Here is a 97487-nt window from a genome sequence, read left to right on the forward strand (position 1 = left end):
TTCGGTAGAGTGGATTGCGTTCTAGTCGACGACTACACGCGCACGCCTCCCCGGGCCCCGAAGGCCGTGGTGGTTTTAGTCGTGCGTTTGGTGGTCGCGAACATGGCGGGAGCTTATGCGGGAGAGTTTCGCGCCCGTCAATGGCTTTTCGGCGGAATTGGCGCTGCCGCTATTTGGTCCGGGCGCCCGGCGGTTCGAGGATGACCTCCTTGAGGTTGTCGCCACTGATGACGACGATCGCGAAATTCAGCCGGCCGCGTTCGCGCACCAGTCCGCCGCTGATCGCCTTGCCGGAGGCCGCGCGTTCGGCGACGTCCACGGCATCCGCCAGACGGTGCTTGATGGCACCGAGCGCTGCGAGGTTGCTGCGGTCGTCGAGGTCGAGCTCGGCGAGGGGCAGGGCGGCTTCGCCGCCGACGAGCTCGCCGGTCGCGGCATTGATGGTGTGGCGCCAGATCCGGTCGTTGTGCAGGGTCTTCACCCGGTAGACCGGCACGCCGGAGGCTCCGTCGAAACTCACATCCGCCGTGGTGGCACCGGCGTGGCGGGCTTCCGCAATCGCCATGGCCTGGTTGATCGAGATCGACGAGCTGCGGAATCGCTCGATCTCGCGACTGACCGCTTGGCGGTCGACCTCAGTGTCACCATCTGTGTCGCTATGAAGGGCGGTCGGCGTGCCCCCGCTCACGATCGCACGCGCCGGCGCCGGGAGGAGGAGTGCGGACACGGCGATCGCGAGCAATCCCGAGATCCGTCGTTTGGCTGTCGTCATGCTCGAAACCCTCGGCCAGCGAGTGTGCCGGATGATAGTAAAGAATTTGCGGCCGACCTTGGGCATCGGTCGGCCGCTGAGCGTCGTGACGGGCTATTTCCGCCGCGGCGATCGAGGCGGTGCGGACCTCTTTGGGGCTGGTGAAAAAGCGATCCGCATCGCCCTATAATTAAACCATACCGTATCGTTTTGTTTTGGTCAACGGCGCGGGCGCGGAATCCCGTGGGAAGATCGCAGCCTCACGGAATTGTCAGCGGGATGGGCGCCGCCGCCGCGCGGTCTTGACGGCGTCCTGAAGGCGGTCCGGAGGGCCAAGCGCACCGGCCAGGAACAGCTTGATGGCAACCCGCATGCGCTTTTCGGCGTCTTTCAGCTCGAGCGTCGTTCCGAACGTCGCCATGCGGTGGGTGTGCCCCACGACGACGTCGAGAAACACCTCGGCTGCGATCGTGGTGTCTTCGATGTCGAGCGCGCGTTGCGCCACCAGATGGTCGAAGAAGCGTGCCGTGGTGGCGACGGCCTTGAGCCAGCCTTCCTCCTTGCCGAGCTTGGCGATGTCGGGGAAGTTGATGGCCTGCGACGTCATCATGCGGCTGAAGGCGACGGCATCGGGACCGCAGGTGAATGTCAGCATCTCCCGCCCGATCTCGACCAGCCGTTGCTCGACCGAGATGTCTGAGGCGCTGCCGAGCTGGGTCTCGGCCGCCGCGGATAACGGAGCGAGCCATCGCGCGATCTCGCGCCGCAGCACGGCGGCGAACAATCCACGTTTGTCGCCGTAACGGGCGTAGACGGTAGGCTTGCTCACGCGCGCGGCTTCCGCGACCGCATCAAGCGAAGTGGCATCAAAGCCGCGGTCCAGGAACAGGCGGGTGGCGACCTCGATCAGCCGCTGATCGCGTTCGATCGCGGCGCTTTTCGTCGGCCGGCCGCCGCGCGATTTCGGCACCTCGCGTCGCTGAGCTGCCGGTCTTGTCCTGGTCGCAGTCAATCCCATGCCCAATGATTCCTGCGCGGTCGTGACATCAGTGATTGCTCTATAACGCGCAGCAGCGGGTGCGTCATGGCTAATCTGGCCGAATGGGCCCCATCGTCAACCGTCTCGGCGCGGCCCCGTTCCTCAGCGAGCGTGTCACGGAAGCGTTGACGTCCAGGCTTGGCCTGACGCCGCCTTCTCGTATCCGTACTGATACAGCGCCCGCATATAGGCGGTGTCGAATCCTTCCGAGGGGGCGGCCGGATAGTCGCGCGCGATGTAGGAGAGATGGAAGCCCAGGCGGTTGCGCCTGGCAAAATCATAGGTCGAGAAGATGATTGAGCGGGTCTGCGACTGGGTGATCGACGACAGGCTGCGTGAGGCGACGTCGATGGTGCTGTTGGAGACGAGCTCGAAATTGCGTTCGATCTTCTTGTTGATGAGGATGTAGATGTCCAGCTTCGCGGGGCCGGGCAGGCGACTGCCCTGGAAAAGCAGGGCTTCCGGCAGCGTCAGCACCGGGGCCGTCACGCCGCCGTCGACATGCATCTCCTGAAACCTGCGGCCCTCGCCTTCGGCGTCGATCATGATCGGCGGAAACACCAGCGGGATGCTGGCCGAGGCCGCCATCACGTCGCGAAACAGCTTGAGCGCCTCGGGCGTGCCGACCGCGGCGATCCTGCCCATGTCCCAGATTGCCGTGCGCTGGGTGTCGAGATCTGTCGTCACCACCAGCAGCCTTCGGCCCTTGGCGTTTTCACGGGCGACCTGCGCCATGATCTCCGGCCCGACATAGCGGGCGACGAGTTCGCGCAGCCGCGTGTTGCCGAACAGGCCGGATCCGAACAGCACGCGCATGATGCTGGGATCACTCAACAGGCTCTCGGCGACGCCGCTGGTGTAGACCTCCTTCAGCGTGTCGTCATATCGCGAGCCGAGAAACGCGAAAGGTGCGATCAGGCCGCCGGTGCTCACGCCCGAGACGACCGAGAAGCTGGGACGCGTTCTGGCCGCGGTCCAGCCGTTCAGCACGCCGACACCATAGGCGCCATCCGCGCCGCCGCCTGACAGCGCCAGGTAGGACTTGGTCGCGGTGCTGGTGTCCTTCTCGAAGCTGAATTTCGTGATGGGTTCGTCGGCGTAGCGCCGGAGGCCGTCGATATCGAGCACGCGCGACGTGCTGGCTTCGGTGGCCGTATAGGGCGTGCGGGGCAGGGAGGTGCAGGCGCCGAGCGCCAGGCTGCACGTCAGGACCAGGAACCCGAACAGGCGAGCGCCGGTCTGCCTTGTCCAGCCATGCGAACGGGAGGACGGCTCAGTCGAACTTGATGGGAAGGGCATTGTCGGTGGCTGGCGATCACGTGTCTACCGCCGCCGGCAACATCGCCGCGGCATCTCGTCCAACCCCCGAGGTAAAACTACACTGTGTCGTTTTGTTTAACAAGCGCCGACGCGCACAATTCCGTGTCCCAGATGTTGGTGGCCGTTGTCCCAGTCTGATGCATAAGCCGGCCGAAGCATCGCCTGAGCGGGTTGATCGGCCTGCTCCGACACGCAATAAGCACCGTCATGAATCGTCCTGACACCGGCCTGCCCAATCATTTCGAACTGCTCGCCACCGATGGCGCCGCGCGCACCGGGCGCCTGACCACGCCGCACGGCGTGGTGCGCACGCCCGCCTTCATGCCGGTCGGTACCGCCGGCGCGATGAAGGGCATGCACTGGCGCGAGGTGCGCGAGGCCGGTGCCGACATCGTGCTCGGCAACACCTATCATCTGATGCTGCGTCCCGGCGCCGAGCGGATCGCGGCACTTGGCGGCCTGCAGACATTCACCGGCTGGAACGGGCCGATGCTGACGGATTCCGGCGGCTTCCAGGTGATGTCGCTGGCGGATCTGCGCAAAGTCAGCGAGCAGGCCGTGACGTTCCGTTCGCATATCGACGGCGCCAAGGTCGAGCTGTCGCCGGAGCGCTCGATCGAGGTGCAGCGTTTGCTCGGCTCCGACATCGCCATGCAGATGGACGAATGCGTGCGACTGCCGGCCGAGCGCGCCGACATCGATCGCGCGATGCAATTGTCGCTGCGCTGGGCCGAGCGAAGCAAGCGCGCCTTCGAGAGCGCGCCCGACGGTTACATGCTGTTCGGCATCGTGCAGGGCGGCGACATCCCCCAGCTTCGCCATGCCAGCGCGCAAGGCCTCATCGAGATCGGATTCCATGGCTATGCGATTGGCGGCCTCGCCGTCGGTGAGCCGCAGGCCGTGATGCTCGCGATGATCGACGAGACAGCGCCGCTGCTGCCGAAAGAGCGGCCGCGCTATCTGATGGGCGTCGGCACACCCGACGACATCCTCGAGGCGGTCAAGCGCGGCATCGACATGTTCGACTGCGTGATGCCGACGCGCAATGGCCGGCACGGCGTTGCCTTTACACGCTTCGGCCAGGTTAATTTGCGCAACGCGCGCCACGCCGACGATCCCCGTCCGCTCGACGAAGAGAGCTCCTGGCCGTCGGCGCGTAGCTACGCGCGCGCCTATCTGCATCATCTCGTCAAGGCGGGCGAGACGCTGGGTGCGATGCTGCTGTCCGAGATCAATATCGCTTACTACCAGTCCCTGATGCAGGGCATCAGGGACGCGGTCGCACAGGGAACGTTCGAGGAGTTCTATCGGCGTACGCGCGAGGACTGGGCGAGGGGCGACATCGCCCCGCGCTAGGTCAATTCCGCAAGGTTGGATGAAGAGGAAACGTCAGTTGCAGACGATCCGCTGCTTGACGGCGTGCTTGGTCACGAAGCCGTAGCCGCAATTGTCGCAGGTCCAGAGATAGCTGATCAGGTGTTCCGACACATACGCAGAACCTTCGGCGGCGACCATGGAGTCGGCGCAGACGGGACAGGTGGGCAACTCACTGCACCGCGGAGCGCGGTTCGGTGCGACGGTCGACAACATTTCAGCGACTGCTGACATCGTGGTGACCTCCCAGCTTTGAGACCTAAGTCTAACATAAGCAGAATCAGTTGACGAGGTCGCAACACAAATGCGTTGGTTTTCTGATAATTACAGCTCACGTGATTTTGCGATGCAGCGTATTTAACATGTGCCGCAATGTCGCTTGCGTGTCGCCGCAGGCTGTCTCTAACTGCGCAACAGCTGCAACAGAAGCACAATCATCGCCACAGGGAGTTCATCATGGACGCATCGTCCACCACGGGTGCAGCGCACCAACCCGGCCGCGGCCGGATCTATGACTCGATCGTCGATGCTTTTGGCGACACGCCGATCGTGCGCTTGCGCCAGTTGCCGGGTATGCACGGCGTGAACGCGACCATTTTGGCAAAGCTCGAATATTTCAATCCCGCCGCAAGCGTGAAGGATCGCATCGGCGCGGCGATGGTCATCGCGATGGAGAAGGCCGGCATCGTCAAGCCCGATACCGTGCTGATCGAACCGACCTCCGGCAATACCGGCATCGCGCTGGCCTTCGTCGCGGCGTCGCGCGGCTACAGGCTCAAGCTGGTCATGCCGGAGTCGATGTCGATCGAACGACGCAAGATGCTGGCCTTTCTGGGCGCTGAGCTGGTGCTGACACCGGCCGCGCAAGGCATGAAGGGCGCGATTGCGACGGCCGAAGAGCTGTTGAAGACGACGCCGAATTCGGTGATGCCGCAGCAGTTCAAGAATCTCGCCAATCCCGAGGTGCACCGCCGCACCACCGCGGAGGAAATCTGGAACGACACCGGCGGCAACATCGACTTCTTCGTCGCCGGCGTCGGCACCGGCGGCACCATCACCGGCGTCGGCCAGGTGCTGAAGCCGCGCAAGCCCTCGCTGCGCGTGGTCGCGGTCGAGCCGGAGGAGAGCCCGGTGCTGTCGGGCGGCCAGCACACGCCGCACAAGATCCAGGGCATCGGTGCGGGCTTCGTGCCTGACATCCTTGACCGCTCGGTGATCGACGAGATCCTGAAGATCAACTCGACGACGGCGATCGAGACCTCGCGGGCGCTGGCGCGGCATGAGGGCATTCCGGGCGGCATCTCCTCGGGCGCCGCGATCGCCGCGGCCCTCGAGATCGGCAAGCGGCCGGAAGCTGCGGGAAAGACCATCCTGGCTATAGTGCCGTCCTTCTCCGAGCGGTATCTTTCGACGGCTCTGTTTGAGGGAATCTAGGACATGGCGGATCAACCACCGAGGCGGCCGCGGACGTTGGGCGACGCCAGAACGGAGGCCGAGGCGGCGTTCAAGAAGGTGACGGCGAAGGTCGCTGCGGCGCCGCCGAAGCAGAACGTGGCGCCGGGGGTCAAGGAGCAGGTCACGCTGCGGATAGACCAGGACGTGCTCGAGCATTTCCAGTCCGGCGGGCCCGGCTGGCAGGATCGCATCAACGAGGCGCTGCGAAAGGCCGCGGGGAAGTAGACGCCAAAGGTTGAGGGACTCGCAACGAAAAAGCCCGGCGCGAGCCGGGCTTTTGTATTTGCGATTGGCCTCGCCTCAGCGGCGGAACATGCCGCCCATCATGCCGCCGACCACACCGCCGACGAAGGCTGCGCCAGCGTCGCCGCCGCCGCCGCCGCGATGCTGGGCCGGTGCGCTCTGCGCCTGGGCCGGGGCACGTCGGGCCGGCTTCGCGCTTTCATCGCTCGCAGTGGCCGGCGCGGAGGCCACGATCTCCGACAGCAGGGCCTTGTGCTGGAGCTTGTTGAGATAGCCCGTCGACGGATAGCCGCGTGCCGCCTGCCAGCGCTTGAGCACCGTACGGGTGTCCTCGCTGAACGCGCCGGTGACCTTGGTGTCGAATCCAAGTCCGGTCAGGCGACGCTGCACGTCGCGGCGCTGGCCCTTGTCGAGGCCGATCTGGTCCTCGGTGAGTTGGCTGGCGTCGTCGGTAAAGGTGGCAGGATCGACGCCGGCGTTGAGGTTGCGGGTCGTCGTCGACGGGCCGCTCTTGATCGCGGCGAGCCGCGCCAGTGCCAGCGCCTTGAACTGGCCGTTCGGGTAGGTGGAGAGGTAGGCGTTGAGCTCTTCGGGCTTGTTGCTCTCCTTGACCGAGCGCCAGTATTCGAGCTCGACACCATCCGAATTGCCGCCCGTTGCCGCGGGCACGACGCCAGCAGCCGTCGGTGCCGCATTGGCGACCTGCGTCGTCGGAGCCTGGTTGAGATAGACCGCGCCGATCAAATTGGTGTGGCCCCAGGGGAGCTGCCCCTTGTGGGTCTCCTCGTTGACCTGGGCGCGGACCGACGTCATCGCCTGCTGGATCTCGACACCGGGCTTGGTGATGTTGTCGATCAGCGCACGGGTGAACGGGCTATTGTTGCCCTCCTGGCCGTCGAGCGCGGTCTGGCCCGGGCCGGTGGCGAACGCGATCAGCGTGCCTTCGCCGGATTTCATCTCGGCAAGACCGCTCTGTACGTTGACGCTGCGGGTCGCGGAGTTCGACTTGATCTTGGCGGCGAACGGATTGTCGCGGCAGGCGTCCAGGAAGACCAGCTTGACCTTGGCGTCGCCCATGGTCTGCTCTAGCGTCAGATCGATGTTGATGGCGGCACCGAGCTTGACGTCCATCTCCGATTTGATGTCGGCGTCGACAGGCAGAAGATAGTTGGAGCCGCCGACCGCGATGCCGTGACCGGCATAATAGAACACTGCGACATCGGAGCCCTGCGCCTTGCGGCCGAAGTCGAGCAGCTTCTCCGTCATCTGGTCGCGCGAGAGGTTCGAACCTTCGATCACCTCGAAGCCGACATTGCGCAGCGTTGCCGCCATCGCCTTGGCGTCGATCGGCGGGTTCGGCAATTGTGCGACGTTCTTGTAGGTGCCGTTGCCGACGACGAAAGCAACACGGCGGTCGGCCTTCGCGGCACTGACCGACAGTGCCATGCACATCAGCGACGCGAGGAGGGTGAGAGTGCGCATCTGGAATCCCCAACAGAATCGAAATTGGCAGGCAGCAACAAATTGGCAACGAACTTACACGAAGAGCCCGATTTGGCCACCAAGACTTGGCGCCACCAAAACGGCAGTTCGTCGCGTTCAACCCGCTGCTTTGTGGCAGAATGTGCACGATGGAGTCCCTCTCCAGCGTGATCCAAATCACACGGCCACTTGGTTTTGTCGCGCGAGGCGGCGCGAGGTTCAGCGCGCGCGGGCGGGAAACGGCGAAGCCGGCTTTAGATTCAGGAGATTGCCAAACAGGATCAGCGCGGCGCCGACCAGCGTCCAGGTGTCAAGCCGCTCCGAATACAGCAGCCAGCCAGCGGTCGCGGTCAATGGAACCCGCAGGAAGTCCATGGGAACAACGATGGTCGCATCCGCATAGCGCATCGCGCTGGCGAGGCAGTAGTGCGAAAACGTGCCGCAGACGCCGATCACGCCGACCCATGCCCAGACATAGGCGGAGGGCCACGTCCAGACGAACAACGTCGGAATCAAGCCCGCGACCGATTGCACCACCAGCATCCAGAACAGGATCGATAGCGCACTTTCGGTACGGGTCAGCGATTTGACCAGCACCATGGACACGCCAAAGCCCATCGCGGCGCCGAGCGCAATGAGCTGACCGGGATTGATCTCGCCGGTGGCGGGTCGGACGATGACGATCACACCGAAAAGGCCAAGCGCGATGGCGGCGATCTTCCACGACGTCATGCGCTCAGAGAGGAGGCTCGCTGCGAGCAGCGCCGTCCAGATTGGCATGGTGAACTCGATAGCCACCACTTGGCCGATCGGGATCAGCGTCAGCGCGAAGAACCAGCCGAGCTGCGCAACATAGTGCACCAAATTGCGCCCGATGTGCTGCGGCAGGCGCGATGTCCTGAGCACCTTGAAGCCGCCGGCCCGATAGATGATCGGCGAAAGCAACAGGAAGCCTAGCAGCGAACGCACTTCCATGATCTGAAATACGTTCAGCTCGCGCGTGGTCTCGCGCCCGGCGACCGCCATGACCAGCATCAGCGACAGCCAGCCCGCCATCCACAGGGCAGCCATCGTTTTGGACGGTGTGGTGTTCATCGGCGCGGGTGTGGGAGGCGAGGGTCCTGAGGGAGGGCCGGTATCGGCGACATCGTCGCCGTTTGCAACGGCCAAATCTGCCGGTGCAGCGATGCATGGCGGCGTGCTAAGGCATCACCGAACAACGAGAAAAATCGGGAGATCTTCGCTTATGGACATCTTGCAGCCGGCCGAGTGGAAAAAACCGCGCGGCTTTTCCCATGGTGTCGTGGTCGAGGGGCCGGGCCGCTGGGTGGTGCTGGCCGGCCAGACCGGCAGCGACGAGACCGGCAATTACGCGCCTGACATGGCAGCGCAGGTCGGGACCGCGCTGAAGCGGATCATCAAGCTGCTGGGCGAGGCCGGCGCCGGCCCCGAGCATATCGTCCGCCTGACCTGGTACCTGACCAGCCGAAGCGAATATGAGGCAGCCGGGGCCGGCATCGGCGCGGCCTGGAAGGAAACGCTGGGGCGCAATTTCCCGCCCTCGACCTTGCTCTACATCGGCGGCCTCGTGGACGACCGGGCCAAGGTCGAGATCGAGGTCACGGCGTTCGTGCCGGGCACATAAAAAATCGACCCGGCGAGATCGCCGGGTCGATTGTCAATCTACTCGTATCGGGCTAGCGCGACAGCGAGATGTTGGCGCCGCGGAACTGGCTGTCGGCGCGCATCGTGACGTTCTGCTTATTGCCGGACGTCTTCAGCGAGATGTTGGCGTTGAAGCCGGCGGTGGAGGCGAGCAGCTCATAGTTTCCGCCGGCGCCGCGACCTGAAAGGGAGCCGCTGATATTGCGGCTGGCCTCGGACCAGCTGCCTGCGATGGCGCTGCCTTCAGCCTTGACGTTGGCGCCGAGGTTGAACTTGTAGGCGTCGCTGGCGCAGGTCAGAGACAACTCCATAGTCGGTCCGATCGGAGCGTATTTGGCCCGGCAGCGGATCCGCTCGGTCGAGCCGTCATCCAGGGTCACCGTTCCTGAGCCGCTCCAGCTGCCGGCCAGCGGGGCGAACGGACCGGACTGGGCCTTGCTCTCGGAATTGGCAATTCCGGCCGCAAACATAACGGCGGCCGCGATCAGCAGCCGCCGGCCCAGACCGCTGGTCAAGATTTTTCTATTGGCGCGATGCTTCCCATCGCCCGCTGCACGGTATGCCTGCAGATGCTCCATTCCACTTCCCCGATCCGGCGTTGCCGCTGAGTTGACCGTTGGCATATGCACCATTGATCGAAACTTTCACAAGACCCTCCCGGCCGATGGTGCCGGAAACGTTAGCGCCGGGGGCGGTGATCTTGCCGTCGGCAACCGTCAGCAAGGAGCTTGCGGTCGGCTCGCAGGAACCGCTCTTGGTGACGATGGTGACCTGCCAGTTGCCATCATAGGGAGTCTGGGCGAAAGCGGGCGCGGCGAGGGAGATAACTGAAGCGGCACAGAACGCCGCAATGCGAGCAAAACGCATAAAATCCGTCCTTGAATTTGTCTGATATGCTGACCCTTATTCGGGCCAAATGTGACGGAAATTTGGTGCGGTGCCAAATCGAAAATTGTTCCTGTGGGAACAATGGTTTATTTGGGTTTCCGGCTGCAATTTTCGAAGCAGAATCAATGCCCCTTCACGTTAAGGGTAAACGTCGGGACAGCGACTCAGGAAACGGGCTTAGGAAAGGGGCTTTAGGAAAGGGGCTTTAGGAAAGACTTGGCGCCGAGGTCGCGAACTGCTCGTCCTGAGTCTTGGACGGCAGCGCCTTGTGGACCTTGGCATAGTCGATCACGTCGGCCAGCAATTTGAGCCCGAGCGGGGCCAGCGCGCGCTCCCACAGCTCCCGGGCCGTCTCGCCCTTCTTGACGAAGCACCACTCCTGGGCGGCGATGGCGCCGGCGTCCATGCGGTCGGCGAGGTGATAGATCGTGCCGCCCGCGATCGGATCGCCTTCCTTGATGGTCCATTCCACGGCCGCCTTGCCGCGGTGGCGCGGCAGCAGCGAGGGATGATAGCCGATCCCGCCCAGCTTCGCTGCCTCGAGCGCGTCCTTGCCGATCCGGGCGTGGCTGTGCGCGGTGACGATCAGATCGGTGTCAGGGGCGATCTCGGAGGCGACCACCAGCTTGGGATTGGCCTGGACCACGACGTCGATGCCTGCCGCCTTGGCGGTTGCGGCGAGACGATCCTCGGCGTCGGCCACCACGACCCGCACGATCGAGACACCGTGCTCCCGGAGCATGTTCAGGGTGGTCACGCCGAAATGGCGGGAGCCGACGAGGGTAATGCGCATGGGTGTCCGATCCGTCTCGCAACTGCGTCATCTCCCGATAACACGTCCGGACGTCCTGTCACCACCCGCGCCGGGTTTGCGCCGGTTATCAACAATGCGCCGGGCGAGGGTGCGATGAATTCCGCGATTGCGGCGCCGGCCGGTCCGGTGCTTCCATGCGCGCATGGCATCGGCTCGGAGCGAACGCATGCGGAGCGCGTGGTTTGTCCTTCTCGCGGCCCTGGTCGCAACCACTCCGGCGTACGCCGGCGGACCACCCTATCCGGCGGTTCCGCCCGAGGTTGGGGTGGCACCGTTCATCGGCCCGACCTGGGACACCTATCGCTGCGCGGAAGGGCCGGTCATCAATTTCTATCACGGCGCCTATTACGGCGAGGAGCCGCCGGCACTCTATCGGGGCTACGTGTACCGGCCGCATTACCGCTACAGCGCCTACCGCAGGCTGCCGCGCAAATATTTCTGCGCCACAGACTAGCCGTGCCACGCCGCCACGGTCGGGCGTCGATTAGAGATAGGCCTGTTCCTGTGTTTCGTTTTTAACACAGAGATCCAGGATTTGCCGGTAGAACGTGGACCAACCGGGGCTGGCGACATTTCAACCCGTATCCGTTTTCGAACCCGGATTTGGCCGCTGGCGTGATCGCCAGCGGCTTTTTCATGCGCGGCCATCACGGAATCATCTGACGGTAACATGATCTCAACCAGCTTGGCGTATCGACGAATCCGTCGCGGATTTGTATTGCGTACCGCGACACCGAGATCGTCCCGCCGGCGTGGGTGCGCCGTGCGGGCTTTTTCGCCGGGACCGATTTCATGCCGAGCGCGATTGAGCAGATCGTCGACGTCTATGTCCGACTGAAGAACCGGCGCGGCCTCGACGAGCTGATGATGCACAGACAGCGGCTTGCGGTCGATCTGAAGAGCAGGTCCGGCTACGACTTCAGCCTGCCGATCGGCCAGATCGACGACGAGATCGCGATCATCGAAGCCGGCCTCAGCCGGCTCAAGGCGGGCGATACCGCCGCGACGGACGACGGCCGGCCAGTTTGACGTTCAGTCGCGCCGGCCGCCGTCGATGACGGTGAACAACGGCCGTGCCGAGGTCGGCTCGACCAGCAATTCCTCAACCAGCGCGGTCGCCGCATCGACATATTTGCGCGTCGGCTTGTCGAGGGGGCGCGTGGCCTCGTCGTCGAGCGCGACCTTTGCGGCCTCGACCAGCTTGCGCATTCGCGCGGCGTGGTCATCGCCCGCCGTCAGCGTCGCGCGGGCCAGCGAGCGCAGCACGAACAGCTCGCCCTCGAGGCGGAGCAGACGGTCGTTGAGCCTGGTGAGGACGGCGTTGAGGTCGGCCATGGCGCGCGTTCGTTTTCGGAAGATCCATCCTGCTCTAGCGGCGATCGGTGAACGGAGTCCAAACGACATCGGCGCAATTGGGGCGATCTCCGCTCAAGGTGCGCTCCGCGCCAGATAGTCGCGCGCGAAGGCGAGATACCAATCGAGGCAGGCGGGATTGGCCATCGCCTCCCGGTTGATGACCTTCTCGACGGGCTGGCCGAGCAGCAGCTTTTTGATCGGCAGCTCCTGCTTCTTACCCGAGAGCGTGCGCGGAATCTCGGCGACCGCAAAAATCTCGTTGGGCAGGAAGCGGCGCGAAAGGCCGGCCTCGATCGCCTTGTTGATCTTCGCCTGCATCGCGCCGTCGAAGGCGACGCCTTCGCGCAGCACCACGAACAGCGGCATGTAGCTGTCACGGCCGAGATATTCGAGATCGACGACGAGGGAATCCAGCACCTCCGGCAAGGCCTCGATCGCGGAATAGAGTTCGCTCGTGCCCATGCGCAGGCCATGCCGGTTGATGGTGGCATCGCTGCGGCCATAGATGATGCAGGAGCCGTCCGGGTCGACCTTGAGCCAGTCGCCGTGCCGCCACACCGGCCCGCGGCCGCTGCCGTCGAAATTATCCGGATAGGTCTCGAAATAGCTCGTGCGATAACGCGCATCGCCCTTGTCGTTCCAGAAATAGAGCGGCATCGACGGCATCGGCTCGGTACAGACGAGCTCGCCGACCTCGCCGATGACGGCGCAGCCCTGTTCGCCGAAGGCTTCCACGGCAGCACCCAGCAGACGGCACTGCATCGCTCCCGGCGTCTGCGGCAGTTCGCGATTGCCCCCAATGAAGGCGCCGGCGAAATCGGTGCCGCCCGAGATGTTGGCCCACCAGATATCGGCCTGCGCCTTGCTGCCATTGGCCTTCGAGAGCGCCGCGAAGCGGTTGTTGAACCAGGCTTGCGTGTCGGCGCTGAGCGGAGAGCCGGTCGAGCCGAGACAACGCAATCGCGAGAGATCGCCGGCGGTGAGGTCGACCTCCGCCTTGGCGCAGTTGGCGAAGAACGCGGCGCCCGCACCGAAGAAGGTCGCTTTGGATTGAGCGACGAAGCGCCACAACGTGGTCCAGTCCGGCTTGTCCCTGGCGCCGCCGGGGCTGCCGTCGAAGATGCAGCAGGTGGTGCCGCTGAGCAGGCCGCCGACCTGGCTGTTCCACATGATCCAGCCCGTCGAAGAGTACCAGTGATAGCGCTCGCCGAACGAGTTCTCGTGATAGGAGCAGCCGAGATCGTTGTGCAATCCCAGCAGCGCCAGCACCACGATGACAATGCCGCCATGACCGTGCACGATCGGCTTCGGCAGGCCGGTGGTGCCGCTGGAATAGACGATCCAGAGCGGATGATCGAACGGCAGCCACGCTGGCTCGAACGCGTCGATCTCCGCGCCCCTGGTTGCGACAATGTCGGAGAGCAGGGCGTCCGCCGCTGCGGGCGCGGCGGCTTGGCTGTGCAGGATGACGTGCTCGACGGTCGGCAGCGATCGCCGCAGCTCGGCGAAAACGTCTTTGCGATCGTGCCGGCGTCCGGCATAGGTGACTGCGTCGCAGGCAATCAGCACTTTCGGTTCGATCTGCTTGAAGCGGTCGATCACGGCGGGCGCGGCCATATCGGGCGCGCACACGCTCCAGACCGCGCCGATGCTGGCGCTCGCCAGGAATGCGATGATGGTCTCGGGGATGTTGGGCAGATAGGCGGCGACGCGGTCGCCGGGCTTGATGCCTTTTTCTTTGAGATGCAGTGCGAGTGCAGCGGCCTTGCGCCGCAGCTCCGGCCAGCTCGTCTCGCAAAGCTTGCCGTCCTCGCCACAGCTGACGATCGCGGGAAGACCGGCGGCGTCGGCCGCATCCACATGGCGGAACACCTGCCGGGCATAGTTGACCTGGGCGCCGGGAAACCAGATCGCGCCGGGCATCTTGCGCTCGGTGATCACGGCCGCGAACGGCGTTGGCGATTGCAGATCGTAATAGTCCCAGATGCTGTGCCAGAACCCGTCGAGATCGCGCACCGACCATTGCCGCATCTCCTCGTAGCTGGCGAAGCTAAGGCCGCGCTGTTCGGCGAGCCAGGTGCGGTAAAGGGCGATCTGGGGAACGAAGGGTGAGGTCATTGCGTGTCGGCTTCAGTTGCGGGGCGGCGAGTTTAACCATTGCCGCAGAGTAGCAGAAGCCGCAGTTCGGGCAGGCAGCGTTGACGGGAGTAGTGGGTCTGGGTCCGCTGGAAGCAGCCTACCATCCGGCTCCGGTCCAGCGCCTTCCGAACACGGGCGGATTGGTCTTCACCGCTTGCCAGCCGAAGAAATGGTGCTTGCCCGACCAGGTGTGCACCACGCCGCTGCAGATCCTGCACTTGAAGCTGCCGGAATGCGCTTCGGCGTGCTCCTCCCTCGTCGCGGTGTAGTTCATGCTGCAACCCGCGCAGGTGAATTCTTCGATCGTCCAGATGGTATTGGCCATTGCACCGAAAGCGGTTTGGGGGACCTCGATGGAAGCGTAGGTGCGCGCCTTTGCAACGGCGTAAACCGGTCGAGCGAAATCCGGTTAATCGTCGTTAATGCTCCGCATGTCCCGGTCGATGCGCATCTGCACGCGCCGGATGGCGAGCAACGGCAGCCTGCCTTGCACGCGCCCGGAGCGGGCCCTGTCGCCGACGGCATAGGCGTAGCGCCAATAGCCCGGTGCGGCGTTTGGCTTCAGCGAAAAGCGGACGCCGCGGTGAATTCCCGCGTGTGTGACGGGCTCTCGGGGGCGGCGTGCCATCATCTCGGAATGCAGAATGGCCCGATGCGTTCCTAAACGCCGGCTCGGGCCGGCCCCATCGTCTTGACGCCGGGTGCGCGGCTGGCAATAACGCTGGGCCGCGCAAGTGCCGGAACCCGCGTCAATGCCGCAAGGAAAGCCGTGCCCGTGAAAAGTTTGCGTCAGCTCCTGACGGGCGAGGACATCATCCAGCTCGTGATCCGCGTCGGTCTGCTTGGCCTGCTGATCATCTGGACCTTCCTGATCATCCGCCCCTTCGTGCCGATCCTCGCCTGGAGCGGCGTGCTCGCGGTCGCGTTCTACCCGGCCTTCAGCTGGGTCGCCAAGATCCTGGGCGGCCGGCCCAAGACCGCAGCGGCGATCCTGACCCTGATCACGCTCGGCATCGTCATCGGTCCTGCGACCTGGCTCGGCATTAGCGCAGTGGACGGCGTGCGCGAGCTGGCGCACCAGCTCGGCACCGGTGACCTCGCGCTTCAGTCGGCGCCGGAGCAGCTCAAATCGTGGCCGCTCGTTGGCCCCTGGCTATTCGATCTGTGGGAGCAGGCCTACAATAACATCCGCGCGGTGCTGCGCGAGGTGGCGCCGTATCTCCAGCCGCTGGCGGGACCGCTATTGTCGCTCGCGGGAGACGCCGGCGTCGGCACGCTCCAGTTCCTGGTCTCGGTGTTCGTGGCAGGCTTCCTGTTTCCGCACGGGCCGAGGCTGGTTGCGGCCGGCCGCGGCTTCCTGTTTCGCATCGTGCCCGAACAGAGCGAGCATTTCCTGGGGCTCGCGGGCGCGACCATCCGCGCCGTGGCGCAAGGCGTGATCGGCGTCGCGATCGTGCAAGCATTGCTCGCCGGCATCGGCTTCAAGCTTGCGGCGGTGCCGAGCGCAGGCCTGCTCGCCTTCATCGTGCTGCTGCTTTCGATCGTGCAGATCGGCGCCTTCCTGGTGCTGCTGCCGGTGATCATCTGGATCTGGACCGCCAAGGACGTCACCACCGCGCTGCTGCTCACCGTGTTTCTCGTCGTCGTCGGCTTCCTCGACACCATGTTGAAGCCGCTGGTGATGGGGCGCGGTCTGACCACGCCGACCATCGTCATCTTCGTCGGCGTGATCGGCGGCACGCTCGCCCACGGCATCGTCGGCCTGTTCATCGGCCCGATCATCCTGTCGGTGGCCTGGGAGATGATGATGGCCTGGATCAGGACGGAGGACCGGGCCGAGGCGGGGGCACGGGCGGGGACAGCGGCGGGCGAGGGCTGATCCGCCTCGAACGGCGGGATCGGCCTGCCTGCCGGGTTCGATCAGAGCTGGCGGCGGAACTTGTCTATCCGACTAGACAAGTTACGATGGGCTCGATTCTGTTTTCGATTACGGCGGACATGGCGAAGTCTTCCAAACTGGTTGCCGCCAAGCGCGGCAAGGTATTGTTGGTCAGACGCCGATCGGACGGCCTGTGGATGTTCCCGGGCGGCCGCAAGCGCGCGCGCGAATCCGACAAGGACTGCCTGCGGCGGGAAATCAAGGAAGAGTTGCCCAAGCTGAAGCTCGGCCGGATCAGCCTCTGGAAGGAAGTGACGACCAGGAACAAGCGCTCCGGCCGCAAGATGAGCGACGCGATCTTCATCGCCAAGGGCGCCAAGGGAAGGCTCGCGATCGGCGACAAGAACGAGATCGACCGCGCCGTCTGGCAGAAGCCGCGCGGCATCCGCCTGACGCCGACCTCGCGCTATATCCGCGACCGCCTGTTTCCGCGGAAGCGCGGGTGAGCTAGTCCTCGCCGTCCTCCGACGAGAGCTGTATCCGTCCGGTGTGGGCCCGCGAAAAATTGGCGCGCGGTTGCGGCGCGGACATCCTGGCCATTTCGGTTTCGCGCTGCTCCTTGCGAGCCTTGCGCGCGCGCTTCATGGCCTGCTTGACCTGAGGGTTCGGCGAATCCTCGGCGAAGAACAGCACCACCTCGCAGCTCGGACATTGCCTGGAATAGCCGTCCTGCAACCGTCCCGCGCGATCGCGGAACACGGTCTTGCAGCGCGTGCACTGAATCTGGACGAAACTCATGCGCGGTCGATCGACAATGACTGATGGAAATGGATCGTCAGGTGATCCCAAATGTCTGAAGAAAGCTTGAACGCGTCGGCGACTTCAAGCCGCTTGAATCAGCCGCCTATTGCTTCGCTGCTATCGTTTCCAGGCAATGGTTGAGATAGACGGTGCGATCCCGGGGCAGAACCTTCTCGAGATCCGCTTTCAGCGCGCATTCGCGCTGCCGCATCTGCTCGGCCCGCCGCTTCTCGGCCGCCTCGCGATATTCGGGAGCAACCTTGTTGGGATCGACGAGGGCCTGCGAGCGGGCGGGAGCCGTCACGGCGAGTGCAATGGCGGTGATGATAATGAACTGTTTCAAATGAGCCTCCGTTAAAAGGCTCATTCTAGCGCTCGGGCGGCAAGGGCTCAAACGGCAAATTCGCCGAGACACCCGGCAGCGCAGCTGTCCGCGGAAAGTCGCCGGCACCTGGCAGAGTTGATTTCAACTACCTGAAGTTGGGACGAGGGGAGGCGCTCACTTCGGGACGTGGTCGATCTTGTGGCCGAGATGCCCGGTGTCGTGATCGCGACGCAGCTGGCTCAGCGAGGTCTCGTTCAGCTGATGCAAGACCTCGCTGAGTTCAGTCGTATCCGGATAACCGGCGGCAAAACCCTTACCGTAGATCTTGCGCAACGTACCGACCAGCGTGTTGCCGTGCTTCTTGCTGATCGCGCCATCCTTGTCGCGGTGGCGGTGATCCAGGCCCGTGTCCTTCATGGCTTTCTCCCTGAGCGGCGTCTGCGCGCCTGGAGAGAGCGTGCTCCCAAACGAGTTGATTGGCAACGGCACGGCGCGGCCGTTGAGCATCGTCAAGGTGTGGAAAGATCGAAGTCTGTGTGAAGCGGTTCACAAGCGGTTGTCGAGATCGCTGCTACGAAGGCTTCATTGCTTGACCAATTGATATTTTGAAAACGCCCCAGCGCTCCACCAGGCGCTGGGGTTTTCACGTCCGAGTCACAGCCACGGCCAGAGCGCGCGACGCGCGATCGGATGGGCGGGTGGTTTCCGAATGCTGCCGAAAGGCGGGCGACTACGCGGCTTGCTCCTCGAACGAGGTGTAGACCTGGCCACCTGGACCAATCACCTGAACGCCCCAGCATCCGTCGGCGATGAGCTCCTTGGCCTTCTTGAGGGCGGCGGTGAGTGACAGCCGCTTGAGGCTGACGATTCCTGCCGTGTCGAAACCGCTGATTTCAAACATGCCGCTCCTCCCTGTTTTGTCGAATCCTACACTTTTTGAGCGGGTTGTCTCGCGGCTTTTGGGACTGGGATACAAAACCGCGAAAACAACCCCATGCACAGTAGCTAAGTCCTGCTGGCGCAACGCTTTCTTTTTGGCGCACGGCGGTCTTGCATCCGGTTGAGACGCCGGTTGACGCGTCGGGCAAAACAGGGGTAGTCTGCCAAATTCGGAAAATCCGCTTCCGGCCTTGGCGACGTCCCGGGATCGGGAGGAGCTCTTGTACGGCATGCGAGTCATGTCCGTCGCACGGACCCCGTAGTCGGCCGGGGTGGCGGGGTCTGCGGAAGGCCGCGGCCGCTAACGTGGAATTAAGCTGAAAAGCCCACAATTTTAGACAGTTGTAGATGGGTGCTGCGTAAGGGAGCCGTCGCGAGGACGTTCCGGCGACGGCTTCCTATTGCTCTCATTTGGGGTCAATGCCATGACCGCGACTTTCGAAACCCAAGGCCTTGTCGAACAGCTCGACCCTGCAGCACTGGCTGCGGCCATCGCGGCCGACGAACCCGCAAGCTCGGACGCTCCAGAACCGGTCAAGCGGTCCAGCCGGACGTCGGTCATGGCACTGTCGGTATGTGCCCTGGCCATCAACGGCGCGGCGGCGATCTACACATGGCCCTCCGGCGTGCCATCGCTGAATCTGAGCAGCCTGGCTGATCTGCTACCGCGGCAAGAGGCTTCAGCGCCAAAGCCGGATCCGGTTGTCGCTGCCTTGAAGGATATTCAGTCGACCCAGCAGCAACACACGGCTTCGCTGCAGGAGAGCAACCAGGCACTGCAGCAAAACGCGGCTGTGCTGCAGGCGGATTCGATGGTGCTGCTTTCGCTGCGACAGAGCATCACGGACGAACGGGTCGATGTGAAGAAGGTATCTTCCCAGCTGTCCACGCTGATCGCGAAGATCGACGCGCTGCAAAACACCATGATGTCGGACGTCACGTCCTCCGTTCGAAGAGCGCATGCGCGCTATGGGCTGTCCGCCGCCATCCGCAAACGGATCGCCCGGCAGTCGAAATCGGTCGGGCCGGTTTCGGTTGGAGGCGCTCCGCTCAGCACGCCGGCGACAGTTTCAGCCCCCGAAAGCTGAAGGCAAGTCAAGCAAATCACTCAAGCAAATCATCTGGGGCTGCGTGCGCGATGCTGGCCGCGGGGTCGCGATGACGAGCTCCGCCGGTCCACGCGCAGGCCTCGACCTAGCTTTAAGAAATCGTTGGACGACGGTGCTATATTGGATACAACAACGCCTGTCTCAGCGTCAGTTGCGTCCGGAAGTCATGATTACGTACAAGCAGTACCATATCGAACGATTTGAGCACGGGCCCAAGCGCTGGATTGCGCGCATCACGCGGACAGACGGCCAGAACATCCGCACGATTCTGCCGGCGACCGAGCTCCCCTACCTCGATACGAAGCCGACAACGTCCGCCGAGGAAGCCGAGGCGCTCGCCAAGGAAGGCATCGACTTCGGCGGCGTGGTGTAGTCCGGCGTCGCGGTCTCCTGATTATCGTTCGCGAATTCGACGGCGACTTCATCGGCAGCGGTGGTGCGGTCCGTGCAGCTTTGTCCGTTACCGGTGATCTGCTCGACATGGTCGTTGATTGCTACGATCAGCGGCGCGCTGGCATTCACGCGTATCCAGTTATGGGTACAGGCCCTAGCGCGAGATCAATAGACCGTTCATCGAAGGGGTAGAGCTACGGAGGATACGGCAACAGAAGGTGCTTTAGTTCGTCGGCCTCGCTCGCCAGCCGTTTTCCTGATGGGGAATGGTGGCAGTGATATCGACGTCTCTCACAGCGGATTGGCGCCACGCTGCCACCCCGAAACACAGGGTCAGAGTCATAGCGGTCGCCAGCAGCAGCACGGACAAAAACTGGCTCACGCGCCCCCCACAATCAGAACATCTCTGAGTTAGCGAGCACGCACAGGCGATTCGGAAAATGCAGGCGCGCTGACCTGAAGGCAGTTTTCCCCAGGTTGTAAAACGGTGGATTAGCACCTTCGACCTTGCGCCCGCCGCGGCTCCGGAGCCGCTATTGCAGGCCGGCTTTTCACCCGAAAACTATTGTGGCTCGGTTGGCTTATCTCGCTCATGGCTCTCGGCTTCGGCGGCCGCGCACGCATCCATGCCATGGCATTTGCTTAGATAGTACCGGGTGCCCGCGAAGATGGAGCAAACAACCACCACGGAAACCAGCAGGAAGATCATCCACCGTCGGTTCAACATTCCCATGACCTTTTGCACCCTCCATCCGACGCGGCCCGTTCTCCCGACCGGCCCAACCAGGCGAGGCGAAGGGGCGTAAGCTCAAATCAGACCTTGCGCTTCGGATTTAGCTTAGCCTCACGCTCCAGCCGCTCGGACTTCAGGCGTTTGAGGTTTTCCTGAAACTCCGGCGTGGCTTGACTGTCGGCTATCGTCTGCCTCGATCCTATTGGATTGAGGGTCCGTCGCTCGGCTTCGTCCGCGACTTGTTGCTCGGCCGAACGTTTGGGTTTGATCATTTGCTTTTTGCCTTCAGGCGAGATTGACCAAGCGGTCGCCGGTCAATTCATTTTCGATTTGGCCGGTCGCGTCGAACGTTCTGGAATTCCTCGGGCCCCTTGACGAGCCGCCGCTTGCGGCTGGCCTGGTCATCCGGGCTCGCTTTGTTGTCTTTGAGCTTGTCGATCGCGTTGCCCGCCATTTCCCGAGCCCGCTCGGACGAGGCCTTGGCGGCAGACGTGACCCCTTGGGCAGGGGCGGGTTTGCCCAAGCCAATCTCCACCAGCCGACGGATGGATTCAGAGCGAGCCGGAGTGTCCTCCTGCCGCGACGCCCATGCGTCGATCTGAACGACAGTCGCCTCCGGCCAGCGCGTGCCGATCTGGACGCCCTGACCAGTCGCGGGGCGGCCGCGATGTTTTTTGGCACGAATCTTTTTTGCCGGTTTCATTTTATTTGGTACCAAAAAATCAGGCGGAGGTGAAGCGCGAACTTCCGATCAATGTGCTTGTTTAGCGCACTGTTATCGCATCAATCCCACGCAACATCGTGATCGCAGATTTGCTGTCAGGCGGCGCCCCGTAGAGGAAGCGCCAGTTGTACAGCAAACGGTCGGGAAGCATTGGCCTGGACGAAGGCCTGCAAGGCCGGAGTGATCTCGCTACTCGTGACACGCACGGCAAGCTCATCTGCGATCTCGCTGGTGGCATCGCGAGACCAGCCCTCGATCGCGTTGAAGGCGACAATACGGACCGGATAGGCATACTGCCCGGAGAGCAGGTCGCGGATGATGGTCTCGACGTCGGTGTCCTGCTCGTCGGTCTCGCGCCAGGAGCAGCCGGCGCGCGCGCCGAAGTCTTCCAGCACCAGGTAAATCTCACGGTCGAGCCGATCCAGCGGCACAATCGACGGCGCATGACGCATGACGCAACTCCTACGAAAGAGGAGCAATTGCGCTGCCATGGGGATCGTTCCGTTCCCGCGTGAGGGGTAAGGCTCATGCGAAAAAAAGCTGTCCGCTGAGGCGGCCTTATTCCTTGTCCTCAGTCCAAGTGCGGTCGCCGCACCGGCACTCATAGACCCGGACCGTCAGCCCGCGCATTTTCCGAGCACAGCTCAGGACCGGATTGTGACGATGGTCACAGACCAGCCGCTTGCCTTCCGAGAGGGTCCGAATACTCTGATCACATTGTGATTTGGGACATTTATGGGCGCGCTTCGGCTTTTGGGATTGTTCCTTTTCAGCGTCTGGCTCGGCGCCGCTCCTGCGCAGGCCGAGCGCCGCGTTGCCTTGGTGATCGGCAACTCCGCCTACAAGAGCGTGCCCCGGCTCGCCAATCCCGTGAACGACGCGACGCTAGTCGGCGGCATGTTCAAGAAGGCCGGCTTCGACGTTGTCGATACCAAGCTCGATCTCAGCGTCGTCGAGATGCGCAAAGCCCTGCGCGAGTTCGGCGCCAAGGCGCGGGATGCGGATGTGGCCGTGATCTATTACGCTGGCCACGGTATCGAGCTGGACGGCAACAACTACCTCATCCCCACGGACGCCGCGCTCGAGACCGACACAGACGTGTTCGATGAGACATTCCCGCTCGATCGGGTGTTGTTTGCGATCGAGCCGGCCAAGCAGCTCAGGCTCGTCATCCTGGACGCCTGCCGCGACAACCCGTTCGCCAAGACCATGAAGCGCACAGTCGCCTCGCGCGCGATCGGACGCGGGCTTGCCAAGATCGAGCCAACCAGTCCGAACACCATGATCGCTTTTGCCGCCAAGGCCGGCTCGACCGCCTCGGATGGCGACTCCAGGAACAGCCCATTCTCCACGGCCTTGGTCGAGCGTCTGCCGACGCCAGGCCTCGACCTGCGCAAGGCCTTCGGGTTCGTCCGCGACGACGTCCTCAAGAACACCGGCTACAAGCAGGAGCCCTATGTGTACGGCTCGCTGGGTGGCGACGACGTCCCGCTGGTCCCGGCGAAGCCGGCAGTCGCTCCTGGACCGCAGGCAAGCCCTCAGGATGCGGTTCGCAGAGACTACGAGCTGGCATTGCAGGCAGGCGAGAGAGACGCATGGCAGGCCTTCCTGCGGACGTACCCGGATGGCTTCTATGCTGATCTCGCCAAGGTCCAGTTGAGGAAGATCGAAGCCGAGCAGACGCGCGCCGCTGCCGCCGATAAGGCTCGGCAGGCCGAGGATGAGAAGGCCCGGCTTGCGGCGGACCGCGCCAAGAAGGCCGAGCAGGACAAAGCGGCTGCCGCCGCAAAGATTGCCGAGGACGCTCGGCTTGCTGCCGAGAAGGCCAAGCAGGTCGAAGAGGCGAAAGCCGTCGCTGCCGAGCAGCGAAGGAAGGACGCCGAGGCAGCAGTCGCCAAGGCGCTGGCCGACAAACAGTCTGCCGAGAAAGCTCTGGCTGAGAGGATCGCGAGCGACAAGGCGGCAGCTGATCAAGCCGCAAAACTGGCGGCCGAGAAGAAGGACCAGAGCGAGAGCGAGCAGAAGGTCGCGGCCCTTGCGCCGACCTCATCGCCGCCGAACTTGTCTCCGCAGGAGACCGCAAAACTGGTGCAGTCCGAGCTGCGCCGGGTCGGATGTCTATCCGCCGCTGCTGACGGAGACTGGAATGCCTCATCACAGAGATCGCTCTCGATCTTCAACAAGTACGCCGGAACCAAGTTCGACGCCAAGCTCGCGAGCCTCGACGCTCTCGATGCGATCAAGGCCAAGCCGGGCCGGGTCTGCCCGCTGATCTGCGACCACGGTTTCAGGGCCGATGGCGACACTTGCGTGAAGATTACCTGCCGCGCGGGCTATCGCGTCAACGACAATAACGAGTGTGAGAAGGCGGAAGCGAGGAAGCCAGCTACTACGCAGGATGAGAATAGGAAGCGGGATGATCAACGGAAGCAGGTCGAAATTGCGCCAGCGAAGCCTCAGGGCGGCGGTCAGATGGTCTGTAACGGCGCTGGCTGTCGGCCGGTTCGCCCGGGTTGCCATCTGGAAGTTTATCAACAAGGTAAGCACGGGGCTGGGAGCTGGGGCATGAACCAAGAGGTGTGCAACTGATCTCTCGTCCGCCCCAGCACGGCGTGACCCTTGGTGCTCCAGTCGGGCTTGACATCGGCGCCGCGCCCGCCGCAGGCGGAGCAGACGTAGCGCTCCTCGATCTCGCTCAGCCTCATTTCATCGCCCCAAGTGTCGGCGCTGACCGCGACGTGATGGCCGCAATGGCACCAGACCAAGACGCCGCTCAGGCACATCTCGCGCAGCTCGCCGAAGGTGATCTTCTGCTCTCGCATCCGGCCATCAAAACGCAGGCGGTGACGGGGAGCAATTGACGGTTCGTCGGGAGGGCGGGAATGCCCCATCAAACCGCGCTCAATGCGGCCGGCAAGCTGTGTCTACAGCGGCAATCGATTTGCAGACACAGTGCAGACACAGTGCAGACACAGAGGTTTTGTCGGAGAGCGCTGTTTCGATCTAACATATTGATTTGGTTGGTGAGCGCGCTGGGGCTCGAACCCAGGACCCCGTGATTAAAAGTCACGTGCTCTACCGGCTGAGCTACGCGCTCCCATGGCCGCTGATGGCTTCAAAGAAATCGCCATCGTCTTCGGTCATTTGGAAAAGCATGTCTTGCCGCCACATCGACGCAAGCGTTGCGGAAAAACCGGCTGTTTCCGGATCATGCTTTCGGCCCGCGCTGTGTAGGGGGATGGGGCGCGGAGGTCAATAGCTCGGGTGGTTGCCGAAGTTGAAGGCAACAGCGGGAATTCGCTCGCCGTTTCCAATGCTTGAGCCGGGATTTTCAACCGGAATGGCGGGCCGCCATCCACGCCGAAGAACCCGCGACGTCCGCCCATGGGCCGGATGCCGCGTTTGGAGCCCCGTCAGTTCGCTTCTCGCCGGACCTCGCTCGGCACCGGCACTTGCTGCGGCGTGCCGGCGGGGGTCGGTAGCGCGACCGGGCGCAGGCCGATCAGCTCGGCAGTGCGGATCGCGCTGTCGCGCCAGAACTGGAACGAGTTGATGCGGCTGAGCTCGAGGATGGCGATCGCGACCGCAGCCAGGAACGGCAGGCTTTGGAGCACCAGCACGCCGGCGAAGATGTAGATCTCGGTGATCTGGCGATAGCTGTTGGAGGCCACCAGCACGCCGGCGCCGATCAGGAGCAGGGCGCCGATCACAGCCTCCCAGAACGCCTGGAACTCGATCGACATCCTGGACAGGCCGCCCTTGGACGTGCGCGCGAACGCGATGTGCTCGGTGATCAGTCCCTGCGCCACCGCGCGCGACACCGTCCACTGCACGCTCATCGCCGCGATCATCGCGCCCAGCATCTGGCCGGGCTTGATCGCGACGCGCGCGCGGTACATCGACATGAAGTGCGCGAGCGAGACGATGAAGGCGCCGATGATCGGCAGCGTCAGGATCTTGTCGGGAATGGCGATGTCGGCGAAGGCGACGATCGGCACCCAGACGAGGTTGAGCAGCGCCACGACCACGCCGAGGCTTTCGGCACCCAGCCAATTCAACCAGCCGAGGCCATATTCGCGCTTCTGGTCGGGCGTCAGCCGGCTCCGTCCGGGCAGGAAGTTCCGCCAGTGCTTCTTGACGATCTGGAGGCCGCCATAGGCCCAGCGGTGACGCTGCTTCTTGAAGGCCTCGTAGGTGTCGGGGAGCAGGCCCTGGCCGTAGCGGTGGTTGGTGTAGTGCGTGGTCCAGCCGAGCTGCTGGATCGAAAGGCCGAGATCACTGTCCTCGCAGATCGTGTCGGACGACCAGCCGCCGGCCATGTCCATCGCGGCGCGGCGGATCAGGCACATCGTGCCGTGCACGATGATGGCGTTGGTCTCGTTGCGCTGGACCATGCCGATGTCGAAGAAGCCGGCATATTCGCCGTTCATGATGTAGTGCATGATCGACAGGTCGCCGTCGCGATGTTCCTGCGGCGCCTGCACCAGGCCGACGCTGGGATCGGCGAACGCCGGCACGAGGTCCTTGAGCCAGTCGGGATCGACGACGTAGTCGGCATCCAGGATGCCGATGATCTCGGCGTCGACGGCGGTGCGGTCCATCGCGATGCGGAGCGCACCGGCCTTGAAGCCCTGCACCTTCTCGGCATTGATGAACTTGAAGCGTTCACCGAGCGCGCGGCAATGATCCTGGATCGGCTGCCAGAAGGCAGGGTCCGGCGTGTTGTTGATGATGACGACGCATTCGTAGTTCGGATAGTTCAGCCGCGACAGCGCATCGAGCGTCTGCTTGAGCATCTCGACCGGCTCGAAATAAGCGGGGATGTGGATCGAGACCTTCGGAAAGTAATTCTCGGGCACGTTCTCGACCGGCTTGCCTTTCGCGAGCAGCCGCTGCGGCGGCCGGCCGAACGCGACGGCCGCGATCTCGTCGATGCGCGCCATCGCGATCAGCACGAGGGGAACAAGCAGGATCATGCCGAGCGTGAGCGCGAAGGCGGAGCCGAAGATGAAATAGTGCCCGTTCCAGAACGCGAACACGGTGGCGGCCCAGGCGCCGACGCCATTGGCGGTGGCCGACAGCAGGAACGCCTGCTTCGCCGTCGGCTGCTGCAGCCGCAGGATCGGCAGCGACAGCAGGATACCGACCAGGAGGGCGACACCCATCAGCTTCCAATAGTCGGGATTTTGCACCGGGCCGGTCCAGGCGAATTTCGGCTCGCGGCTGGCGTTGAGGATGCCCCAGTACGGACCGACGCCGCCTTCGAAGTATTTCCAGGGCTGATCGATGGCCTCGACGATGTTGTATTCCATGCCGATGGCGTCGGCGCGGCTGACGAAGTTGCGCAGGGTCAATGCCTGCTGGAACGGACCTGGGTCGGCGTTGCGCAAATTGTAACCCGCGCTCGGCCAGCCGAACTCGGCGATCACGATGCGCTTGCCGGGGAACAGGTTACGCAACAGATTGTAGCGGTCGACGGCCTGGTCGACCGCCTGGTCCGACCGGAAGTTTTCCCAATAGGGCAGCACGTGGGCGGCGATGAAGTCGACGTTGGAGCCGAGGTCGGGATTGTCGCGCCAGATGTTCCAGATTTCACCGGTCGTGACGGGCACGCGGACCGAGCCCTTGACCTTCTTGATCATCTCGATGAGGTCTTCGACCTTCTGCTCGCCGCGGTAGATCACCTCGTTGCCGACGACGACGCCGTTGACATTGCTGTTCTTGCGGGCGAGCTCGATGGCGGCCTTGATCTCGCGCTCGTTGCGATCCTTGTCCTTGTCGATCCAGGCGCCGACGGTGACCTTGAGGCCGAACTCGGCCGCGATCGGCGGCACCAGTTCCACGCCGCCCGTGGACGAATAGAGACGGATCGCGCGGGTCATCGTCGACAGCGTCTTCAGGTCGGCGCGGATTTTCTCCACCGTCGGAATGTTGTCGATGTCGGGATGAGCCGAGCCCTCAAACGGCGCGTAGGAGACGCTGGGCAGCAAGCCCTTGAAGTCGGGCGCGGGTTCCTTGTCGCGCAAGACTCCCCAGAGGCCGGCGTGGAGCGCGGACACAAGCAACAGAACGGCGGCGACAACCCGCATCGCGGCTAAACCAAAAGGGGCTGAGGGGGCAGGGAAGCGGATCCGACCCCGAGATCCGACCAAGTCCGCGGCAAATGGAGCATACCTCTGCCGCGCGGTTTCACAACTGTCATCGCCTCATGACCGTATGAGGGCATGCACATCTCGAAATTCGCAGCAGTGCCAATTGCCTCTATCGCCGATCGTTCCTGAACGCAGGCTGAAACAATCGCGGCTATTTCGGGGGCGCCGGTGACGCGCTTGCCGCCGGCGAGGGGCTCGCGGCCGGCTGCGGCTGCGCATTGCCGGCGGCCGGCGCTGCAGGCTGCGAGGCCGCGGCTGCCGCCTGTTGCGGCTGCGACGCCGGGTTGATCCAGCAAGCGTGCACACGGCTGTCCAGGGTCTCGGCGACCTTGGGATCGATCTGGCCGCCGAAGCGGGTCAGGCAGCGGAACGCGGCCTGGATGTGGCCGCCGGGACAGCCGAAACGGTCGTAGAGGTCGAGATGGCGGAATGCGGTATCGAGGTCGTCCCGCCACATCAGCCGCACCACGCGCCGGCCGAGCCAGACGCATTCGGGGTTGCCAGCCGGGCCGCCGATGACCTGGGCTGCTTCGGCGAATTCGTCGGTGCGGCGCTGATTCTGGGCGGCATCCTTGGCGGCGGCATCGGCGGGCTGGGCGGCTGCCTTGCTCTGGTCGGGGGCGGGCGTGCCGCTCTGGGCGGAGGCCGCGCCGATACCCATCAGGATGACAAGGGAAGAAACGGCCAAGGTGGCGGCGAACTGCCGCAGGACCGCATTTCGTAACTCGAACACCCGTTGCCGCATGAATTCCCCAATATACCATTGACCGTCCGCGTCAGGACCTTCGCGGATGCGCCTGCGTGATGGCGTCCAAATGGGTCTCCAATGCGGCGGAAAAGTCCTCCCGAGTCCATGGCCTGAATCTGGAATTTTGTCCAGCAAAGTCACGATCCTAGGCCTCGGTCGAACGGCCGCAGGTAAATTCCTCAGGGGAGGGAAGGATCCATAACGGAGTCACCCCCTTGGCAGATGGCGTGCTAGCAGGTAATCGACGGCCCTTCGCGGAGGACGGAACCGATTTCTCTTCGTACGCCACTGGCGCTTCTGCTCGTTTCATTGGGTGCGATCGCTGCCGTGTGGTGGTGGCTTGCCACGCCGATCTCGCTCGCGCGCGCCCCGATCGATCCCGCCGACAAGGTCCAATGCGTCTCCTACGCGCCGTTCCGCGGCGAGCAGTCGCCGCTGAACGCATGGACTCATATCGAGGCCGACCAGATCGAGCAGGACCTGCGCCAGCTCAAGGAGATCACCGACTGCGTCCGCACCTATTCGATGGAGAACGGGCTCGACCAGGTGCCGGCGATCGCGGCCCGGATCGGCGGGCTGAAGGTGCTCCAGGGCATCTGGCTCTCCAGCAACCGCACCAAGAATTTCGAGCAGGCTGCGCTCGCCATTCGCCTTTCCAAGGATTTCCCCGGAATCATCACCAGCATCATCGTCGGCAACGAAGTGCTGTTGCGCGGCGAGATGACGACCGCGGACCTCGTCTCCATCATCCGCTCCGTGAAGGCGCAGGTCAGCGTGCCCGTCACCTATGCCGATGTCTGGGAGTTCTGGCTCAGGAATCGCGAGATCTATGACGCCGTCGACTTCGTCACGATCCACATCCTGCCCTATTGGGAGGACTTCCCGGTCAAGGCGAAGTTTGCCGCCTCCCACGTCGAACAGATCCGCGAGCGCATGGCCGTCGCGTTCCCCGGCAAGGAGATCCTGATCGGCGAAACCGGCTGGCCGAGCGAAGGACGCATGCGCGAAGGCGCGCTGCCGTCGCGCACCAACCAGGCGCGCGTGGTCTCGGAGATCCTGAGTCTCGCGAAAGCGCAGAAATTCCGCGTCAATCTGATCGAGTCTTACGACCAGCCGTGGAAGCGCAAGCTGGAAGGCACCGTCGGCGGCTATTGGGGCCTCTATGACTCGGTGCGCCGGAGCCTGAAATATCCGCCGGGCCAGCCGATCAGCAATTTCCCTTACTGGAAATGGTATATGGGCGCCGGCATGGGCCTCTGCGTGCTGGTGTTCGCTGTCGCCGGCCTGACGTTGCGGCGCAGGCCCTGGACGCCGCGCTTCTCGGCCTGGCTCGGTGTGGCGATCTCGGCGACCTCGGCAGGCATCCTGCTCGGGATCGGCGCCGACAAGATGTACTACGAGAGCTACGGCATCGGCGGCTGGCTGCTCTGGGGCACGCTGCTCGCGGCCGGCATCCTGTCGCCGATCTTCTGCGCGCAGGCGATGGTGATCGGCCGCAGCCTTCCGACCTTCCTCGATCTGCTCGGTCCGCGCGAGGGCCGGAAATGGTCGAAGCTCACCGCCGTGCTGGGTCTGACGCTGGCAGTGACGGCGGTGATCGCGGCGCAGACCGCGCTCGGCTTCGTGTTCGACCCGCGCTACCACGACTTCCCCTACGCCTCGCTGACGATGGCGGTGGTGCCGTTCGCGCTGTTGATGTTGAACCGGCCGCAGATCGGCCAGCGTCCGATCGCAGAGTCGGTCTTCGCCGGCGTGCTGACGCTGTCGGCGGCCTATGTGCTCTTCAACGAGGGCCGCGACAATTGGCAGTCGCTGTGGACCTGCGCGATCTATCTCTTGTTCGCGCTCACGCTGTGGCGGGCGCGGGCCGAGCAAATCCAAGAATGAGCAGGCCGATCGCCAGGCCCGACAGCACGACATTGTAGAGCACGATGCCGAGGCCGGCGGCGATGATGCCGACGGTGAGCAGCACGATCGACGGCCGCATCAGGTTCAGCGTTGCCACTACCAGCGCGACAATGCCGAACACCGAATTCTTGAACAGCACGGTCGAGACCGAGCGCGCCTTGCAGACCAGGGTCTGAAGCCCGGCGTCGCAGGCGAGACCGACCTGCGAGTTTTCGATTCCGAGGTAGCGCAGATAGAGCGCATAGCCGACGGATGCGAAGCCGACGACGATCAGGAACTGCACCTGGTAGGGCGTGAGGCGGAAGGGCTTTTTTGTCATGGCGGCAATATGGTCGGGAAGGTGGAACGGGGCAACAGGGAAGGTGAGTTTATGTCGGTCGCGGGCCGTTCCGGGACGAGCAAGGCGGCCGCGCCTGGCCCCAAGATATCCAGGAACAGGCTGGGGTCGCGCCGGTTCTGAATGGTGTGACCGCACGAACGCATGCTGCATGCAAGGAGCGAGCATGGAAAAGCCAACCCAGCAGCAATTGGACGAACTCAAGAGGCTGAGCAAGGAAGCTCGGGTCGAGGATTGGTCGGAGCTCGTCCGGTCGAAGGATGAAGCTGAGAACCGCATTCGCGACCTGAAGGAAAAGGCCCGCATCGAGTAGGTGATTGCGCGCGCCAATGAGCTCTCAAGGGCGAGTTTGCATCGGCCGGTTCTGGTCCCTCAGCCGACGTTCGTATTTTTCCGCCAAGGCCAGCAATCGCTTCTTGATATAGGGGTCGGCCTGTTCGGCCAGCTCGCGGATGAGCGCGAGGTGCTGGCGCAGAAACGTCTCGTCCGCCATCTCCGCTCCGAATCATGTTCGTCGCGGATACTGCCGTTTCGGGTCGGAGGCCTTCGTATCATCTGATACGTCGGCCGCGGGACCGTCTTCACCGCCACAGAGTGGATGCCGCGCCTACCGCCTGAAGAACGATGACAGCGTCGATCCCGCCGACGCGGTCTCCGGCTTCGGCTGTGCGGCCGGCTGCGCCGCAGGAGCAGGCGCGGGCTCCTCACGCTTCGACGAGCGTTTTGAGGAATAGCTGCGGCGATGCTTGTCCGGCTTGGCGGCGGGCGCGGGCGCCGGGGCGGTTTCGGCTTGCGGCACCGAGTCCTGGGCCTTGTCGGAGTTCTTCTCTTGGACTCGATCCTGAGTCTTCTCTTGTTTTTCCTGGCCGCCGCGCATTGACAGCCGCTGGCCGTCGAACACCGTCGTCTCGCAGTGGCGGTCGTTCTCGGCGAGGCCGGCGCAGAGTTTTGCTGCAGCCGCGGCGTTGATCAGCGGGCCGGCACCGAGGCGGAGCTGCATGCCGAGGGCGGTGTTGCCTTCCTTGATCATGATGATCGGCCGCAGCGCTGCGATTTCGGGATTGGATTTGGTGAGCCCGCGCCACAATGCGCGCAGGCCGTCGAGCGAGTTGGCGCCACCGAGATCGATCGCAAAGCGCGTCTGCTGGACCGCAATCGCGGGAGCCTCGCTTTCGGCGGCCTCCGGCGGCTTGGCTGGTGCCGCAGCGACTTCGATCGGCGCGGGCGCCGGATCGGGCTTCTTCTCGGCAACCTTCTCAGTGGCCTCGGGCTGAACCAGTTTCGGGGCGGCCGGATCGGGCGGCGCCATGATCGATTTGGACGGGACCAGCGGAAGCATCGGCAGTGGCGCCGTCGTCGCCGGAGATTGCGCGACGAGCGAGGCCGCGGCCGCGCTCTGCGGCGGCGGACTCGACGGCTCCTTTGCGGCCTCGGCGCGCGGCTTGTCGTTGGCCGGAGCCGGTGTCGAGGCGACCGGCGCGATGCCGGGCGCCGGCGGCCCGATCAAAGCCGGCGCGTCCTGCGGCTTCGCAACGGACGCCTGCGGCGGTGTTGTCGTCTGCTTGGCGATGGCGCCGGTGACGGAATCGAGCCCTTGCTCCAGCACCGTGACGCGCGAATAGAGCCGGTCGCGATCGGTGTTCAGCGTCTCGATGGCGGAGGCGAGCCGGCGGGCCTCGTTCTGGCTCTCCTTGGTCAGCATCTGGAGCCGGTCCGCCTGGCGCGCGAGATCGGCGGACGCAACCTGATCGCGCCGCCAGCCGAGCTGGGCCTGGTTGGCGAACACGGCAATCACAACGGCGCCGACGGCCGCCACGCCCCATGAGCCCAGCCGCCACATCATGCCGCGATCGAACGAACTCTCCTCGGCCACAAGTCCGGAGAACAGCCCGCCGGTCTCCTTGGCGCCGAAGGCATCCGCCAGTGGGTCGGAATCCTTTGCCATGAACGTTAAGTGCCCAACCCCTGTCCGGCTTCCCCGAATCAATCAGGGAACATTAACAGGAAAAGCGTGTCGCACTTGAACTCCGGGCGTTTGCGGGGGTAGCAAGGCCATAGCTCATCAGGGCGGCCGTCGCCCGCTGGCGCCGATTGATTCGGCCGATTGACAGGATTGCGATGACCGCCCGTTCCAGCCTCACGATCGTGCTCGCCGCCGGCGAAGGCACGCGTATGCGCTCACACCTGCCGAAGGTGCTGCATCCGGTCGCGCACCAGAGCCTGCTCGCCCACGTGCTCGCCGCGGCGCCCAGGGGAACCGGCACCTCGCTCGCAGTCGTGATCGGACCCGACCATCAGGCGGTGGCGGACGAAGCAAAGCGCATCCGCCCCGACGCGCTCACCTTCGTGCAACAGGAACGGCTCGGTACCGCGCATGCGGTGCTGGCGGCGCGTCATGCCATTGCGCGGGGCGTGGACGATTTGCTGATTGCGTTCGGCGACACGCCGCTGATCTCGGCCGAGACCTTTGCGCGGCTGCGCGCGCCGCTGGCCAAAGGCGCCGCGATTGCGGCGCTCGGCTTCCGCGCTGCCGATCCCACCGGCTATGGCCGCTTCATCGTCGAGAGCGACCGCCTGGTCGCGATCCGCGAGCAGGCCGATGCCAGCGCCGAGGAGCGCAGGATCGACCTCTGCAATGCCGGGGTCATGGCGATCGACGGCCGCCGCGCGCTCGGGATCCTCGACAAGATCGGCAATGCGAATTCCAAGGGCGAATATTATCTGACCGACGCGGTCGGCATTGTCAGTGAACAGGGATGGGATGCCGTGGTGATCGAAACCAGCGAGGACGAAGTGCGTGGCATCAACACCAAGGCGCAGCTCGCCGAGGCCGAAAGCGTGATGCAGGCGCGGTTGCGGAAAGCGGCGATGGAGGCCGGCGTCACGCTGATCGCGCCCGAAACCGTCTATCTTGCCGCGGATACCGTGTTCGGCAAGGACGTCACGATCGAGCCCTTCGTGGTGATCGGCCCCGGCGTTTCGATCGGCGACGGCACGGTGGTGCATTCCTTCTCGCATATCGTCGAGACCAAGCTCGGCAAGAAGGTCTCCATCGGCCCCTATGCGCGGCTGCGGCCCGGCACTTCGCTCGGCGACGGCGCGCGCATCGGCAATTTCGTGGAGACCAAGGCCGCGACGCTGGAGGCCGGCGTCAAGGTCAACCACCTCTCCTACATTGGCGACGCCACAATCGGCGCCAATTCCAACATCGGCGCCGGCACCATCACCTGCAACTACGACGGCTTCAAGAAGCACAAGACGATCATCGGGCAGGGCGCCTTCGTCGGCACCAACTCCTCGCTGGTCGCACCGGTGACCATCGGCAACGGCGCCTATATCGGCTCGGGCTCGGTGATCACGCGCGACGTGCCTGATGACGCCATGGCGCTGGAGCGTAGCCCGCAGACCATCCGCGACGGTGGTGCGGCGCGCTATCGCGAGATGAAGACGGGTGGCAAGAAGCTTGAAAAGAAGCCGGCGAAATGAGCGCCGCTATTCGTCGTCGGCGAATTCCGAGAAGATCGCGCGAGTCAGTCGCCAGCCGCGCGCCTTGGCACGCTTGGCCGGCTCGCCGGCGGCGTGCTTGATGAAGACGGGCTTGCTTTCCTTGCCGCGCTGGGGCGGCGGCCAATGCGCAAGGTGCGTGCCGGTGGTCTCGCTGGCGCTCACCGACATTGATGACAGACCTTTGCGGTTGGATGAGCCTTTCATGGCCTCTCTCCTTGGTACGCAAGGGTTGGCCAAATTCGTTGACAACAAGTTAATGCGCGCGGTTTAAGGCTCAGCCAGTTCGACGCAGGCGAGGCGCGTTGCCGTCGGTGCTGTCTCAATCAGCAATAATTATTGAGTATCTGGTTCCTTAGGAACTTCGCTAAAAACCGAGCGCGTCGTTTAGGCGATTTTTCGACGATTTGGGGGATATTGATCCGCATGTGCGGGATTGTCGGCATTCTCGGGCGCGAACCGGTTGCAGAGCAATTGGTGGATTCGCTCAAACGTCTTGAATATCGCGGCTATGACTCCGCGGGCGTCGCCACGCTCGAAGGCAAGCATCTCGAGCGCCGACGCGCCGAGGGCAAGCTGAAGAATCTGGAGAAGCGGCTGGAGGCCGATCCGCTCAAGGGCACGACCGGAATCGGTCACACCCGCTGGGCCACCCACGGCAAGCCGACCGTGAACAATGCCCATCCGCACGCGACCGAGCGCGTCGCCGTCGTTCACAACGGCATCATCGAGAATTTCCGCGAGCTGCGCGAGGAGCTCGAAAAGAAAGGCACGGTGTTCCACACCCAGACCGACACCGAAATCGTGCTGCATCTCGTCGACGATCTGCTCACGCGCGGCAACAAGCCGGTGGAAGCGGTGAAATTGACGCTGGCACGTCTGCGCGGCGCGTTCGCGCTCGGCTTCATCTTCGCCGGCGAGGACGATCTGATGATCGGCGCCCGCAATGGTCCGCCGCTCGCGATCGGCTATGGTGACGGCGAGATGTATCTCGGCTCCGACGCCATCGCGCTCGGGCCGTTCACCGACACGATCAGCTATCTCGAGGACGGCGACTGGGTCGTGCTGACCCATACGAGCGCTTCGATCTTCGACAAGGACGGCCATGCCGTCCAGCGCGAGAAGACCAAGCACGCCGCCTCGACCTCGCTGGTCGACAAGGCCAATTACCGCCACTTCATGGCCAAGGAGATCCACGAGCAGCCGGAAGTGGTCGGCCACACGCTGGCACGCTACGTCGACATGGCGACAGAACGGGTCTCGCTGCCGGTCAAGCTGCCGTTCGACTTCAAGAATATCCAGCGCATCAACATCACGGCCTGCGGCACCGCGAGCTACGCCGGGTTCGTCGCAAAATACTGGTTCGAGCGTTTCGCGCGCGTGCCGGTCGAAGTCGATGTCGCCTCCGAATTCCGCTACCGCGAGGCGCCCTTGCGCAAGGGAGATCTCGCGATCTTCATTTCGCAATCGGGCGAGACCGCCGACACGCTGGCCGCGCTGCGCTACGCCAAGGATCAGGGCGTGCACACGGTGGCCGTCGTCAACGTGCCGACCTCGACGATCGCGCGCGAGAGCGAGACCGTGCTGCCAACGCTGGCCGGCCCCGAGATCGGCGTCGCCTCGACCAAGGCTTTCACCTGCCAACTCATGGTGCTGGCAAATCTTGCGATCGCGGCCGGCAAGGCCCGCGGCGAACTGTCCGACGAGGACGAGACCAAGCTCGTCCACGGGCTCGTCGAGATTCCGCGTTTGATGTCGGATGCGCTCACCACCGAGCTCCAGATCGAGAAGCTCGCGCGCGAGATCGCCAAGTCGCGCGACGTGCTCTATCTCGGCCGCGGCACCAGCTTTCCGCTCGCCCTCGAGGGCGCGTTGAAGCTGAAGGAGATCTCCTACATCCACGCCGAGGGCTATGCCGCCGGCGAGCTCAAGCACGGCCCGATCGCGCTGATCGACGAGACCATGCCCGTCGTCGTCATCGCGCCCTACGACCGGGTGTTCGAAAAGACCGTCTCCAACATGCAGGAGGTCGCCGCCCGCGGCGGCAAGATCATCCTGATGACGGACGCCAAGGGCGCGGCGGAGGCGACCGTCGAGTCCCTCGTCACCATCGTCATGCCTGATATGGCGGCGGCGTTCACGCCGATGGTCTACGCCGTCCCGGTTCAGCTGCTCGCCTATCACACGGCGGTCATCATGGGGACCGACGTCGACCAGCCGCGCAATCTCGCGAAATCCGTGACCGTGGAATAGGCAGAAGGGTCGAGTGCGGAACGCTTCGTGGTCTTCCAAAACCTGCTAGAAGACCCTAGCTTGGACGAAGCGACTGACCTGGAACCCGAATGACCCCCCGTGACGACGCGCCAGCGCCTCTTGATCCCGTGCCGGAGCCGCATACCGGCCTGATGGGCCGCTTCCGCAATTATTTCCTCACCGGTCTCGTCGTGACGGGACCGGTTGCGATCACCTTTTATCTGGTCTGGTGGTTCGTCACCTGGGTTGATGGCGTGGTGCGGCCGTTCGTGCCGCTGGCCTATCGGCCTGAAACCTACATGCCGTACGTCATCCCCGGCTGGGGACTGATTGTCGCATTCTTCACGTTGACTCTGGTCGGCTTCCTCGCGGCCAATTTGATCGGGCGGACGCTGGTCGATGTCGGCGAGACCTTCCTCGGCCGCATCCCGGCGGTGCGCGCCATCTACCGCGGCCTGAAGCAAGTGTTCGAGACGCTGTTCTCGGGCAAGGGCTCGAGCTTCCGCAAAGTCGGCCTGGTCGAGTTTCCCTCGCCGGGCATGTGGTCGATCGTGCTGATCTCGCAATCGCCGAACGAGGATGTCTCCCGCAGCCTGCCGGGTCAGGAGGAGCACGTCTCGGTGTTCCTGCCTTGCTCGCCGAACCCGACCACCGGCTTCTTCTTCTACGTGCCCAAGAGCAAGATTGTCGAAGTCGACATGAGCACCGAGGATGCCGCGACCCTGATCATGTCGGCCGGCGTCGTGCAGCCGGGCTCGGCGCCCGATTCGAAGAAGGCAGCGGCGCTGGCGGGCATGGCGAATGCCGCGCGTATCGCCAACGCCTCGGCGCTCCAGCCCCAGCCTGCGAAGGTGGAGTAGGGCCATTCCTCTGCGGGATGGCCGCCGTTCACGCGGGTGTCCCGTCCTCTGCTAGTCTCCGATTGAATTGAGCGCGTTGCTCGGGATTCGATCTGGAGTGCACGATGTCCAAAACCATTGCGATCCTCGCGCCCGGTGCCATGGGCAGTGCCGTGGCCCGTCGTCTCGGCGACCACGGTGCGCGCGTGCTGACGTCGTTGAATGGGCGGAGCGAGGCGACGTGCAAACGCGCGGCGGATGCCGGCATGATCGGCGCCGAGGACGGCGCGATCGCGGACGCCGACATCATCCTCTCGATCGTGCCGCCGGGCGAAGCCGTGGCGCTCGCCGAGCGGCTGGCGGGGCTGATCGTCCGGCGCGAGAAGAAGCCGGTCGTGGTCGATTGCAATGCCGTCAACGTCGATACCGTGATGAGGATCGAAGAGATCATCGGCTCGGCACAGGCGCCGTTCGTCGACGCCGGCATCATCGGGTTCCCGCCCCAGCCCGGCGGCAAGAGCCCGGCCTTCTACATGTCCGGCGAGCACGCCAAGGACGTCGCCGTGCTGAAGGACCTCGGGCTCGACGTGCGGATCGTCGACGGGCCGGTCGGTGCCGCGTCCGCGCTGAAAATGTCCTATGCCGGTATCGTCAAGGGCCTCGCCGGGATCGGCTCGGCGATGGTGGTCGCGGCAACGAAGGCGGGAGCTGCGGACGCGCTGCGCGACGAACTCGCACTCAGCCAGCCCGCGGTACTGGCCCGGCTCGAAGTCGCGCTGCCGGACATGATCCCGAAGGCCTATCGCTGGGTTGCGGAGATGCGGGAGATTTCCGGCTTTCTCGGCCCCGATCATCCGGCCAGCCAGGTTTACGAGGGCTTTGCGCGCTGGTTCGAGCATCTCGCCGAGGACGCGAAAGGCGAGGCGGCGGATACCGACCTGATGAAGGCATTCGCCGCGCGTATCGCGCAGAAGAAATCCTGATCGTCCGGTCTCACGTCACGGCCATCGACCATGTGCCGTGTACCGAATCCAGAAAACCCTGGATATCCCGATCGCGTCTCAAGCGCACGACCGGGACGTCAGCGCCGTACTGCACAAGCTCGGCCTCGATGACAGGCGCGCGCTCGGTGTCGTAGCGCCACGCTTCCCGCATCAATTTCCAGTCGAACTGTTCGGGACACCCTTCCGGGAGGTCAGGCCGGGTCTTGTCGCGATCGAAGGCGGAGCGCAGGAGAATGCGCCACTGGCAGAGCCAGCGCGGGCGGTCGATGACGACCAGCGTATCGGCGCGCGCGAGCGTGAGATCGAAAGCAAGTCCCGAGAAGCTGCCGTCGACAACCCATGCGTCGCCCGCGATCGCATCAGTGACGCGCGCCCGGAAGCTCGGCTTGTCGGATGGCTTCCAGCCCGGCCGCCAATAGAGCACGTCGAGATGCACCACGGGCAGCCCGAGCTTTCGCCCGAGATTCCGGGAGAGGCTCGTCTTTCCGCTGCCCTGACAGCCCACGACGATGATCCGGCGCATCGCCGCAAGGTTTCACGAAACCCGCCGAGGCGAAAGATTGGATTTCAACTTGCCGTTCCAGGGGCGGGATGGCTGAATGGCCGCGTTTGACATGGGAGTTCGAATGAGAGTGCTCGTCATCGGCGCGGGAGCGCTTGGAGGCTATTACGGAGCGCGCCTGGTCCGAACCGGCGGCGACGTGACCTTTCTGGTGCGGGCCGGGCGTGCGGAGCAATTGCGGCGGAATGGATTGCAGGTCGTGAGCCCGCATGGCGACTTCGCCGTGCAGCCGAAGGTCATCCTGGCCAACGATCTCAAGGAAACGTTCGACGTCGTTCTGGTCGGGGTGAAATCCTACTCGCTCGACGATGCGATGGCCCAGTTTGCCCCGGCGGTCGGCGCCGACACGATGATATTGCCGATCCTCAACGGGCTGAAACATGTCGACGCCCTGACTGCGCGGTTCGGCGCGAGCTGCGTCCTCGGCGGACTCGCGAACGTCAGTGCCGGGCTCGATGCGGATGGCCGTGTCGTTCAGTTCATGGCCAACCAGACCATCGTCTTCGGCGAGGTCGAGGGTTTGTTGAGCGAGCGTGTGCTCGCCCTGGAGACGCTGCTGCATGTGCCCGGTATCGACGTGCGCGCCAGCGAAGCGATCATGCAGGACATGTGGGAGAAGTTCGTTCAGCTGAGCACGCTCGCCGGCATCACCTGCCTGATGCGTGCAAGCATCGGAGACATTCTGGCCGTGCCGAACGGCGAGCAATCCATCTTCCGCCTGTTCGCCGAATGCTGCGCCGTCGCGACGGAATCGGGTTTTGAGCCGCGAGCGCCTTTCATCGAGTTTGACCGGAAGCTGTTCACGACCCCGGACTCCCCGCTCAAGGCCTCGATGCTGCGTGACATCGAGCGCGGCTCGATCACCGAGGCGGAGCACATCCTCGGCGATATGGCCAACCGGGCCCGTGCGCTTGATATCGACACGCCGCTGCTGGATCTCGCCCGCGCGCATCTGGCGGCTTATGAGGTTGGGCGGCAGCGAGCGGCCAGCTAACCCGCCCCGATCAGCGGGATCGCTTCATCGCGCTCATACAGATACAGCAGGCATCGCAGCGCCTCGCCGCGCTCGCCCTTGAGTTTCGGATCGTCCTTGAGGATGCGCAGCGCCTCGTCGCGGGCCTGCGTGATGAGCTGGCCGTGCACCTCGGAGCGGGCGATGCGGTAGCCGGGCAGGCCGCTCTGGCGCACGCCGAGCACATCGCCTTCGCCGCGCAGCTTCAGATCTTCCTCGGCGATGCGAAAACCGTCGGTGGTCTCGCGGATCACCTTCAGCCGCGCCTTCGACATCTCACCGAGCGGCTCGGAGTAGAGCAGCAGACAGGTCGAGGCTTCCGAGCCGCGGCCGATGCGGCCGCGGAGCTGGTGCAGTTGGGCGAGACCGAAACGTTCGGCGTTCTCGATCACCATGATGGTCGCCGCCGGCACGTCGACACCGACCTCGACGACGGTGGTCGCGACCAGCAGGCCGATCTCGTGGGCGGCGAACTGGCCCATGACGCGGTCCTTCTCCGTGCCCTTCATCTGGCCGTGGACGAGGCCGACGCGATCGCCGAAACGCTTTTGCAGGCTTTCGAAGCGCTTGGTGGCATTGGTCAGGTGCTCGGTGCCCTCGGCCTCGGATTCCTCGACCAGCGGGCAGATCCAGTAGACCAGCTTGCCGGATTCGAGCGCGCGGCCGACGCTGTCGGTGACCTCGCCGAGGCGGCTCATCGATATGGTGCGGGTTTCGATCGGCTGGCGGCCGGCCGGCTTCTCCCTGAGCTCGCTGATGTCCATGTCGCCGAAATAGGTCAGCACCAGCGTGCGCGGGATCGGCGTGGCGCTCAGCATCAGCACGTCGACGGCCTCGCCCTTTGACGTCAGCGCCAGCCGCTCGCGCACGCCAAAGCGATGCTGCTCGTCGACGACGGCGAGGGCGAGATCGTTGAAGATCACGTCGTCCTGGATCAGCGCATGGGTGCCGACGAGCAGGTCGATCTCGCCGGCTTCGAGCTGTCCCAGCAATTCCCGCCGTTCCTTGCCCTTTTCGCGGCCGGTGAGGATCGCGACCCGCATGCCCGCGCGCTCGGCGAGCGGCGCGATGGTCTTGATGTGCTGGCGGGCCAGAATTTCGGTCGGCGCCATCAGCGCGGCCTGTTTGCCGACCTCGGTGACCGCAGCGGCGGCCAGCAGCGCCACCACGGTCTTGCCGGAGCCGACGTCACCCTGGAGCAGGCGCAACATGCGCACCGGTTGTTGCAGATCGTCGGCGATGGCGGCTGCCGCGTCGCGCTGGGATGACGTCAGCGCATAGGGCAGGGCATCGATGATCTTGTTGCGGAGCTGCCCGTCGCCTGCATTGCGCACACCGGCCGGGCGCCGCAATTGCGCGCGAATCAGGGCAAGCGCAAGTTGCCCGGCGAGGAGTTCGTCGAAGGCGAGGCGCGACCAGAACGGCTGGTCGGGCAGAATGTCGGTGAGCTCGACCGGCTGGTGCACGCGGGTGAGCGCCTCGGTGATCGGCGGGAAGCCGCAGCGCCGCAGCACTTCCGGGCTGATCCATTCCGGCAAGGCCGGCAGCTTTTGCAGAGCCTGCGCGACCGCGCGGCGCAGCGAGCCGAGTGCAAGACCTTCGGTCAAGGGATAGACGGGATCGATGCCGGAGAGTTTTGAAATCGCCTCCTCGTCCAGCACCCGGTCGGGATGCACGATCTGCGGAATGCCGTCGTACATCTGGAGCGTGCCGGAGACGAAGCGCTTCTCGCCGATCGGCAGCAGCTTGTCGACATAGCCGGGCTTTGCGCGGAAGAACGTCAGCACGACGTCGCCAGTATCGTCGCTGGCATAAACCAGATACGGCGCGCGGGCATTGCGCGGCGGGGGCGGGCGGTGGCGGTCGACCGTGACCTCCAGCGTCACCATGGTTCCCTGCGCGGCGTCGCGGATCTTCGGCCGCGCACGGCGGTCGATGACCTGGCTCGGCAAGTGCAGCAACAGATCGACCAGCCGCGGCGTCTCATTGCGGCTGAGCAGATATTGCAGCAGCTTGTCCTGCTTCGGACCGACGCCGGGCAGGCTGGTCACGGGGGCAAACAGTGGATTGAGCAGGCTGGGGCGCATCAGGCGAACCTAGGATCGTTTTCGCTCGTCATGCCCGGCTTTATGCCCGGCATCCACGTGTTTTTTCGTGCCCCTGCGGCGGCAGCGGGCCATGATAAATCGAGGGCTGACATGGCCCGCCCGAGTGGCTATATCACCCCGGCCCGGCACGTCCGGGCTTTTGGCGTTTGACTGGAATTGAGACATGACGGGAACGACACGATCGAGCAATGGGCTGGACGACCGCCGCAAGCGGCTTCTGTTCCGCTGCTGGCACCGCGGCACGCGCGAGATGGACCTGATCCTCGGCCGCTTCGCGGATGCCGAGATCGGCAATCTGTCCGATGACGAGCTGACGCAGCTCGAGACCCTGCTCGAAGAAGCCGATCCCGACCTCTATGCCGCCATCACCGGCGACAAGGTGCTTGCCGCCGAAGTCATCGGCCCGCTGTTTGCGCGCATCAAGGCGTTTCCGATCGCGGACCGCGACGTATGAAGCAGGGGATGAAATCGCCGGCCGAGCTGCTCACGCCCGGCCGCGCGCTGACGCTTGCCAATGTCGCCGAGGGCGCCGAGGGCCTCGTCGTCTCCGATCTCGCGCGCGCTATCGCAGCGCGGCCGAAGAAGCCCGCTGTCAGCCTCGCGGTGATCTGCCGTGACGGACCGCGGATGCAGCAGCTGGAACGTGCCCTGCAATTCTTCGCGCCCGATTTGCCCGTGCTGACTTTCCCGGCCTGGGACTGCCAGCCCTATGACCGCGTCTCGCCGCATGGCGGCGTGCTCGCGCAGCGCCTGACGACGCTGGCACGGCTTGCGTCCCTGACCGGTAGCGACAAGCCGCTGATCGTGCTGACCACGGTCAACGCCGTCGTTCAGCGCGTGCCGGCGCGCGATCTGGTGGCGGCGCAGGCGCTGTCGGTGGCGCCGGGCAACGTCGTGCCGATGGACACCATCGTCGCCTGGCTCGAACACAACGGCTACAACCGCTCCTCGACCGTGCGCGAGCCCGGCGAATATGCGGTGCGCGGCGGCATTCTGGACCTGTTTCCGGCCGGCCTGGAACAGCCCGTCCGTTTCGACTTCTTCGGCGACAGCCTGGAATCGATCCGCACCTTCGATGCCGAGACCCAGCGCACGCTGCTCGACATGCGCGCGCTCGATCTCGTGCCGATCTCCGAATTCCAGCTCGTCACCGACACCATCCGCCGCTTTCGGATGGGCTATGTCGCCGAGTTCGGCGCGCCCGAGCGCGACGATGCGCTGTACGAGGCCGTCAGCGAGGGCCGCCGTCATCCCGGCATGGAACATTGGCTGCCCCTGTTCCAGGACCGGATGGACACGCTGTTCGACTATCTGCAGGGCGCGGCGATCGCGATCGAGCCGCAGGCCGAGGATGCCGTCCGCGAGCGCTTCAAGCAGATCCTTGATTATTACCAGGCACGCCGCGATGCGATGGAGCATCCGGGCGGCGGCGCCATCTACAAGCCGCTGCCGCCTGACCGGCTCTATCTGACCGAGGAGGAATGGGGCAAGCGCGAGAGCGGGATGCCGCTGGTGCGGCTGACACAGTTTTCGGTACCTGCCGATGGTACCAGCGTGCTCGATGCCGGGGCACGCAAAGGCCGCGACTTCGCGCCGGAGCGCAACGATAGCAAGGTCAACGTCTTCGAAGCCGTCGTCGCACATGTGCATGGGCTGCTGACGAGCCGCAAGAAAGTGGTCATCGCGCTCTGGACGGAAGGCTCGCGCGACCGCATGACCTCGATGCTGCGCGATCACAAGCTCACCCCTGTGACCAGCGTCAACAGCTGGCGCACGGTGCAGGCGACCCCGCGCAACGAGACCATGCTCGCCGTGCTCGGCCTCGAAAGCGGTTTCGAGACCGACGAGATCGCGCTCATCAGCGAGCAGGACATCCTCGGCGATCGCCTGGTGCGGCCGCGCAAGGCGAGCCGCAAGCTCGACAATTTCATCTCGGAGGTGACGAGCCTTGCCGCCGGCGACATCGTGGTCCACGTCGACCACGGCATCGGCCGCTTCATCGGCCTGCAGACGCTGGACGTCGCCGGCGCGCCGCATGACTGCCTCGAGCTGCATTATGCCGCCGAGACAAAACTGTTCCTGCCAGTCGAGAACATCGAGCTGCTGTCGCGTTATGGCTCCGACCAGACCACGGTCGAACTCGATCGTCTCGGCGGCTCGGGCTGGCAGACGCGCAAGGCCAAGCTGAAGAACCGCATCCGCGAGATCGCGGGCGAGCTGATCAAGATCGCCGCCGAACGCCACCTGCACGAGGCGCCGAAGCTGCCGGTGCAGCCGGGCCTCTACGACGAGTTCTGCGCGCGCTTCCCCTATGACGAGACCGAGGATCAGCTTGGTGCGATCGAGTCCACGCTGAAGGACCTCGAGCTCGGCCGTCCCATGGACCGGCTGATCTGCGGCGACGTCGGCTTCGGCAAGACCGAGGTGGCCTTGCGCGCCGCCTTCGCGGTGGCGCTCGAAGGCAAGCAGGTCGCGGTCGTGGTGCCGACCACGCTGCTCGCCCGTCAGCACTACAAGACGTTCACCGAGCGTTTCAAGGGTTTCCCGGTGCAGGTGGCGCAGGCCTCGCGGCTGGTCCCGGCCAAGCAGCTCAATCTGGTCAAGAAGGGCCTCACCGACGGCGCGGTCGATATCGTCGTCGGCACCCACGCGCTGCTCAGCAAGTCGATCAAGTTCCGCGATCTCGGGCTGCTGATCGTCGACGAGGAGCAGCATTTCGGCGTCACCCACAAGGAGCGGCTGAAGCAGCTCCGCGCCGAGGTGCACGTGCTGACGCTGTCAGCGACGCCGATCCCGCGCACGCTGCAGCTCGCGCTCACCGGCGTGCGCGAGCTCTCGATCATCGCATCGCCCCCGGTCGACCGCCTCGCGGTCCGCACCTTCGTCGCCCCGCACGATCCGCTGATGATCCGCGAGGCGCTGCTGCGCGAGCGTTATCGTGGCGGCCAGGCGTTCTACGTGGTGCCGCGCATCGACGACCTCGCCGAGGTCAAGGACTTCCTCGACAAGAACGTGCCGGAGATGAAGGTCGCGGTCGCGCACGGGCAGATGCCGCCCGCCGTGATCGAGGACATCATGACCGCGTTCTACGACGGCAAGTTCGATATCCTGCTGTCGACCACGATCGTGGAATCCGGCCTCGACATTCCCAATGCCAACACGCTGATCGTGCATCGCGCCGACATGTTCGGCCTCGCCCAGCTCTATCAGCTCCGCGGCCGCGTCGGCCGTTCCAAGCTGCGGGCCTATGCGCTGTTCACGCTGCCGGCGCAGCAGAAGATCACGGCGCAGGCCGAGCGCCGGCTCACCGTGCTGCAATCGCTGGAGACGCTGGGCGCGGGCTTCCAGCTCGCCTCGCACGACCTCGACATCCGCGGCGCCGGCAATATCCTGGGCGAGCAGCAGTCCGGCCATATCAAGGAGGTCGGCTTCGAGCTCTACCAGTCGATGCTGGAGGAGGCGATCGTCAACCTCAAGGCCGGCGTGTCCGAGCCCGCCGCCGATCGCTGGTCGCCGACCATCACCATCGGCATGCCCGTGCTCATTCCGGAGGACTATGTCGGCGATCTCTCGGTGCGGCTGTCGCTCTACCGGCGGCTCGCCGACCTCGACAGCGAGGAGGAGATCGAGAACTTCGGCGCCGAGATGCGCGATCGTTTCGGCGTGCTGCCGGACGAGGTGCGCTATTTGTTCAAGGTCGCCGCGATCAAGGCGTTCTGCCGTCAGGCCAATGTCGGCAAGATCGACGCCGGCCCGAAGGGCGCCGTGATCGCCTTCCGTGATAATTCATTCGCCCATCCCGATCGGCTAGTGAGCTTCATCCGCAGCCACGGCCAGGCCGCGAAGGTGCGGCCCGACATGAAGGTGGTATTCCTGCAGGACTGGGAGACGCCGGAAGAGCGCCTGGCCGGCACCACCGAGATCATGCGCCAGCTGGCGCAGCTCGCGCAGAGCAAGAAGGCGGCGTAGGCTTCAGGTCTCACCACGTCATTGCGAGCGCAGCGAAGCAATCCAGACTGTTCCCCGCGGAAAGATTCTCGATTGCTTCGCTACGCTCGCAATGACGGTGTTTGTTGTGGCAGCTCGCGAGGTACCTACGAGGCCGCGCGCGACGCGTCGGCCGACAGCCGTCCGAGCAGCGACCGTGCCGTATCCGACGGCGATAGCGAATCCACCGAGACGACGGGATCGCTCCGCATCTCGTGCTTGCCATTGGACGTGTGCCGCATCACTGCAGAGAGACGGCGGGCGATCATGTGCGCGGTGCGGAAGTCGGTCTCCGCGAACACGACGATGACCGAACCGTCCTTCTGCGCCACGCCAAAATCCATCTGCCGCATCAGGCGGCTGAGAATGCGCGCGGCATCGAGCTGGGCGCGGGAATTGCCGGGGTCGAAGGCGAAGCGCGCGACCGAGAGGCCGCCGCCATGAGCCAGCGTCTGCTCGACCGCCTTGGCAAAATCGCGCGCAAAGGCCTCCACCGTAAGCAGGCCGCTGCGCGGGTCGAGCCAGCCGCCGGCATCGATCGAGCGCAGCGTGCGGCTCAGTTGGGCTTCCATCGCGTGTTGGCGGATCAGGGGCAGCGCGTTGGCGGCGACCTTGGCCGGCTCGCCGGGGATCAGCTCGAGATTGGGCAGGTCGTAAGTCTGCGTGAGCTGATGCGCAGTGACGATCACGGGCAGGCTGCGGAAGCGGGTATCCTCGGCGAGCACAGTGAGGAAGGCATCGGTCACGCGGGCGGTAAAACCTTCGGCGAGCACGACGCCGTCGAGGTCGCGGGTGTTGAGATGTTTGGCCGCGGCCTCGATCGAGAGCGCACCGACGACGCCGACGCGCTCGCCGAGCGCGACGGAAAGCGCAGGGTAAGCCGCGCCGCGGCCGATCAGAAGCACCGTGGCATCCCGAATGGGATCGGCCTCCGGCAGGGCGACCTTCACCTCGGGCAGCCGGCGCAGCACCGTGGCATGAAGCGTGCGAATGCGCAGCGCGGCGCGAAGCCGCGCGATCAGGCGTTCGGAATGGCCGACGCGCGAGGAGGAGAAGGGCAGGGCGTTGTGCGGGAGCGCGCCTGCCGCATCCAGCGCCACGAAGGGAAGGTAGGGCGATTGCTCTGCGATCTTCCTGGCGAGCAGCGCCAGATGCGGCTCGTGCCCGGCATCCATCGCGGCGAGAACCACGGCCGGCTGCACCTCTTCGACCGCGCGCGTCGCGCCGGCCCAGCCGGTGTCGATCACAGGGAAGAATCGCGCCTCGTCCAGCGCCGCGATGAAGGCCGGCCGCTCGCCATTGGACACAAACAGGATCGGGCCAGCCTGGGACATCGAGAGACTCTGATCACGCGACAGGTGCCGCGCAATCTAGTCCGGCCGCCTTAATGCAGCGTCAATGGAACAGTCGAAATGACCCTCAACCCGGCCCGGAACGGTCGCGAAAAGCTTCGACCATCAGGGGGTTAAGCCCGAGTTCGCTGAGCGCCTCGCGGGCGCGGGCATTGTCCTGGGCGCGGCCCGCGAGCCGGTGACCGGAGAGCCGGTCAGGCAGCGCGGTCAGCAGGGCGCCCTGGCCGAGCCGGCGCGCCCATTCCTGGAGGTCGTTGGAGAGGAAGCGGTAGCCGCCGACCGCCATGATCCCGGAGGGCGGGGCGGTGATGCAGATCGCGCCGCTGGGACGGTCGAGCCTCGCGGCATAGCCGGTGTCGACATAGTCGCGTGGCGGCTGCGCGATCAGGCTGTCGCCGACCGGCGGCGGCGGAGCGTAGGCCGCGATCGGCACCATCGGGCCGCGCAGCCCGAGCGTGCCCTTCGGCGTCAGCAAAATCTCGCCGGCGATCGACGAACCCGACTGCTCGCGCGGCGCGCCGTGCGGTCCCGGCATCACCGGCACCGGCATGCCGTCCTCGCCACGCCGGGCGCCGAACAATCCGGCCTCGCCGAACAGATAGACGTCAGTGAACGGCGCGTGCGGCGCGATCCATGCCTCGCTCGCCGCCACCTGCTCGGGGGCACGCCACAGACCGATGACGTTGCGCAAGGTCGGCATCCGCGCCGCCAGATCGGAATCGCCGAGCCGCTGGGCAAATTGCGCCGGTGCGATCAGCACGTCGCATTCGTGCGCGTTGATCTGCTGCTCCAGCACGTCGTTCTCGAACGGATGATGCAGCGCCAGCGTGCCGCCGCACAGCAGCCACACCGCGAGCGAGGAGGCGAGCCCTGCGAACGACATCGGCGTGAACGCCGCCATCACGGTCGCGCCCTGCCTGATGTCGGCTTCCAGCGACATCGCGAGCCCACCGGCGATCAGGCTGAAATGCGGCCGCGGCACCGGACGAAAGCCTTCCGCGGTGACGTCGAAGGAGATCATCGCCGCTTTGCGGCCATCCTGAATCACGGCGCGCGCGGTGCCGGGCGGACGGGCCTGCACCTCGTCGAGCGAGGCCATGCCTTCGGGCAGGTTGGTGCCGAAGCCGCAGACATGGCGAATCGAGAAGGCTTCCGCGGCCGCGTGCATTGCGAGATCGGCATAGCTGACGCCGTCGACCGTGCTCATGGTGACGATGGCGCGCGCCGCGGTGCGGTTCAGAGCGGCGGTCAGTTCTGCATGGCGCCAGAGCAGCGGCAGCACGGCAACGACGAGGCCGGCGCGATGGGCGGCAAGAACGGTGAGCACGAACTCGACCGTATTCGGCAGCTGGATGGCGATGACGGAATTGGCCGGCAGGCCTGATTCGACGAAATAGGCGGACAGCGCCTCGATGGCCGTATCAGCCTCGGCATAGCTCATCCGCCGCGGCTGGTGCCCGGTCACTCGGAACTTGTTCAGGGGGTCGAGCAGAGCGGTCGCGTGCGGCTGCCGCATCAGCGTGCGCTGAAACAGCGTGTCGAGCGTCGGCGATACGGCTGGCTGGTTCACGGCGTCACTTTGCTTGATGAGCTTGCGGCGGCCCCTTCGACCACCAGGTCTCCGGCAAATAGCCGGACAGCGAGGTGGCCTCTGGCCGTTCTATCCGATTCCAGCGCGCGATCCATTGCTCGGATACGTTAAACAGGGGGATTGTATAGAAACCGGAGATCAAAGCGCGATCGAGCGCCCGTACCGCGGATACGAAATCCGTATGTTCACGGGCTTCCAGCAGCGCGGCGATCATCGCGTCGATCGCGGGATCCCGCGCCCCCATGTAGTTGCGGGTGCCCGGATTGTCGGCGGCAGCGCTCCCCCAGTAGAAATATTGCTCGTTGCCGGGCGACAGCGACTGGTCCCAGCGGTTCTGGATCATGTCGAATTCGTAGGCGAGACGGCGCTGGTCGAACTGCACGGGATCGACCGATCGCACGCTCGGCTCGATGCCGGCGCGCCTGAGGTCGCGCTGGAAGGCAAGCGCGACGCGTTCCTGATCGCGGGTCGTGACCAGGATCTCGAAGGTGAAGGGCGCCTTGGTCGCGCGGTTGCGCAGCACGGTGCCGTCGAGATCGTAGCCGGCCTCCGACAACAGCTTCAGGGCCGCGCGTAGCGTGGTCCGGTCGCGGCCCGAACCGTCGGTCACCGGCAGGCGGTAGCTGCCGTCCATGATGTCAGGCGGGATCTGCGCGGCGAACGGCTTGAGCAGCTCGCGCTCGCGCGCATCGGCGGGATGGCCATACGCTGACAGATCCGAGCCAGCAAAATAGCCGGCGACGCGCGAGTAGAGGTTGAAGAAGTAGTTCCGGTTGACCAGCTCGAAATCGAACAGCAGCGTCAAGGCCTGACGCACGCGGATGTCGCCGAAGATGGGACGCCTCGTGTTGAACACCAGAAATTCGGAAGGTTGCGGCACGCCCGGCTTGAAGGTGTCGCGGATCACGTCGCCATTCTTCGCCGCGGGAAAGTCGTAGCCGTCGTGCCAGCGCAGCGGCTCGTGCTCGATGCGGAAATCATAGAGGCCGCGCTTGAAAGCTTCGAACTGGCCGTTGGCCTCGCGAAAATAGTCGAGCCTGATCTCGTCGAAATTGTAGAGCCCGCGATTGATGGGGAGGTCACGGCCCCAATAGTCGGGATTGCGGGTGAGCGTCACGCTGGCACCGGGCCTCACCGAGGTGACGCGATAGGGGCCTGAGCCGACCGGGCCCGTCAGCGTCGTCTCCTCGAAAGCCGCGACGTCGACCGCGTGTTTCGGCAGGATCGGCATCAGGCCGAGGATCAGCGGCAGTTCGCGGTCATTGGCTCCCGCAAGGTCGAAGCGAACGGTGAGGGGATCCAGCGCCTCGGCCTTTGCCACCTTGCCGTAATATTGCCGGTGGTTGGGGCGGCCGTGGTCGCGCAGCAACTGCCAGGAGAACAGCACGTCCTCGGCGCGGACCGGCTTGCCGTCCGAGAAGCGGGCGCGGGGATCGATGTGGAACGTGACAAAGCTGCGCTCGTCATCGGTCTCGACCGATCTGGCGAGCAGTCCGTACAGCGTGAACGGCTCGTCATTGCCGCGCGCGAGCAGACTCTCGACCACGTAGTTCCGCATCTGCTGCACGGCCAGTCCCTTGACGATGAAGGGATTGAGGCTGTCGAACGTGCCGAGAACGCCCCAGGTCAGCCGGCCGCCCTTGGGGGCGTCAGGGTTGACGTAAGGCATATGGGTGAAATCGGCAGGCATCGCCGGCTTGCCGTGCATGGCGATGGCGTGGGCTTCCTCGGCCCCTGCGCCGCTGGCCGGGAGCCCCAAGGCGAAAGCCAGGATACAGAGGCGGACGCAAAGACCTTCAGGACGGCCCTCGAGAAGGCGCTGGAACATGAACATCTGCACACGTTGATTCGAGGACCGCAGGCCTGAATCCTATCACAGTGATTTTCCCCGGGGCGTACGCCAGCGCGCGGCCAAAGACGCTTGTCGGCATTGATCTTTTCGTCGGCCACGTTAAGAAGGCGGGCAATCGCGCACGAGCGCCGAGCCGTCACTTATCCGCCTCATTTGACGGGGAGAGAGCCGCGCCCAACGTGGCCAGGCTCGGTGCGTCGAAGCGGTTCGGGCGCTTCCCGTTCAGAAAGGGTTTTCCGCAATGAATTTCCGTTACTTGGCCGCGTCCGTCCGGCCGCGCGGGCGACTTCTCGCCCTGTTGACGGCGACGGCGTTGGCCGTCCCGTTTGCCGCCGAGGCCCAGGCGCCCGCTCCGGGTGCGCCCGCGCCCAAGGCGGCTCCGAAGGCCGCTCCGAAGGCCGCCCCAAAGGCGCCGGCCCCGGCCGCTCAGGCACCCGCCCAGCCGGCTCCCGCCCAAGGCGCTCCGGCGCAGCAGGGCGCGGCCCAGCCGGCCGATCAGCAGATCCAGCTGATCTACGCCCCCTGGACCAAGTTCTGCCTCAAGGGTCAGGACGCCAACGCCAAGCAGGTCTGCTTCACCGGCAAGGACGGCCGTATCGAGTCGGGCCAGCCGGTCATCGCGGCCGTCATCATCGAGCCGGAAGGCGAGCCGAAGAAGATCCTGCGCGTGACGCTGCCGCTCGGCATGCAGTTGGTGCACGGTACCCGCATCATCGTGGACAACAATCCGCCGTTGCAGAGCCCTTATGTGATCTGCTTCCAGAACGGCTGCATGTCTGACTACGAGGCCACGCCCGAGTTCATCAACAACATGAAGAAGGGCCAGAACCTCGTTGTTCAGGCGATCAATGCCAACGGCGCACCGCTGACCTTGCCGCTGCCGCTCGCCGGCGAATTCCAGAAGGCCTATGACGGTCCGCCGACGGATCCGAAGGTGTTCGAGGAAACCCAGAAGAAGCTCCAGGAAGAGCTTCAGAAGAAGGCTGACGAGCAGCGCAAGAAGCTCGAGCAGCAGGGCACGCCGCCCGCCGGCCAGAAGTAATCGGGACCCGATCCCGGACATGAAAAAGGCGCTCGGTTTCGAGCGCCTTTTTTGCTGGCCAGTTGATGGCTGCGAAAACTCAGTTCAGCGACGGATTGCGCGGGCGATAGCCGCCGGTCTTGTCCTTGACGAAGATCTCGGCGACCTGGGAATGCCGGACCGGTTCGCCGGAATCGTCCGGCACGAGATTCTGCTCGGAGACATAGGCGACGTATTCCGACTCCGAGTTCTCCGCGAGCAGATGATAGAACGGCTGGTCCTTGTGGGGCCGCACCTCCTCGGGGATCGACAGCCACCACTCCTCGGTGTTGTTGAATTCCGGATCGATGTCGAAGATCACGCCCCGGAACGAGAAGATCCGGTGGCGCACGACCTGTCCGATCTGGAATTTGGCGGTCCGCGCTTTAATCATTCCCCGTCGATAGACCAGGATTGTGGCCGATGCTAGTGCCCTGATCTGGAATTAACCCGCGGGTGCGGGGCAGATAACCCCCCAATCTTCAGAAAACACTTCATCAATGGTCGATATCCTCAATCTAGCTCTACCTTATTTTGGCTTGATCTTCGTTGGTTTCGCCTGTGGCAAGGTCAAATCCCTGCCGGAATCGGGCCTCGCCTGGATGAACTTCTTCCTGCTCTATGTGTCGCTGCCGGCGCTGCTGTTTGCGATCATGTCGAAGACGCCGTTCTCGGAATTGAACAACCCGCCATTCCTGGTCGCGACCACGCTGTCGACCGTTGCGGCGTTCACACTCGCGCTGGTCGTCGGCAAGGTTCTCGGCGGGCTGACGCTGCGCGAGGCGACGCTCGCCGGGCTCTCCGGCGGCTACGGCAATATCGGATACATGGGACCGGGGCTGGCGCTCGCCGTGCTCGGGCCGAAGGCGTCGGCGCCGACTGCGCTGATCTTCTGCTGCGACAGCATCTTCCTGTTCACGATCGTGCCGCTGCTGATCGAGCTTTCCGACCGCGATCATCCCTCGATCGTGCATGCCTTCGGCGTCGTGCTGAAGCAGATCGTGCTCAACCCGCTGATCATGTCGGCCTGTTTCGGCGCGGCCTTCGCATCGCTGCATGTCGAGATGCCGGTCGCGCTCGATCGCACCATCACGTTCCTCCAGAACGCAGCCGCCCCGACCGCGCTGTTCGTGCTCGGCGTGACCGTGGCGCTCCGCCCGTTCGATCGGGTCCCGTGGGAAGTGCCGGGCGTGATCGCGATCAAGCTCCTGATCCACCCGCTTGCGGCGTTCGGCCTGATGCTGGCGTTCGGCCCGTTCGCGCAGCCCTGGGCCGCGACCGCCGTGCTGATGGCCTCGCTGCCGCCGGCGCTGAACGTGTTCGTCATCGCCCGGCAGAACGACGCCTGGATCGAGTCCGCCTCCGTCGCGGTGCTGCTCGGGACGTTTGCGTCCGTGGTCACCCTGACCAGCGTGATGTGGGCGATCCAGACTGGGCGGCTGGCGTTTCCTTGAGCGGCGGTTACTTCCGCCAGGTCGGCGTCAGGCCTTCGCGCATCGCAAAACGCCGGAGCGGGCCGATCGCGCCGAGCAGGTGCATGCCGACCGCGCGGACCGGCTGGAGCGGCAGGAAATCGTTGAGCAGCGAGCGGTTGGCGATGTCGATCGCAAAGGTCCGGCTCAGGATGTCGGGACGCCGGGCCCGGTCGTAGCGCTTGAGCACGTCTGCTGCGCCGGGATCCTGGCCCGATGCGATGGCGTCGCCTGCAAGCCTCGCAATGTCGGCGGCATCGCGGAGGCCGAGATTGAGACCCTGGGCCCCGATCGGGGGAACCACATGGGCGGCTTCGCCGACCAGCGCGATGCGGTCGCGGCCGAAGGATTTGGGACGTTCGATCGCCAGCGGGAACAGATGGCGGCCCGGCTCGACCGTCATGCGTCCGAGGATCGAATGCGACTGCTTCTCGATCGCGGCGGACAATTCTTCGTCGGTCAGACAGCGAAGCCGCTCGGCGTCGGCAGGCGCCGAGACCCAGACGACGCTGGAGCGATCGCCGGGCAGGGGCACGAACACGCAAGGACCGTGCGGGGTGTGGAACTCGGTCGAGACGTTGCGATGGGGCCGCGCGTGGCCGACATTGAAGGTCAGCGCCGTCTGGGTCAGCTCGCGCCGCGTCACCGCGATGCCGGAGGCTTCGCGGCAGAGCGAATGCCGGCCGTCGGCGCCGACCACGAGGCGGGCCGAGAGAAATTGCGCAGCGGCGGTGCGGATTGCGACGTCATCGGCTTCGATGATCACAGTTTCGGCCTCGTCGTCGAAACGGACGAGATCGGGCAGTTCGGCCGCGCGCGCTTCCAGCGCCAGCATCAGCGAGCGGTTGTCGATATTGTAGCCGAAGGCATCGAGGCCGATTTCGTGGCAGGAGAACCGGACCTCAGGCGCGCGGAAGAGCCGGCCGGTGTCGTCGACGAGCCGCATGATTTCGAGCGCGGCCGCCTTGTCTTTGCAACGCGGCCAGACGTCGAGGCTCTCCAGCAGATCGACGGAGGCACCGAGTAGCGCCGTGGTTCGATTGTCGGCATAGGGCATGCGACGTGCCACCAGCGCGGTCCGTGCGCCCGCCTGCGCCAATGCGATAGCCGCGCTAAGTCCCGCCGGTCCGCCGCCGATTACGGCGGCGTCAAAGAGTGTCGATGCATCTGTCATGGAACGACATTGGACACGGCCCGCGGCAAATTCAAGCCCACTCATATTTCCCTGATTTTATGACGAATTGTGCGACCGGACGCCGCAATGGCTTATGTGCAAACCGGTGTCATTCTGATAGCAGAAGCCATGGACAGCCAAGAGGATTCCCTGAAGCCCAGGCCCGCGATCCGCGCCGCTGCCTTCTCGGTGCACATCTTCACCGCGTTCGGTGCGGCGATCGCGCTGCTGGCGATGCTCGAGGCCGTGCGCGAGCACTGGGCGGCGATGTTTCAATGGCTGGGCGTCGCCCTCATCATCGACGCGATCGACGGGCCGATTGCGCGCCGGCTCAACGTCAAGGACGTGCAGCCGAACTGGTCGGGCGACGTGCTCGATCTCGTGGTCGATTTCGTCACTTACGTCTTCGTGCCGGCCTATGCGATCGTGGCCAGCGGCTTGCTGCTGCCGGTCGCGGCACCCTTGCTCGGCGTCGCCATCATCGTCACCAGCGCATTATATTTCGCCGATCTGCGCATGAAGGCGGACGACAATCATTTCCGCGGTTTTCCGGCGCTGTGGAATGCGGCGGCGTTCTACCTGTTCCTGCTGCACTGGCCACCGCTGCTCTCGACGCTGCTGGTCGCAAGCCTGGTGGTGCTGACCTTCGTGCCGTTCCACGTGCTGCATCCGGTGCGCGTCGTGCGGCTGCGCTGGCTGACGATGTCGCTGATCGCGATCTGGGCTCTGCTCTCCTTCTACACGCTGCAGATGGACTTTCGCGTCGGCACCGGCGTGACTGTCGCGCTCTGCGCGATCGCGCTCTGGATCAGCTTCAGCGACGCATTGATACGGCTGACAAGATCCTTCGCATGATGCACCTGTTGACCAGCCCCGAAGCCTGGGCCGCGCTCCTCACTTTGACCGCGCTTGAGATCGTGCTCGGCATCGACAACGTCATTTTCCTGTCAGTGATCGTCTCGCGCATTCCCGAGAAGCAGGCGCACCGCGCCCGCCAGATCGGGCTCGCGCTGGCGCTGATCTTCCGCATCATCCTGCTGAGCCTCCTGGTCTGGCTGATCGGCCTGACCGCCCCGGTGTTTTCATTTTCGGGTTACGGCTTCTCGTGGCGCGACCTCATCCTGATCGGCGGCGGCCTGTTTCTGATCGCGAAGGCGACGCACGAGATTCACGGCGAGGTCGAAGCCGATGACGGCGAGGGCGGCGGGAAGCCCCCTCGCAACGCTTTCTTCTGGGTGATCGTCCAGATCGTGATCATCGACATGGTGTTCTCGCTGGACTCGATCATCACCGCGATCGGCATGGCGCAGGACCTCGAGATCATGATCGCGGCCGTCGTGATCGCCTGCCTGATCATGTACATTTCGTCCGGTCCGGTGTCGCGATTCGTCGCGGAGCACCCGACCACGAAAATGCTGGCGCTGGCCTTCCTGGTGCTGATCGGCGTCGCGCTGGTTGCGGACGGATTCCAATTCCACATCCCGCGCGGCTACATCTATTTCGCGATTGCGTTCTCGGCGGCGGTCGAGTTCTTCAACGTGCTGGCGAAACGCAACCGCAGGAAAACTGCCAAGCCGTCGGTCTAGGCGTTCCAGCCGGCGTCGAGTTGACAAGGCGGGCGCGATGTCTTTCGCTGGTCCGCCAGAAGAGGAGGTCAGGTGATGACCAAAGCCGTCCGTGTGCACAAGGTCGGAGGCCCCGAAGCCCTGGTCTATGAGAGCGTCGATGTTCCGGCGCCCGGCCCCGGCGAGGTGCGCATCCGCCAGCATGCCGTCGGCCTGAACTTCATCGACGTCTATTACCGCACCGGCCTCTACAAGGCGCCGGGGCTGCCCTTCATCGCCGGCAACGAGGCCTCGGGCGAGGTCGTCGCGGTCGGGCCGGGGGTGACGAATTTCCATCCAAGCGACCGCGTCGCCTACTACCACAATCTCGGTGCCTATACCGGGGAGCGCAACATCCCCTGGGAGCGGCTGGTCAAGCTGCCCGACCACATCACCTACGAGCAGGGCGCCGTGCTGATGCTGAAGGGGCTGACGGTCTGGTATCTCCTGCACAAGACCTTCAAGGTCGAGCCGCATCATCGCGTGCTGATCCATGCCGCGGCCGGCGGCATCGGCCTGCTCGCCTGCCAATGGGCGAGGGCCATGGGCGCCCACGTCATCGGCACCGTCGGCTCGCGCGAGAAGGCTGCGCTTGCCGAGGCCAATGGCTGCGACCATGTCATCCTCTACAACGAGGAAGACTTCGTCGCGCGCGTCAAACAGATCAGCCGCAACGAGGGTTGCGATGTGGTCTATGACGGCGTCGGCAAGGCGACGTTCCCGGGCTCGCTGTCGTGCCTGAAGCCGCGCGGGATGTTCGTCTCCTTCGGCAATGCCTCAGGCCCGGTGCCGCCGTTCTCGATCGCCGAGCTCAACACCCACGGCTCGTTGTTTGCGACCCGGCCCAAGCTCAACGACTATATCGGCACGCGCAAGGAATTGCTGGAAGGCGCCGACACGCTGTTCGCCGCCGTCATCAACGGCAAGCTGCACGTGCCGATCAACCATGCCTACGCGCTCAAGGACGCCGCCAAGGCGCATATCGATCTCGAAAGCCGCAAGACCACGGGCGCGTCGATCTTGAAGCCGTAGTACTTCCGGCATCATCCGCTCCCGTGTCCCGGACAAGCTGCAACGCGTAAGCGTTGCGGCGCAGAGCCGGGAGCCAGATGCGGCACACAATGTGGAGAGATGGGCCCCGGCTCTGCAGCGCACCGCCGAAGGGGCGCTGCGCTGCGTCCGGGGCACGAGACAGACCTTACGCCACGCGCCGTGCCGCGCCGGCCCTGGTCAAGATCCCGTCGAGACAATCGATCATCTCGGCGATCTCAGCTCGCGTGACGTTCAGCGCCGGCATGAAGCGCAACGTGTCGACCTGTGGCGCGTTGAGGAGCACGCCGGCCTCGAACGCCTGCGCGACGATGCCGGGTGCGATCGGCAGCTTGAGGTCGAGCGCGAGCAGGAGGCCGCGGCCTCGCACTTCGCCGAGCCCATGCCGCGCCGAGACCTTCTGCAATTCGCTTTCGAGCAGCAGCCCGGTTTCGGTCGCGGTCTTCAGGAAATCCGGCTTGCTGACTTCATCGAGCACCGCGAGCCCCACCGCGCACATGATCGGGTTGCCGTTGAACGTGCCGCCCTGGTCACCGTGCTCGAAGCAGGCCGCGCGTTCGGTCGCGAGCAGCGCCGCGAGCGGCACGCCGCCGCCGATGCCCTTGCCGAGCGTCATGATGTCGGGCGCGATGGCTGTGTGCTCGTAGTGGAAGAGCTTGCCGGTCCGGCCCATCCCGGTCTGGATCTCGTCGAAGATCAAGAGGAGGCCGTGCGCGTCGGTGAGGGCGCGCAACTCCTGCAAGAACTGATCGGTCGCCGGCCACACGCCTGATTCACCCTGGATCGGCTCGAGCATCACAGCGACGGTGTTGTCGTTGATCAGCTTTTCGACCGACGCGATGTCGTTGAGCTTCGCCTTCTTGAAGCCGGCGACCTTCGGCTCGAACAGCGGCTCAAAGGCCTTCTTGCCCGAGGCCGACATCGTCGCCAAGGTGCGGCCGTGAAAGCCGCCTTCGAAGCTGATGATCTCGAACGCGCCACCTCTGTGGATGCCGCCATATTTGCGCGCGAGCTTGATCGCGCCCTCGTTGGCTTCCGCACCGGAATTGGCAAAGAACACCCGGTCGAACGCGCTGTTTGCGACCAGTGCCTGCGCGAGTTTCAGGCTGGGCTCGTTGTAGAAGGCCGGGCTTGGCGTCAGCAGCCGCTTGGCCTGCGCGGCAAGCGCGTCGGCGATCGCGGGCGGGGAGTGGCCGAGGCAGTTCACGGCCCAGCCCTGCACGAAATCGAGATAGCGCTTGCGGCTGTCGTCCCAGAGGTAGGAGCCGGCGCCGCGGACGAACACGGTTTTGGGCCGAGCGGTGATGTCCATCAACGCGTCATACGGATGGGTGGCGTTGGTCATGTCGAACTCCTCTTGAGGCGGGGGAAAGGGTGCGCGAACAGCAAAAAGGCCGCACCTTGCGGGTGCGGCCTTTTCGAAAACTTACGCTGAATTCAGTGCTTCAGCGGCGTCGTCGGACATGGCGCACCCTCTCATCGTCGCGGGAGCGACGACGGAGCATTTCGGTGCGCTGATGGGTCCGACCATTGATCATGGGGCGCGGCAATACATGCGAATGGTGGGACTTGTCAAGCGGCGGTTTGCAGGACACACGCCCGGCGTGCATGGGGCAGGAGAGAGATGCGCGCCTTGAAACCATCACGTCTCTAGCGCGTTTGTGATCAGCGAACGCGAATTGGCTCGAACCGAACGCATGACGGTTCGGACCAAGAGGGGCGGGACCAACCAGATTGTTTTTGAAGCCTTGTCCGACACGCCTTATTCGATCGACCTCGACAGCATTCGCGGCGCGTTTCCGCCGGGTATCGAGGCGCCGTCGCTGTTGCTGGACTTCGCCGGCTGGCTGAAGGGACGGCCCTGGGGCAGCGTCGGCTGCTTCTCGCTGCAGGGCCAGTTTTCCGATCACGCCCCCATTGTCGACGGCAGTCCCTTGCGCGACAGGTTTTCGCTGTTCATGCGGCTGCCGGATGGCTCGGCTGTTGGCGGCTGGTATGGCGCGGGTCTCGACCGCGACAATCCGCCGATCGTGGGGCTTGGGTCCGAGGGCGATTACGCGCTGCTGGCGCCGAGCCTCGATGGCCTGCTCGCAAAACTGACGTCGCAACAATTCGACAAGGCGTGGCACGATCTGCTGCCGCACGACGACGTCGAATGCCAAACGGTCGAGCTCGCGCAATGGCTCACCGGACGGCTGAGCGGGGAGACGGCGGCGCCCGATGACGATCCGTCGGAGTTGCCCGACTTTCGCGGCTTCATGGAAAAATGGAGCCGGGATCGCGAAGACTACTGGGCCAATCATCGCTTGATGGCCGAACTCGGCTGGCGCCTAGCCGCGCATCTGCCGAAGGGCAAGAAGCCCTGGGACAGGACGAGCTTCGAGATCGCAATCGTCGGCAGGCAATACCAGGCGCGTGTCCTGACCGGCGGGCCGCAGCCGTTCGAGGAAGCCGCTGCGATCGAATCCCTGCTGCGCGATCTGCGTGAGGAGATGCGGAAGGCGCAGCCCGAGCTCGGGCTGTGGTACGCGATGAAATTCGGGCTCCATGCCGACGGCCGGGTGATGCCAAACTTCGAATACGATCTGCGCCCGAGCATCGATGGCGAGCCTGCGAAACTATCCGAGGCGCAAGCCGATCTCGCCCGCGCACCGCGGCCGGAGCGCTGGGTGCCGAAATGGCTGGCGGGATCTTGAGGCTCGCAATCACGCGATGCCGCTGCCCAGCCGGCACGCCGAAATCTTTGCACCTTCGATCCCCCTTGACTTAGAGCGCGCTCGAAGGGGTATCTGTACATGCGTCAGTACGAGAACGGGCACACATGAAGATCGGCGACCTCGCAAAACGAACCGGCCTGTCGACGCACACGCTGCGCTATTATGAGCGCATCGGGCTGCTGCCATACGCCGACCGGGATCGCTCCGGCCAGCGCGACTTTGACGCATCGATCCTCACATGGATCGAATTTCTCGGTCGGCTCAAGACCACGGGAATGCCGATCCGGGACATGTTGCGTTACGCGGCGCTTCGTGACGAAGGCGACCCTACCGGCACAGGCCGGCGGCAGATCCTGGAAGTCCACCGGGAACAGGTGCGCACGCAGATTGCCGAACTCCAGGAATGCCTGCTCGTCCTTGACACCAAGATCGCCGGCTATGCCAGCGATGAACAGAGGACGAAGGAAAATGACGCACGCCTCAACACAAGACGAAAGCCGCTTCGATCGCGGCCAGCGGGCCCTGTCACGCATTGACGGCAGAGCTGGTGAAGCGGTCGTTGCCTCACTCGCCGACATTGCTCCGGATTTCGCACGATACGTGATCGAGTTTCCGTTCGGTGACATTTACTGCCGCCCGGACCTCGGCCTGCGCGATCGAGAGATCGCCACGATCGCCGCGCTGACGGCGCTCGGAAATGCCGCGCCTCAGCTCAAAGTGCATCTCGAGGCGGGTCTGAATGTCGGGCTGTCTCGCGACGAGATCGTGGAGATCATCATGCAGATGGCCGTCTATGCGGGCTTCCCGGCGGCGCTGAACGGGCTGTTCGCAGCCAAGGAAGTATTCGCCGCGCGTGACGAACAGCAGGCGTCGGGAGAAGCGACATGACCGCGTAGTTCGGCACGCACAGCATGAACGCCGGCTGCTGGAATGCCTGAGGCGCGCCGGTCTTGCCGGCCGCAGCCGGAATCTCAGAATCCCGCGACGCTGCCGTGCAGATCGTACTGGTCGGCGCGTTCGATCTTCGCGGTGACGATCTCGCCGACGCGCAAGGGTCGGCGGCTCGACAGGTAGACGGCGCCGTCGATCTCCGGCGCATCGGCCTTGGAGCGGCCTTTCGAGACGGTCGGGCCGACCTCGTCGATGATGATCTGCTGGCGCGTGCCGACCTTGCGCTTCAGCCTGCGTGCCGAAATCTTCTGCTGGCGCGCCATCAGCGCGTTGTAGCGCTCCTGCTTGATCTCTTCCGGCACGGGGTTCTCGATCGCGTTTGCGGTCGCGCCGGCGACGGGCTCGTATTTGAAGCAGCCGAGCCGATCGATCTCGGCCTCGTCCAGCCAGTCGAGCAGATAGGCGAAGTCGGCATCGGTTTCGCCGGGGAAGCCGACGATGAAGGTCGAGCGCAAAGCGAGATCGGGACATTGCTCGCGCCAGCGTTTGATCCGCGCCAGCGTCTTGTCCTGCCCCGCCGGGCGCTTCATCGCCTTCAGCACCTCGGGGCTTGCGTGCTGGAACGGGATGTCGAGATAGGGCAGCACCTTGCCCTCGTTCATCAGCGCGATGACCTCGTCGACATGCGGGTAGGGGTAGACGTATTGCAAGCGGACCCAGGCGCCGAGTTCGCCGAGCTCGCGCGCGAGGTCGATGAATTTGGCGCGGACCTGGCGATCCTTCCACGGGCTCTCGGCGTATTTGAGATCGACGCCGTAGGCCGAGGTGTCCTGCGAGATCACCAGCAGCTCCTTGACGCCGGCGCCGACCAGGCGCTCGGCCTCGCGCAGCACGTCGTTGGCGGGTCGCGAGACCAGGTCGCCGCGCAGCTTCGGAATGATGCAGAAGGTGCAGCGGTTGTTGCAGCCTTCGGAAATCTTCAAATAGGCGTAGTGCCGGGGCGTTAGCTTGATACCCTGCGGCGGCACCAGATCGAGATGCGGATTGTGGGCGGGCGGCAGCGCGCGATGCACGGCGTCCAGCACGCTCTCATATTGCTGCGGGCCGGTGATGGAGAGCACGCCGGGATAGGCCTGCTCGATCTGCTCGGGTTCCGCGCCCATGCAACCGGTCACGATCACCTTGCCGTTCTCGGCCATGGCCTCGCCAATCGCCGAGAGCGATTCCTGCTTGGCGCTGTCGAGGAAGCCGCAGGTGTTGACGATGACGATGTCGGCCCCGTCATGCTTGCGCGCGAGCTCGTAGCCCTCGGCGCGTAGACGCGTGATGATGCGCTCGGAATCCACCAAAGCCTTGGGGCACCCGAGCGACACGAAGCTGACCTTGGGCGCAGCCGTCTGATCCATATCCAAATCTGCCTGATTGACAGGGTTGAGCTAGTCCCAATTGCCCATAATTACAACCCTTTGCATGGCCGGCGGGCATGCTATGGATGAATCACTGGTGGTGAGTGAGCAATGAGCGCCGAACAGTCGCCCAAAATCGTGATCGTCGACGAAAGCCCGATCCGGGCTGCGATCCTCGAGGAAGGGTTGCGCGAGGCCGGATTCACGCAGATCGTCCATATCAGCGAGATGCAGAGCCTGCTCGCCCGTATTTATGCGGTCGATCCTGACATCATCCTGATCGATCTGGAAAACCCCAGCCGCGACGTGCTGGAGGCGATGTTCCAGGTCAGTCGCGCCGTGAAGCGGCCGATCGCGATGTTCGTCGACCAGAGCGATTCATCCTCGATCCAGGCCTCGGTCGAGGCGGGGGTGTCCGCCTATATCGTCGACGGGCTGAGGAAGGAGCGCATCAAGCCGATCCTCGACCTCTGCGTGTCGCGCTTCAATGCCTTCGCAAAACTCCAGGAGGAACTGGAGCGTACCAAGTCGCAGCTCGAGGATCGCAAGGTCATCGAGAAGGCCAAGGGCATCCTGATGAAGGTGAAGGGCCTCACCGAGGACGAGGCTTATGTGCTGCTGCGCTCCACCGCGATGCGCGAGAAGAAGAAAATCGGCGAGATCGCCCAGTCGATCATCACCGCGTCGGAGATGCTGAAATGACCGCTCCCCTCCGCATCGGTTTCATTCCACTGGTCGATGCCGCAGCGCTGATCGTTGCCGTCGACAAGGGATTTGCCGCGGCCGAAGGGCTCGAGGTCGAACTGGTCCGCGAGGTCTCCTGGTCCAACGTGCGCGACAAGCTTAATATCGGCTTGTTCGACGCCGCGCATCTGCTCGCGCCCGTTGCGATTGCGTCCTCGCTCGGGCTCGGCCACGTCAAGGTGCCGATCGCGGCGCCGTTCAATCTCGGCATCAACGGCAACGCGATCACGGTCTCGCCGGCGCTTCATGCCGCGCTGATGGAGGAGATCGACGGCGACCGCTTCGATCCGCTCGCCACGGCAAAGGCGTTGGCTCGCGTGGTCGCCAAGCGGCGCAAAGCGGGGGCCGATCCGTTGACCTTCGGCATGACCTTCCCGTTCTCGACCCACAATTATCAATTGCGGTTCTGGATGGCGGCGGCCGGCGTCGATCCCGACGAGGACGTGCGGCTGGTGGTGTTGCCGCCGCCCTATATGGTCGACAGTCTCGCCAATGGGCATGTCGATGCGTTCTGCGTCGGCGCGCCCTGGAATTCGATCGCGGTCGATCTCGGGATCGGCCACATCCTGCATTTCGTTTCCGACATCCTGGCCCATGCGGCGGAGAAAGTCCTGGCGCTCCGCCAGGTCTGGGCCGACAAGAATCCGGACGTGGTCGCCAGCCTGGTGCGCGCGGCGGTGAAAGCCGCCGAGTTCATCGAGCATCCGGAAAACCGGACCGAAGCGGCGCGGATCCTGGCGCAGCCGGAGCGGATCGGCGTCGATGCCGAAGTCATTCAGCGCACCCTCACGGGACGCCTCAAGGTTTCGCCGGACGGCACCTTTCGCGAGAGCGGCAGCTACCTTCTGGTGGGACGCGAGGAAGCAGGGCGCCCCGATCCGGTCCAGGCCGCCTGGCTCTATGCGCAGATGGTGCGCTGGGGACAGACGACGCTGACGCCCGACGGCGTCAAGACGGCGATGGCCGTGTTCAGGCCCGACCTCTACGACGGCGCCCTCGGCCGCCGGCCGCCCGCCCAAGCCCCCGCGGCGTTCGGCGCATTCGCCGGCCCGGCCTTCGATCCCGCCAATATCCGGGGGCATCTCGAGGCCTTCGAGGTGGGCCGCTGGAAGGCGTGATTCGGGCCTGCATCGTTTTTGAGCGTTGGAGATCTGAGTCTAAATTTTAGGCCGACTGCTCGAATTTCATGAGAGTTCCAGAGCCCAGAGTTCCCCAGGGCGCCCTTAATTACCTGATACGACACGCATTTTCATTTCGTCGAAGCTGGCACGCAACTTGAATGTTGCAGTGCGGCCAGCCTGTCACAGATGCCTGCTGCGCCAGTCCCCAGCAACGAAGCTGATCGGACCGTTGGGTGCACAGCCGGCTCTCGAGCCAGCCGAGCTCCTCGCGGGTCGTGCACTTTCCCTCGATACCACCCAGGTGGCCGCAGGAGCTTCGTTACTGACCATGAAACTCGACACCGTCTCAGTCGACTTTACCGACGACCAGAAACGCTATCTCGAAGGCTTCACGACCGGTCTGCAGATCAGTCGCGTCGGTCGCGGTCTCGGCGGCGGCGCCGGCAAGGCGAACGCCGAGCCGACCGGTCCCGATGCCGTGCACATCAAGGCGCAGGACAAGGCCATCGCCGCGGGCAAGAAGCTCGCCGACCAGGAGAAGGTCAAGCGAGACGAGCATCCCTTCGATGCCTATCCGCGTCTCCGCCAGCAGGCACTCGACAATACGCCGCCAAGCCCGGCGGATAATTTTCGCTGGCGCTATTACGGCATCTTCTACGTCGCGCCGACGCAGGACTCCTACATGTGCCGTCTGCGCATTCCGAACGGCATCATGAAGCACTGGCAGCTGGCCGGCCTTGCCGATCTCGCCGATGAAACGTGCGGGCCCTACAGCCACGTCACGACGCGCGCCAATCTTCAGCTTCGCGAGATCCCGCCGAAGAACGCCGTGAAGCTGATCGAGGGCATTCAGGATCTCGGCCTTTGCTCGCGCGGCTCCGGCGCCGACAACATCCGCAACGTGACGGGAACGCCGACGGCGGGCATCGATCCGCAGGAGCTGATCGACACGCGGCCTTATGCGCGCGAGTGGCACTACCACATCCTGAACGATCGCTCGCTGTATGGCTTGCCGCGCAAGTTCAACGTCGCCTTCGACGGTGCCGGCAGGATCGCCGTGCTCGAGGAGACCAACGACATCGCTTTCACGGCGTATGAGGTGAAGGACGGTTTCGGCGTCGAGCCCGGGGTCTGGTTCCGCCTCGGCCTCGGCGGCATCACCGGTCACAAGGATTTCGCAAAGTACTCCGGCATTATCGTCAAGCCGGAGCAGGCGACCGCTGTTGCGGACGCCATCGTGCGCGTCTTCATCGAGCACGGCGACCGCACCAACCGCAACAAGGCGCGGCTGAAATACGTGCTCGACGCCATGGGCCATGACGGCTTTCTCAAGCTGGTCGAGGAACGGCTGAAGACACCATTCACGCGTGTGCCGGAAGAGGCGTTTGCGCCGCGGCCGGCCGCCGACCGCATGGCGCATATCGGCGTGCACAGGCAGAAGCAGGACGGCTTGAACTGGATCGGCGTGTCGCTGACGCTCGGCAAGATCAGCTGCGATCAGATGCGGGGCCTCGCCAAAGTGGCGCGGGACCTCGGCGACGGCGATGTCCGTCTGACCGTCTGGCAGAACCTGCTGATATCAGGGGTGCGCGACGAGAATGTCGAGCTTGCCGTCGCGGCGATCAAGCAGATCGGGCTTGCGGTCGAGGCCTCGCACATCCGCGCCGGCCTGATCGCCTGCACCGGCAATGCCGGCTGCCGCTTTGCCGCCTCCAACACCAAGCGTCACGCCGCGGAGATCGGCGACTGGTGCGAGGCGCGCGTCAACATGGACAAGCCGGTCAACATCCATGTCACCGGCTGCCACCATTCCTGTGCCCAGCATTACATCAGCGACATCGGCCTGATCGGGGCGCGCGTGCCTGTCAACGAGGAGGACACGGTGGAGGGCTATCATCTCTTCACCGGCGGCGGCTTCGGTCCTGACGCCGACGTCGGGCAGGAGGTCTACCACGACCTCAAGGCCGAAGACGCACCGAAGACGGTCGAAGGGCTGCTCAAGGCCTATATCGCGCATCGCTCGTCTCCCGACGAAACCTTCCTGTCCTTTGCGCGCCGCCATGACGGCGAAACGCTGCGCAAGCTTGCCGATGCACAGGTGTCCGCATGAACCAGATCAGCCCTCCCCCGAAACTCGACATCATTCCCACGAGCGCTCCGTTCTCCGACGCGCAGCGCTCCTGGCTGAACGGCTTTTTTGCCGGGCTGCTGTCGCCTGAGGCAGCCGCGCCGCTGTCGGCCGAGCAGGGCGCCGCTGTTATGCAAGCCGGTGACGGCGACGACGGTGAAGCGCCATGGCACGACCAGACCATGCCGATCGCCGATCGGATGAAGCTCGCCGAAGGGCGCCCCGTGCGGCGCAAGATGATGGCGGCGATGGCGCAGCAGGATTGCGGGCAGTGCGGCTACAATTGCCACGACTATTCGGAGGCGATCGCGAGCCGCAGTGAAGCGCGGCTCAATCTTTGTGTCCCCGGCGGCAAGGAAACCGCGCGGATGCTGAAGTCGCTGCACGAAGAGCTGGACAAGGCGCCGGCGGCCAAGGCTGGCGACAAGGCGTCCGACAAGGTCGACGCAGTCGCGGCCCCCGCCGTGACCGTGACGATCGCCGAGCCCGGCCGCTCGCGCGACAACCCTGTTGCGGCGACCTTCCTGTCGCGCCGTCTTCTCAACAAGGGAAAATCCGAGAAGGAAACCTATCACGTCGAGTTCGACCTTTCCGAGAGCAAGCTCGACTATGTCGTCGGTGACAGTTTTGGCGTGTTCGCCCGCAACGAGCTCGGCCTCGTCGATCAGGTCATCGCGTTGCTCGGTGCCTCCCACACCACCAAGGTCAACGGCAAAACGCTGCGCGAGGTTCTGATCGACGACGTCTCGCTGTCGCCGGCACCCGACACGCTGTTCGAGCTGCTCTCCTTCATCACCGGCGGCGCGCAGCGCGAGAGGGCGCGGGCACTGGCGCAGGGGGAGGATCCCGATGGCGACGCCGCCACGCTCGACGTCATGGCGGCGCTGCAGAAGTTTTCAGGCACGCGGCCGCATCCCGAAGCGTTCGTGGAGGCGCTGGAGCCGCTGCAGCCGCGGCTCTATTCGATCTCGTCCTCGCATAATGCGACGCCTGGAAGGCTGTCGCTGACGGTCGATTCCGTGCGCTACGTGATCGGCAAGCGCAAGCGCATCGGCGTCGCCTCGACCTTCCTCGGTGAGCGCATCGCCGAAGGCGAGAAGCTCAAGGTCTATGTGCAGAAGGCGCATAATTTCGGCCTGCCGCAGGATCCGAAGACGCCGATCATCATGGTCGGCCCCGGCACCGGCATTGCGCCATTCCGCGCCTTCCTGTTCGACCGCAAGGCGACCGGCGCGCCCGGCAAGAACTGGCTGTTCTTCGGCCACCAGCGCAGCGACTGCGACTTCTTCTACCAGGAGGAGCTCAACGCGATGAAGACCTCGGGCCTGCTCACGCGCATGTCGCTGGCCTGGTCGCGCGACGGCGAGAAGAAGTTCTACGTGCAGGACCGCATGCGCGAGGTCGGCCGCGAGCTGTGGACGTGGCTCGCCGAAGGGGCGCATCTCTACATCTGCGGCGACGCCAAGCGCATGGCCAAGGACGTCGAGCGCGCACTGGTCGATATCGTCGCCCAGTTCGGGGCGCGCTCGACCGACGAAGCCGTTAGCTTTGTCGCCGAGCTCAAGAAGACGGGCCGGTTCCAGGCTGACGTCTACTAGCTGTCATCCTATCGTCATCCGAGCCGGTTCCAACTGGCTCGGATTTGAACGAATAAGATTCTCGGAACTGGTGAGCGAAGAGAATTTGCTCCTTCAATGCGGGGTCTTCAGAGAACCGGCATCGCTATTTCCGCGGGTCTCTTGCCCGCCACCCCGGTTGATCCCTCATAATCCCGCGGATGGGGCGTTGGAGATCGACCATGCGCGAACTATCGGCGGAAGCCAGGCTGCACTTCTACGCGCGTTCGCTCTCGCGGCGGACCGGGGCGAGCGTGCATCATGCCGCGATGTACAGCGCCTTCGCCGTCATCGCCGCCATCGTGTTCGGCACGCTGTCGGTGCACCCGTTCTGATCACGCCCCGCGCTTGAACGGCGCGACCTCGATCCCTGCATCCTTTAACGCCTGCCGCAGGCCGCGCGCGATGTCGACGGCGCCCGGCGTATCGCCATGGATGCAGACCGTGTCGGTTCGCATCTTGATGACCTTGCCCGTGACCGAGACCACCGCGCCGTCCTGCACCATGCGCACCACGCGGTCGGCGATGGCCTTGGCGTCATGCAGCACCGCACCGGGGTTCTTGCGCGAGACGAGATTACCGTCGTCCTCGTAGGCACGGTCGGCGAACACCTCGTGCACCATGGGCAGATTGGCGGCTTCGCCGGCTTTCACCAGTTTCGAATTGGCGAGCACGACGAAAATCAGGCTCGGGTCGACCGCCTTGATGCCGGCGGCGATCGCCTTCGCCGTCATGTCGTCCTCGCAGGCGACGTTGGAGAGCGCGCCATGCGCCTTCACATGCGTCACCTTGTGGCCCGCTGCGGTCGCGATCGCCTGCAGCGCGCCGATCTGGTAGGCGACGAGGTTCTCGATCTCGGAGGGTTTCAGGCCCGCAATCGGGTGGCGGCCGAAGCCGTGCAGGTCGCGATAGCCAGGATGCGCGCCGACCGAGACGCCGCGCGCTTTCGCCAGCTCGACCGTCCGGCGCATGATATCGGGGTCGCCGGCATGGAAGCCGCAGGCGACGTTGACCGAACTCGCCAGTTCGATCATGGCGGCATCGTTGCCCATCTCCCACGCGCCAAAACCTTCGCCGAGATCGCAATTGAGATCGATCGTCTTCATGGGCTGCTCTCCATCTCTGGTCGTCTTGTCGTTTACGGCTCGGCCGCAACCTGCCAGGTCCCGGCGTCGACGGCACTGACAGCATAGCCCGCGACGTTGGCATCGCTGAGCGCTTCGATGTTGAGCGCGACGGTGTCGGCGGAGCGCAGGCGATCGGGCAGGTTGCGGATCAGTTGCGCAAATTTCCTCGCCTCGTCCTGCGCCTCGGCCATGCTGACCGCCTTGAAACGGAACGCCGTTCCCGCCGAGGTCTGCGCGAGACGGCCGACATCGGCCGTGATCACGGTCGCGATCTTCGGGTAGCCGCCGGAGGTGCCGCGATCCATCATCAGCGCGATCGGCGCCCCGTTGCCGGGCACCTGGATGCTGCCGTTGACCGTGCCGTCGGAGACGATGTTGTGGCCGTGCAGATGCTTGATCGCGGGACCTTCCAGCCGGTAGCCCATGCGATCTGACGTCGCCGAGATCTTCCACTCGCTGTCGAGGAATAGCGACTTGTTGGCGTCGTCGAACTCGTCGTCCTGCGGTCCCAGCAGGACGCGGATCGGGCCGCTCGATGGCTTCGGCAATTCGATGCGCAGTTCCGGTGCACCGCTTGCGGCATCGACGGTGAATTCGTCGCCGGCCTGCAGCGGGCGCGGGTAGGGGCTGCCGAGACCGGCACGGGCATTGACCGCGAGACTGCCGAACACCGGCTCGCCCTTGATCCCGCCTTCGATCGCCAGATAAGTGAACGCACCGCCGCGGGCAAAGCCCAGCGCCAGCGTCTCACCGTCTTTCAGCGTCACCGATGTGTCCATGGCGACTGGACTGCCGGCGACGTCCGCATTGCGCGGCGCGCCTGAAATCGCGACGCGCACGGCACCGTCGCGCGCGGTGAACGAGGCGCCGAACGGGCCGACCTCGACAACGGCTGCGAACGGTTCGTTGCCGACAAGCGTGTTCGCTGCCGCGAGCGACAGGCGGTCCATCGCTCCGCTGACCGTCAGGCCATAGCGTTGGGCGCCATGGCGTCCGCCGTCCTGGACCGAGCTTGCGGGCCCGATGCTGGCGATCACGAGCCGGCTCATGCGACCACCTGCTCGGCAATGATCTCGCCGGCCTCGGCGGCGCGGTCCTGCTCCTCGAACGTCTTGTGGTCGATGGCGAAAAACGTCACGCGATCGCCGGGTTCGGTGAGGAAGGTCGGATTGCGGTGAAGCTGATAAGTCCGCACCGGCGTGCGGCCGAGCAGGTGCCAGCCGCTCGGCGCTGCCAGGCACTGGATTCCGGCCTGGATGCCGCCGATCGAGATCGTGCCGGCAGGCGTCAGCAGCCGCGGATTCTGCCGCCGCGACATCTGCAGGGATTTGTCGAGGCCGCTGAGATAGGACCAGCCCGGCGTGAAGCCGATCATGGCCACCTTGTAGTCGCCGGCGACGTGGCGCGCGACGATGTCGTCGGGTGTGGTGTTCAGCGCCTTCGCGACGTCCTCGAGGTCGATGCCGTGCTCGCCGCCATAGGCAACGGGAATGCGCCAGCGGCGCGCCTTAATGGCCGGTGGCAGCGGCTGGCTGGCGAGCGCGAGCAGCTTTTGGCCAAGAGCATCGAAGCCGATCTTGCCGGGATCGTAATGCACCAGCAGCGAGCGATAGGTGGGCACGGACTCCGTGATGCCATCGATTGGGCTTGCTGCGAGCGCCTTGTCGAGCGCCAGCACGCGCTGGTTGGCGTCGTCGTCGATGGTACGGCTGAACTCGACCGTGACGGCGCTGTCGCCACTGGGCAGCAGGCGGGGCGGGGGAAGCGTCGCGGACATGGGCTGTCGAAATCGGGCTTCTGGAGATACGCGGGCTCGGCCTTGAGCGTCGCTTGTTCCTGCTTCGCGTAAATGCGCCCGCAAGTCCAATAAATTAATGCAGGGGGAGGCGATAAAGCCTTGTTATCGCGACGCATAACTGCGCTGCGGCCCTGCATGATTGGTATCCTCTTGGGCCTTGACGCAAGGCCCGCACCCCGCAAGATGCGCGCGTTCTTTCCCGCCCATCCGGAGCTCGTCTGTTTCCATGTCGCTGTCCCCCGAAGCCCGCAAGACCCTCGCCGGCATCACCACTGCCACCATCACCACGGTCCTGCTGAAGAAGGGCCTGCGCAACATCTGGATGCGCGGCGCGCGTCCGCTGCGCCCGGGTCTTCCGCGCCTGGTGGGACCGGCCTTTACGCTGCGTTTCGTGCCGGCGCGGGAGGATCTGGCGACGCCGGAATCATGGTCGTCGCCGATCTCGACCCGCACCGCGATCGAGGCGATGCCGGAGGGCTGCATCGCCGTGGTTGACGCCATGGGCATCACCGACGCCGGCATCTTCGGTGACATCCTGTGCGCGCGCATGATGAAGCGCGGCGTCACCGCACTCGTTACCGACGGCGTCGTGCGTGACGTCGAGGGCGTGCTCGGCACCAACCTGCCGGTCTGGTGCGACGGCTATGCCGCGCCGCCGTCAGTCGCCGGCCTGACCTTCGTCGGCTGGGGCGAGCCGATCGGTTGCGGCGGCGTTGCCGTGTTCCCGAACGACATCGTGGTCGCCGACCAGGACGGCTGTGTGCTGATCCCGCAAGCGATGCTCGAGCACGTGCTCAACGAAGGTGTCGAGCAGGAGCGGATGGAAGCCTGGATCGTCAACGAGGTGAACAATGGCGCGGTGCTCCCGGGCCTCTATCCCATGAACGCCGAGACCAAGGCGCGCTACGCCGCAAGCAAGAAGTAATCGGGAAAGAAGCGAGGTAAATCCAATGGAGATCACTGTTGCAGGCACGCGGCCGACACGCCGTGCGCCCGGGGAACACTTCACCGGCACGGTGTGGCAGGACCCCGTGATCATGGCGCCCGCCCCAGCGCGGCTGAACTGCTCACGCGTCTCGTTCGAGCCGGGCGCGCGTACCAACTGGCATCACCATCCGCTCGGGCAGACGCTCTATGTGATTTCGGGGGTTGGCCGGGTGCAGTCCAAGGGCGGGCCGATCAGGGAGATCCGTCCCGGCGACACCGTCTGGATTCCACCGGGCGAGCTGCACTGGCACGGCGGGTCGCCGACCAACGGCATGACCCATATCGCCATGCAGGAAGCGCTCGACGGCGTGTTCTCGACCTGGCTGGAGCCCGTGACCGACGCGGAATATGGCGCAGCGGTCGGCTAGTTTGCGTGACCCGGCTTTGCGCAGCGACGCTTTGCGTCGCTGTTCGTCCGGGACACAGCACCCTACATCCGCTCCGCCGTCCACGTGCCCGTGCACATGCTGCCGCGCCACGTGCCGGAGCCCGAAGTGCCGCTGAGCCGGCCGAAGCCGACGGCGCGCTTGATGCCGGTGCTCAAGGTGACGTTGATGCTGCCGGCGTCCGCGACGCGGCCTGACGCCGTCACCATGGCGCTGCTCGAGGCGATCTGACCGTTGTTGATGCCGATCGCGACGGTCGAGCCGTTACCGCAGGTCTCGCTGGACGACGAGATGCGGACATTCCATGCGCCGTCAAAAGTGCTGGCTCTGGCCTGCGCGGCCGGCAACGCGATGACAATGATGGTGGCGAAGAGAGCCTTGCGAAATCCGTTCATGACACGCCCCTGGGGTTGATCATGCGGGCATCGTGTCACGGCCTCGGAACTGGCGATGTGAGGGCTGTCACGCGCGCGACGGGCTCTGTGATGTCGCGCACGTCGCAATCGATTTGGCGGGCGAAAGCAAAAGGGCCCGCATTGCGGGCCCTTTGTCTCGGTCGGAGTGTCGCCCCGAAGTCAGTTCACCCGCGTCCAGGTCTGGCCGCCGCAGAACATGCCGCCAAAGGCGCAGCCCTGCACGCGCAGGCGATCGGTGCCCTTCAGCGCGATGGTTGAATCATAGGTCGAGCCGGAGTTCGGATCGAGGATGCGGCCGGACCATTTCTGGTCCTTGTTCTGGTCCTTGCCGGGCTTCATGTTGATCAGGACCTGCTCGCCATTCTGGTTCGATTTCGAATCGACCGAGTAGCCGCAGAGATTGCTGCCGCATTGCTCGATCCGGACCTTGCCCTCCTTCTCCTCGGTGAGCCAGACGCCGAGCGGTGAATTGAGGTCGCGCGTGGCCGCGGCTGCGGGAGCCGGCGGCGCGACGGCAGCCGATTGAACGGGGGCGGGCGCAGGCGCCGGGACGGGAGGCGGAGATGGCGCCGGAGGCGCGGCTGCGACGGTCGGGGCGGGCGGCGGCGGCGGCGGTGCGGGCGGTACGGCGGCCACCGTCGGGGCAGCACTCGGGGCCGGCTGAGGCGGCGGCACAAGCGCCTCTTCGGCCGGAGCATTGTTGGCCGTGGTGGCCGGAGGCGTCGGCGGGGCAGGAGGCGCTGCGGCTACGGGAGCTTGGACGGGGGCTTGGACAGGGGTCTGCTCGGCCGCCGGGGGCGCCGTGACTGGTGCCGGGGCCGGCGCTGGATTGGCGGGCGCCTGCGGGTCAGCCTTGGCTTGTTGCGGTGCCTGCGGGTCCGATTTTGGAGCCCCCTTGGCATCGTTCTTGGTTTTCTTCGCCTTGCCCTGGCCGGTGTTGTCGTACACGCCGGGGATTTGCACCGTGCCGCGGTCGGGATCGATGCGGATGGTCCGCCCGCCATAGTCGAAAGTGTACTGCGCCTGCGCAGCGGTGCTCGCCAAAAGGAATGCGGCCGTGGCCAACAGCTTCCTCATTTCGCATCTCCTGAAACAGGTGGTCCCCGCACCGACGCTTACGCCCCGGTTCGATCGCAAAAAGTGATCTAGATCACTGTCACCGTATGAGTCGTGCTCCGGCTGTTGCGGGTTCAATAACACCGGAGCGGGTCCAAAGTTTGACCGGGGCAAGCGACAGGAGGACGCGGTCCTAGTCGAACCAGGCGGCGTAGATCTTCTTGTAGCTGCCGTCCTGCATGGAAATGTGCAGCCATTGGTCGACGAACGCCTTCAGCGCCATGTCGCGCTGGAGCCAATAGGCCTTCTCGGAGAAATCGAACGGCTTGTCGGGATGCACCGCGCAGAGCACGCCTTGATGCTGCTTCTGCTGGTAGCGCGTCTCGGAGGCGTCGGTCATCATCAAATCGGCATTGCCCTTGGCGATCTCGTCGAAGATCACGGTATTGTCCGGGAAGACGGTGATGTCGGCATCCTTGATGTTGGCACGCGCGAAGCGCTCGTTCGTGCCGCCGGGATTGACGATCACGCGGGTGCCCTTCTTGTCGATGTCGGTGATGCTCTGGTATTTGCCGACATCGGCACAGCGCGCGATCGGCGTCTTGCCCTCGCGCATGATCGGCGTGGAGAAGAAGCCCTTCTTCTGCCGGTCGAGCGTGACCGAGACGCCGCCCATCGCGATGTCGAACTGATCGGCCTCGAAATCCTTCATCAGCTTCGGCCAGGCCGTCGGCACGAATTCGACCTTGACGCCGAGCGCCTTCCCGAGTGCCTCCGCCATGTCGACATCGAAGCCGTTGAACTGCTGCGTCGTCTTGTCGAGATAGGTGAAGGGCTTGTAGTCGCCGGTCATTCCGACGCGCAATGTGCCGCGCTTGACGATCTCGTCGAGGCGGGACGGCGCCGCCTGCTGTGCGTGGGCCGAAACGTTTGCCAGCAGGACCACGGACAAAGTCGCCAAAATTCGAATGGTCATTCGAACGATCATCTCTTTTCCACCCATGCCCAAGCTGTCATTGTGCAGCTCTCGATGCTTGTCTTGAGGCTTGGATTTAAACCAGATGCCCGTCGCTGGCGAGGCGGAAGTGAAGGGAATTTTGAAGTGACGATCTCGATGTATGACGCCTCGGTCGGACTCTTCGTGCCGTATCTGCGCAATCTGTCCGCACTGCTCGACAAGGGCGTTTCCTATGCCGAAGCCCGGAAGTTCAACCCGGCCGTCCTGCTCGGCATGCGCATGGCGCCCGACATGTACGATCTGGCGCAACAGATCGGCGAAGCCTGCCGCCATGCCACCGTCGCCGCGGCCTTGTTGGCCGACCGCGAGCCGGTGACGCTGCCGGTGCTGGAGCACGACATGGCCGGGCTTCAGGCCCGCATCGCGACGTCGATCGAGTTCATCGAAAGCCTGCCGCGCGCGGAGATAAATGCCGCGGCGGACCGGAATGTCTTCTTCAAGCTGAAGAACGGGACCGAGTTGCCCTTCACCGGGCGGACGCTGCTGCTGACCTTCAGCGTCCCGCAATTCTTCTTTCACGTCACGACGGCCTACGACCTGTTGCGGCACGCAGGCGTCGAGCTCGTGAAGAAGGATTATCTCGGACGACGATAAGCCGAACCGGCATCCACTTCGCGTGAAAAAGCGCTAGGCTTCGCCCTTGCGCTCGTAATCGGCGAGCGAGCTGCGGCCGGCGATTTCGCTGCGCAGCTCTTCGAAGCGACGATGGGCCTCGTCCTCATGCGCGTCGACGAAATGCACCGCGGCTTCGCCGGTCATCGGGCCGCTGACCACGGGTACCGACTGCTCGCCGATCGTCTCGTGGACGTAGAACTGGCCGTCGTCGCCGCGATGGACCGTCCATTTCAGGCGGATCGCTACCATCGGCCCGGGGCCGACCTTGCTGTAGCCCTCGGCATCGGTGTGCTCCGGCACCAGCGGCTGCTCCTCGACCACCGGATGCTCATCGACCGTCTGGTGCTCGTCGACGAACGCGTGCTCGTCCGCGACCCCATGCTCACCGGCAACCACCATTTCGGTCACGGTGACCGTCTCGGTCTCGCGCACGGTCTCGGTCTCGCGCACGACGAGGACGGGTTCAGGGTGCTCCAGGATGCTGGCGATGGTCGCCAACGCATGGTCGGTCGGGTCGATCTCTGACAAGGGTCCATCCTCCAGCTCGACGCGGCCGGCAAGTCTGTCCCACTGCCGCCGCGGCCGGACCTATTACGCGGGTTTGATTAAGGCTGAGTGAGGGCTCGATCTGCACCAAAATGGGACTCATTCTGGCGTTCCGAAGGCGGGGGGTTGATCGCCCGCCAATGCGCACCGCTCGCCTGGGAGAGCAGCTCAGCCCAGGACATCCTGATTGATGATGTTCTGCCGGATGGGATCGCCGTCCAGCACACTCAGGATGTTGCGCGCGGTCTGCTCGCTCATCCGGCTCACCGCCTCGACCGTGACGCCTGCGACATGCGGGGCCATGATGACGTTGGGCAGCGCGAACAGCGCGTTGCTGACCGGCGGCGGCTCGACCTCGAACACATCGATGCCGGCACCGGCGAGCTTGCCCGAGACCAGTGCGTCGTACAGCGCCGCTTCCTTCACGATGCCGCCGCGCGCGGTGTTGATGAGATAGGATTTCGGCTTCATCCGGCCGATCCTGTCAGCATCGAACAGGCCGACGGTCTCCGGCGTCTTCGGGCAGTGGATGGTGACGAAATCGGCGTGAGGCAGCGCGGCATCGAGATCGGCGACCGGCTCGCAGCCTGCTGCCTTGATCTCTGCGGCTGCCTTGTAGGGATCATAGACCTGCACATTCATGTCCATCGCCAGGCAGCGCTTGGCGGTGCGGGTGCCGATGCGGCCGAAGCCGATGATGAGGACGGTCTTGCCGTAGAGATCGAACGGCAGCATGCCGAGGCGGTCGGCCCATTTGCCGTCCTTGACGCAGGAATGCATCTCCTGCGCACGTTTTGCCAGTGTCAGCATCATGAACAGCGCCTGCTCGGCGACCGAGGGCGAGTTCGCGCTGCCCGCGACCATCAGCGGCACCTTGCGGCGGGAGAGGGCCGGGATGTCGACGGCGTCGTAGCCGACCCCGATCCGGGTCACCACCTTCATGTCCTTCGAGGCTTCGAGCTCGGTCTCGCCGAAAGCGGTGGCGCCGAGCGCCACGCCATGGACCGGCGCGTGGCTCTTCAGCAAAGCCTCGAAATCCCTGGCGGAGATCAGGTTCGGAAACTCGATGAGCTCGATGTCATCTCGCTGGGTGAGGAGGGCGCGCGCCCCTTGCGACAAAGTTTGCGTGACAAAGATTTTCTTCTTATTGGTCGACATCGTCCCTACCTGCGCGAGTTTCTTGGCCGGCCGTCACAAGACGGCGCCGGTCGCCTCGTTTAGCAGGTGCATATTGTTGAGGTCCATCGCCAAACGCATGGGTGCTCCGTCCTTGGCGCCCGCATTGGGATCGACACGGCCGCAGACGGGCGTGCCTTCCAGTCCGAAATAGACCAGCGTCTCCATTCCCATCGGCTCGGTGACGTCAAGCACGGTGTCGAAGGTCTCGACCCCCGGCTCGAGATGCGCGTGCGATTCCGTGAGATGCTCGGGACGGATGCCGAGCAACAGGTTTTCAGCTCGGGGCAGCGCGCTGTAATGGGCGGCTCGGGCCGGCGGCAACGGGAACGAGATGCGGTCCGTCAGGCGGACGTTGAGCTTGCCGCCGACGTCCTCGAGCCGGCACGGAATGAAGTTCATCGCCGGCGAGCCGATGAAGCCCGCGACGAAGCGCGTCGCCGGCTTGTGGTAGAGCTCGTTCGGAGTGCCGATCTGCTCGATCCGCCCCTTGTTCATCACCACGACGCGATCGGCCAGCGTCATCGCCTCGACCTGGTCATGGGTGACGTAGACCGTCGTGGTGCGCACCTTCTGGTGCACCTTCTTGATCTCGATCCGCATCTGCACGCGCAGCTTGGCGTCGAGATTGGACAGCGGCTCGTCGAACAGGAAGACTTTCGGATTGCGCACGATGGCCCGCCCCATGGCAACGCGCTGGCGCTGGCCGCCGGAGAGCTGCTTCGGCTTGCGGTCGATCAGGTCGGTGATGTCCAGGAGGCGGGCGGCCTCGGTCACCCGCGCCTTGATCTCGGCCTTGGGATAGTGCTTGAGGCGCAACCCGAACGACATGTTCTCCGCGACCGTCATGTGCGGGTAGAGCGCGTAGTTCTGAAACACCATCGCGATGTCGCGGTCCTTTGGCGGCACGTCGTTGACGACGTCCCCGCCGATCATGATGTCGCCGTCGGTGATATCCTCGAGTCCCGCGATCATCCGCAACGTCGTCGACTTGCCGCAGCCGGAGGGGCCGACGAGCACGATGAACTCATGGTCGGAGATGTCGAGATCGATGCCGCGCACCGCCTCGACGTCGTCGTAACGCTTGACCACCTTCCGCAACGCAACCTCAGCCATAAGACATCAACCCTTTGTCGCGCCGGCGGTCAGGCCGGCAATGTAATAGTCCATCAAGAAGGCATAGATGACCAGCGGCGGGGCAGCGCCAAGCAGCGCGCCCGTCATGATCTGACCCCAGTTGAAGACGTCCCCCTTGATCAGCGTGGTGGTGATACCGACCGGCAGCACCAGCTGGTCGATGGATGTCGTGAACACCAGGGGATAGAGGAACTGCGCCCAGGACACGGTGAAGGCGAAGATGGTCGCTGCGATCAGGCCGGGCAGCGCGACGGGGATGAAAATCCGCGTCAGGGTCTGGAGCCATGAGGCGCCGTCGATGAGCGCCGCCTCGTCCAGCTCCTTCGGGATCGAGGCGAAATACCCGATCATGATCCAGGTGCAGAACGGCACGGTCAGCGTCGGATAGATGAACACCAGCACGTACCAGCGGTTGAGAAGAGTGATGCCGGTGACGTCCTGGACCACCGCGAGCATCTTGAACAAGGGAATGAACAGGAGGCTGTCCGGGATCAGATAGGTGAGAAAGACGCCGGTCGCGAGCGTCGCCGAGCCCCAGAACTTCATCCGCGCCAGTGCAAACGCCGCCGGAATGCTGATCAGCATCGTCACGATCACGACCACGATCGAGATCATCGACGAATTCCAGAAGAATCGCAGGAACTGGTTCGAGGTCAATAGCTCGACATAGTTCGACAGGGTCGGATGAAAGACCCACCACGGATTGGTGGCGGCCGAGATCTCCGCGCTGCTCTTGAGCGAGGTGATCAGCATGTAGATCGGCGGGATCAGGAAGAAGATCGCAAACAGCACCAGGAAAAAGTACGACCAGCGCAGCGCCCAGGTGCGGTCGCGGCTCATACTCCGAAGCTTGACCTTGCGTGTCGGTCCGGCCTTGTCGATTGCGAGGGTGCTCATCAGGCTTCGTTCCCACGTTTGTTGACATCGCGCAGGATGAAGACCGCTGCGACGGCGAGGATCGGCACCATGAACAGCGAGACGCAGGCGCCGAGCGGAATGTCGCTGCTCTGGATGCCGACCTGGAACGCCCATGTGGCGAACAGATGCGTCCGGTCGAGCGGACCGCCGGAGGTGAGGATGCGCACGATGTCGAAATTGGCGAAAGTGACGATCAGCGAGAACAACGTGGTGATGGCGATGATGTTGCGCATCATCGGCAAGGTGATGTGCCAGATCTTCTGCCACCAATTGGCGCCGTCGATCGCTGCGGCTTCGTAGAGCTGGTCGGGTACGGATTTCAGCGCGGCCAGGTACATGATCAGGAAGAACGGCGCGCCGTACCAGACGTTGACGAGAATGACGGAGAAGCGCGCCCAGAAGGTGTCACCGAGCCACGGGATCGGACCGATGCCGAAGAACGATAGCGTATAGTTGAAGGCGCTGTAGGAAGGGTCGAACAGCCACAGCCATGCCAGCGTGCTCATCGCCGGTGGGATCACCCAGGGCACCAGCAGCATGCCGCGCCATTTACGTTGCTTCTTGCCGGGAATGTTGTGGACGAAATGCGCGACGATGAAGCCGATCAGCGCCTTGAAGACCACGGCGGTAATCGCAAAAATGCAGGACTGCCTCACCACCATCCAGAACGTTTCGCGCTTGAACAGGAAGGTGAAGTTGCTGAGGCCGACGAACTTGGTCATCGCCTTGTTGAGCGTCGCCAGGTAGACCGAATAGAAGGCGGGATAAAGCACGAGCAGGGCGATCAGGAGGATCAGCGGCAGCGTCAGAAAGAACGCGACGGTCGATTTCCGTCCCATTGCATTGCGCAGACTCGCCCGTTTGCGCGGGCTTGCAGCTCGAGCGAGACGGCCTTGCTCAACGACGACATCGGCCATGACGATAGCCTCTTTTGCAGGACACGTAGCGGGATATCTAGAACGGCGAAGCCGGCGCAGCCGTCGGCTTCATTCGGCAAGCGGATCGAGCGAGGAGTGCCTCGGCGGCTCACGCGCGAAGCGTGAACCGCCATGGCGCATACCCGGCTCAGGTCCGCATGAAGCCTTCGCACTCGCCTTCGGCCCAGGCGAGCGCGGTTTCCAACTTCTCTCCTTGCGCAAAGCGCAGCGCCATCTTGGTCAGCGTCGCCTGGAAGTAGATCTGCTGGGCGATCTTCGGCGGCGCCGGAGACGCGGCGATCGACATCGTCTGCTGCTTGTAGGGATCCGGATAGTGGAAGAGCGTGCCCTTCGGCGGCCCTTCCTCGGCCCAGGTCTTGAACTTTGTCATGTTCGCGTAGGCCGGCAGATCGTACCCGCCGCTCGCCGCGACGAACTTCTCGATCGCCGCTGGCGAGGACAGGTGAACGAGCAAGCTCTTGGCCGCTTCCTTGTTCTTGCCAAAGGCCCAGACGCCCCAGAAGTACGGCAGGAAGGGCGCAAAACGTCCCTTCGGACCGGACGGGAAGCCGTGCGTCCAGCACTGTTCGGCGACTTGCGGTGCGTCGCGCTTGGCGACCGCCCAGGCACTCGGCGGATTCAGGATCATCGCCCCGCGGCCCGAGATCAGCCATTTGTTGTTGGAGGCATCGTCCCAGGACGGTGCATCCGTGGGCAGGACGGCGATCAGCTTCTTGTAGAATTCGAGTGCCTGCCGCACTGCGTCGGTCTTGACGGTGATATCGCCCTTGGCGTTGACGAGCTCGGCGCCGAACGACTGGAAGATCGCGCCGGCGGTGTCGACGCTGTCGGTGGTCTCGCCGAGACCGATGCCGAAGGGGAAGCCGGCCTTGTGGCAGGCCTCGGCCGCCTTCAGGAACGTCTCCATGGTCCAGTTGTCCGCCTTCGGCGGAGCGCCGATTGGATACATCTCCTGCACGTCGATGCCGGCGTGCTTCTTCATCAGATCTATGCGGGAGCAGGGGCCCTTGATCTGGCTTCCCGGCGTCGCGGGCACTGCGAGCCATTTGCCGCCCGACCGCCCGAGATATTTGACGGTGTCGTTCACCTCGCCGTTCTGCTTGATGAGCGGCTCCATGACGTCGTTGAGCGGTTCGAGATTCTCGGAATAGGCGTGCGGCCACCAGCTCGGCATCTGGAGAATGTCGTGACCGGACTTGGCCTGGGCCTCGGCCGCTGCCGTCAGCTCGATCTTCTTGTTGTTGCTGGTGATGTAGTCGATCGAGACCTCGACCTTCTCCTTCTCGCCCCATTCCTTGACGAGCGCGGTGGAGGCATCGTTGGCGCCGGGCACCCAGTGGTCCCAGAAGCCGATCGAGAGCTTGCCGGCGGCGTAAGCGCCTCGGACATAGGGCGCCGCGATCAGCGCCGTGGAGGACATTGCAGTGGCAGCCACAAATTGACGTCGCGTCAGTGTCTTGCGTGACATCTCGTTTCCTCGCTTGGGTGTTTTATTGTTCTGGCGTTTCCTCTGAACTCTTCCGAGTTCTACTTTTGATTTTCTTTTTGAAAGTTTCTTGTTCGACGTTTCTTGTTGATGCCGTCGGCTTCGACGGCAAATTGGTAGCGCGATCAGATCATGATTGATTGCGTCTGTCGAGAAAACCGAACGGCTTGCGCCTAGAACTAACGTTGTGTCCGGGAACGCGGCAGCGCCCTCGACATCATGCGCTGGCCATGAACTACGGCCGGTTGTTTTGCGACGCACACTCGGCGCTGGCGCGCCGGACCGACATGTGCGCAATTACGCCGCAGTTTCCAAGGAGTCTGCATAAGCACCTCGCGGCAAACACTTTTCGAGCGTGGATAGCATTTGTCGGCGCCTAGACCTCGAAGCGGTGAAAACGATAGAGTTGCAGCTGGCGGGTGGCTCTCACCCCATAAGGCCAATCAGATCGAGATGGAGACCAGAATGATCAACCCGGCGCCGCCCGCGCGGCCTAACCTGCGACGATGGTTCGCGCTGGGATCCGTTTTCGTGTTGCTGCTCGGCGCAGCCGCGGCGAACGCTCAAGGCCTGGTCAAAGGGGTTCAGGAAGGAGCGGCGGCCGGGAACAAGGCGGCAGGTCCGGTCGGCGGCGTGCTTGGCGGCGCGATCGGCGGCGTGGTCGGTGTCTTCACCGGCGTGCTCGGCGTTGGCAATAATGGCAATCAGGCGACTGCAGCCAAAGATGCGAGCAAAGACGCAAGCAAGGATGCGGCCAAGGACGCCAAGCAGGGCGCCGGCAAGGACAAGGACGCCAAGAGCGCCAAGGCGGGCAAGGGCGCCAAGGCGAGCAAGGAGGCGAAGAACGCGCCGCAGGACAAGGATGTCACGGTCCTGACCCAGACCGGCGCGCCGCAATTGACCGCCGACCAGATCGTCACCAACAGCGACTCCTATATCGAGCGGATCAAGACCGAACTGAACCTCACGCCCGAGCAGGAGAAGCACTGGTACGGCTTCTCGAGCGCCATGCACTACCTCGGGCATAACGGTGCCGAGCGGCTCAACCTGCGGGTTGCGCGCGCCAAGCGGGATCCTCCCGACGACATCGTCGAGCAGATGCGCAACGAGGCCCAATTCCTGATCGACCGCGCTGCCGACCAGCGCAATGTCGCCGATGCCGCCGAGCCTCTCTATTCGAGCCTCGATGACAAGCAGAAGCAGGTGTTCGTACAGGAGATGGTGCGGCTCAGCCACGAACGAGGATTGGATTGATCAAGTTGAATCGGATCGGGCGCGTCTGAATTAACGGCGCCCGCCACGAATTCGTGAATCCTCTTCGCGATTCGGTTATGATTAGCTGCGGAAGCTGATGGCGGGGTTGATATGGCGGACGGACTCTCCGTTTTCCTGGTCGAAGACGAGACGTTGATCCGGATGATGATGGCGGACATGGTGGGGGAACTCGGCCACCACGTCGCCGCGGAAGCGGACAATGTCCGGGACGCCAGTGCTTTCGCCATGACCGCACAGTACGATCTTGCGATCCTCGACATCAATCTCAAGGGCGTCTACGTCGATCCGGTCGCGGACCTGATCGAGCGTCGCGGCAAGCCGTTTCTGTTCGCGACGGGCTACGGTCCGGAGCTGCTGCCGTCCTTGCTCCGGCGCCGCCCGATCCTGCGCAAGCCGATTTCGATCGATCAGCTCAAGGCGATGATCGATTCGATGTTTCCGGAAGCGCTAGCGAAGACGCCGCACTGAGACCAAAAACAAAATGGCCGCCCGTCAGGGCGGCCATTTCGCGACGGAATGCGTCGCGGTTTCACATCAGGCCGGCGCCGAGATCGATGCCGCGCGCCATCAGGCCGAACGAGGCGACCAGGCCCGTGCAGCAAAACAGCAAGATGGTCTTGAACGAAGAAAACGAAGAATCGGCCAAACGCGTTTCGATGGTGGCCGGCATTGCGCCGATCGAAATCATGCTCATGTTCATTCCCCCCTTTGTTGCCCCTGAATTGCATCAGGTAAGGGAACTCCTAGAGCAAAAAGTTTGACGCGAGCTTTCGAGGGATCGTTAACGAAATGGCAATTGATGCCGCGTTTTCGGGCACTGGAGCGCGTTCACTCGTTCAGTGGCGCCCGTTCTTCAGCACCGTAGCGATGGTGTGGGCCGTCATGGCCGCGCGGTCCGAAGCGCGCTGGGCGGCGAGCCGGTCACGCGCCTTTTCCTCGATCAAGAGCTCGATCAGGGCCAGCCGCTTGCCCTCGTCGTCCGCCTCGAGCAGCAGGCGGTGATAGCGGTGATAGTCGAAACCCAGATCCTGCTTACGCATGTCACGCCCCCGCAATTACGCCACACACAAGCCAGGATTGTTTCTCATCCGGGACGTGCGCGCAAGCACGATCCCGCGTCGCGCGCGCGTGCTCGTTAATCAGTTGTGAATTGCTGGAACCCGCGGCCGGAAGCGCGCGCCGTTAAGGCTGGTTGTGCTCCGCGAACATCGTCAGTCCGACGAAACTCGCATCGGGTTTCGTGACCAGCCTGGTCGGGATGTCGCGGAGATAGTCCTGGAAGCGTCCCTTGGCTTCGAAGCGCGCCCGGAATGCGGAGGCTGCGAGGAAGTCGGGAAAGCGCGGCACGATTCCGCCGGCGATATAGACGCCGCCGCGGGCGCCGAAGGTGACCGCGAGATTGCCCGCGACCGAGCCGAGAATGGCGCAAAACATCTCCAGCGTCTTGCGGCTGAGCTCGCAACTGCCTTCCAGGGCCGACTTCGTGATAGCGGCAGCATCGCGATGCGGCACCTGCGCGCCTTCCACTTCGGCCAGCGCCTCGTAGAGGCTTTGCAGACCCGAACCGGACAATGCGCCACGCTCGATGGAGACATGGCCGAGGCGTCGGCGCATGGACGCGATCACGCGTTCCTCGCGCTCGTCCTCCGCCGGCAGGGTCGCGTGGCCCGCCTCGGTGACGACGGCCAGCCGAGAGCCGTGGCGCTCGACCAGGCAGGAAACGCCAAAGCCGGTTCCGGGTCCGACCACCAGCAACGGCTCTCCGGGAAGGCCATCTTGTCCGCCGAGCGGGATCAGGTCAGCGGGCTGCAGCGCGGGCAGCGACCAGGCCACCACCTCGAAATCGTTGAGAACATGGACGCTGTCGAAGCCGAGGGCCGACTGAAGCTCGTTGCCGTCGATGACCCACGGGCTGTTGGTCATGACGCAGCGGTTGTTGGTCACCGGGCCCGCGACGGCCAGCACGGCTCTTGGGGGCGGTTTGCCGCCGGAGCGACGCGCGAGAACATCGGCAATGGCTTCCCGGACGGTTGGGAAGTCTGCCACTTTCACGTAGTCGATCGGTCCGGTCTGGTCGCCCTGGCTGAGCGCGAAGCGCGCATTGGTGCCGCCGATATCGGCGAGAAGAATCTGTCCTGTCTTGCCGATTGTCATGTGCATATGGCTGCCGCAGCCCTTTTGGCTGCGGGAACCGCTTCCTCCACTCTATCCGATCGCAAGATGCGAACGGCTTTTCAGAATCCGTCCCCGGGTGGATCTAGTCAACACGCATCAGCCCAAACTGTTGCATCCGGGGACCGACGGGGGCATTTGCGCAGATGGCCGCACCTGCGGGTGGTTGCGAAGCACCGCGGGAAGATCGACACTGGAGGCGTGCGTTCGGCGCCCGTCGCGCGGAATGGCCTGCAATGGACCTTGCGATGAAGATTTCCGATCGGGACGTGTTGCTGGTCATCGACGTGCAGAACGATTTTTGCACGGGTGGGGCGCTCGCGGTGCCCGGCGGCGAGAAGGTCGTTCCCGCCATCAATCGGATCGCCCAAAAATTCGCCAATGTGGTGCTGACCCAGGACTGGCATCCCCGCGATCATGTCTCCTTTGCCCCGAACCATGCGGGCAAACAGCCGTTCGAGACCATCGTGCTTGACTACGGCGTCCAGGTGCTGTGGCCGAGCCATTGCGTCCAAGGCACGGCGGGCGCTGAATTTCACCGCGATCTCGACGTCACCCGCGCAAGCCTGGTGGTGCGGAAGGGGTTTCGGAGCGGCATCGATTCCTATTCGGCGCTGTTCGAGAACGACCTGAAAACGCCGACCGGCCTGCTCGGATATTTGCGGGAACGCGAGCTGAACACCGTCTTCATCGCCGGCCTCGCGTTCGACTTCTGCGTCCGCTTCTCGGCGGAGGATACCCGCAAGGCGGGATTCGAGGTCGCCGTCATCGAGGACGCTTGCCGCGGAATCGATCTCGACGGCTCGGTGGCCGCGACCCATCAGAGTTTTCGGGAGCGCGGTATTTCGCTCGTCAGCTTCGAGGCCTTCCTGTGAGGACCGCGAGATAGCCATGGCGGACAAGACCGGCAAACAGCAGCGCGCACCGGGCCCCGTCCCGGATGACCCGCTGCTGTGGCCGTTCGCTGCGGCTCGGCTGGCCATGGACGCCTGTTTCGGATGGCTCGAGCGCGGTCCGCCGGAGCAGCTCGACAGCAGCCTGCCGTGGACCACGCCCAACTCCGTCGCGCTGGAGCTTGCGACCATGCGCCTGCGCGATTGCACGCGGACGGGGTCCGGCCAGCCGGCACTGGTCTGCGCGCCCTATGCGCTGCACCGGGCCCTGATCGCCGACTTCGCTCCCGGCCACAGCGTGGTGCAGTCCCTGCAGAATGGCGGCATCGACCGGGTCTATCTCACCGACTGGCGCTCGGCCGCACCCGACATGCGCTATCTCTCGATCGACAGCTATCTCGGCGATCTCAACGTCGCCATCGACGAGATCGGCGCGCCGGTCGATCTCGTCGGCCTGTGTCAGGGTGGCTGGCTGTCGCTGCTCTATGCGGCGCGCTTTCCCGCCAAGGTGCGGCGGCTGGTGCTGGCAGGCGCGCCCGTCGACCTCTCGATCGACTCCAGGCTGTCGCAGCTCGCCCGCAACGCACCGGAGATGGTCTATGACCAGCTCGTCGCCCGCGGTGGCGGCAATGTCAGCGGCGAGGAGATGCTGCGGGTCTGGTCGAAATCGCCGAGTCGCGACGATATCGCGACGGCGCTGCAGAGCGACCTCTGCGGCGAAGAGGGTGCGGCGCTGCTGGCACGGTTCGAGCGCTGGAACGCCGAGCCTCTCAATCTGCCCGGCACCTATTATCTCGAAATCGTCAACTGGATCTTCCGGGAGAACCGGATCGCGCGCGGCCAATTCACGGCACTCGGCCGCGTGATTGATCTGAAGGACGTCAAGGCGCCGGTCTTCCTGCTGGCCGGGCTCGATGACGACGTCGTGCCGGCTGCGCAGGCGCTCGCCACCGCCGGTTTGCTCGGCACGCCACCGGCTTTCATTGCGGCGGCCTCCGACCCCAGCAACCATCTTGGCCTGTTCATGGGCGCGCGGACGCATGCCCATGCCTGGCCTCGGATCGCCGAGTGGCTGCGCGACGATCTGCCCGGCATGCTGGTGCGCACGGCCTGAGACTGCCCCCAAAGGGCCCGGCGCCGGGCAGCGAAGCTGCAAATCCGTTATGCATGCCGTCGAATGGCCTGCACGGGGCGATATCGATGGGTTAAATGGAGTCCAGAGCTGGCGGAGGCCGGTCGCGACGAGACAAAGGGACTGTGCTCGATGAGTTTCCACTCGATCTATGCCCACGGATTTGCGCGCGTGGCGGCCTGCGTCACCACCTCTCATGTGGCTGATCCCACGGCAAACGCGGCTGCGGTTCTGGCGGCAGCGAAGGACTGTCACGCGCAATCGGTGGCAGTCGCCGTGTTTCCCGAACTGTGCCTGTCCGGCTATGCGATCGAAGATCTCGTGAAGCAGGATCCGCTGCTCGACGCGGTCGAGCGCGGGCTCGTGGCCATCGTCGAGGCATCCTCGGCCCTGATGACCGTTTTGATCGTCGGCGCACCGCTGCGCTTTGGCAATCGCATCTACAATTGTGCGGTCGTCATCCATCGCGGCAAAGTCCTCGGCGTCGTGCCCAAGAGCTACCTGCCGACCTATCGCGAATTCTACGAGGGACGGCATTTCGCCTCCGGCGCCGGCATCGTCGGAGAGATGGTCGCCTTTGGCGGGCTGCACGCCCCGTTCGGCGTCGACCTCCTGTTCGCGGCCGAGGACGTACCGGGCCTGACCATCGGCGTCGAGATCTGCGAGGACATGTGGATCCCGGTCACGCCGGCCTCCGAGCTCGCGCTTGCGGGCGCGAGCGTGCTGATCAATCTCTCGGGCAGCCCGATCACGATCGGCCGCGCCCGCTCGCGCGCGCTCTTGTGTCAATCGACTTCAGCCCGCTGCCTCGCGGCTTACGTCTATTCCGCCGCAGGGGCAGGGGAATCGACCACGGATTTGGCCTGGGACGGCCAGACCTCGATCTACGAGAACGGCGTGCTGCTGGCCGAGGGCGAGCGGTTCCGGCAGGGCGGCCAGATCACGCTAGCTGATGTCGATCTCGACCTGCTCAGGCAGGAGCGCGCGCTGATGGGAACCTTCGACGACAATCGCCGGCAGCGCGAGGGCTTCTTTCGGAAAGTCAGCTTCGACCTGAAGCCGCCGGCCGCCGATATCGGCTTCCTGCGCAAGATCGAGCGCTTTCCGTTCGTGCCGAGCGACGAGAGCCTGCTCGAGCAGGACTGCTATGAGGCCTACAACATTCAGGTCGCGGGCCTCGTCCAGCGCATGCGCGCGACCGGCACCAAGCGCGTCGTCATCGGCGTCTCGGGCGGGCTCGATTCCACCCACGCTTTGATCGTCGCCGCCAAGGCCGTCGACCTCCTTGGCCTGCCGCGCGAGAACATTCTCGCCTACACCATGCCGGGCTTTGCCACCGGCAGCGAGAGCAAGACCAATGCGCTGGCGCTGATGAAGGCGTTGCAGACGAGTTGGCAGGAGCTCGACATTCGCACCACGGCGACGCAGATGCTGAAGGACATCGGCCATCCCTTCGGCAAGGGCGAGAAGGTCTACGATGTCACATTCGAGAACGTACAGGCGGGTCTGCGCACCGACTACCTGTTTCGGCTCGCCAACCATCATGGCGGCATCGTGATTGGCACCGGCGATCTCTCCGAACTCGCACTGGGCTGGTGCACCTACGGCGTCGGCGACCAGATGGCGCACTATAACGTCAACGCCGGGGTGCCGAAGACGCTGATCCAGCATCTGATCCGCTGGGTGATTGCTTCCAAGCAGTTCAGCGACGACGTCAACCAAACGCTTGGATCGATCCTGTCGGCCGAAATCTCGCCGGAGCTGGTTCCGGCCGAGCCTGGCGAGAAGCCGCAGAGCACGGAAGCTTCCGTCGGTCCCTACGAGCTCCAGGATTTCAACCTGTTCTACACGCTGCGGTTCGGCATGCGGCCGTCCAAGATCGCCTTCATGGCGCTGCAGGCGTGGAAGGACGTCGCGCGAGGCGAATGGCCGCCGGCGTTCCCGAACGATCGGCGCAAGGCCTATGACCTTCCCGAGATACGCCGCTGGCTGGAGGTGTTCTTGCGCCGCTTCTTCGCTTTCAGCCAGTTCAAGCGCTCGGCGATGCCGAACGGACCCAAGGTGTCGGCCGGCGGCTCGTTGTCGCCGCGTGGCGACTGGCGCGCGCCGTCGGATTCGAGCGCGGCGGCTTGGCTTGAAGATCTCGAACGGAACGTGCCGGTTTGAACGGGAGATGAGCGATGTCGGCCGGCGATGGGCCCGAGCAGGGCGGCAACCCACAGAACGTCCTCAACGGCCTCTACATCTTTGAGATCGAGATGCGCGACGGCAAGCGCGGCCAGGCCAAAGGCGTCGTCGTGCTCTGCGATGGCCGCATCATGGGCGGCGACAGCTATTTCTACTACACCGGCGGCTACACTTTCCGGAACGGGAAATGGCGCGGCGATATGACCGTCAATCAGCACACCGAGGCCGTCGGCAAGCCGCTTGCGTTCGGCGGCAGGGAAGTGACCTGCGGCTTTTCAGGCGACTATTCCGCCGACGGCGCCGAGGTCGAAGGCATGGCGCTGGTCGGCAAGACCAGTGTGACATTCACGGCGCGGCTCACGCTGAAGAACCCGATGTGAGACCCGCCTGAGATGTGAGACCGGCGTAATCGGTCCTCGTTCCTGATCAGGAACCTTCGCACCCACAGAGCGTTCGCGTCTGTTGTTGCGAATTCCGAGGAGAGGGACCATGCGCCAGCACTTGATGTTATCGACCGCAGCTATCGGACTGATGCTTGCTTCCGGCATCGCCTACGCCCAGGCGCCCGGTGAGCGTAGAGACGAGCCGAGACGGACCGAGGAGCCGGCGAAAGGCGCCGCACCGCAGCGCGGCGGCGCCCAGGAACGTGTTCAAGAGCACGTTCAAGAGCGGGCGCAGGGCGCCCAGGAGAGATTGCACGGCGCTGACCGCGAGGAGAAGGGCGGCGCTGCCAGGCAGGACGCGAGTGACGACAAGCGCCAGCCGGCCAGTTCGGCCGAGCGCAACCAGCCGAAGTCGAGGGATCAGGCACAAGACTCCCGCGAGCCTTCACGCGATCGCAGCCGCGACGCCGAGACGAAGCAGGACAAGACCGCGCCGCAGAAAACAACGGCCGAGTCCGACAAGTCCAAGTCCGGTACGTCTAGTCAGCAGAACGAGCGCACGGGTGCCGCGGCCAACCAGAACGAGCGCAACCAGACCCAGCCGCCGCGCAACGCGGCTGAGCAGCAGCAGCCGGCACAGCAGAACAACCGACCGGCAACCGCGACCGACACGAACCGGACGGCCCAGACCAACAACGCGCAGACCGCGCCTGCCAATTCGGGCACGCAGACCAATCAAGCCAACCAGACGAACCAGACCAACACGCAGACCAATCAGCAGACCCAGGTCTCGTCCGAGAAGCAGGTGCGGATCTCCGAAACGGTGAGCCATGCACGCCTGGCGGAGCCGGAGCGCAATCTGAACATCTCGATCCGGGTCGGCGAGACCATTCCCTCGCGCGTGCGTCTCCACAGGCTTCCGCCCGAGATCGTCTCGATCGAGCCCGAATATCGGGACTACGAATATTTTACGACGGGTGACGACGTCGTCATTGTGGAGCCGCGGACGCATCGCATCGTCAGCCAGGTGCCTCGCGATCCGTCGCGCGCCCGTGCCCAAATGAGCGGCGGCACCTCGTCGAGCATGGCGGCGGCCGGCGCCAGCAACGTGAATTGCCAGATCATGCGGCGTGACGCCTCGGGCAATGTGGCCCAGGCAGAGCCCTCGACCGTAGGCTCGACCGCGCGAACCGATTCCTTGAGCGTGACTGTCCAGATGCCCGGCGGCGGCTCGTCCGCGCCGATCGCCCTCGGCGCTCCCGCCGGCAACATCGTGGTCGCGACACAAGGGCAGGGCGACTGCACGGTGACGATCGAGCCGCAGACGCGATAGCGCCCGTGTCGGCATAACGACGCCAAAACGACTTCGCGCCGCGCGGCTGATCAAGCCGGCGGCGCGAAATCACGTTCAATCTAGAAAGTCCCGAGGTCCGGAGTGCCTAGGAGTCCGGACCTCGTAACCTTGCCCCAGCCTTTGATCCCCCCGCCCCATGTGGTCCCCCAACCCCGTGGTGCGCGATCAGAGGGTGATGCCCTTGGAAGGCCGCCGATCGATGTCCCGCGATGTACGCGACATCGGAATAGGATTCCATTCCGGATCACTACGGACTCGAACGCGCTTGATCCGCGCGCGGATGCATGCGTCTGCACGCCGCACTCGCGTTGCCTTTATTCGATGCACGCGATCGCGGGGATGTCCACATCTCCTCAGCGCCTCGGAACCTGCATTTCACCGGCCTGTCATTTAACTGGTCTAGCGCTGCTCCCGTCATTGTTGACGGCCGAGGAGCAAGCCATGTCGAAGCCGGTACTGGGCGCCGCATTGTCCTTCAAATCGATCCCTGCGCATCGCGACTGGCTTCTCGAACGGCAGCGCGACCTCGAGATTCAGGATTTCTTTCGCGCGGACTTGCTCGACGGCGACTGGCGAAGTGCTGCTAGCGAAATCAAGCAGATGCTGTCAGGTCATACCGGCCGGCTCGGCATCCACGGACCGTTCTGGGGCTTCGCGATCGGTAGCCACGACCCGATGATCCGCCAAGTGGTGACGAAACGCCTGCTTCAGGGCCTCGAGGCCGCCGAGTTCCTCGGCGCGACGCAGATGGTGATCCATTCGCCGTTCACGACCTGGGACCACAACAACCTCGACCTCTATCCGGATAATCGCGGCAATCTCGTCGAACGCGTCAAGGCGACACTCGCCGAGGTGATCGTGCGCGCCGAAACCATCGGCTGCGAGATCGTCATCGAGAACATCGAGGACAAGGATCCGCGCGATCGCGTGCGCCTCGCCAAGGCGCTCGAAAGCAGCAAGGTGCGGGTCTCCCTCGACACCGGCCACGCCAACTACGCGCACATCTCCACCGGCGCGCCGCCGGTCGACTACTACGTCGAAACCGCCGGCGACATGCTGACGCACGTCCACCTGCAGGACACCGACGGTTTTGCCGACCGGCACTGGGCCCCGGGCGAAGGCAATATCCCGTGGGTCACCGTGTTCCGCGCGCTGGGCCGGCTGAATTCCAACCCCCGGCTGATCCTCGAACTTCGCAATCACAACGACGTCCGCCCTGGCGCAGCCCATCTGGCCGCGCTCGGTCTCGCCGAATAGCCGACCAAAAAACCGGCAGGGGTTATCATCATGAGCAAGCTCACGCGTCGTACCATCCTGAAGTCCGGCAGCGTTGCCGCAGGCACGCTGCTGCTGCCGCGCTTCGCGATCGGGCAGGCGGACAACCGTCCCTCGGTCACCATCGCGGTGCAGAAGGTGACGAATTCGAACGTGCTCGACGTGCTGCGCGAGCAGTCCAATGTCGGCGAGCGCGTCTTTTTCTCCTCGATCTGGGAAGGCCTGATCTCCAAGAACTGGCGCGGCAGCCTTGAGGCCGTGCCGGGGCTTGCCACCGAGTGGCGCCGTATCGACGACCAGACTGTCGAGGTGAAGCTGCGCCAGGGCGTCAAATTCCACAATGGCGACGAGCTGACGGCGGAGGACGTCGTCTTCACGTTCAGCCGCGAGCGCATGTTCGGTGAGACCGAGGCCAAGAGCCGCAGCACCATCCAGGCCTTTGAGAAAATTCCGACGCCGCGTCCGGGCAAGGAGCTGCCGCCGGACGTTCCGGCGGTTGCACGCCGGATCTGGCCGGATCTCGTCCGCGTCGATGCCGTCGATAAATACACCGTGCGCTTCTACAACGCGACGCCCGACGTCACGATCGAGGGTCGGCTGTCGCGCTACGGCTCAGATATCGCGAACCGTCGCGCCTGGGCTGAATCCGTGAGCTATCTCGACTGGGCGCGCAAGCCTGTTACCACCGGGCCCTACAAGGTCGTCGAGCTCAAGCCCGACGTGTCGCTGACGCTGGAAGCCCACGACGAATATTGGGGCGGCCGTCCACCGCTCAAGCGCATTCGCTTCCTCGAGGTCCCGGAGGTCGCGAGTCGCATCAACGGGCTGCTCTCGGGCGAGTATCAGTTCGCCTGCGACATCCCGCCGGACCAGATCGCGGGCATCGAGAAGAACGCGGCCTTCGAAGTGCAGGGCGGCACCATCCTCAATCATCGTCTGACCGTATTCGACAAGAACCACGCCCAACTCGCCAATCCACTTGTAAGGCGCGCCTTCACTCATGCCATCGACCGTCAGGCGATCGTCGACAGCCTGTGGGCCGGTCGCACACGCGTCCCGAAGGGCCTGCAGTGGGAGTTCTACGGTGACATGTTCAACGCCGACTGGAGCGTACCGACCTACGATCCGAAGCTGGCGCAGGATTTGTTGAAGCAGGCCAACTACAAGGGCGATCCCATTCCCTATCGCCTGCTCAACAATTACTACACCAACCAGGTCGCGACCGCGCAGGTGCTGGTCGAGATGTGGAAGTCGGTCGGTCTCAACGTCCAGATCGAAACCAAGGAGAACTGGTCGCAGATCATGGAACGTGCGCCGACGCGCGCGGTCCGCGACTGGTCGAACTCGGCCGCCTTCAACGATCCCGTATCGTCGCTGGTTGCCCAGCATGGCCCCAACGGCCAGCAGCAACAGATCGGCGAGTGGACCAATGCCGAGCTGAACACGCTCTCGGAGTTCCTGGAAACCTCGATCGATCGGGCCGCCCGCAAGAAGGCGTTCCGCCGCATGCTGGAGATCGCCGAGCGCGAAGACCCGGCCTATACGGTGCTGCACCAGAACGCGACCTTCACGGCCAAGCCGAAGTCGATCAAGTGGAAGGCGTCGCCGGCCTTCGCGATGGATTTCCGCGCCGGCAATTTCGAGGCCTGATCGGTGGCGCCGCTGATCAGCATTAAGGACCTCAGCGTCGCCTTCCACGGCGTGCCGGTCTTGCGTGGTGTCGATCTCGCCTTGCACAAGGGCGAGGCCCTGGGCCTCGTCGGCGAGTCCGGGTCGGGCAAGTCGGTGACGTGGCTTGCGGCACTCGGCCTCTTGCCGCGGAATGCCCGCGTCTCGGGCTCCGTTCGTCTCGACGGTCGCGAGATCCTCGGTGCGGCGGCCGCCGAGCTCGATCGTATCAGGGGCGGGCGCGTCGCCATGATCTTCCAGGATCCCGCGAGCGCACTGAATCCCGTGCTGACCATCCGCAGGCAGCTCTGCGAGTCCTTGGCGCTGCATCGCGATATCTCGGGCGGCGCGGTGAAAGCGGAAGCGCGGCGGCTGCTCGATCTCGTCGGCATTCCCGACGCGGCGCGCAGGCTCGAAGCCTATCCGCATGAGTTCTCCGGCGGCCAGGTCCAGCGCATCATGATCGCGATGGCGCTCGCCGGAAATCCCGACCTGCTGATCGCGGATGAGCCGACTACGGCGCTCGACGCCACGATTCAGGCGCAGATTCTAGAACTGCTCTCGACCATCCGCCGCGAGATGAGCATGGCGATGGTCCTGATCAGCCACGATCTTGGCGTCGTCGCCGAAAACTGCGACCGCGTGGCCGTGATGTATGCGGGCCGCATTGTCGAGGAGGCGCCGGCGAACCAGCTTTTCGCCGATCCCGTCCATCCCTATGCGCAGGGCCTGATCGGCGCGCTGCCGCCGCTTGACGGGCCGAGGCGCCGCCTGACCGCCATTCCCGGAACGGTCCCCGATCCCGCGAGGATGCCTGATGGATGCGCCTTTGCGCCGCGTTGTGCGCTCGCAGAAGCGCCGTGCGGCATTGTAGCCCCAACCCTCGCGCCGATCGCGGCGGATCGCGCCGCTGCCTGCGTTCGCGCCGAGGCTTCGCGTCGCGCGCTGCTCGGGATGGCTGCCGAATGAGCCGTCCGCTCGTCGACGTGGCCTCGATCTCGCGCAGCTACAGCATGGGCTCCGGGATGTTCGGCCGAAGTACCGCCGTTCATGCGGTCGATGGCGTGTCGCTGACGATCCGCAAGGGCGAGACGCTGGGCCTCGTCGGCGAGTCCGGCTCGGGAAAGTCGACCACCGGCCGCATCGTACTTGGCCTCGAGCCGCCGGACCATGGCGAGGTTCGGTTCGACGGCAAGCCGATGGCCGCGCCCGGAACGACCGCATGGCGTGCGCAACGCGCGCACATGCAGATGATCTTTCAGGATCCGCTGGGAGCACTGGACCGGCGGTTGCCGGTCGCCGCGCAAATCCGTGAACCCCTGGATATTCACGGCCTCGGGACGCCCCTCGAGCGCGAGGAGCGGGTCCGCGAATTGCTGCGCGCGGTCGAACTGACACCCGCACATGGTGCGCGCTATCCGGGCGCGCTCTCCGGCGGACAGCGCCAGCGCATCGTGCTGGCGCGGGCGCTGGCGACAAAGCCGGATTTCCTCGTCTGTGACGAGCCGGTCAGCGCGCTCGACGTCTCGATCCAGGCGCAGGTGGTGAATTTGCTCGCCGATCTCCAGGCTCAGCTTGCGCTGACCTTGCTCTTCATCAGCCATGATTTGCGGGTCGTCCGGCAGATAAGCAATGTGGTGGCCGTGATGTATCTCGGCCGCATCGTCGAGATCGGCAGCGCCGATGATCTGTTCGCGCGGCCGGAGCACCCGTACACGCAAGCACTGGTCTCGGCATCGCCCGCGCCGGGCCGCCGCAGCGCAGGCCGCATTGTGCTGGCAGGCGATCCGCCGAACCCGGCGGCCCGTCCTCAAGGCTGCGCCTTCCATCCGCGCTGTCCGCGCGCGATCGCGCGTTGTGCAAGCGGGGTGCCAGCGCTGTCCAACGTCGGTGGCGACAGGCAGGTCGCCTGCCACCTTGTGGCGGGGCCGCACGTCGAGACGCGGGATGCGGCGTGATGGGACGCTATTTCGCCATTCGGATCGGACGCGCGGCGTTGACGATCGTGCTCGTCGTCACCTTCGCCTTCGTGGTGCTGCGTCTCTCGGGCGATCCCGCGCTGATGATTTTGGGACCGGAAGCGCCGCCGGAAGTCCTCGCCGCCTTCCGCAGGGCGTGGGGCCTCGATGATCCCATCTGGTTTCAGTATCTCGACTATTTTGGAGCGATCGCCAAAGGCGAGCTCGGCCGTTCCATGCGTGACGGGCGGCCTGCGATCGAGCTTGTGCTGGAGCGGATACCGGCAACGCTGGCGCTGACGCTGCCGGCCTTCGCATTCAAGGTCGCGCTCGGCATTCCCGCCGGCATCTACGCGGCGCTGCACCGAGGCTCCGGCATCGACCGCGCGGTGATGATGACGGCGGTCGCCGGCTTCACCGTGCCGAGTTTTGTGCTGGCGCTGCTGCTCGTGCTCGTCTTCGCCGTGCAGCTCGGATGGCTGCCCTCGGGCGGGCAGGACAGCTGGCGTCACGCCATCCTGCCGATCGTGACACTCAGCCTTGGCGGCGCCGCGGTGCTGGCGCGCTTCACCCGCAGCGCCATGCTGGAGGTGCTGGGCCAGCCCTATATCCGCACCGCCTCGGCAAAGGGCGTGCCGTGGCGAAAAGTCGTGACGTCGCATGCGCTGCCGAACGCGGCGATTCCGACAGTCACCATTCTGGGCTTCATGGTGGGCACGCTGATCGCGGGCGCGGTCGTGGTCGAGAGTGTGTTTTCGTGGCCAGGAGTAGGGCGCCTGCTCGTCGTCGCCGTCGCCAACCGTGACCTCGCCGTCGTGCAGTGCATCCTGTTGCTGGTGGCGATGACCATGGTCACCTCCAACCTGATCGTCGACTTCCTCTACGGCTTCCTCGACCCGCGCCTGCGCGCCAAGGGGGCGCACGCATGAAGGGAGCGCATGCATGACTGACGCAACGCTGAAGGACGCGTCGGCCCGCCGCCGCATGAGCCTCCCGGCGATGCCGGTCTCGGTCGCTATCGCGATCGGCTGGATCGTCGCGATGCTGGTGATCGCGGCCTTCGCCGAGAAAATCGCGCCGTATGGCTACACCCAGCTCGACCTTCGCAATCGTCTCGCTGCTCCCGGCAATGTCGCGCACTGGCTCGGCACCGACGAGCTCGGCCGCGACGTACTGTCGCGGCTGCTCGTCTCGATCCGCATCTCGCTCCTGATCGCCTTTGGCGCCACGGCGATCTCCGCCATCGTCGGCACTATGCTCGGCTTCCTCGCCGCGCATTTCCGCGGGCCCGTCGAGCAGCTGGTGCTGATGTTGTCCGACTTCCAGGCCAGCATGCCCTTCCTGATCATGGCGCTCGCGGTGCTCGCCTTCTTCGGCAATTCGCTGCCACTCCTGATCGGCTTGATGGGATTTTTCGGCTGGGAGCGCTACGCCCGCATCGCGCGCGGACTAGCGATCTCGGCCAATGCGCAAGGTTACGCAGCCGCGGTCCGCCAGCTCGGCGCGACGCCGGCGCGGATTTACCTCCGGCATATCTTGCCCAACATCGCCTCGACCCTGATCGTCTCGACTACGCTGGTCTTTCCCGAGGTGATCCTGATGGAGTCGGGCCTGTCCTTTCTCGGCCTCGGCGTGCAGCCGCCGATGACCAGCCTCGGCAACATGGTCGGCTACGGCCGCGAGTACCTGACCCGGGCCCCCTGGATCATGCTCGCGCCGGCCACCACCATCGTGGTGACCACGCTGGCGGTCTCCGTCATCGGGGATTGGCTGCGCGACCGGCTCGATCCCGAGCTGCAATAGAGCCAAGGGCCCCCTTGTAGCCTGGATGGAGCGAAGCGTAATCCGGGGCCGGTCCCGGCCGCCGGCGCGCACTTGCCCCGGATTGCGCTGCGCTCCATCCGGGCTTCTGTAACGGGCCTTGGTTAGTCAATCCCTTTTTGCGGCATCCTCTCGCCGGGAACC

At 64.6% G+C, this 97487-nt stretch carries 100 protein-coding genes and 1 tRNA gene; 51 read left to right on the forward strand and 50 right to left on the reverse strand.

The window, feature by feature from the left end; genetic code table 11:
* Positions 1–169 precede the first annotated feature (169 nt).
* Positions 170–772: a PepSY domain-containing protein gene (locus tag AC0L3S_RS26565; protein WP_473266503.1), complete on the reverse strand. Its 603-nt coding sequence runs from the start codon at positions 770–772 to the stop codon at positions 170–172.
* Here AC0L3S_RS26565 and AC0L3S_RS26570 point away from each other — a divergent pair.
* Entirely contained in the window at positions 771–941 is a 171-nt protein-coding gene (locus tag AC0L3S_RS26570) for a hypothetical protein (RefSeq protein WP_473266501.1), read from the forward strand. The genes AC0L3S_RS26565 and AC0L3S_RS26570 overlap by 2 nt on opposite strands.
* Positions 942–1022: 81 nt before the next feature.
* Here AC0L3S_RS26570 and AC0L3S_RS26575 read toward each other — a convergent pair whose 3' ends face one another.
* Together AC0L3S_RS26575 and AC0L3S_RS26580 are read right to left on the reverse strand one after the other, a co-directional pair.
* The gene (locus AC0L3S_RS26575) at positions 1023–1769 is read right to left on the reverse strand and encodes a TetR/AcrR family transcriptional regulator (protein WP_473282323.1); all 747 of its coding nucleotides are present in this window, start codon (positions 1767–1769) and stop codon (positions 1023–1025) included.
* Positions 1770–1904: 135 nt separating this feature from the next.
* Positions 1905–3089: a patatin-like phospholipase family protein gene (locus AC0L3S_RS26580; protein WP_473282325.1), complete on the reverse strand. Its 1185-nt coding sequence runs from the start codon at positions 3087–3089 to the stop codon at positions 1905–1907.
* A 228-nt stretch (positions 3090–3317) separates the two neighbouring features.
* Here AC0L3S_RS26580 and tgt point away from each other — a divergent pair, with 228 nt between their 5' ends.
* Positions 3318–4466 (forward strand): tRNA guanosine(34) transglycosylase Tgt, encoded by a 1149-nt coding sequence (tgt, locus tag AC0L3S_RS26585; RefSeq protein ID WP_473266494.1) that lies wholly within the window; start codon positions 3318–3320, stop codon positions 4464–4466.
* Between the two features lie 33 nt (positions 4467–4499).
* Here the strand turns inward: tgt and AC0L3S_RS26590 are convergent, their stop codons facing one another.
* A complete protein-coding gene (locus tag AC0L3S_RS26590; RefSeq protein WP_473266492.1) occupies positions 4500–4718 on the reverse strand; it encodes a hypothetical protein in 219 nt (72 codons plus the stop codon).
* 222 nt (positions 4719–4940) lie between these two features.
* On the opposite strand from AC0L3S_RS26590, the gene cysK reads away from it, so the two are divergent.
* Together cysK and AC0L3S_RS26600 are read left to right on the forward strand one after the other, a co-directional pair.
* Positions 4941–5918, forward strand: a complete 978-nt coding sequence (cysK, locus tag AC0L3S_RS26595) for a cysteine synthase A (protein ID WP_473282327.1) — start codon at positions 4941–4943, stop codon at positions 5916–5918.
* Positions 5919–5921: 3 nt separating this feature from the next.
* A complete protein-coding gene (locus AC0L3S_RS26600) occupies positions 5922–6164 on the forward strand; it encodes a BrnA antitoxin family protein (RefSeq protein ID WP_007610629.1) in 243 nt (80 codons plus the stop codon).
* 75 nt (positions 6165–6239) lie between these two features.
* Here the strand turns inward: AC0L3S_RS26600 and AC0L3S_RS26605 are convergent, their stop codons facing one another.
* A complete protein-coding gene (locus AC0L3S_RS26605; protein ID WP_473282329.1) occupies positions 6240–7664 on the reverse strand; it encodes a caspase family protein in 1425 nt (474 codons plus the stop codon).
* Positions 7665–7883: 219 nt separating this feature from the next.
* Complete coding sequence (locus tag AC0L3S_RS26610; RefSeq protein WP_473282331.1) at positions 7884–8759, reverse strand: DMT family transporter; 876 nt, start codon at positions 8757–8759, stop codon at positions 7884–7886.
* A 151-nt stretch (positions 8760–8910) separates the two neighbouring features.
* Between AC0L3S_RS26610 and AC0L3S_RS26615 the strand changes: the two genes are divergently transcribed.
* Complete coding sequence (locus tag AC0L3S_RS26615; RefSeq protein WP_473266481.1) at positions 8911–9309, forward strand: RidA family protein; 399 nt, start codon at positions 8911–8913, stop codon at positions 9307–9309.
* 52 nt (positions 9310–9361) lie between these two features.
* Here the strand turns inward: AC0L3S_RS26615 and AC0L3S_RS26620 are convergent, their stop codons facing one another.
* The 3 genes from AC0L3S_RS26620 to AC0L3S_RS26630 all read right to left on the reverse strand — a co-directional run bounded on the left by AC0L3S_RS26620 (position 9362) and on the right by AC0L3S_RS26630 (position 11010).
* Entirely contained in the window at positions 9362–9907 is a 546-nt protein-coding gene (locus tag AC0L3S_RS26620) for a hypothetical protein (RefSeq protein WP_473266479.1), read from the reverse strand.
* Positions 9852–10196 (reverse strand): hypothetical protein, encoded by a 345-nt coding sequence (locus tag AC0L3S_RS26625; protein WP_473266478.1) that lies wholly within the window; start codon positions 10194–10196, stop codon positions 9852–9854. Before AC0L3S_RS26625 ends, AC0L3S_RS26620 begins: the two co-directional genes overlap by 56 nt.
* A 226-nt stretch (positions 10197–10422) precedes the next feature.
* Positions 10423–11010 carry a formyltransferase family protein gene (locus AC0L3S_RS26630; protein WP_018457969.1) on the reverse strand — a complete coding sequence of 196 codons (588 nt, stop codon included), beginning with the start codon at positions 11008–11010 and terminating at the stop codon, positions 10423–10425.
* Positions 11011–11197: 187 nt separating this feature from the next.
* Here AC0L3S_RS26630 and AC0L3S_RS26635 point away from each other — a divergent pair, with 187 nt between their 5' ends.
* Together AC0L3S_RS26635 and AC0L3S_RS26640 are read left to right on the forward strand one after the other, a co-directional pair.
* Positions 11198–11485, forward strand: a complete 288-nt coding sequence (locus AC0L3S_RS26635) for a hypothetical protein (RefSeq protein WP_473266474.1) — start codon at positions 11198–11200, stop codon at positions 11483–11485.
* Between the two features lie 338 nt (positions 11486–11823).
* Positions 11824–12060 (forward strand): hypothetical protein, encoded by a 237-nt coding sequence (locus AC0L3S_RS26640; protein ID WP_473282334.1) that lies wholly within the window; start codon positions 11824–11826, stop codon positions 12058–12060.
* A 3-nt stretch (positions 12061–12063) separates the two neighbouring features.
* Here the strand turns inward: AC0L3S_RS26640 and AC0L3S_RS26645 are convergent, their stop codons facing one another.
* The 3 genes from AC0L3S_RS26645 to AC0L3S_RS26655 all read right to left on the reverse strand — a co-directional run bounded on the left by AC0L3S_RS26645 (position 12064) and on the right by AC0L3S_RS26655 (position 14851).
* Entirely contained in the window at positions 12064–12366 is a 303-nt protein-coding gene (locus AC0L3S_RS26645; protein ID WP_007590765.1) for a hypothetical protein, read from the reverse strand.
* 93 nt (positions 12367–12459) lie between these two features.
* A complete protein-coding gene (locus AC0L3S_RS26650; RefSeq protein WP_473282338.1) occupies positions 12460–14505 on the reverse strand; it encodes an acetoacetate--CoA ligase in 2046 nt (681 codons plus the stop codon).
* A 118-nt stretch (positions 14506–14623) separates the two neighbouring features.
* Positions 14624–14851, reverse strand: a complete 228-nt coding sequence (locus tag AC0L3S_RS26655) for a hypothetical protein (RefSeq protein WP_473266468.1) — start codon at positions 14849–14851, stop codon at positions 14624–14626.
* 444 nt (positions 14852–15295) lie between these two features.
* Here AC0L3S_RS26655 and AC0L3S_RS26660 point away from each other — a divergent pair, with 444 nt between their 5' ends.
* Positions 15296–16405: an AI-2E family transporter gene (locus AC0L3S_RS26660; RefSeq protein WP_473266465.1), complete on the forward strand. Its 1110-nt coding sequence runs from the start codon at positions 15296–15298 to the stop codon at positions 16403–16405.
* Positions 16406–16524: 119 nt separating this feature from the next.
* Positions 16525–16911, forward strand: coding sequence for an NUDIX hydrolase (locus tag AC0L3S_RS26665; RefSeq protein WP_179950106.1), 387 nt, complete (start codon positions 16525–16527; stop codon positions 16909–16911).
* A 1-nt stretch (position 16912) separates the two neighbouring features.
* On the opposite strand, the gene AC0L3S_RS26670 is transcribed toward AC0L3S_RS26665, so the two are convergent.
* The 4 genes from AC0L3S_RS26670 to AC0L3S_RS26685 all read right to left on the reverse strand — a co-directional run bounded on the left by AC0L3S_RS26670 (position 16913) and on the right by AC0L3S_RS26685 (position 18432).
* Positions 16913–17203 (reverse strand): hypothetical protein, encoded by a 291-nt coding sequence (locus tag AC0L3S_RS26670; protein ID WP_473282340.1) that lies wholly within the window; start codon positions 17201–17203, stop codon positions 16913–16915.
* A 106-nt stretch (positions 17204–17309) separates the two neighbouring features.
* A complete protein-coding gene (locus AC0L3S_RS26675; protein WP_473282342.1) occupies positions 17310–17549 on the reverse strand; it encodes a hypothetical protein in 240 nt (79 codons plus the stop codon).
* Between the two features lie 156 nt (positions 17550–17705).
* Positions 17706–17948, reverse strand: a complete 243-nt coding sequence (locus tag AC0L3S_RS26680) for a hypothetical protein (protein ID WP_007590794.1) — start codon at positions 17946–17948, stop codon at positions 17706–17708.
* 313 nt (positions 17949–18261) lie between these two features.
* Entirely contained in the window at positions 18262–18432 is a 171-nt protein-coding gene (locus tag AC0L3S_RS26685) for a hypothetical protein (protein ID WP_007590796.1), read from the reverse strand.
* Between the two features lie 463 nt (positions 18433–18895).
* Here AC0L3S_RS26685 and AC0L3S_RS26690 point away from each other — a divergent pair, with 463 nt between their 5' ends.
* Complete coding sequence (locus AC0L3S_RS26690; protein ID WP_473266458.1) at positions 18896–19558, forward strand: hypothetical protein; 663 nt, start codon at positions 18896–18898, stop codon at positions 19556–19558.
* Positions 19559–19745: 187 nt separating this feature from the next.
* Complete coding sequence (locus AC0L3S_RS26695; protein ID WP_473266456.1) at positions 19746–19952, forward strand: hypothetical protein; 207 nt, start codon at positions 19746–19748, stop codon at positions 19950–19952.
* 833 nt (positions 19953–20785) lie between these two features.
* Here AC0L3S_RS26695 and AC0L3S_RS26700 read toward each other — a convergent pair.
* The 3 genes from AC0L3S_RS26700 to AC0L3S_RS26710 form a co-directional block, all read right to left on the reverse strand.
* The gene (locus AC0L3S_RS26700) at positions 20786–20977 is read right to left on the reverse strand and encodes a hypothetical protein (RefSeq protein ID WP_473266454.1); all 192 of its coding nucleotides are present in this window, start codon (positions 20975–20977) and stop codon (positions 20786–20788) included.
* Positions 20978–21024: 47 nt separating this feature from the next.
* Positions 21025–21408: a hypothetical protein gene (locus AC0L3S_RS26705; protein ID WP_473266452.1), complete on the reverse strand. Its 384-nt coding sequence runs from the start codon at positions 21406–21408 to the stop codon at positions 21025–21027.
* Positions 21409–21524: 116 nt separating this feature from the next.
* Positions 21525–21881 carry a hypothetical protein gene (locus tag AC0L3S_RS26710; protein WP_473282344.1) on the reverse strand — a complete coding sequence of 119 codons (357 nt, stop codon included), beginning with the start codon at positions 21879–21881 and terminating at the stop codon, positions 21525–21527.
* 283 nt (positions 21882–22164) lie between these two features.
* Between AC0L3S_RS26710 and AC0L3S_RS26715 the strand changes: the two genes are divergently transcribed.
* Positions 22165–24018: a caspase family protein gene (locus AC0L3S_RS26715; RefSeq protein ID WP_473282346.1), complete on the forward strand. Its 1854-nt coding sequence runs from the start codon at positions 22165–22167 to the stop codon at positions 24016–24018.
* Positions 24009–24290 carry a hypothetical protein gene (locus AC0L3S_RS26720; protein ID WP_473282348.1) on the forward strand — a complete coding sequence of 94 codons (282 nt, stop codon included), beginning with the start codon at positions 24009–24011 and terminating at the stop codon, positions 24288–24290. The genes AC0L3S_RS26715 and AC0L3S_RS26720 overlap by 10 nt, the downstream gene beginning before the upstream one ends.
* A 160-nt stretch (positions 24291–24450) precedes the next feature.
* Here AC0L3S_RS26720 and AC0L3S_RS26725 read toward each other — a convergent pair.
* The 3 genes from AC0L3S_RS26725 to AC0L3S_RS26735 all read right to left on the reverse strand — a co-directional run bounded on the left by AC0L3S_RS26725 (position 24451) and on the right by AC0L3S_RS26735 (position 28326).
* A tRNA-Lys gene (locus tag AC0L3S_RS26725) sits at positions 24451–24526 on the reverse strand.
* Between the two features lie 316 nt (positions 24527–24842).
* Positions 24843–27518, reverse strand: coding sequence for a glycosyltransferase (locus tag AC0L3S_RS26730; RefSeq protein WP_473282350.1), 2676 nt, complete (start codon positions 27516–27518; stop codon positions 24843–24845).
* Positions 27519–27732: 214 nt separating this feature from the next.
* On the reverse strand, positions 27733–28326 hold the full coding sequence (locus AC0L3S_RS26735) for a beta-1-3, beta-1-6-glucan biosynthesis protein (RefSeq protein WP_473264639.1): 594 nt from the start codon (positions 28324–28326) through the stop codon (positions 27733–27735).
* Positions 28327–28656: 330 nt separating this feature from the next.
* Between AC0L3S_RS26735 and AC0L3S_RS26740 the strand changes: the two genes are divergently transcribed.
* Complete coding sequence (locus AC0L3S_RS26740; protein WP_473282352.1) at positions 28657–30216, forward strand: glycoside hydrolase family 17 protein; 1560 nt, start codon at positions 28657–28659, stop codon at positions 30214–30216.
* Here the strand turns inward: AC0L3S_RS26740 and AC0L3S_RS26745 are convergent.
* A complete protein-coding gene (locus tag AC0L3S_RS26745) occupies positions 30176–30556 on the reverse strand; it encodes a hypothetical protein (protein ID WP_063996284.1) in 381 nt (126 codons plus the stop codon). The genes AC0L3S_RS26740 and AC0L3S_RS26745 overlap by 41 nt on opposite strands.
* A gap of 184 nt (positions 30557–30740) precedes the next feature.
* On the opposite strand from AC0L3S_RS26745, the gene AC0L3S_RS26750 reads away from it, so the two are divergent.
* Positions 30741–30887, forward strand: coding sequence for a hypothetical protein (locus AC0L3S_RS26750; protein WP_473264641.1), 147 nt, complete (start codon positions 30741–30743; stop codon positions 30885–30887).
* 24 nt (positions 30888–30911) lie between these two features.
* Here AC0L3S_RS26750 and AC0L3S_RS26755 read toward each other — a convergent pair whose 3' ends face one another.
* Positions 30912–31067, reverse strand: coding sequence for a hypothetical protein (locus AC0L3S_RS26755; RefSeq protein WP_473264642.1), 156 nt, complete (start codon positions 31065–31067; stop codon positions 30912–30914).
* A 114-nt stretch (positions 31068–31181) separates the two neighbouring features.
* Complete coding sequence (locus AC0L3S_RS26760; RefSeq protein ID WP_473282354.1) at positions 31182–32519, reverse strand: hypothetical protein; 1338 nt, start codon at positions 32517–32519, stop codon at positions 31182–31184.
* Between the two features lie 173 nt (positions 32520–32692).
* Between AC0L3S_RS26760 and glmU the strand changes: the two genes are divergently transcribed.
* Entirely contained in the window at positions 32693–34060 is a 1368-nt protein-coding gene (glmU, locus tag AC0L3S_RS26765) for a bifunctional UDP-N-acetylglucosamine diphosphorylase/glucosamine-1-phosphate N-acetyltransferase GlmU (protein ID WP_473282356.1), read from the forward strand.
* Positions 34061–34066: 6 nt separating this feature from the next.
* Here glmU and AC0L3S_RS26770 read toward each other — a convergent pair whose 3' ends face one another.
* Positions 34067–34285: a hypothetical protein gene (locus AC0L3S_RS26770; protein WP_063996287.1), complete on the reverse strand. Its 219-nt coding sequence runs from the start codon at positions 34283–34285 to the stop codon at positions 34067–34069.
* A 219-nt stretch (positions 34286–34504) separates the two neighbouring features.
* Between AC0L3S_RS26770 and glmS the strand changes: the two genes are divergently transcribed.
* From glmS to AC0L3S_RS26785, 3 genes are all read left to right on the forward strand, one after another.
* Complete coding sequence (glmS, locus tag AC0L3S_RS26775) at positions 34505–36331, forward strand: glutamine--fructose-6-phosphate transaminase (isomerizing) (RefSeq protein WP_473282358.1); 1827 nt, start codon at positions 34505–34507, stop codon at positions 36329–36331.
* An 89-nt stretch (positions 36332–36420) separates the two neighbouring features.
* A complete protein-coding gene (locus tag AC0L3S_RS26780; protein WP_473264647.1) occupies positions 36421–37191 on the forward strand; it encodes a DUF502 domain-containing protein in 771 nt (256 codons plus the stop codon).
* Positions 37192–37295: 104 nt separating this feature from the next.
* Positions 37296–38153, forward strand: coding sequence for an NAD(P)-dependent oxidoreductase (locus tag AC0L3S_RS26785; RefSeq protein WP_473282360.1), 858 nt, complete (start codon positions 37296–37298; stop codon positions 38151–38153).
* A gap of 10 nt (positions 38154–38163) precedes the next feature.
* Here the strand turns inward: AC0L3S_RS26785 and AC0L3S_RS26790 are convergent, their stop codons facing one another.
* On the reverse strand, positions 38164–38697 hold the full coding sequence (locus AC0L3S_RS26790) for a P-loop NTPase family protein (protein WP_473282362.1): 534 nt from the start codon (positions 38695–38697) through the stop codon (positions 38164–38166).
* Between the two features lie 103 nt (positions 38698–38800).
* On the opposite strand from AC0L3S_RS26790, the gene panE reads away from it, so the two are divergent.
* The gene (gene panE / locus AC0L3S_RS26795; RefSeq protein WP_473282364.1) at positions 38801–39730 is read left to right on the forward strand and encodes a 2-dehydropantoate 2-reductase; all 930 of its coding nucleotides are present in this window, start codon (positions 38801–38803) and stop codon (positions 39728–39730) included.
* Here the strand turns inward: panE and recG are convergent.
* Positions 39727–41835 (reverse strand): ATP-dependent DNA helicase RecG, encoded by a 2109-nt coding sequence (gene recG, locus AC0L3S_RS26800; RefSeq protein ID WP_473282366.1) that lies wholly within the window; start codon positions 41833–41835, stop codon positions 39727–39729. The two genes, panE and recG, sit on opposite strands and share 4 nt — an antisense overlap.
* A 184-nt stretch (positions 41836–42019) precedes the next feature.
* Here recG and AC0L3S_RS26805 point away from each other — a divergent pair, with 184 nt between their 5' ends.
* Positions 42020–42310: an FAD assembly factor SdhE gene (locus AC0L3S_RS26805; protein WP_106944794.1), complete on the forward strand. Its 291-nt coding sequence runs from the start codon at positions 42020–42022 to the stop codon at positions 42308–42310.
* Positions 42307–45825, forward strand: coding sequence for a transcription-repair coupling factor (gene mfd / locus AC0L3S_RS26810; RefSeq protein ID WP_473264652.1), 3519 nt, complete (start codon positions 42307–42309; stop codon positions 45823–45825). Before AC0L3S_RS26805 ends, mfd begins: the two co-directional genes overlap by 4 nt.
* Before the next feature lie 125 nt (positions 45826–45950).
* On the opposite strand, the gene AC0L3S_RS26815 is transcribed toward mfd, so the two are convergent.
* From AC0L3S_RS26815 to AC0L3S_RS26825, 3 genes are all read right to left on the reverse strand, one after another.
* Positions 45951–47177 carry a GGDEF domain-containing protein gene (locus tag AC0L3S_RS26815; protein ID WP_473282368.1) on the reverse strand — a complete coding sequence of 409 codons (1227 nt, stop codon included), beginning with the start codon at positions 47175–47177 and terminating at the stop codon, positions 45951–45953.
* Positions 47178–47262: 85 nt separating this feature from the next.
* Positions 47263–48765 (reverse strand): AMP-binding protein, encoded by a 1503-nt coding sequence (locus AC0L3S_RS26820; RefSeq protein WP_473282370.1) that lies wholly within the window; start codon positions 48763–48765, stop codon positions 47263–47265.
* Positions 48766–48769: 4 nt separating this feature from the next.
* Positions 48770–50620 carry an extracellular solute-binding protein gene (locus AC0L3S_RS26825; RefSeq protein WP_473264711.1) on the reverse strand — a complete coding sequence of 617 codons (1851 nt, stop codon included), beginning with the start codon at positions 50618–50620 and terminating at the stop codon, positions 48770–48772.
* A gap of 259 nt (positions 50621–50879) precedes the next feature.
* Between AC0L3S_RS26825 and AC0L3S_RS26830 the strand changes: the two genes are divergently transcribed.
* Positions 50880–51680 (forward strand): invasion associated locus B family protein, encoded by an 801-nt coding sequence (locus AC0L3S_RS26830; RefSeq protein ID WP_007610528.1) that lies wholly within the window; start codon positions 50880–50882, stop codon positions 51678–51680.
* A 79-nt stretch (positions 51681–51759) separates the two neighbouring features.
* Here the strand turns inward: AC0L3S_RS26830 and hspQ are convergent, their stop codons facing one another.
* Complete coding sequence (gene hspQ / locus AC0L3S_RS26835) at positions 51760–52092, reverse strand: heat shock protein HspQ (protein ID WP_007590865.1); 333 nt, start codon at positions 52090–52092, stop codon at positions 51760–51762.
* 106 nt (positions 52093–52198) lie between these two features.
* Between hspQ and AC0L3S_RS26840 the strand changes: the two genes are divergently transcribed.
* A complete protein-coding gene (locus AC0L3S_RS26840; RefSeq protein ID WP_473282372.1) occupies positions 52199–53152 on the forward strand; it encodes an AEC family transporter in 954 nt (317 codons plus the stop codon).
* A 7-nt stretch (positions 53153–53159) separates the two neighbouring features.
* On the opposite strand, the gene AC0L3S_RS26845 is transcribed toward AC0L3S_RS26840, so the two are convergent.
* Positions 53160–54344 carry a UbiH/UbiF family hydroxylase gene (locus tag AC0L3S_RS26845; RefSeq protein ID WP_473282374.1) on the reverse strand — a complete coding sequence of 395 codons (1185 nt, stop codon included), beginning with the start codon at positions 54342–54344 and terminating at the stop codon, positions 53160–53162.
* Between the two features lie 87 nt (positions 54345–54431).
* On the opposite strand from AC0L3S_RS26845, the gene pcsA reads away from it, so the two are divergent.
* The 3 genes from pcsA (at position 54432) to AC0L3S_RS26860 (ending at position 56980) form a co-directional block, all read left to right on the forward strand.
* Positions 54432–55199 carry a phosphatidylcholine synthase gene (pcsA, locus tag AC0L3S_RS26850; protein WP_473264656.1) on the forward strand — a complete coding sequence of 256 codons (768 nt, stop codon included), beginning with the start codon at positions 54432–54434 and terminating at the stop codon, positions 55197–55199.
* Complete coding sequence (locus AC0L3S_RS26855; protein ID WP_473282376.1) at positions 55196–55930, forward strand: TerC family protein; 735 nt, start codon at positions 55196–55198, stop codon at positions 55928–55930. The genes pcsA and AC0L3S_RS26855 overlap by 4 nt, the downstream gene beginning before the upstream one ends.
* A 75-nt stretch (positions 55931–56005) precedes the next feature.
* Positions 56006–56980 (forward strand): quinone oxidoreductase family protein, encoded by a 975-nt coding sequence (locus AC0L3S_RS26860; protein ID WP_473264658.1) that lies wholly within the window; start codon positions 56006–56008, stop codon positions 56978–56980.
* A gap of 166 nt (positions 56981–57146) precedes the next feature.
* Here AC0L3S_RS26860 and AC0L3S_RS26865 read toward each other — a convergent pair whose 3' ends face one another.
* Positions 57147–58343 carry an acetylornithine transaminase gene (locus tag AC0L3S_RS26865; protein WP_473282378.1) on the reverse strand — a complete coding sequence of 399 codons (1197 nt, stop codon included), beginning with the start codon at positions 58341–58343 and terminating at the stop codon, positions 57147–57149.
* Between the two features lie 403 nt (positions 58344–58746).
* On the opposite strand from AC0L3S_RS26865, the gene AC0L3S_RS26870 reads away from it, so the two are divergent.
* The 3 genes from AC0L3S_RS26870 to AC0L3S_RS26880 all read left to right on the forward strand — a co-directional run bounded on the left by AC0L3S_RS26870 (position 58747) and on the right by AC0L3S_RS26880 (position 60603).
* Positions 58747–59694, forward strand: a complete 948-nt coding sequence (locus tag AC0L3S_RS26870) for a hypothetical protein (protein WP_473282428.1) — start codon at positions 58747–58749, stop codon at positions 59692–59694.
* 125 nt (positions 59695–59819) lie between these two features.
* Positions 59820–60251, forward strand: coding sequence for a MerR family transcriptional regulator (locus AC0L3S_RS26875; protein ID WP_473264661.1), 432 nt, complete (start codon positions 59820–59822; stop codon positions 60249–60251).
* Positions 60184–60603 (forward strand): carboxymuconolactone decarboxylase family protein, encoded by a 420-nt coding sequence (locus tag AC0L3S_RS26880; RefSeq protein WP_473282430.1) that lies wholly within the window; start codon positions 60184–60186, stop codon positions 60601–60603. Before AC0L3S_RS26875 ends, AC0L3S_RS26880 begins: the two co-directional genes overlap by 68 nt.
* Before the next feature lie 83 nt (positions 60604–60686).
* Here AC0L3S_RS26880 and rimO read toward each other — a convergent pair whose 3' ends face one another.
* Entirely contained in the window at positions 60687–62012 is a 1326-nt protein-coding gene (gene rimO / locus AC0L3S_RS26885; RefSeq protein WP_473264663.1) for a 30S ribosomal protein S12 methylthiotransferase RimO, read from the reverse strand.
* A gap of 111 nt (positions 62013–62123) precedes the next feature.
* Between rimO and AC0L3S_RS26890 the strand changes: the two genes are divergently transcribed.
* The 5 genes from AC0L3S_RS26890 (at position 62124) to AC0L3S_RS26910 (ending at position 67956) form a co-directional block, all read left to right on the forward strand.
* Positions 62124–62714, forward strand: coding sequence for an ANTAR domain-containing response regulator (locus tag AC0L3S_RS26890; RefSeq protein WP_007610503.1), 591 nt, complete (start codon positions 62124–62126; stop codon positions 62712–62714).
* Positions 62711–63874, forward strand: a complete 1164-nt coding sequence (locus tag AC0L3S_RS26895; protein WP_473264664.1) for a CmpA/NrtA family ABC transporter substrate-binding protein — start codon at positions 62711–62713, stop codon at positions 63872–63874. The genes AC0L3S_RS26890 and AC0L3S_RS26895 overlap by 4 nt, the downstream gene beginning before the upstream one ends.
* 331 nt (positions 63875–64205) lie before the next feature.
* Complete coding sequence (locus tag AC0L3S_RS26900) at positions 64206–65987, forward strand: NirA family protein (RefSeq protein ID WP_473282380.1); 1782 nt, start codon at positions 64206–64208, stop codon at positions 65985–65987.
* A complete protein-coding gene (locus AC0L3S_RS26905; RefSeq protein ID WP_473282382.1) occupies positions 65984–67603 on the forward strand; it encodes a sulfite reductase subunit alpha in 1620 nt (539 codons plus the stop codon). The genes AC0L3S_RS26900 and AC0L3S_RS26905 overlap by 4 nt, the downstream gene beginning before the upstream one ends.
* A 200-nt stretch (positions 67604–67803) precedes the next feature.
* The gene (locus AC0L3S_RS26910; RefSeq protein WP_007590908.1) at positions 67804–67956 is read left to right on the forward strand and encodes a hypothetical protein; all 153 of its coding nucleotides are present in this window, start codon (positions 67804–67806) and stop codon (positions 67954–67956) included.
* Here the strand turns inward: AC0L3S_RS26910 and AC0L3S_RS26915 are convergent, their stop codons facing one another.
* Genes AC0L3S_RS26915 through pxpB form a run of 3 tightly spaced genes read right to left on the reverse strand, consistent with a single transcriptional unit; the run spans position 67957 to position 70525 of the window.
* Complete coding sequence (locus AC0L3S_RS26915) at positions 67957–68727, reverse strand: LamB/YcsF family protein (RefSeq protein WP_473282384.1); 771 nt, start codon at positions 68725–68727, stop codon at positions 67957–67959. It abuts the gene before it with no gap.
* A 32-nt stretch (positions 68728–68759) separates the two neighbouring features.
* Positions 68760–69797: a 5-oxoprolinase subunit C family protein gene (locus tag AC0L3S_RS26920; RefSeq protein WP_473282387.1), complete on the reverse strand. Its 1038-nt coding sequence runs from the start codon at positions 69795–69797 to the stop codon at positions 68760–68762.
* The gene (pxpB, locus tag AC0L3S_RS26925; protein ID WP_473282389.1) at positions 69794–70525 is read right to left on the reverse strand and encodes a 5-oxoprolinase subunit PxpB; all 732 of its coding nucleotides are present in this window, start codon (positions 70523–70525) and stop codon (positions 69794–69796) included. The genes AC0L3S_RS26920 and pxpB overlap by 4 nt, the downstream gene beginning before the upstream one ends.
* Before the next feature lie 247 nt (positions 70526–70772).
* Between pxpB and AC0L3S_RS26930 the strand changes: the two genes are divergently transcribed.
* Positions 70773–71471, forward strand: a complete 699-nt coding sequence (locus tag AC0L3S_RS26930; RefSeq protein ID WP_007590912.1) for a ribonuclease activity regulator RraA — start codon at positions 70773–70775, stop codon at positions 71469–71471.
* 25 nt (positions 71472–71496) lie between these two features.
* Complete coding sequence (locus AC0L3S_RS26935; RefSeq protein ID WP_473264670.1) at positions 71497–71901, forward strand: (R)-mandelonitrile lyase; 405 nt, start codon at positions 71497–71499, stop codon at positions 71899–71901.
* 62 nt (positions 71902–71963) lie between these two features.
* Here the strand turns inward: AC0L3S_RS26935 and AC0L3S_RS26940 are convergent, their stop codons facing one another.
* The 3 genes from AC0L3S_RS26940 to AC0L3S_RS26950 form a co-directional block, all read right to left on the reverse strand.
* Entirely contained in the window at positions 71964–72314 is a 351-nt protein-coding gene (locus tag AC0L3S_RS26940; protein WP_473282392.1) for a hypothetical protein, read from the reverse strand.
* Positions 72315–72494: 180 nt separating this feature from the next.
* Positions 72495–73412 (reverse strand): DUF2147 domain-containing protein, encoded by a 918-nt coding sequence (locus AC0L3S_RS26945; protein ID WP_473282394.1) that lies wholly within the window; start codon positions 73410–73412, stop codon positions 72495–72497.
* Positions 73413–73584: 172 nt separating this feature from the next.
* Positions 73585–74367 carry a transporter substrate-binding domain-containing protein gene (locus AC0L3S_RS26950; RefSeq protein ID WP_473282396.1) on the reverse strand — a complete coding sequence of 261 codons (783 nt, stop codon included), beginning with the start codon at positions 74365–74367 and terminating at the stop codon, positions 73585–73587.
* Positions 74368–74505: 138 nt separating this feature from the next.
* Here AC0L3S_RS26950 and AC0L3S_RS26955 point away from each other — a divergent pair, with 138 nt between their 5' ends.
* Entirely contained in the window at positions 74506–75003 is a 498-nt protein-coding gene (locus tag AC0L3S_RS26955) for a DUF1993 domain-containing protein (RefSeq protein ID WP_473264712.1), read from the forward strand.
* A gap of 33 nt (positions 75004–75036) precedes the next feature.
* Here the strand turns inward: AC0L3S_RS26955 and AC0L3S_RS26960 are convergent, their stop codons facing one another.
* From AC0L3S_RS26960 to AC0L3S_RS26985, 6 genes are all read right to left on the reverse strand, one after another.
* On the reverse strand, positions 75037–75552 hold the full coding sequence (locus tag AC0L3S_RS26960) for a hypothetical protein (protein WP_473282398.1): 516 nt from the start codon (positions 75550–75552) through the stop codon (positions 75037–75039).
* A gap of 186 nt (positions 75553–75738) precedes the next feature.
* Complete coding sequence (locus AC0L3S_RS26965; protein WP_473282400.1) at positions 75739–76728, reverse strand: hydroxyacid dehydrogenase; 990 nt, start codon at positions 76726–76728, stop codon at positions 75739–75741.
* A gap of 33 nt (positions 76729–76761) precedes the next feature.
* Positions 76762–77862, reverse strand: coding sequence for an ABC transporter ATP-binding protein (locus AC0L3S_RS26970; RefSeq protein ID WP_473282402.1), 1101 nt, complete (start codon positions 77860–77862; stop codon positions 76762–76764).
* Between the two features lie 6 nt (positions 77863–77868).
* A complete protein-coding gene (locus tag AC0L3S_RS26975) occupies positions 77869–78780 on the reverse strand; it encodes a carbohydrate ABC transporter permease (protein WP_018457902.1) in 912 nt (303 codons plus the stop codon).
* A complete protein-coding gene (locus AC0L3S_RS26980; protein ID WP_354047776.1) occupies positions 78780–79718 on the reverse strand; it encodes a carbohydrate ABC transporter permease in 939 nt (312 codons plus the stop codon). Before AC0L3S_RS26980 ends, AC0L3S_RS26975 begins: the two co-directional genes overlap by 1 nt.
* Positions 79719–79866: 148 nt before the next feature.
* Positions 79867–81207 carry an ABC transporter substrate-binding protein gene (locus AC0L3S_RS26985; RefSeq protein ID WP_473264675.1) on the reverse strand — a complete coding sequence of 447 codons (1341 nt, stop codon included), beginning with the start codon at positions 81205–81207 and terminating at the stop codon, positions 79867–79869.
* Positions 81208–81690: 483 nt separating this feature from the next.
* On the opposite strand from AC0L3S_RS26985, the gene AC0L3S_RS26990 reads away from it, so the two are divergent.
* Positions 81691–82479: a Spy/CpxP family protein refolding chaperone gene (locus tag AC0L3S_RS26990; protein ID WP_473282404.1), complete on the forward strand. Its 789-nt coding sequence runs from the start codon at positions 81691–81693 to the stop codon at positions 82477–82479.
* Positions 82480–82590: 111 nt separating this feature from the next.
* Positions 82591–82968 (forward strand): response regulator, encoded by a 378-nt coding sequence (locus AC0L3S_RS26995; RefSeq protein WP_473282406.1) that lies wholly within the window; start codon positions 82591–82593, stop codon positions 82966–82968.
* A gap of 61 nt (positions 82969–83029) precedes the next feature.
* Here AC0L3S_RS26995 and AC0L3S_RS27000 read toward each other — a convergent pair whose 3' ends face one another.
* The 3 genes from AC0L3S_RS27000 to glk all read right to left on the reverse strand — a co-directional run bounded on the left by AC0L3S_RS27000 (position 83030) and on the right by glk (position 84654).
* Positions 83030–83194 (reverse strand): hypothetical protein, encoded by a 165-nt coding sequence (locus AC0L3S_RS27000; protein WP_473264678.1) that lies wholly within the window; start codon positions 83192–83194, stop codon positions 83030–83032.
* 142 nt (positions 83195–83336) lie between these two features.
* Positions 83337–83540 carry a hypothetical protein gene (locus AC0L3S_RS27005; RefSeq protein WP_018457896.1) on the reverse strand — a complete coding sequence of 68 codons (204 nt, stop codon included), beginning with the start codon at positions 83538–83540 and terminating at the stop codon, positions 83337–83339.
* Positions 83541–83682: 142 nt separating this feature from the next.
* Positions 83683–84654 carry a glucokinase gene (glk, locus tag AC0L3S_RS27010; protein WP_473282433.1) on the reverse strand — a complete coding sequence of 324 codons (972 nt, stop codon included), beginning with the start codon at positions 84652–84654 and terminating at the stop codon, positions 83683–83685.
* Between the two features lie 254 nt (positions 84655–84908).
* Here glk and pncA point away from each other — a divergent pair, with 254 nt between their 5' ends.
* The 11 genes from pncA (at position 84909) to AC0L3S_RS27065 (ending at position 97325) form a co-directional block, all read left to right on the forward strand.
* Positions 84909–85547 (forward strand): bifunctional nicotinamidase/pyrazinamidase, encoded by a 639-nt coding sequence (gene pncA / locus AC0L3S_RS27015; RefSeq protein WP_473282408.1) that lies wholly within the window; start codon positions 84909–84911, stop codon positions 85545–85547.
* Positions 85548–85563: 16 nt separating this feature from the next.
* Positions 85564–86679: an alpha/beta fold hydrolase gene (locus AC0L3S_RS27020; RefSeq protein WP_473282410.1), complete on the forward strand. Its 1116-nt coding sequence runs from the start codon at positions 85564–85566 to the stop codon at positions 86677–86679.
* A 150-nt stretch (positions 86680–86829) separates the two neighbouring features.
* Positions 86830–88863 carry an NAD(+) synthase gene (locus tag AC0L3S_RS27025; protein WP_473282412.1) on the forward strand — a complete coding sequence of 678 codons (2034 nt, stop codon included), beginning with the start codon at positions 86830–86832 and terminating at the stop codon, positions 88861–88863.
* A 14-nt stretch (positions 88864–88877) separates the two neighbouring features.
* Complete coding sequence (locus AC0L3S_RS27030) at positions 88878–89264, forward strand: GrlR family regulatory protein (RefSeq protein ID WP_473264683.1); 387 nt, start codon at positions 88878–88880, stop codon at positions 89262–89264.
* A gap of 109 nt (positions 89265–89373) precedes the next feature.
* Positions 89374–90600 (forward strand): DUF1236 domain-containing protein, encoded by a 1227-nt coding sequence (locus tag AC0L3S_RS27035; protein ID WP_473282415.1) that lies wholly within the window; start codon positions 89374–89376, stop codon positions 90598–90600.
* Positions 90601–91062: 462 nt separating this feature from the next.
* Positions 91063–91878, forward strand: coding sequence for a sugar phosphate isomerase/epimerase family protein (locus tag AC0L3S_RS27040; RefSeq protein WP_473282417.1), 816 nt, complete (start codon positions 91063–91065; stop codon positions 91876–91878).
* A gap of 30 nt (positions 91879–91908) precedes the next feature.
* On the forward strand, positions 91909–93546 hold the full coding sequence (locus AC0L3S_RS27045; RefSeq protein WP_473282419.1) for an ABC transporter substrate-binding protein: 1638 nt from the start codon (positions 91909–91911) through the stop codon (positions 93544–93546).
* Positions 93547–93549: 3 nt separating this feature from the next.
* Positions 93550–94533, forward strand: coding sequence for an ABC transporter ATP-binding protein (locus AC0L3S_RS27050; RefSeq protein ID WP_473282421.1), 984 nt, complete (start codon positions 93550–93552; stop codon positions 94531–94533).
* Positions 94530–95522, forward strand: a complete 993-nt coding sequence (locus AC0L3S_RS27055; protein WP_473282423.1) for an ABC transporter ATP-binding protein — start codon at positions 94530–94532, stop codon at positions 95520–95522. The genes AC0L3S_RS27050 and AC0L3S_RS27055 overlap by 4 nt, the downstream gene beginning before the upstream one ends.
* On the forward strand, positions 95522–96451 hold the full coding sequence (locus AC0L3S_RS27060) for an ABC transporter permease (RefSeq protein ID WP_456764320.1): 930 nt from the start codon (positions 95522–95524) through the stop codon (positions 96449–96451). The genes AC0L3S_RS27055 and AC0L3S_RS27060 overlap by 1 nt, the downstream gene beginning before the upstream one ends.
* Positions 96452–96464: 13 nt before the next feature.
* Positions 96465–97325, forward strand: a complete 861-nt coding sequence (locus AC0L3S_RS27065) for an ABC transporter permease (protein WP_473282426.1) — start codon at positions 96465–96467, stop codon at positions 97323–97325.
* The last annotated feature ends 162 nt before the right edge of the window (positions 97326–97487 follow it).

The organism is Bradyrhizobium sp. Ken01, assembly GCF_055807355.1.

What these genes read in the sequence shown, in the direction of transcription:
- AC0L3S_RS26570 (WP_473266501.1), top strand. Translation starts at nt 771, where the DNA reads ATGCTCGAAACCCTCGGCCAGCGAGTGTGCCGGATGATAGTAAAGAAT.
- AC0L3S_RS26565 (WP_473266503.1), bottom strand. Translation starts at nt 772, where the DNA reads ATGACGACAGCCAAACGACGGATCTCGGGATTGCTCGCGATCGCCGTG.
- AC0L3S_RS26575 (WP_473282323.1), bottom strand. Translation starts at nt 1,769, where the DNA reads ATGGGATTGACTGCGACCAGGACAAGACCGGCAGCTCAGCGACGCGAG.
- AC0L3S_RS26580 (WP_473282325.1), bottom strand. Translation starts at nt 3,089, where the DNA reads ATGCCCTTCCCATCAAGTTCGACTGAGCCGTCCTCCCGTTCGCATGGC.
- tgt (WP_473266494.1), top strand. Translation starts at nt 3,318, where the DNA reads ATGAATCGTCCTGACACCGGCCTGCCCAATCATTTCGAACTGCTCGCC.
- AC0L3S_RS26590 (WP_473266492.1), bottom strand. Translation starts at nt 4,718, where the DNA reads ATGTCAGCAGTCGCTGAAATGTTGTCGACCGTCGCACCGAACCGCGCT.
- cysK (WP_473282327.1), top strand. Translation starts at nt 4,941, where the DNA reads ATGGACGCATCGTCCACCACGGGTGCAGCGCACCAACCCGGCCGCGGC.
- AC0L3S_RS26600 (WP_007610629.1), top strand. Translation starts at nt 5,922, where the DNA reads ATGGCGGATCAACCACCGAGGCGGCCGCGGACGTTGGGCGACGCCAGA.
- AC0L3S_RS26605 (WP_473282329.1), bottom strand. Translation starts at nt 7,664, where the DNA reads ATGCGCACTCTCACCCTCCTCGCGTCGCTGATGTGCATGGCACTGTCG.
- AC0L3S_RS26610 (WP_473282331.1), bottom strand. Translation starts at nt 8,759, where the DNA reads ATGAACACCACACCGTCCAAAACGATGGCTGCCCTGTGGATGGCGGGC.
- AC0L3S_RS26615 (WP_473266481.1), top strand. Translation starts at nt 8,911, where the DNA reads ATGGACATCTTGCAGCCGGCCGAGTGGAAAAAACCGCGCGGCTTTTCC.
- AC0L3S_RS26620 (WP_473266479.1), bottom strand. Translation starts at nt 9,907, where the DNA reads ATGGAGCATCTGCAGGCATACCGTGCAGCGGGCGATGGGAAGCATCGC.
- AC0L3S_RS26625 (WP_473266478.1), bottom strand. Translation starts at nt 10,196, where the DNA reads ATGCGTTTTGCTCGCATTGCGGCGTTCTGTGCCGCTTCAGTTATCTCC.
- AC0L3S_RS26630 (WP_018457969.1), bottom strand. Translation starts at nt 11,010, where the DNA reads ATGCGCATTACCCTCGTCGGCTCCCGCCATTTCGGCGTGACCACCCTG.
- AC0L3S_RS26635 (WP_473266474.1), top strand. Translation starts at nt 11,198, where the DNA reads ATGCGGAGCGCGTGGTTTGTCCTTCTCGCGGCCCTGGTCGCAACCACT.
- AC0L3S_RS26640 (WP_473282334.1), top strand. Translation starts at nt 11,824, where the DNA reads ATGCCGAGCGCGATTGAGCAGATCGTCGACGTCTATGTCCGACTGAAG.
- AC0L3S_RS26645 (WP_007590765.1), bottom strand. Translation starts at nt 12,366, where the DNA reads ATGGCCGACCTCAACGCCGTCCTCACCAGGCTCAACGACCGTCTGCTC.
- AC0L3S_RS26650 (WP_473282338.1), bottom strand. Translation starts at nt 14,505, where the DNA reads ATGACCTCACCCTTCGTTCCCCAGATCGCCCTTTACCGCACCTGGCTC.
- AC0L3S_RS26655 (WP_473266468.1), bottom strand. Translation starts at nt 14,851, where the DNA reads ATGGCCAATACCATCTGGACGATCGAAGAATTCACCTGCGCGGGTTGC.
- AC0L3S_RS26665 (WP_179950106.1), top strand. Translation starts at nt 16,525, where the DNA reads ATGGCGAAGTCTTCCAAACTGGTTGCCGCCAAGCGCGGCAAGGTATTG.
- AC0L3S_RS26670 (WP_473282340.1), bottom strand. Translation starts at nt 17,203, where the DNA reads ATGAGTTTCGTCCAGATTCAGTGCACGCGCTGCAAGACCGTGTTCCGC.
- AC0L3S_RS26680 (WP_007590794.1), bottom strand. Translation starts at nt 17,948, where the DNA reads ATGAAGGACACGGGCCTGGATCACCGCCACCGCGACAAGGATGGCGCG.
- AC0L3S_RS26685 (WP_007590796.1), bottom strand. Translation starts at nt 18,432, where the DNA reads ATGTTTGAAATCAGCGGTTTCGACACGGCAGGAATCGTCAGCCTCAAG.
- AC0L3S_RS26690 (WP_473266458.1), top strand. Translation starts at nt 18,896, where the DNA reads ATGACCGCGACTTTCGAAACCCAAGGCCTTGTCGAACAGCTCGACCCT.
- AC0L3S_RS26695 (WP_473266456.1), top strand. Translation starts at nt 19,746, where the DNA reads ATGATTACGTACAAGCAGTACCATATCGAACGATTTGAGCACGGGCCC.
- AC0L3S_RS26700 (WP_473266454.1), bottom strand. Translation starts at nt 20,977, where the DNA reads ATGATCAAACCCAAACGTTCGGCCGAGCAACAAGTCGCGGACGAAGCC.
- AC0L3S_RS26705 (WP_473266452.1), bottom strand. Translation starts at nt 21,408, where the DNA reads ATGAAACCGGCAAAAAAGATTCGTGCCAAAAAACATCGCGGCCGCCCC.
- AC0L3S_RS26710 (WP_473282344.1), bottom strand. Translation starts at nt 21,881, where the DNA reads ATGCGTCATGCGCCGTCGATTGTGCCGCTGGATCGGCTCGACCGTGAG.
- AC0L3S_RS26715 (WP_473282346.1), top strand. Translation starts at nt 22,165, where the DNA reads ATGGGCGCGCTTCGGCTTTTGGGATTGTTCCTTTTCAGCGTCTGGCTC.
- AC0L3S_RS26730 (WP_473282350.1), bottom strand. Translation starts at nt 27,518, where the DNA reads ATGCGGGTTGTCGCCGCCGTTCTGTTGCTTGTGTCCGCGCTCCACGCC.
- AC0L3S_RS26735 (WP_473264639.1), bottom strand. Translation starts at nt 28,326, where the DNA reads ATGCGGCAACGGGTGTTCGAGTTACGAAATGCGGTCCTGCGGCAGTTC.
- AC0L3S_RS26745 (WP_063996284.1), bottom strand. Translation starts at nt 30,556, where the DNA reads ATGACAAAAAAGCCCTTCCGCCTCACGCCCTACCAGGTGCAGTTCCTG.
- AC0L3S_RS26750 (WP_473264641.1), top strand. Translation starts at nt 30,741, where the DNA reads ATGGAAAAGCCAACCCAGCAGCAATTGGACGAACTCAAGAGGCTGAGC.
- AC0L3S_RS26755 (WP_473264642.1), bottom strand. Translation starts at nt 31,067, where the DNA reads ATGGCGGACGAGACGTTTCTGCGCCAGCACCTCGCGCTCATCCGCGAG.
- AC0L3S_RS26760 (WP_473282354.1), bottom strand. Translation starts at nt 32,519, where the DNA reads ATGGCAAAGGATTCCGACCCACTGGCGGATGCCTTCGGCGCCAAGGAG.
- glmU (WP_473282356.1), top strand. Translation starts at nt 32,693, where the DNA reads ATGACCGCCCGTTCCAGCCTCACGATCGTGCTCGCCGCCGGCGAAGGC.
- AC0L3S_RS26770 (WP_063996287.1), bottom strand. Translation starts at nt 34,285, where the DNA reads ATGAAAGGCTCATCCAACCGCAAAGGTCTGTCATCAATGTCGGTGAGC.
- glmS (WP_473282358.1), top strand. Translation starts at nt 34,505, where the DNA reads ATGTGCGGGATTGTCGGCATTCTCGGGCGCGAACCGGTTGCAGAGCAA.
- AC0L3S_RS26780 (WP_473264647.1), top strand. Translation starts at nt 36,421, where the DNA reads ATGACCCCCCGTGACGACGCGCCAGCGCCTCTTGATCCCGTGCCGGAG.
- AC0L3S_RS26785 (WP_473282360.1), top strand. Translation starts at nt 37,296, where the DNA reads ATGTCCAAAACCATTGCGATCCTCGCGCCCGGTGCCATGGGCAGTGCC.
- AC0L3S_RS26790 (WP_473282362.1), bottom strand. Translation starts at nt 38,697, where the DNA reads ATGCGCCGGATCATCGTCGTGGGCTGTCAGGGCAGCGGAAAGACGAGC.
- panE (WP_473282364.1), top strand. Translation starts at nt 38,801, where the DNA reads ATGAGAGTGCTCGTCATCGGCGCGGGAGCGCTTGGAGGCTATTACGGA.
- recG (WP_473282366.1), bottom strand. Translation starts at nt 41,835, where the DNA reads ATGCGCCCCAGCCTGCTCAATCCACTGTTTGCCCCCGTGACCAGCCTG.
- AC0L3S_RS26805 (WP_106944794.1), top strand. Translation starts at nt 42,020, where the DNA reads ATGACGGGAACGACACGATCGAGCAATGGGCTGGACGACCGCCGCAAG.
- mfd (WP_473264652.1), top strand. Translation starts at nt 42,307, where the DNA reads ATGAAGCAGGGGATGAAATCGCCGGCCGAGCTGCTCACGCCCGGCCGC.
- AC0L3S_RS26815 (WP_473282368.1), bottom strand. Translation starts at nt 47,177, where the DNA reads ATGTCCCAGGCTGGCCCGATCCTGTTTGTGTCCAATGGCGAGCGGCCG.
- AC0L3S_RS26825 (WP_473264711.1), bottom strand. Translation starts at nt 50,620, where the DNA reads ATGTTCATGTTCCAGCGCCTTCTCGAGGGCCGTCCTGAAGGTCTTTGC.
- AC0L3S_RS26830 (WP_007610528.1), top strand. Translation starts at nt 50,880, where the DNA reads ATGAATTTCCGTTACTTGGCCGCGTCCGTCCGGCCGCGCGGGCGACTT.
- hspQ (WP_007590865.1), bottom strand. Translation starts at nt 52,092, where the DNA reads ATGATTAAAGCGCGGACCGCCAAATTCCAGATCGGACAGGTCGTGCGC.
- AC0L3S_RS26840 (WP_473282372.1), top strand. Translation starts at nt 52,199, where the DNA reads ATGGTCGATATCCTCAATCTAGCTCTACCTTATTTTGGCTTGATCTTC.
- AC0L3S_RS26845 (WP_473282374.1), bottom strand. Translation starts at nt 54,344, where the DNA reads ATGACAGATGCATCGACACTCTTTGACGCCGCCGTAATCGGCGGCGGA.
- pcsA (WP_473264656.1), top strand. Translation starts at nt 54,432, where the DNA reads ATGGCTTATGTGCAAACCGGTGTCATTCTGATAGCAGAAGCCATGGAC.
- AC0L3S_RS26855 (WP_473282376.1), top strand. Translation starts at nt 55,196, where the DNA reads ATGATGCACCTGTTGACCAGCCCCGAAGCCTGGGCCGCGCTCCTCACT.
- AC0L3S_RS26860 (WP_473264658.1), top strand. Translation starts at nt 56,006, where the DNA reads ATGACCAAAGCCGTCCGTGTGCACAAGGTCGGAGGCCCCGAAGCCCTG.
- AC0L3S_RS26865 (WP_473282378.1), bottom strand. Translation starts at nt 58,343, where the DNA reads ATGACCAACGCCACCCATCCGTATGACGCGTTGATGGACATCACCGCT.
- AC0L3S_RS26875 (WP_473264661.1), top strand. Translation starts at nt 59,820, where the DNA reads ATGAAGATCGGCGACCTCGCAAAACGAACCGGCCTGTCGACGCACACG.
- AC0L3S_RS26880 (WP_473282430.1), top strand. Translation starts at nt 60,184, where the DNA reads ATGACGCACGCCTCAACACAAGACGAAAGCCGCTTCGATCGCGGCCAG.
- rimO (WP_473264663.1), bottom strand. Translation starts at nt 62,012, where the DNA reads ATGGATCAGACGGCTGCGCCCAAGGTCAGCTTCGTGTCGCTCGGGTGC.
- AC0L3S_RS26890 (WP_007610503.1), top strand. Translation starts at nt 62,124, where the DNA reads ATGAGCGCCGAACAGTCGCCCAAAATCGTGATCGTCGACGAAAGCCCG.
- AC0L3S_RS26895 (WP_473264664.1), top strand. Translation starts at nt 62,711, where the DNA reads ATGACCGCTCCCCTCCGCATCGGTTTCATTCCACTGGTCGATGCCGCA.
- AC0L3S_RS26900 (WP_473282380.1), top strand. Translation starts at nt 64,206, where the DNA reads ATGAAACTCGACACCGTCTCAGTCGACTTTACCGACGACCAGAAACGC.
- AC0L3S_RS26905 (WP_473282382.1), top strand. Translation starts at nt 65,984, where the DNA reads ATGAACCAGATCAGCCCTCCCCCGAAACTCGACATCATTCCCACGAGC.
- AC0L3S_RS26910 (WP_007590908.1), top strand. Translation starts at nt 67,804, where the DNA reads ATGCGCGAACTATCGGCGGAAGCCAGGCTGCACTTCTACGCGCGTTCG.
- AC0L3S_RS26915 (WP_473282384.1), bottom strand. Translation starts at nt 68,727, where the DNA reads ATGAAGACGATCGATCTCAATTGCGATCTCGGCGAAGGTTTTGGCGCG.
- AC0L3S_RS26920 (WP_473282387.1), bottom strand. Translation starts at nt 69,797, where the DNA reads ATGAGCCGGCTCGTGATCGCCAGCATCGGGCCCGCAAGCTCGGTCCAG.
- pxpB (WP_473282389.1), bottom strand. Translation starts at nt 70,525, where the DNA reads ATGTCCGCGACGCTTCCCCCGCCCCGCCTGCTGCCCAGTGGCGACAGC.
- AC0L3S_RS26930 (WP_007590912.1), top strand. Translation starts at nt 70,773, where the DNA reads ATGTCGCTGTCCCCCGAAGCCCGCAAGACCCTCGCCGGCATCACCACT.
- AC0L3S_RS26935 (WP_473264670.1), top strand. Translation starts at nt 71,497, where the DNA reads ATGGAGATCACTGTTGCAGGCACGCGGCCGACACGCCGTGCGCCCGGG.
- AC0L3S_RS26940 (WP_473282392.1), bottom strand. Translation starts at nt 72,314, where the DNA reads ATGAACGGATTTCGCAAGGCTCTCTTCGCCACCATCATTGTCATCGCG.
- AC0L3S_RS26945 (WP_473282394.1), bottom strand. Translation starts at nt 73,412, where the DNA reads ATGAGGAAGCTGTTGGCCACGGCCGCATTCCTTTTGGCGAGCACCGCT.
- AC0L3S_RS26950 (WP_473282396.1), bottom strand. Translation starts at nt 74,367, where the DNA reads ATGACCATTCGAATTTTGGCGACTTTGTCCGTGGTCCTGCTGGCAAAC.
- AC0L3S_RS26955 (WP_473264712.1), top strand. Translation starts at nt 74,506, where the DNA reads ATGTATGACGCCTCGGTCGGACTCTTCGTGCCGTATCTGCGCAATCTG.
- AC0L3S_RS26965 (WP_473282400.1), bottom strand. Translation starts at nt 76,728, where the DNA reads ATGTCGACCAATAAGAAGAAAATCTTTGTCACGCAAACTTTGTCGCAA.
- AC0L3S_RS26970 (WP_473282402.1), bottom strand. Translation starts at nt 77,862, where the DNA reads ATGGCTGAGGTTGCGTTGCGGAAGGTGGTCAAGCGTTACGACGACGTC.
- AC0L3S_RS26975 (WP_018457902.1), bottom strand. Translation starts at nt 78,780, where the DNA reads ATGAGCACCCTCGCAATCGACAAGGCCGGACCGACACGCAAGGTCAAG.
- AC0L3S_RS26980 (WP_354047776.1), bottom strand. Translation starts at nt 79,718, where the DNA reads ATGGCCGATGTCGTCGTTGAGCAAGGCCGTCTCGCTCGAGCTGCAAGC.
- AC0L3S_RS26985 (WP_473264675.1), bottom strand. Translation starts at nt 81,207, where the DNA reads ATGTCACGCAAGACACTGACGCGACGTCAATTTGTGGCTGCCACTGCA.
- AC0L3S_RS26990 (WP_473282404.1), top strand. Translation starts at nt 81,691, where the DNA reads ATGATCAACCCGGCGCCGCCCGCGCGGCCTAACCTGCGACGATGGTTC.
- AC0L3S_RS26995 (WP_473282406.1), top strand. Translation starts at nt 82,591, where the DNA reads ATGGCGGACGGACTCTCCGTTTTCCTGGTCGAAGACGAGACGTTGATC.
- AC0L3S_RS27000 (WP_473264678.1), bottom strand. Translation starts at nt 83,194, where the DNA reads ATGAGCATGATTTCGATCGGCGCAATGCCGGCCACCATCGAAACGCGT.
- AC0L3S_RS27005 (WP_018457896.1), bottom strand. Translation starts at nt 83,540, where the DNA reads ATGCGTAAGCAGGATCTGGGTTTCGACTATCACCGCTATCACCGCCTG.
- glk (WP_473282433.1), bottom strand. Translation starts at nt 84,654, where the DNA reads ATGACAATCGGCAAGACAGGACAGATTCTTCTCGCCGATATCGGCGGC.
- pncA (WP_473282408.1), top strand. Translation starts at nt 84,909, where the DNA reads ATGGACCTTGCGATGAAGATTTCCGATCGGGACGTGTTGCTGGTCATC.
- AC0L3S_RS27020 (WP_473282410.1), top strand. Translation starts at nt 85,564, where the DNA reads ATGGCGGACAAGACCGGCAAACAGCAGCGCGCACCGGGCCCCGTCCCG.
- AC0L3S_RS27025 (WP_473282412.1), top strand. Translation starts at nt 86,830, where the DNA reads ATGAGTTTCCACTCGATCTATGCCCACGGATTTGCGCGCGTGGCGGCC.
- AC0L3S_RS27030 (WP_473264683.1), top strand. Translation starts at nt 88,878, where the DNA reads ATGTCGGCCGGCGATGGGCCCGAGCAGGGCGGCAACCCACAGAACGTC.
- AC0L3S_RS27035 (WP_473282415.1), top strand. Translation starts at nt 89,374, where the DNA reads ATGCGCCAGCACTTGATGTTATCGACCGCAGCTATCGGACTGATGCTT.
- AC0L3S_RS27040 (WP_473282417.1), top strand. Translation starts at nt 91,063, where the DNA reads ATGTCGAAGCCGGTACTGGGCGCCGCATTGTCCTTCAAATCGATCCCT.
- AC0L3S_RS27045 (WP_473282419.1), top strand. Translation starts at nt 91,909, where the DNA reads ATGAGCAAGCTCACGCGTCGTACCATCCTGAAGTCCGGCAGCGTTGCC.
- AC0L3S_RS27055 (WP_473282423.1), top strand. Translation starts at nt 94,530, where the DNA reads ATGAGCCGTCCGCTCGTCGACGTGGCCTCGATCTCGCGCAGCTACAGC.
- AC0L3S_RS27060 (WP_456764320.1), top strand. Translation starts at nt 95,522, where the DNA reads ATGGGACGCTATTTCGCCATTCGGATCGGACGCGCGGCGTTGACGATC.
- AC0L3S_RS27065 (WP_473282426.1), top strand. Translation starts at nt 96,465, where the DNA reads ATGACTGACGCAACGCTGAAGGACGCGTCGGCCCGCCGCCGCATGAGC.